Here is a 110218-nt window from a genome sequence, read left to right on the forward strand (position 1 = left end):
GCTGGCCGCGCTGCGCATCCCGTTGGAGGGATACGCCAGGCGGCTGGGCACGGATGCCGCAGACCCGCGTGTGGGCGCCGTCGCCGACGCCGCCCTGGAGGTGTGGAGCGACCTCGCGCCGATGTCGCAGTTGCGGGCTGCACTGCCCGCTGCCTGGCGCCTCGCCGCGCTCGGGCGGGCCGAGTCCTGGCACCGCATCCTCAGCACGGTTCCGGAGCGGTTCGTCGAGGAGGACTACCGCGGCGCTGATGCGGACTGGCTCGCCGAGGCCGCCCTGTAGCGGGCCGCTGTCCTGGCGCCGCGTAGGCTCGTTCGGGTGACCGAACCCATCGCCTTCCCGACCACGTCCGCCGACTGGCTCGCCTTCGCGAGCACCCGATCCGATGACCGGCTCGCGCACGCCGACGAGCTCGTCGCCGCTCTCAAGGACGGCACTCCGCGCTCGACACGCGAGACGCTGGAGATCTGGAACGACCTGCAGACCGATGTGCACCGGGTGCGGGCCGAGGCCGAAGTGTTCAGCGAGGTCCACCCCGACCGCGAGGTGCGCGAGGCCGCTGAGGCGCGCGTCGCCGCGGGCGAGGCCAAGTGGACCGCGCTGATGGCGGATGCCGAGCTGGCCGCGATCTTCGCCGCCACCGATCCCGAGGGCCTCGATGCGGGTGCAGCGCGCGTGCGCGACCACCTGCTGCGCGACTTCCGCCGCGGCGGTGCCGACCGCGACGAGGCGACCAGAGTGAAGGCGCAGGAGCTCGCCGCGAGGGACACCGAGCTCAGCCTGGCGTTCTCGCGGAACATCCGTGAGGGGCGGCGCGAGATCCGCGTCGCGCCTGAGGCGCTCGCCGGGCTTCCGGAGGACTTCGTGGCGCAGCATCCGGTGGGCGACGACGGACTCGTCGCGCTGTCCACCGACGCGACCGACGTGATGCCGGTGAGCAACTATGCGGCCGACCGTGCGACCCGGCTCGCACTGAGCGCGGCTCGCGCCGAGCTGGCCTGGCCCGAGAACGACGCCGTCCTCGCCGAGCTGCTTGACGTGCGGCAGCAGCGCGCCGACCTGCTCGGCTACGGCAACTGGTCCGACTACGAGACCGAGGACCGGATGGCGGGCTCCAGCGCCCGCGTCGCGAGCTTCCTCGACGAGGTGGACGAGGCCTCAGGTGCGGCATCCGCCCGTGAGTACGACCTGCTGCTCGCGCGCCTGCGCGAGGACGAGCCGGATGCCGAGACGGTCACTGCCGCCGACCAGCTGTATCTCCTGACACGGATGCACGCCGAGCGCTTCGCCGTCGACTCCCAGGAGGTGCGCTCCTATCTTTCCTACGAGCGCGTCCTGGGCGGTGTGCTCGCCACCACGGGTCGGCTCTTCGGCATCGTCTACGAGCCCGTCGACGTGCAGACGTGGCACGACGACGTGCGGTCCTACGACGTGGTGCGAGACGGCGTTCGGATCGGCCGCATCCACCTCGACATGCACCCGCGCGACGGAAAGTTCAACCACGCAGCGTGCTTCGGCATCGCACCAGGGCTGCGCGGTCGCGTCCTGCCCGAGGCATCCCTGGTCTGCAACTTTCCGAGGGGACTCATGGAGCACCGCCAGGTGCAGACGTTCTTCCACGAGTTCGGGCATCTGGTGCACGAGATCCTCGGCGGCGCCCAGGAGTGGGTCGCGTTCTCGGGCGTGGCCACCGAGTGGGACTTCGTCGAGGCGCCCAGCCAGATGCTCGAGGAGTGGGTCTGGGACGCCGGGGTACTGCAGTCCTTCGCGCTGAACGATGCCGGCCAGCCGATCCCGGTCGAGCTGGTCGAGCGGATGCGTGAGGCGGACGCCTTCGGTCGCGCCCTGCTCGTGCGCACGCAGCTGGGCCACGCGCGCGTGTCCTACCACCTGCACGTCGACCGCCCCGCCGATCTGGCCGCGGCGACCGACCACTGGTACGAGGTCTCGACCCCGGTGGCGCGGATCGCCGGCACGCACTCCTACGCCTCGTTCGGCCATCTGACCGGTTACGGCGCCTGTTACTACACGTACCAGTGGAGCCTCGTGATCGCCCGCGATCTGCTGACCGGCTTCACCGGGCTGCTCGACCCCGAGTCGGCGGCGCGCTACCGCCGTGAGATCCTCGAGCCGGGCGGAAGCCGGGATGCCGCAGATCTGGTCGAGTCGTTCCTCGGACGCCCGTTCACAGTCGACGCGTACCGCGAGTACCTCGGCTCCTGACCGCCCTTGGACAGGCTCAGCGCCCGGGAACTGGGGCGCTGAGCCTGTCGGAGCGTCGTGCGCTCAGGCCGTGGTCAGTCGTCCGAGCTCGGCGACGAACGCGTCCACGTCCGACTCCTGCGTGTCGAAGCTGCACATCCAGCGCACCTCGCGCTTTGCGGCATCCCAGTCGTAGAAACGGAAGCTCTTGCGCAGTTCGTCGGCGACGCCCTCGGGCAGCACGGCGAAGATGCCGTTCGACTGCGTGGGCTGCGAGAACGAGACGCCGCGCACGGTGCCGGCTGCCAGCCCCGCCTCGACCTCGGACCGCAGTCGCTGCGCCATGGCGTTCGAGTGCCGCGCGTTGCGCAGCCACAGGTCGCCCTCGAGCAGCGCGATCAGCTGGGCCGAGACGAACCGCATCTTCGAGGCCAGCTGCATGTTGAACTTGCGCCCGAAGACCAGCCCGTCCGACGCCTCGGGGTTCAGCACCACGACGGCTTCGCCGAGCATCGCGCCGTTCTTGGTGCCGCCGAAGCTCAGCACGTCGACGCCGACGTCGCGGGTGAAGGCGCGCAGCGGCAGGTCGAGGGCTGCGGCGGCGTTGGAGATGCGGGCGCCGTCGAGGTGCAGCTTCATGCCGTGGCCGTGGGCATGGTCGGCGAGCGCGCGGATCTCGTCCGCGGTGTACAGCGTGCCCAGCTCGGTGGACTGGGTGATCGAGACCACCAGCGGCTGCGCCCGGTGCTCGTCGTCCCAGCCCCACGCCTCGCGGTCGACGAGCTCGGGGGTGAGCTTGCCGTCGTCGGTGGGCACGGTCAGCAGCTTGAAGCCGCCGACCTTCTCGGGGGCGCCCGCCTCGTCGACGTTGATGTGGGCGGTGGATGCCGCGATGACCGCGCCCCAGCGCGGCAGCATCGACTGCAGCCCCGTGACGTTGGCGCCGGTGCCGTTGAACACCGGGAAGGCCTGCACACCGTCGCCGAAGTGGCTGCGGAAGACCTCCTGCAGTCGTTCGGTGTACTGGTCCTCGCCGTAGGCGACCTGGTGGCCGTCGTTGGCCTCCGAGATCGCCTGGAGCACCTCGGGGTGGATGCCGGAGTAGTTGTCGGATGCGAAGCCGCGCACGGCGGTGTCATGCAGAACGCTCACCGTACCAGCCTACTTCTCAGCGGATGTCACGATCTGCGCGCAGCACTGTCGGATGTCGGTCGTCCCGCCTACCCTCGATCCATGCGCACATTCCTTCAGGTGCTGGTGAACACGATGGTGGCGAACGTCACCACCAGTTTCCTGTGGTTCGCGCTGACCTTCTGGGTCTACCTCGAGACGAAGAACGTCATGGCGACCGGCATCGTCGGCGGTGCCTACATGCTGCTGATCGCGGTGTTCTCGATCGTGTTCGGCACGTTCGTCGACAGGCACCGCAAGCGCGCGGTGTTCATCTTCTCGAGCGCCGTCACCGCCGTGGCCTTCGTCGCGGCCGGCGTGGTCTACCTCTGGCAGCCCGAGAGCGCGCTGATCGACTTCGGCGGTCCCTGGTTCTGGGTGTTCTGCGGCTTCATCCTGTTCGGCGCGGTGGTCGAGCAGATGCGCAACATCGCGCTGTCCACGACCGTGACGCTGCTGGTGCCGGTCGAACGGCACGCCAACGCGAACGGCATGGTCGGCACCGTGCAGGGTCTCGCGTTCCTCGTCACCAGCGTGTTCAGCGGCCTGGCGATCGGCTTCCTCGGCATGGGAGGCACGCTCGTGATCGCCGTCGGGCTGACCGTGGTGTCGCTGGTGCACATCCTGTTCGTGCAGATCCCGGAGGAGAAGCCGCAGGTCGACCCCGATGCGCCGTCGACGATGGACGTCCGCGGCAGCATCCGCTCGATCCGTGCGGTGCCCGGTCTGTTCGTGCTGCTGTTCTTCTCGATGTTCAACAACCTCATCGGCGGCGTCTACATGGCGCTGATGGATCCCTACGGACTCGAGCTGATGTCCGTGCAGCTCTGGGGCATCGCACTGGCCGTGTCGTCCACCGGCTTCCTGATCGGTGGCGCCGTCGTCGCGGCGCGAGGACTGGGGCGCAACCCGATCCGCACCATGCTGCTGCTCGTCATGGGCATGGGTGTGCTCGGCGCGGTCTTCACGATCCGGGACTGGTGGCCGCTGTACGTGTTCGGCATCTGGGTCTACATGGCGCTGATCCCCGCGGTCGAGGCCGCCGAGCAGACCGTGATCCAGAAGGTCGTGCCCTTCGAACGGCAGGGGCGGGTGTTCGGTTTCGCCTCGGCGATGGAGGCCTCGGCCGCACCGATCACCGCATTCCTCATCGCCCCGATCGCGCAGTACGCGATCATCCCGTTCGTCGAGTCGGCGCAGGGGCAGCAGAGCTGGGGCTGGCTCGTCGGCGACGGCCGGGCGCGCGGCATCGCGCTGATCTTCTTCTTCGCCGGCCTCGCCACGATCGCGCTCGCCCTGTTCGCCTTCACCACCCGCGCCTACCGCCGGCTCAGCGCGTCGTACGCCCAGGAACCTGCAGGAGGCGAACCGCCGGCACCCGAGACGGATGCCGCGGGGGTCGCGGTGGATGCGACTCCGCTGACTGCCCGCGGAGGACTGGTCGACCCCTCCGCCCCCGCCGGACACACCGAACCGGGCGGCGGCGGGGAATCCTGATCAGGGCGCGAGCTCGATCATCCGGTCGTTGATCTCCTCGGCGGGGGACTCCCACATGCCGACGACGGCGGATGCCAGGAGCTCGGGCTCGAGCGCCCCCTTCGCGCGGAACACGACGGAAGCCGCACGCAGCGGCGCGCCGGCATCCCGCGCCGCCTTGGCGAACCCCTGTGCGACGGCACGTGCCCAGGTCTCGCTCGCGGCCTTGACGCTCGCGTAGTTCGCTCCGCCCGCCAGCGGCCGGGCGACGGCGGTGGATGACACGACGGCGAAGCGGCCGGCTTCCGACGCCCGCAGCGCGGCGTCGAAGGCGCGACTGGTGGCGCGCACGGCCGCGAACGCGGGAAGCAGGGCGGCCAGGTCGTCATCGCTCTGGCCGGCGAGACCGCCGCCACCGCGCCAGCCGCCCACCAGCGGCAGCACGCCGTCGACGGGGCCGAGACGCGCGGCAAGGGCCGTCATCTCCTCGAACGAGGTCGCATCGGCGATCTCGGTCTGCGCCCCGGCATCCGCGAGCGGTGCGAGGCGCTCCGCCGAGCGCCCGGTCGCGACGACGCTCGCGCCGCTCGCGATCAGTGCGTGCGCGACAGCGAGCCCTGCCGCACTCGTCGCGCCGGCGATGATGACGGTCTTCCCCGAAACGCTCATACCCTCACCTTTCCATGCCTCTGCAGCTCCGGTCTCAACGGTTGCGGGTGATCCGGCCGGAACACCCGCAACCGTTGAGACCGGAGCGGAGGAAGAGCCTCAGTCGTCGGTGCCGCGGATGCCCACGGTCGACTCGATCACCGGCTTCATCTTCTTGTCGAGCGTCTCGAAGAACATCGACAGCGGGAACTCGTCGTCCATCACCGCGTCCGTGTAACCCTTGGGTGCACCGGCGAGGATCTCGTCGGACAGTCCACGGGCCCACTGGGACGCCGGGTGCGGGGTCAGCGTGCCGCGGACCAGTTCGTACGCGGCCAACCAGTGCGCGACCTTCGGGCGGTCGATCGAGTGCCAGTACAGGTCGTCGATCGCATCACCCAGCGCGACGACGGCGTCGGGCACGTTGTCCCAGTCGAACGCGAGAGCGGTGTCGGTCCAGTGCAGCACGCCGCGCTGGTGCAGCCATGCGAACAGCAGCTGGCCGCCGACGGCGTCGTAGTTGCGCGTGCGGTTGCCGGTGATGGCGAAGCGGAAGATGCGGTCGAAGATCACCGCGTACTGCACGAGGTGCGCGTAGTCGTGCATCTCCTGCTCGGTCTCGGTGAGCGTCTCCCCGGCGGCGATGCGGGCGTCGAACGCGCGCTCGATCTTGACCGACTCGCGGAACGCCGTCATGTCGCAGCGCATCTCCTCGAGCGAGTACAGGAAGAACGGCATCCGCTGCTTGATCATGAACGGGTCGAACGGCAGGTCGCCGCGCATGTGGGTGCGGTCGTGGATGATGTCCCACATCACGAACGTCTTCTCGGCCATCTGCTGGTCGTCGAGCATCGCCTTCGCGCGCTCGGGCAGCTCGAGATTGGTGATCTCGGATGCCGCGCGGACGACGCGACGGTAACGGGCCGCCTCGCGGTCCTGGAAGATCGCACCCCAGGTGAACGATGGGATCTCGCGCATCGCGACGGTCTCGGGGAAGAGCACCGCCGAATTCGTGTCGTAGCCGGGCGTGAAGTCGATCAGCCGCAGTGAGACGAACAGCTTGTTGCCGTAGTCGCCGGCCTCGAGGTCGGCGATGAACTCCGGCCAGATGGTCTCGACGATGAGCGCCTCGACGAGGCGGTCGCTCGAGCCGTTCTGGGTGTACATCGGAAAGATCACGAGGTGGCGGATGCCGTCGACACGGTGCTGCTGGGGCTGGAAGGCCACCAGCGAGTCGAGGAAGTCCGGCACTCCGAAGTCCTCGTCGACCCAGCGCTCGAAGTCCTTCACGGAGGCGGCGAGGTACTCGGCGTCGTGCGGGAAGGCGGGGGAGAGGGCACGGATGCCGGCGGTGATGGCGCCGACGAGTTCCTTGGCCTTCTCGCGGTCGGCGGCCTCCGGGATGGAGCCGTCCTTGATCTGCAGCGGGCGGATCGCGATCGCGGCGTCCTTGAGCTGCGCCCAGGCGGCCGTGTGCTCGGCGGTGGCGGCATCCTCGACGACCTCGGGTTCGCCGATGATGGCGTTGGCGGTGGGAGTGAGAGTGGACATCGGGACCTCCGATCGGCAATGAGGCGGAAATTTTCCTGCAAGCACAGGTATCTGCCGCTATTCTTCCATGTATGGATGATGCTGTCGACCGCGCGATCATCGCCGAGGTGTCCCGTGATGGACGGGTGACCCTGGCGCAGCTGTCCGAGTCCGTGGGGCTCTCGACCTCGGCCGTGCAGGCGCGATTGAAACGACTGGAGTCCCGCGGGGTGATCACCGGCTATCGCGCGCTGCTCGACGCCGAGCAGGTCGGCAAGCCGCTGTCCGCCTTCATCGAGATCACGCCGCTCGACCCCGCTCAGCCCGACACTGCGCCCGAGCTTCTCGAGCACCTCGACGCCATCGAGGCGTGCCACTCGATCGCGGGCGACGCCAGCTACATGCTCTTCGTGCGCGTACCCTCACCGCGTGCGCTGGAGCAGTTGGTCCGCGACATCCGTCTCGCCGCGAACGTCAGCACGCGCACGACGGTCGTGCTGCAGACGTTCTACGAGAACCGCCCGATCGTCCCATCGGGGGACTGAACTCACGCGATCGAGGCCCGCGAGCCGAAGATCTTCTGGCCGACGCGCACCACGGTCGAACCTTCCTCGATCGCGGCCTGGTAGTCGCCGGACATGCCCATCGAGAGCTCACCAGGGCCGACCAGGTCGCGCTCGCGGGCGCGGTCGCGCACGTCGCGCAGGATACGGAAGCACTCCCGCACCCGCTCGGTGTCGCTCGTGAAGAGCGCGAGGGTCATCAACCCCTGCACGTGCAGACTGTCGCGGTGCTTCAGCTCCTCGAGGAAGGCGAGGGCATCGGCCGGGTCGATACCCGACTTCTGCTCCTCCGCCGAGGTGTTCACCTGCACGAAGACGTCGAGCGACCGCCCCGCGGCCTGCAGGCGCTTGTCCAGCGCGTCGGCGAGGCGGATGCTGTCCAGCGCCTGGAACTCGTCGGCGAACGACACGACGTCCTTGGCCTTGTTGGTCTGCAGGTGTCCGATCACGGACCAGCGCAGGTCGAGGTCGGCGAGGTTCTCGGCCTTGCGCTTCGCCTCCTGCACCTTGTTCTCGCCCAGATCGGTCGCTCCGGCCTCGATCGCGAGGCGCAGGCGCTCCTCGGGCACGGTCTTGCTCACTGCCAGCAGGCGGATGCCGGATGCGTCGCGCCCGGAGCGCTCGGCGGCGGCCGCGATGTTCGCGCGCACGTCGGCGATGTTCTGCGCGAACTCCGCCACGGAGGTCGCCTGCGGGTAGAGGGGGCGCGCGGGCTGGTCGGTCACCCTTCGAGGGTACCCGTGGGCAAGTGCGTTCATCGGCCGAGTCAGTAGGATGCCGGACGTGGCATCCGGCAAGAACAGCAAGAGCAAGAAGAAGCGCGGCACCAGCGGGAACCCGGCCAAGCGCCCGGTCGTCGAGCAGGGGCCGGTCCGCGTCGGCGACTGGGTCGGGGCGGCGCGGCTGCGCACGCTGCCGTTGGCCGTCGCGCCCGTCGTGCTCGGGACCGGTGCCGCGCAGACCGTTGACCACCTCTTCCACTGGGCGCTCGCCCTGGCCTGCCTCGCCGTCGCCGTGCTGCTGCAGATCGGTGTGAACTTCGCCAACGACTACAGCGACGGCATCCGTGGCACCGACGCGCACCGGGTGGGGCCGGCGCGGCTCACGGCCTCCGGCCGCGTGCCCGCGAAGCGTGTGCTTCTGATGGCGCTGGTGTTCTTCGCGCTCGCCGCGCTGGTGGGGCTGGCGATCGTCATCCGCACGCAGCAGTGGTGGATGCTGGCGGTCGGCGCCGTGAGCATCATCGCCGCGTGGTTCTACACCGGCGGCAAGCGTCCGTACGGCTACAACGCCATGGGTGAGCTGTTCGTGTTCGTGTTCTTCGGTCTGGTCGCCACGCTGGGCACCACCTGGGTGCAGGTGTCGGCGCTGCCGCTGCAGGCCTGGATCGCCGCGGTCGCCGCGGGGTTCTTCGCATGCGCCGTCCTGCTGGCCAACAACCTGCGCGACATCGATCAGGACCGTGAGGTGGGTAAGCGCACACTCACCGTCCTGATCGGCAAGACCGCGACCCGCGTGCTGTACACGCTGTTCGTGCTCATCCCGTTCGTCTGCTCCGTGCTGTTCGCCCTGCTCTACCCGATCGCGTGGATCTCGCTGCTCGTGCTGCTGGCGGTGCTGCCGGCGATCCTCATCGTGTGGACCTACCGTCAGGCGCGCGAACTGATCATCGCGCTGAGCCTCACCTCGCTGTCGTCTCTGGCATGGGCAGGACTCATCTACTGGGCCCTGGTCGGCTGATGGACCTCTTCGCTCTTCCCGCCGAGCCCGGCCGTGAGAGCGAGGACGCCTGCGCACTCGGTGACGGCATCGCTGTCGTGGTCGACGGCGCAGGGCTTCCCAAGAGCATGCGGCAGGGCTGCGGGCACTCGGTCGCCTGGTACGCGCGGATGCTGGCGGAAGCCTTCCGGGTGCGACTGGAAGATCGCACCGCGACCATGACGCACGCCCTGGCCGGAGCGATCGGCGAGGTCACCGACGCGCACCGCGGCACCTGCGACCTGGATGCCGGGTCGCCGAGCGCCACGGTCGCGGCCTGGCGCATCATCGGCGATGACGTCGAGCACCTGGTGCTCTGCGACGCCTCGATCGTGCTGGTCGGGCGAGACGGCGAGGCGACGGAGATCACCGACGACCGGATCAACGCCGCGGTGGACCGCCGTGCTGCCCAGCTTCTCGGCGCCGGCGAGCACGAGCGCGCCGAGATCGCCGCTGCGCGATTCCGCGCGCTCGACGAGACGCGCAACGTCGCGGGCGGGTTCTGGTGCGCCCAGACCGATCCGGATGCCGCCCGGCACGCGCTCACCGGGCGCACGCCGGCCGCAGGGCTCGCCGCGATCGTGGCATCGTCCGACGGCGGCACCCGGGGCTTCCAACTGGTCGGGGTTCACACCCTCGAGCGCTTCGCCGAACTGGCATCCGCCGGGCGCCTGGCCGAGATCGCCGGTGAGATCCGCGCGGCGGAGGACGCGAAGGACGAATGGATCTTCGCGAAGCCGCACGACGACATCGCCATCGTCGCGCAGAGCTTCCCGGCCTGACTCGCCGTCGTCTCAGAGCCCCGCGCCGACGAGCGCCTCGCCGAGCGCCGTGCGCAGGTGCAGCATCCGGTTCCCGTCGCGGGAGCTCGTGACCAGCCCCGCGTCGCGCAGCACGGTCAGGTGGTGCGACGCCGTCGAGACGGCGATCCCGGCCTCCGCGGCGACCTGTGACGTCGTGCGCGGGATGTGTGCCTGCAGCAGGATGCCGGCACGCACCGGCCCGACCAGGGCGCCGAGAGCCCGCTCGACATCGGCGGATTCCCGCGCCCAGCCGGCGGTGACGCCCCGCGCGGGGTAGAACAGCGTGGGCTGCGCGGGCGGCTCCGTCAGAACCATGCAGCCCCACGACGACATCACCGACGGCACCAGGACGAGTCCGCTGCCGCGGCAGTCGACGTCCTCGCTGTGGCGGCGCAGCTGCACCCGCACCGCACCGTCGCTCCAGCGCACCGTGCGGTGCAGCCCTCCGGCCATGGCGGCGAGGCCGTCGGCCGCGACGATCCTGGCACGCACGGCGATGTCGGCGCGCAGCATCCGCTCCAGCTGCGGCCAGACCGGGGCGACCGCGGCATCCCAGACCTGCTCCCAGGCGTCGGCGATCAGGGCGCGGGCGCGTTCGGGATCGGTCTGCATGCGGCGCAGCGCCCGCTGCCGCTCTCCGGACGACCGCTGCACCATCTTGCCGAGATCGACGAGGATGCCGGGCACCGGTGCCTCGCGGAGAGCGGCGAGCTCGTCGGAGGGCGTGAGATCCCAGCGGGCGTCGGTGGTGAGGAAATCCGGCATATAGCCGTCTGCGCCGATCACCTGCGCGAGCAGGCCGAACGCCTCACGCGGAACGGACTCGCGCACCTGCTTCAACCAGCCCCATTGCAGCGGATAGTCCGCCGGCCGCAGCAGCACGCGCATCGCATGGGCGAACTCGTGCCCGGGCGAGACGCCGAACCGCACGGCCTGGATGTCGCCGGGGCTCAGCCGGAAGTCCACCCGATGGTCCGGGCTCTCGACGCCTTCGCGCGGGCGGGTGTTTCGATCCACATCGAAACTCTAGGGTCTCTTCTCCATGGGCGAAAGAGTGGGACCACCGCACGGAAAGGAGCACATCATGGTCGAGACACTCGCCGTTCCCACGCTCGTCGCGCCGGATGAGATCCGGCTGGGCAGCGGGCGCAGCCGCCGGTTCCAGGGCAGCGACCACGGGGCAGGCATCTCGTACTTCTACATCGACAACCAGCCGGGCCAGGGGGCGTCGCTGCACTGGCATCCGTACCCCGAGACCTGGGTCGTGCTCGAGGGCGACGTCACCTTCGTCGTCGGCGACGAGCAGATCCTCGCCACCGCCGGCGACACGGTCACCGGCCCGGCGTACGTGCCGCACAAGTTCACCAACACCGGCACGGGCACGATGCGCCTCATGGGCATCCACGCCTCTGCCATCATCATCCAGACAGACCTCGATCCTTCGTCAAGCTCAGGAACCGAATAGGAGTCAGATGTCCTTCCAGGCATACCTCGACAACATCGAGACCAAGACCGGTCTCACTCCGCGTCAGTTCATCGAGCTGGCGACCGACAAGGGCTTCGGCCCCGACACCAAGGCGACCCCGATCCTGGAGTGGCTGAAGGCCGACTACGACCTGTCCCGCGGCTACGGGATGGCGCTCGTGCACGTCATCACCAAGGGCCCGCAGATCAGCGCGAAGCACGTCGGCACCGACGGCGCGCATGCGGATGCCTCCGACACCCTGTGGCTGGACGGCAAGGCCAGCAACCCCGCGAACGCCTGAGAGGAACACGATGAGCGTACGAGTCGATCTGAACATCTCGCTGGACGGCTACGCCACCACCACCGACCAGACGCCGGAGAACCCCTTCGGCGACGACTGGGGCCGCCTGGTGGCCGCCTACACCGCCACCCGCACCATGCAGCAGCGTGTGTTCGGCGACACGTCGGGCAGGGGCACGACCGGCGTCGACGAGAAGTACGCCGCCGCCTATTTCGAGGGCATCGGCGCCGAGATCATGGGAGCGGGCATGTTCGGCCTGCACCATCACGGCGACGACCCGGACTGGCGCGGATGGTGGGGCGAGGAGCCGCCGTTCCAGGTGCCGGTCTTCGTGCTCACCCACACGCCCCGCCCGTCGATCGCCTTCGACAACGGCACGGTGTTCCACTTCCTCGAGGCGACGCCGGAGGACGCCCTGCGGCGGGCGACCGAGGCGGCCGGAGGCCGGGATGTGCGGATCGGCGGCGGCGTCGACGTCGTGCGCCGGTTCCTCGCCACGGGCCTCGTGGACCGGCTGCACGTGGGAATCGCACCGATCCTGCTCGGCCGCGGCGACAGCCTCTGGCAGGATCTGCGCGGCCTCGAAGAGGGTTGCGACGTGACCAGCGAGGTCGCCGAGAGCGGCACGATCCACGTCACGTTCCGCAGGCGCTGAACGTGAAGAGAGCGGATGCCGGCCGGCATCCGCTCTCTTCGTCGTTCAGGCCTCGGGCGTCTCGCCGTCCTCGACGTCCTCGTCGGTCGGCTTGCCGGGCCTGCGCGCCGCGCGGCGCTCGTAGATGTCGCGCGAGGTCGCCGAGAGCGGGGTGCGCAGGAACAGCAGCGAGATGCTCATGCCGATGAGAGCGGCGAACAGCGCCGCGAGCCACCAGAACTCGCGGAAGATCGGGAAGAAGAAGTACAGGATCGCCAGCGGCACCAGGAACGCCAGCAGACGCAGCACGGTGTACACGAGGAGGGGTGGCAACTTCTTCACCCGAACAGCTTAGGCGGGGCGCTTAGGACTGGGCTGGGCGCGGGAATCCGCGCCTACACTGGAGACATGGCGAGGTTCCTCATCATCGGCGGCTTCCTGGCCGTCGTGTTCTGGGTGTTCAGCATCGTCGACTGCAGCGTGCAGCCGGCGACGCGGCACCGTGGTGTGTCGAAGGGCGCCTGGGTCGCGATCGTCGTCTTCATCCCGGTGATCGGCGGCATCCTCTGGTTCGCCATCGGCCGGCGGCGCAAGGACGACTCCGACACACGTCCCTACGCGCCCGACGACGACGCCGAGTTCCTGCGCGGGATCACCCGCAAGGAACAGGACGCCCGCATCCGCGAGCTCGAGGAGGAGCTCGCCAGACTGGACGAGGACGGCGACCACCCGGATCCGCGGTCGTGACGACGGGGACCTCCTCGCCGGCGAGCGAGGCCGCAGCCGACCTGCTCGCCGACCTCATCGCGCACGGTGTGCGCGACCTCGTGCTCTCGCCCGGATCCCGCTCGCAGGCACTCGCACTCGCGGCGACGGCCCTCGATCGCGCCGGACTGCTCCGCGTGCACGTGCGCATCGATGAGCGGGTGGCCGGCTTCACCGCGCTCGGCATCGCTCGGGAGACCCGCGTGCCCGTCGCCGTCGTCTGCACCTCGGGCACCGCGGCGGGCAACCTGCTCCCGGCGGCGATGGAGGCCTTCCACTCCGGCGTGCCGCTGCTGTTGATGACCGCCGACCGTCCGCCTGAGCTGCGCGGCGTCGGCGCGAACCAGGCCACCGTGCAGCCCGGGATCTTCGGCCCGTTCGTGCGCTGGGCGGTGGATGCCCCGGTGCCGGGTCCACTTCCGGGTCCTGAGCGCCCTTCGTCTCGTCGCTTCGCTCCTCGCTCAGGATCCGCGGAGCGAGACGAAGGACGCCCTTCGTCTCGTCGCTCCGCTCCTCGCTCAGGATCCGCGGTGCAGGCAACCGCCTGGTCCGGCCTCGGCACCCTGGCCGTCGACGCGGCCCTGGGAATCACAGGCGAGGGCGTCCCCGGCGTCGCCGGCCCCGTGCACCTGAACCTCCCCTCCCGCGAGCCGCTCTCCGCCTCGAACGACGTGACCGCCGATCCCGGACCCGCGCCGCGACTTCCGGCATCCGATCCTCTGCTGCTCGCCCACGGCCCGCGCACTGTCGTGTTCGCCGGGGCGGATGCCGGTGCCGATGCGGAGGAGATCGCCCACACCGGGGGCTGGCCGTTGATCGCCGAGATCGTCAGCGGGGCCCGGTTCGGCCGCCGACTGGTGCACGACTACCGCGGACTGCTCCGCGACGACAGCCTCGGCGGCCGCATCGAGCGGGCCGTCGTGCTCGGGCATCCGACCCTCAGCCGCGAGGTGACGGCGCTGCTCTCCCGCGGCGACGTCGACGTGATCGCCGTGCGCGGCGGGGGCGAGGAGCTCGACCTGAACGGTCGCACCACTGCCGCATCCGCCGTGACCGTCGAGCAGGGCGAGATCGATCGTCAGTGGCTGGGCGCGTGGATGACGGCCTCGCAGGCCGTCGCGATCGACCTCTCCGAGGCTGCACCCGACCAGGGCGGACTGAGCTCGAAGGATCCGCTCGTGCGCGCCGAGGCGGTGCGGGCCGAGCTCGACGCCGTGCGCAGACCCGTGGACCGTGCGCTGCTCGCAGACGCCGTCTGGCGCGCGACCTGGCCTCACGACCGGCTGGTCTTCGGTTCGTCGCGGCTGGTGCGCGTGGCCGATCAGGTGCTCAGCGGTAAGAAGGTGCCTGTCCACGCGAACCGCGGGCTGGCCGGCATCGACGGCACGATCGCGACCGCCATCGGCATCGCCCTCGCCAGCCAAGGCGACGGCGCTCCCGGCGTCACGCGCGTGCTGCTCGGCGACCTCGCCGCGCTGCACGACGTCGGCGCGCTGCTGCTGCCCGCGGGCGAGACGGCACCCCGCATCCAGGTGGTGATCGGTAACGACGGCGGCGGCACGATCTTCGACGGCCTCGAGGTCGCGGTATCCGCTCCGCAGGACGACCTTGACCGCGCGTTCTACACACCGCACTCCGCACGGTTCGCCGACCTCGCGGCGGCGTACGGCTGGGAGTACCAGCGGGTGTCCACCCGCTCGGCGCTGGATCAGGTGCTCACCTCGGCGGTGACCGGGCCACAGCTCATCGAGGTACCGCTCGAGCGCTAGGCTCGACCGGATGGATCAGGACAACGCGCGTTTCACCGCCTGGAGTGACGAGCTCCGTCGTGTGCACGGGCGGCTGCGCGAGGCGCTGCGGGTGACCCGCGAGGCGCTCGCCGCAGGCGAGCAGGCGGCGCCGGCCACCCGCGACCTGCTGCTCTACTGCCGAGGATTCTGCAGCGCCCTCGACTCGCACCACCGCGGCGAGGATCGGTCGCTGTTCCCCGCGATCGAGCGGGAGCACCCCGGCCTGGCGCCCGTGCTGCGCAAGCTCGAGCAGGACCACTCGATGATGGCCCACCTGATCGGCGGCCTGCAGACCGCCGTCGACTCGGATGCCGCCCCCGCAGACCTCTCCCGTCACCTGGACGGTCTCGGCGCGATCATGGAGAGCCACTTCCGCTTCGAGGAGCGCCGGCTGCTGACCGTGCTGGACACCCTCGCCACGGATGCCGCCCCGCGCGACGCGCTCGGCACGCTCTGACCGGCCTTTCCCTCGGCTCCGGTCTCAACGGTTGTGGGTGCGGGCCGCCGGCCACCCGCAACGAGCGAGACCGGAGCCCTGAGGAGCTTGTCTTCCCCAGTTCCGGTCTCAACGGTTGTGGGTGCGGGCCACCGCACACCCGCAAGGAGTGAGACCGGAGCAAGGAAAGGGCCGACGCGTACGGCAGGATGTCACCATGTCGAAGCACCTGTGGCACGAGCATCCGTCCGACCTCCTGCGTGTGCGCGAGGGGTTCCGCCTCGCGGATGTCGATGCGGACTCGACGCCGGGGTTCTCGCACGGGAAGTCGCATGGCGAGAAGGATCTCGCGACGCGTCGGGAGCTGCTCGGCGACCTGCAGGAGCGGCTCTATGCGGCCAGCCGCGTCGGCGAGGACACGGATGCCGTGCTGCTGGTCCTCCAGGCGATGGATTCCGCGGGCAAGGGTGGCATCGTGCGGCATGTCGTCGGCGGCGTCGACCCGCAGGGCGTGGAACTCGCCGCGTTCAAGGCCCCGACCGACGAGGAGCGCGCGCACGACTTCCTCTGGCGGGTCGAGAAGCGGCTGCCGCAGCGTGGATTCATCGGGGTCTTCGATCGCTCGCACTACGAGGACGTGCTGATCGGCCGGGTGCGTTCACTGGCGTCCGCGGAAGAGATCGAGCGCCGGTACGGCGCGATCCGCGAGTTCGAGCAGCAGGTCGCGGCCTCCGGCATCCGTCTCGTGAAGGTGATGCTGCACATCTCGCGTGACGAGCAGAAGTCGCGGCTCATGGAGCGGCTCGACCGCCCCGACAAGCACTGGAAGTACAACCCGGGCGACGTCGACGAGCGGATGCTGTGGGACGACTACATGGAGGCGTATCAGACCGTCTTCGACCGCACCTCCACGGCGGATGCCCCGTGGCACGTCGTCCCTGCGAACCACAAGTGGTACGCGCGGCTGGCCGTGCAGGAACTCCTGATCGCCGCGCTCGAGGGCATCGATCCGCAGTGGCCGAAGGCCGACTTCGACGTGGACGCCGAGAAGAAGCGCCTCGCCGCGAGCTGATCAGGCCAGGGCGTCGACGATCGGACGGAACTTCACCCGGGTCTCGAGCAGCTCGGTCTCGGGGTCGCTGCCAGCGACGATGCCGGCGCCGGCATACGCGGTCACCGGGATCGTGTCGTCCGCGACCTGGCCGGCCTCGCCGCTGCCGAACTGCGCGCAGCGCAGCGCGACGGCCCATTCGCCGTTGCCCGCGGCGTCGACCCAGCCGACGGGGCCGGCGTAGCGGCCGCGGTCGAAGGGTTCCAGGCGGCGGATCGCCTGCACCGCGACATCCGTCGGCGTACCGCCGACCGCAGCGGTGGGATGCAGCACGCCGACGAGGTCGAGGGAGGAGGCGCCGTCCGAGAGCTCGGCCTCGACGTCGGTCGCGAGATGGAACAGGTTGGGCAGCTTGAGGATGAACGGCTGCTCGGCGGCGGCGAGGGCGCGCACGTGCGGCCGCAGAGAGGCGAGCAGGCTCTGCACGGCGTACTCGTGCTCGTCGAGGTCCTTCGTGCTGGAGGCGAGGTAGGCGGATGCCGCGGTGTCGGCATCCGCGTCGGCGCCGCGGCCGATCGTGCCGGCGAGCACCCGGGCGGTCACGGTGCCGCCCTGGACGGTGACGAGGGTCTCCGGGCAGGCTCCGATGAACCCGTCGACGGCGTAGGTCCAGGTGTCGGGGTATCCGGTCGCAAGCGCCCGCACCAGCCGGCGCAGATCCGATCCCGCAGGAACGGTGCCGGTGAGGTCGCGGGCCAGCACGACCTTCTCGTAGTCGCCGGCGGTGATCTCGGCGACGGCGCGGCGCACCGAGTCCTGATAGCCCTCCGGCGACTGCGCGCCGGGGCCGAGGGTGCCGGCCCAATGCGGCCCGTACTCTCGCGGAGCGACGTCGGCCGGCACGTCGTCCTCGATGCCGCGGATGCGGGTGATCCAGCCGCGCCCGTCGCGGCGGCCGATGATCGTCTCGGGCACGATCAGCACGGCGTCGCGAGCCGAGTCCTCGTCGAAGGTGAGGGTGCTGAAACCCACCAGCCCGGTGCCCGGCAGATCGACCTGGTCGTCGATGTCCGCGGCGGCGGTCAGCTCGCGCCACGCCTCGGCCATCAGCGCTGCGCGGCTCGGTTCTGATCCGGCGGGCACGCGGATGGTGATCCGGTGCCGGCCGCCGGCGGCGACGATGCCGTCACCGCGGCGCAGCCAGGCAAGCGGCTCGTCGGGGTCCGCATATGTCAGGGGGTCTTCGACCGGGTCGATCTCTCGGGTCTCCACGACCAGTCGGGTAGTCACCCGATCAGCCTAGCTTTCTGCAGGCAGCGGGAGGTCCAGACCGAGGGCCACGAGCCGGTCCAGCCAGGCATCCGCGGTCGCGTCGTCGAACGGGGCCCGCTGCGCGCGCACCTGCGTCTCGAGCTCGGCAGCACGGGCCTCGAGGTGCGCCATGACGTCGGCGGGGTAGCCGAACCGCACGCTGTGCTCCTCCCACTCGTCCTGATCCACGATGCGGGTGCCGCGCTCGTCGAGGTGCCGCACGACGTCGAGGTCCATGTCGATCGCCGTCGCGACGAGCGGGTCGTCATCGGACCAGCGCACGTCCCAGGCCAGATCGATGTAGATGCGCATCGCGCGCGGATGTCCGCGGTGCACGGTGAGGGCGTAGTCGGCGGCGTCCCGCGGCACGAGCGTCACGTTCGGGCTCTCGGCGACGAACGACCTGCCAGGGCGGGAGCTCATCCAGCCGACCGGCTGCCCGATCCAGTCGCCCCACTGGTCCGCACCCAGGTACACGCCCTCGCCGCCCCAGTGCGGCGAACCGTCCCACTTGCGCCACTGGAAGATCATCGTCTGGCCGGGATCAGGACGCTGTGCACTCACTCGGCAGAGTCTACGACCGCCCATGCGCTGCCCCGTAGGATCGGAGGATGACCGCAGAGCCCAACCGCGCCGACCTCGGCAAGGACCCGGCCCGCGTCAGCGGGATGTTCGATCAGGTCGCCGCCGGCTACGACCGCACCAACACGGTGATGACCGTCGGCAACGACGCGCTCTGGCGCGCCGCGACCACGAGGGCGGTCGCGCCGCGCAAGGGCGAGCGCATCCTCGACCTCGGTGCGGGCACCGCGTCCTCCTCCGCCTCCCTCGCGGCGAGCGGCGCCGACGTCATCGCCGCCGACTTCTCGCCGGGGATGCTGGCCGAGGGGGAGCGCCGGCACGGCGACCTGCCCAACCTCAGCTTCGTCCAGGCGGATGCCACGGACCTGCCGTTCGGCGACGCCGAGTTCGACGCGGTGACCATGTCGTACAGCCTGCGCAACGTGCAGGACCCGAAGAAGGCGATCGCGGAGCTGTTCCGCGTGACCAAGCCCGGCGGGCGACTGGTGATCAACGAGTTCTCCACCCCGCCGTCGCCGGTGTTCCGTGCGTTCTTCGGGTTCTACAACTCGCAGGTGCTGCCGCGAGTGGCCAGGGTGGCCGGGACGAACGGTGAGGCCTACGACTACCTGAACGAGTCGATCAGGGAGTGGCCCGACCAGAAGACTCTCGCGGCATGGCTGCGCGAAGCCGGGTGGATCGACGTCGCCTGGCGCAACCTGTCGTTCGGGATCGTGGCACTGCACCGCGCTCGCAAGCCTGTCGTCTGACCACAGGTAGGCTGGTCTTCGTGACTTCGAGCCCCGACGCCCCGGGCACGCGCCTTGCGAGCCTGCTGGGCTTCAGCGACCGCGTGTTCCTCGGGCCTTCAGCGCGCCGTCTGTCGCGCGAGGTCGAGGCCGGCCTCGAGCTCGTCGAGTCCGGGCTCGCGGAGGATCTGAAGGCCGCCGACTCGGTCGCCGATGCGGCCAGCCGCTACCTGTACGAGGCCGGCGGCAAGCGTATCCGGCCGATCCTGACGCTGCTGACCGCCCAGCTCGGCGACGGCAACATCCCCGCGGTGGTCGACATCGCCAAGGCGCTCGAGCTCACGCACCTCGGCTCGCTGTACCACGACGACGTCATGGACGGCGCGGACAAGCGCCGCGGCGTGGCCGCCGCGCACGAGGTGTGGGGCAACAACGTCGCCATCCTCACCGGCGACATCCTGTTCTCGCGCGCCAGCCAGCTCATGTCGCATCACGGCGACCGCGCCATCCGGCTGCAGTCCGACACCTTCGAGCGCCTCGTGCTCGGCCAGCTGCACGAGACCGTCGGCGCGCAGCCGGGCGACGATCCGATCGAGTTCTACATCCAGGTGCTCTCCGACAAGACCGGCTCGCTGATCGCCGCCGCCACGCAGGGCGGCGTGATCTTCTCGAACGCCCCGGCCGAGTACGAGGAGCCGATGCGCGTGTTCGGAGAGAAGATCGGCGTCGCATTCCAGCTGCTCGACGACGTGATCGACCTTTCCGCGAACCCGGCCGACACGGGCAAGGTGCCCGGCACGGACCTGCGAGCCGGCGTTCCGACGATGCCCTATCTGCTGCTGAAGCACGACGACGCCGGCGATCTCGCGCGGCGCATCGACGACGGCGTCGCCCGGATCGCCGAGGGAGAGGATCCGTCGCTGCTCGACGGTCCGCTCGCCGAGCTCCGCGACCACGCGGCCACCCAGCGCACCCTCGCACTCGCGCAGTCCTGGACGGACGAGGCGGTCGCCCAGCTCGGCGTCCTGCCCAAGGGCCCGGTGCGGGACGCGCTCACCCGATTCGCCGAGAGCCTCGCGGAACGCTCGCGCTGAGCGGCATCCGGCTCGCAGGCCTCTGAACCGACCTCACGGAAGGATCCTCATGACCAAGCTCAGGCTGGCTATCGTCGGCGCAGGCCCGGCAGGCATCTACGCCGCCGACCTCCTGCTGAAGGCGGAGCGCAAGTTCGACGTGTCCATCGACCTGTTCGAGCAGCTGCCCGCTCCGTACGGCCTGGTGCGCTACGGCGTCGCCCCCGACCACCCGCGCATCAAGGGCATCATCAACGCCCTGCGCGACGTGCTCGACCGCGGTGACATCCGCCTGTTCGGCAACGTGCGCTTCGGTGAGGACATCACCCTGGAGGATCTGAAGCGGCACTACAACGCGGTGATCTTCGCGACCGGCGCTGTGCGCGACACCTCGCTCGACATCCCCGGCATCGATGCGCTCGGCTCGTACGGCGCCGCCGACTACGTCAGCTGGTTCGACGGGCACCCCGACGTGCCGCGCGAGTGGCCCCTGGATGCCGCATCCGTCGGCGTGATCGGCAACGGCAACGTCGCCCTCGACGTGTCGCGGATGCTCGCGAAGCACGCCGAGGATCTGCTGGTCACCGAAGTGCCGCGCAACGTCTACGAGGGCATGAAGGGCAGCGCCGTCACCGACGTGCACGTGTTCGGCCGCCGGGGGCCGGCGCAGGTGAAGTTCACGCCGCTCGAGCTGCGCGAGCTCGGCGAGCTGCGCGACGTCGACATGGTCGTCTACGACGAGGACTTCGACTACGACGAGGCCTCGAAGGACGCCGTCGCCAGCAACAAGCAGGTCATGGTGATCGACCGCATCCTGCAGTCCTGGCGCAAGCGCGACTCGGTGAACAACGCAGGCGGCACGGCGTCGCGACGGCTGCACCTGCACTTCTGGGCCAAGCCGGTCGAGGTGCGCAAAGACGAGCAGGGTCGCGTCGCGGCGCTGGTCTACGAGCGCACCAAGTCGGATGGCGCCGGCGGTGCCGTGGGCACCGGCGAGATGCGCGAAGTGCCGATGCAGGCGCTGTACCGCGCGATCGGCTACTTCGGATCGCCGCTGCCTGACGTGCCTTTCGACAAGAAGCACGGCGTCATCCCGAACCGGGAGGGGCAGGTGCTGGAGAACAAGTCCAACCAGCGCGTCCCCGGCATCTACGCCACGGGCTGGATCAAGCGGGGTCCGGTGGGTCTGATCGGGCACACCAAGTCCGACGCCATGGAGACCGTGCGGCACCTGATCAACGACCAGGGGTCCTGGTGGCAGCCCGAGGTCCCCGACGAGGAGGCGATCCCGGCGCTGCTGCAGGAGCGCGGCGTGCTGTGGACCGACCTGGACGGCTGGCACCGTCTCGACGCGCATGAGATCGGTCTCGGCGAGCCGGAGGGCCGCGCCCGCATCAAGGTCGTGCCGCGTGACGAGATGGTGCGCGTCTCGCGCGACTGACGCTCCGGTTCCTGAGCGCCCCTTCGCCTCGTCTCGTCGCGTCGCTCCCCGCTCAGGATCCGCCGAGAGAGACGAAGGGCCGATACCCTGGCCCCATGGGGGAGTGGACACCGGACGTTCTGGGCGACGAGTTCGTCCAGCAGACGCTGCCGCTCGGTCATGACGACGAGGGCGAGGTCGTCGCGACGCTGGTGCGCGCACTGCCGGATGCGCCAGAGCCGGTGCCCGCGCCGACGTTCTGGCAGCGGCTGCGCGGCATCCGCCCGGATCCTGCGCCGACGCTCCCACTGGGGGACGTCGACGTGCTGTACGTGCACGGCTGGTCGGACTACTTCTTCCAGAAGCGGCTCGCCCGGTTCTGGACCGCGCGCGGCGCGCGCTTCTTCGCGCTGGACCTGCGCAAGTACGGCCGCAGTCTGCGGCCGGGCCAGACACCGGGCTACATCGACGACCTCGCCACGTACGACGAGGACATCGCCGCCGCGCTCGCAGTGATCAGGGAGGGGCAGGATGCCGGGAACCGCCGCCTCATGCTCTTCGGTCACTCGACCGGGGGACTGATCCTCAGCCTGTGGGCCGACCGGCATCCTGGCGAGGTGGCCGGGATGGTTCTGAACAGCCCCTGGCTGGAGTTCCAGCTGCCCCGCTTCCAGCGTGAGACGATCGCGCCACTGGTGGGCATGCAGGCGAAGTACTGGCCCCTGGAGAAGGCGCCCCAGGTCGACCTCGGGTTCTACACGCGGGCGCAGAACGCGGTCGCCGATCCCGACGACCCGATGGACGTGAACCTGGACTGGCGGCCGGAGCAGACGATGACGGTGTACGCCGGCTGGCTCAACGCGATCCTCACCGGGCACCGGCAGATCGCCGCCGGCGTGCGGATCGATGCCCCGGTGCTCGTCCTGCTGTCCGCGCGCACGGCCATGCCGACCGCATGGTCGGATGCTCTCACCAGCGCCGACACCGTGCTCTGGGTCGACGACATCGCGCGCGCTGCGCTGAAACTCGGACCGTCCGTGACCGTGGCCCGCATCGACGGCGCCCTCCACGACGTCTTCCTGTCGCGCCATGAGGCGCGGGAGGAGGCCTATGCGCGCCTGGCGCAGTGGGTCACCGGCTGGAACGCGGCGACCGGGGCCTGAGCCGCGCACCATGCCTGGCGCCCATCGCGGACATGCGCGAGAGTGAAGACACAATCCCCACACAGCGATCATCTCGGTTGCGCCTCTTGGCACGGGTTTCCGTGGAGAAGACCAGAGGACGCCGGCCATGGGCAAGTTCATCTATGAAGGTGGGACGAAGATCGAGGTGGAGGATCGCGCGCTCACCCATGTGCAGATCGTGATGACTGCGAAGCTGCGGCGCGGAGAGCCGTTCCCGTTCTCGTGGCGCGAGGACCCCAGCATCGGCGGCGGGCGCACCACGGTGTGGGTGCACGCGGGCAGCGACCTCGTCTTCAAGTACTTCGGCAGCAGGCAGCCGGCCATCAACCGGGCGTGGATCGAGGCCCTCGCGTACACGGCGAACTCCCCGACGGGGCTCTACGTCACTCCCGAGCCGGCGAACACGGTCACCGTCGAGCGGGTGCATGAGGCAGCCGCGGTCTGAGCACGCGCAGGGCCGGACGGGTCACTCCGTCTCGGGCTGCTCCTCGACTTCGTCGACGAGCTGGATCCCGCCCGTCGTGTTGGCGGAGTGCATCAGCCGCTCGACCCAGGCGGCGTTGAGTTCCGGCGGCTGCGGGTCGTCGAACACGAAGCGCAGCGGTATCGAGGGATGCAGCCAGATCGTCGTCCTGCCCACGGGCTGACCGTCCGTATGCCGCCAGCTCAGCGTGAAGCTCTCCTGCCGGCGCAGCTTGGTCGAGATGACGACCTTCAGATGAGCGAGTGTCCGGTCCTCGATGAAGATCGGGTGTTCGGAATCGTCGTAGATGAGCGCGCCCATCCTCCGACGGTACGCGCAGTCCGCGCCCGGCGGCACCCCGAATCGGGAGCGGCGCCGGGCCCACAGATCAGCGGTAGTTGATGAACTGCAGGTCGATGTCGAGGTCGCTGCCCTTGAGCAGCGCGATGACGGCCTGCAGATCGTCGCGGCTCTTGGACTGCACGCGCAGCTCGTCGCCCTGGATCTGGCTCTTGACGCCCTTAGGCCCCTCGTCGCGGATGATCTTGCCGATCTTCTTGGCGTTCTCGCTCGAGATGCCGTCCTTGAGGGACGAGACGATGCGGTACTCCTTGCCGCTGGCGAACGGATCGCCGGAGTCGAGGCTCTTCAGCGAGATGCCGCGCTTGATGAGCTTGGACTGCAGGACGTCGAGGACGGCCTTCGCGCGCTCCTCGGAGTTCGCCTTGATGAGGATCTGCTCGCCGCTCCACGCGACGGAGGCGTCGGTGCCCTTGAAGTCGTAGCGCTGCTCGATCTCCTTGCGGGCCTGGTTCACAGCGTTTTCGGCCTCCTGGTGATCCACCTTGGAGACGATGTCGAATGAAGAGTCAGCCATGCCGCCAAGTGTAACGAGTGCGGCTCTGCGGCATCCGATCTGGAAGCGCTTCCACGAAAGGTGACCCGCTTCTTGCAAGGTCACAGCTCTGTATCGCCGTCTCCGGGCGTTGCGCGCAACGGCTTCTTCCATGCATACTGTAAGCGCTTGCAGTTTTGCAGGCCCCACGCATCGAGAGAGGCACACCACCAATGAAGGTGAACAAGAGGAGCATCGCGGCCTTCGGCGCGATCACCGTTCTGACCTCGCTGGCGCTCGCCGGCTGCAGCAGCGGATCCACGGACGACAAGAGCTCGGACGCGGGCGCGAAGAGCGGCAAGCTCACCGTCTGGGTCGACGCCGAGCGCGTCGACGCCCTCAGCGGCGCCGCCAAGGCCTACGAGAAGAAGACCGGCGTCGAGGTCGACATCGTCGGCAAGGATGTCGACACCATCAAGGACGACTACATCCAGCAGGTGCCGACCGGCAAGGGCCCGGACATCACCATGGGTGCCCACGACTGGCTCGGCGAGCTGTCCACGAACGGCGTCGTCGCCCCGATCGAGCTCGGAGACTCGGCCGACGACTACCTGCCCGTCGCGCTGCAGGCGTCGACCTACGACGGAACCACCTACATGCTCCCGTACGCGGTCGAGAACATCGCCGTGCTGCGCAACACCGACATCGTGGCGGAGCCGGCGACGAGCTTCGACGACATGATCGCCAAGGGCAAGGCCGCCGGTCTCGAGCAGCCGTTCGTCGTCGAGCAGGGCAAGGACGGCAACCCGTACCACCTGTACCCGTTCCAGACCGCGTTCGGCGCTCCGGTGTTCGGCACCGACGACAAGGGCTCCTACGACCCGACCGACCTGCAGCTCGGCAGTGACGGCGGCTTCGAGTTCGCGAACTGGCTGTCCGCACAGGGCAAGGCGGGCACGCTGAACACCGACATCGACGGTGAGATCGCCAAGCAGCAGTTCATCGACGGCAAGGCCGCCTTCTGGCTGACCGGCCCGTGGAACGTCGGCGCTGCGAAGGATGCCGGCATCAACCTGGCCATCGACCAGATCCCCAGCCCGACCTCCGAGGTCGCCTCGCCGTTCGCCGGCGTGAAGGGTTTCTTCGTCAGCTCCGAGTCGAAGAACAAGGTCGCCGCCAACGACTTCCTGGTCAACTACATCGGCACCGAGGACGTCCAGCTCGAGCTGTTCAAGGCCGGCAACATCCTGCCCGCCCTCACCGCAGCCGCCGACACCGCGGCAGCCGACCCGATCATCGCGGGCTTCCAGAAGGTCGGCGCGGACGCCGTGCCCATGCCTGCGATCCCCGCGATGGGCTCCGTATGGGAGTTCTGGGGCATCGCCGAGGCCGCCATCATCAACGGCGCGGACCCGCAGGCGACGTGGCAGAAGCTCGTCGACGACGTGACGGCCGCGATCAAGTAATCAAGTCCACCGCTGCCGGGGCAGGGCATCGCCCCGCCCCGGCAGCCGTGCACGACGGGGTGAGGGATGAGCCAGACCACGACTGAGCAGGAGACGCCGCAGGCGCCTCCCACGAAGAAGCAGCGCCAGGCCGCGCGGATCGCCGAAGCGGCATCCGGCAGCATCCGGTGGATGCTGCTGAAGATCCTGCTGCTGGCGATCGTCGACGCGATCGCGCTCTATGCGGCGTTCGTCCTGGTCTCGCACCGGGAATGGCTGGTGCTCGGCGTCGTGGTCGTCGTCGCGGCGCTGGTCAACTGGATCTACTTCAGCCACAAGCGCATCGCGGCGAAGTACCTCACGCCCGGGGTGATCTTCCTCGTCCTGTTCCAGGTGTTCACGCTGCTGTACACCGGGTACATCGGCTTCACCAACTACGGCACCGGGCACAACGGCAGCAAGGACCAGGCGATCTCGTCGCTGATGGCCTCCGCCCAGGAGCGCGTCGAGGACTCGCCCACCTACCCGGTCACCGTCGTCGAGCGACTCGGTACGCTCGGCCTGCTGGTCACCGATCCCGAGGACGGCGAGGCGAGCGTCGGCACGAACGAGCAGCCGCTGCAGGATGCTCCTGACGCGACCGTCGAGGGCGGCAAGGCCGTCGCGGTCGACGGCTGGACCACACTCTCCTTCGCCCAGGTCATCTCCCGCTCGAGCGAGATCGAGAAGCTCTCGGTGCCGTTCAGCGAGGATCCCAACGACGGCGCGATCCGCACGCCGGACGGCCAGAACGGCTACCTCTACGTCTCCACGCTGGTCTACGACGCAGACGCCGACACCATGACCGACACGCGCACCGGTGCGGTCTACAGCGACACCGGCGTCGGCGCGTTCACGGCCGAGGACGGCGACCAGTTGATGCCCGGCTGGCAGATCACCGTCGGCTTCGACAACTTCGTCCGGGCGATCACGGATGCCTCGATCCGCGGGCCGCTGATCTCGGTGACGATCTGGACGTTCGTGTTCGCCCTCATCTCCGTCGCATCCACGTTCTTCCTCGGCCTGCTGCTGGCACTGGTGTTCAACAACACCCGGATGCGCTTCCGCAACGGCTACCGCATCCTGCTGATCCTGCCCTACGCCTTCCCGGCCTTCCTGTCGGCGCTGGTGTGGGCGGGCATGATGAACGAGAGCTTCGGCTTCATCAACCAGGTGATCTTCGGCGGGGCGTCCATCCCGTGGCTCACCGACCCGACGCTCGCGAAGGTGTCGGTGCTGATCGTGAACCTGTGGCTCGGCTTCCCCTACATGTTCCTGGTCTGCATGGGTGCCCTGCAGGGCATCCCGGATGACGTGAACGAGGCCGCCGCGATGGACGGCGCGAATCCGTGGCAGATCTTCCGGCGCATCAAGCTGCCGCTGCTGCTGGTCACTGTGGCGCCCCTGCTGATCTCGTCGTTCGCGTTCAACTTCAACAACTTCAACCTGATCTACATGCTCACGGGCGGCGGTCCGCGCTTCACGGACGTGTCGATCCCGGTCGGGCACACCGACATCCTGATCTCGATGGTCTACAAGGTGGCCTTCACCGGGCAGACCCGCGACTACGGTCTGGCGTCGGCGTTCACCATCCTGATCTTCATCGTCGTCGCGGTGATCTCGATCGTGAGCTTCCGCAAGACCAAGGCCCTCGAGGAGCTGAACTGACATGAGCACCGCAGTCTCGTCCCGCCGCTCCTTCGGCAAGTGGTTCGCCGACACCGGCTGGCGGCACGTCGTCGCCATCGTCGTGAGCGCGTTCGCGATCTTCCCGCTGCTCTACGTGCTCTCGGCATCGCTGAACCCGAAGGGCACGCTGACCGGTTCGAACCAGCTGTTCTCGGCGATCGGCTTCGAGAGCTACGTGCGCATCCTCACCGACCCGAAGAATCCGTACCCGATGTGGTTCTGGAACACGCTGGTGATCGCCACGGTCACCGGGTTCGTGACCGTCTTCCTCGGCGCGCTGGCCGCGTACGCGTTCTCGCGGATGCGGTTCAGCGGCCGCCGCGTGGGTCTCGTGACCATCGTGGTGGTGCAGATGTTCCCGCAGCTGCTCGCCGTGGTGGCGATCTTCCTGCTGATGTCCACGCTCGGCGACTGGTTCCCGGCGATCGGGCTTAACACGCACACCGGCCTGATCCTCGTGTACCTCGGTGGCGCACTCGGGGTGAACACGTACCTGATGTACGGCTTCTTCAACACCCTGCCGATGGAGCTCGACGAAGCCGCCCGCATCGACGGCGCAGGCCATGCCCGGATCTTCTTCACGATGATCCTGCCGCTGGTCGCACCGATCCTGGCCGTCGTCGCACTGCTGTCGTTCATCGGCACGGTGAACGAGTACGTGATCGCCAGCGTCATGCTGATCGACCCCGACAAGCAGACCCTGGTCGTGGGCCTGACCAAGCTGGTGTCGAATCCGCGTTACGCGGACTGGTCGGCGTTCTCGGCCGGTGCCGTGATGGCCGCGGTCCCCGTCATGGTTCTCTTCCTCTTCCTGCAGAAGTACATCGTCGGCGGTCTGACCGCCGGCGCCACGAAGGGCTGATTCCGCTGTCTTGCGTCACATGCTAGCTTGTGACGCATGACAGCCGACATCGGAGCGCAGATGCGCAAGGGCGTCGTCGAGTACTGCGTGCTCGGCCTGCTCTCGCGCGAGCCGATGTACGGCTGGCAGCTGTCCGAGGCGCTCACCGAGTCCGGGCTCATCGCGAGCATCGGCACCCTGTATCCGTTGCTCGCGCGCCTGCGCGACAACGGCTGGGTGTCGACGTTCGAGATGCCAGGCGAGTCCGGCCCGGTGCGCAAGTACTACCGGTTGACGGATGCCGGGGTCGCGCAGCTCGCACAGTTCCGCACGCATTGGATGCCCTTCGCCCGCACCGTGACGGGCCTCGTCGGGGAGGACCGACCATGACGACCGACACCGCCGACTACCTCGCCAGGCTCGACGCCGCGCTGCGCGACGTTCCGCACGGCATCGCCGCCGAGATCCGCGCCGGGATCGTGGAGGAGTTCGACGGGCTCGCGCCGGATGCCGCGGCCGCCCGCATCGCGCAGCTCGGCGACCCCGCCGAGATCGCACGGGAGGCGATGGATGCCGGTAGTGCGGAGCGCCCGAGCGCGACTGCCGCGCCGATCGCCCCGGCGAAACCCGCGGTGACATCGACGAAGGGATTCGCGATCATCGCGGCGCTGGCGCTGCTGTGCGGCGGGTTCGTCATCCCGGTCGTCGGGTGGTTCGGAGGGGTCGCGCTGGTGATCCTGAGTGGCCTGTGGCGCAGGTGGGAGAAGGTCGTGGCGATCTTGGGACCGCTGGCGCTGATCGCGGTCCTCGGGCTCCTCGCCATGGTCTTCGCTGCTCTCGGGTCCGGGCAGGAGCAGCAGGGTGGCCCGATGAACCCGCTGGTGCCGACGCCTCTCGACAGCTGGCACGCAACCTTCATCCTGGTGTTCCTCCTCGTCCCCGCATCGGGTCTCTGGCTGCTCTGGCGCCTGCGAGGCCGCACGGTGCCGCCGGCATCCTGAGCTCGCGCTCCTCCGCTGTCCGCGCACACACGGGGTGTGTCTGACGCGCGGATGCCGCAGGCGCGGCGTACGGTGGCGGCATGAGCGCTCGGGTGGGAGGGCGGAACAGGGCGATCGCCTGGGTCGCCGGATTCCTCTGCGCGTGCGTGGTCGCCGTGCTGCTGTGGTTCGCGCAGCCGGCCGGTCCCGCACTCCTGCAGCTCATCGGCGAGAGCCTGCGCAACTCGATGCCCTGACACGTCGGCACGCCTCCTCTCGTCGCAGTCCGGCGCGCGCTAATCTCGCACAGAACCCACCGATGAGAGGCGGCACCATGAGCGACCCCGAGGTTCCCCAGCCCGAGAAGCCCGGCGACGTCGACGACGTCGTGGACAGCGCCAAGGCCGGACTCGCCGACGCCGAGGCCGCCGCTGCCGGCGCACCTGAGTCGAAGACCGGCGATGTGCCGGATGCCGCGGACGAGTCCGCCGCGACCGCCGACGAGACTGCTGCGGACGCCGCACCGGTCGACCCCGACGCCGCGGCCTTCGCCGAGGCGGAGAAGTCGTTCCCCGGCACCTTCACGACATCGGTCGACGACGTGGCCGACGACCACGAGCCTCCGACGAAGATCGAGTACTCCGCGACCGACGACGTCGCCACGGCGGCCTACGGCGCCTCGGCGACCGCTGCCGCAGCCGCTGCCGCCGAGACGCAGGTCGTCCCGGCCGAGCCGATCGTCGACGCGCCGCCGCCCCAGCCGCAGCCGATCTTCGTGCAGGCCCCCGAGCCTCCGCGTCCTCTGGGCAACCGCGGCACGGCAGGCGCGATCGGCCTGCTCGCCGCGCTGTGCTTCGCGATCCTGCTGCTCGGTGTCACGCTCGCGATCGGCGCCGTAGGTGGCGATGTCACCGGCGAGAACGTCGGCGACAAGGCGCTCGCGCCGCTGACCACCTGGGCGTTCTGGACCCCGGTCGTCGTGTTCTTCATCGCGTTCTGGCTGCTCGGAGCGATCATCAACCGCGGGCGCTGGGGCCACTGGGTCATCTGGGGCCTGCTGGTCGGTGTCGCGGCCTGGGCCGGACACCTGCTCGGCCGGCTGTTCGAGGCGCCGTTCTGGACGCTCTCCGCCCAGCAGGGCGTCGACCTCGTGCAGGAGCAGCTGTTCGCCCCGCTCGCGATCGCTGCCTTCATCATCGGCCGCGAGCTCACCATCTGGTTCGGAGCCTGGGTGGCGCGAGCGGGCGCCCGCAAGACCCAGCTGAACATCGAGGCGCAGCGCGAGTACGAGCGCACCCTCGAGGCCGGCCCCAGCCTGTCGAGGTAATCACGTCCACGACGCCGTCAGACCCCCGCGACCCGCAGGCCGCGGGGGTCTCGGCCGTCCTGGCGGTGGTACTCACGACCGTCCTCTTCCTCGGGTTCGCGATCCTCGGCCTCGGGATGCTGAGCTACTTCACCGACTCCGACATCCTCGACGTACCCGCCCTCGGCCAGTACCCGGCAGTCGTGGGCATGATCATCGCGATCGTCGTGTTCGTCACGACGCTGATCCCCGCGGTGCGCCCGCAGCGGCCCGCGTATCCCGCATCCGTCCTGGTCGCCCTGGCGACCGCCCTCGCACATCTCGCCGGGGTGTGGCTGGCGGCGCTGATCGGGGGAGCTGGCGTGACGGCGGCGACGGCGGCGGCCATGCAGCTGATGCTGGGTGGCTCGACCGTCGTGATCGGCCTCGCGGCGCTCGTCGCCGCGTGGATCGGGATCGCCCTGCGCCGCACTCGTGCGCAGAAGCCGCAGTGGCCGTGGGAGGACCGGGCCGGAGACGAGTGAGCGGGGCGGATTCCGCGCGGTTCCGCGCCTGCGCGGCATCCTCCGCTTACGCTTGACCCGTGGAGCGCTCGCTGGAGACGCAGGTGGACCAGGCCGTGGAGGCCTGGCTGCGCTGGGTGCCGCGCTGGGAGCCGGCCACCCACCGCGGTCGCGTCGCGCCCTGCCGTCGCTGCCTCGGCTCGCCGGTGCTCTCCGCCGTCGGGATCGGCGGCAACGTGCCGCATGGGGTGCAGCACGGGCTGTCCACGCGCATCAAGACGATCGTGGATCGCTCGGTGGCCGAGTACACCGCACGCAACCTTCCGATGCTGCAGCGCGAGCTCGATCAGCAGGCCGCCCGCAACAGGTCGCGCAGCTATCGACCGGGGGAGGATCTCGACCCGGAGTACGACGGGATGCCGCTGGATCCCGACCCGGTGCCAGGGGCGCCGTTCCTTTTCACCGTCGCCGGGATGGCGGACGATGCCGCCGCCGATCTGCCCCCGCTCCCACCGCTGAGTGAGGATGCCAAGGCGGCGCTGCGCCAGGAGGTGGCACTGGCCGACGAGTACGCGAACATGGTCGGGCGCGAGATCTGCGGCATCCTGCTGCGGCACCGTCTTGCCGTGCAGGGCGCGATCTCGCAGTATGTCGAGCCGCAGATCGAGGCGATGCTCGCCGAGCTGAGCGAGGCACTGGACTCGCCGTTCGACCCCGACACGTTCTGACCCTCACGCTCTGGGAATCGCGCGGTGCGATTGTGCTGTCACCATCGCAGCGGCTATCGTTTTTCGATAGATATGCACTGTCTATCGATAGGAACATCATGCAGCCCCGTGCCACCTTCGCCCTGAAGGCATTGATCGTCGTCATGCTCGCGCTGCTGCTGGTCGCGCAGGTCTTCATGATCCCGCGGATCGCCGCGAGCACGGCCGAGAGGAATCCCGACGTGGCCTTCCTCGAGGTTCCCGGGATCATCGGCGCCGTGCTGTTCCTCGTGCTGATCGAGATCGTTCTGCTGTGCGTGTACCGCTTGCTCACCCTGGTGAGGGCCGACAGGATCTTCAGCTCGGACGCCTTCCGCTACGTCGACGTCATCGCCATCACGATGCTGGTCTCCGCTCTGCTGATCGCGGTGAGCTACGGCGTCGTGTTCGCGGCCCGCGCGGCGAACCCCGGCATCACGATCCTCGCGCTGCTCGGGATCACCGTCAGCATCGCGCTGACTCTCCTGGTGCGCGTCATGCGCGGACTGCTGCGCAAGGCGCTGCAGCTCGAGCAGGACCTGTCCGAGGTGGTCTGATGCCCATCGTGATCGACATCGATGTCATGCTGGCCCGCCGCAAGATGAGCGTCCAGGACTTCGCCGACGCCATCGGCATCACGCCCGCCAACGTCGCGGTGCTGAAGAACGGGCGGGCGAAAGCGGTGCGGTTCACCACGCTCGACGCGATCTGCCGGGTGCTGGAGTGCCAGCCCGGCGACATCCTGCGCTGGGTGCCGGAGGGGGAGCGATGACGAGTTGTCCACATGGATCCTCAGGGGCGGCGGCGAGGCCGCCAGCGTCCTGTCAGGTCGGCGACGGGGAGAAGCGATGACCACCATGAATGAGCGCGGCATCGACTGGAGCGAGCAGGCGGCCGCGCATCTGCTCGACGCCAGGACGTGTCCGATCTGCGTCGCCGCGCAGTTGGTCGACGGTCGCTGCCCGCAGTGCGGTGTCGATCTCACAGGGCGGGCCGGCGCCGACCTCTGGGCTGCGTCCGTGGAGGCGGCCCGCGTGCTGCGTTACCGCGCGAACCTGCAGCGCGGCGCCTTGGCGACCCGCACGCCGGCGCACCTGCCGGCGCAGGTTCCGGTGCCGGATGCGTCGGCCGCGGGGTCGGCGCATCCGACGGATGCCGTGGCGGGGGAGTCGGCGCGGATGCCGGTTGCGGCACTGTCCGCGGTCGCAGCGCCCGTCGCCGCCGCGCCGCCTGCCGCACCCGCCGGCGCACCGCCGGCTCCCGCAGCACCGCTGCCGGATGCGCAGGCCCCGTCGCAGGCCGGCGCTCAACCGGGCATGCAGCCCGCCGCGCCCCCGGCTCCGCTTCCGTCTGCGAACCGCGCCGCGAGCCCCGGGGCGAGTCTGCAGTCGGTGCTCGCCACCGCCGGAGCCGGACTGTTCGCCGTCGCGGCGATCGTCTTCACGTTCTTCAATCCCGACCTGGCTGACCGCGCCGTGCGCAGCGTCATCATCGGGCTCGTCACCCTGGTGTTCCTCGGCGGCGCGTGGCTGCTCGCCCGACGCCGGTTGCAGTCCTCCGCCGAGGCCGTAGGCGGTCTCGGCCTGGTGTTCGTCGGGCTCGACGTGCAGGCGGTCGCAGGCACCTGGGTCGATGACACGACTTCCTGGACCGCGGCGGCGATCGCGACCGGCGTCGCCGGCGGGCTGCTGCTCGCTGCGGCGCTGCGCGCGCGTATCAGGATCTGGCTGTGGGCGGCGCTGCCGGCGCTGGCCGCGGTGCCGGCGATGCTCGGCTTCGCCGCGCAGGACGCACTCCTCGGCGCGCTGCTGCTGGCAGGGTCCGCGTTCGCCGGAACAGGGCTCTGCGCGCTGCTGCCCCGCTTCGCCCTGCTGTTCCCGCTCAAGGAGACCCCCGCCGCCGCGCCCGTCCCGCCCCTGCCGCCGGTCGCGCTGAACTCGGGGGCGGCGCCGACGGCCCCGCCCCGCCCGCGGCGTCCGCTCGCCGCCGAGGCGGCGGTGCTCACGGCGGCGCAGCTCATCGCGACGGTGCTCGCCGTCGGGCGCATCGTCCTCGCCGGACGCGGGGAGTTCCTCATCGCACTGGTGCTCGCCGTGCTCGCCGTGCAGGCCGTGCTCGCCGCCAGATACGTGATCCCCAGGCTCTGGGCATTCCTCTCCGGTGTTCTGGGCGCTGTCGCCGGGGCGTTCGCCGCGGTGGGCCTGAGGCCGGACGGCGCATTGGACTGGACGATCACGGTGATCGTCGCAGGGGCGGCCGTCGTCCTCATCGGCACCGCCGTCGTCCCGCTGCCCGCGCGCACGCCGCGCCCCCTCCTCGCGGCGGGAGCCGCCGTGACGGTCGCCCTGACGAGCGCGCCGTCGGTGATCGGAGGCCTGATCATCGGCTCGTCGCTGCTGCGCAGCACGGCCGACATCGCTCAGAGGTACCCGCTCTCCGAGACGACGACGGCGGCGGTCGTGGCGCTCGGCGTCGTGGCCGTCTGCCTGGTCGTGTTCGCGCTGCTGGCCGCATCCCGGCCCGACATCGCCCGGCTGACCGTGCCCGCTCACGCCGTGGCAGTGCTCTACGGCACGGGCGCGGTCCTCGCCCTCGGCTGTTCTGGGCTGATCGTGCTTCCGGCGAGCATCGGCGTCGTCCTGGCGGCGGCCGCCGCGGTCGGCTTGCTCCTGGTGCGGACCCGTGGCCGGGGTGCCGAGGTGGTGCGCTGGATGCTGACGGTCGCTGTGCACGTCGCGCTGCTCGTCGCCGTCCTGCTGTCCTGGCAGGACCGCGCCCTGGTGCCGTACGCCGGCGCCGCGACACTCGTCGTCCTCGCCGTGGCGGCGCGCACGCTTCCGGCCGAGGTCCGGTTCCTCCATGTCGGAGCAGGCTACGCCTACGCGCTCGCGCTCGTCGCGACGGCACTGTCGCTCGGGGGCGTGATGGGCATCGCGCAGTTCTCCCTGACGGCATCCGCCGGTCTGCTCGGTGCCATCGTGGCCACCTTCCTGAGCAGGATCGGCGCCCGCAACTGGTACGCGGTGCTCGTCGTGGCCACGGTCCCGTTCGCGATCGGGATCGTGCAGGTGCTCGTCGAGCGCAGCGGGTGGACCGCACTGTCCACCGGCCTCATGTTCGTCCTCGCCCTCGTGCTGCTGACGACCCGGCGGCCGGGGCTCACCGCACCCGTGCGGATCGCGGCGGCCGGGCTGCTCGTCCCGACACTGGCGGTGGTCGTGGTGTGCCTGTGCGCACAGCTGCTTGCACAGAGCGGGTCGCCGGTCGCACTGCCGATCATCGCCGTGCTGGTGGCCTTCGCGCTGGCATCCGGCGTGCTCGTCAGCGACCTGCTCGTCGCCCGCGGACGTGACGAGCGCACGGCCGAGGCCGCCCGCGTGGCGATCGAGGCCTCGGCCCTGCTGACCGGAGCGATCGCCGTCGTGCTCGCCCTCGCGCGTGAGGCGGCGGGACTGGGCACCGCCTGCCTGGTGCTGATCGTCCTGGGGGTGGGCGCCGCGCTCGCATCCGGGGTCGCAGGACGTCGGTACGGATGGTGGGTCGCCGCGGCGTCGTTCACCGGTGCGCTGTGGTCGGCTTGGGCTCTGGCCGGGGTGGAACTGCCGGAGGCGTACCTGCTGCCGCCCGCGCTCGGCGCTGCAGTGGTGGGCATCGTCCTGACGATGCGCGGTCGCCCGGCCGTCGGGCTGTTCGCCGTGGGGCTGGGCGTGGCGACCGTGCCGCTCGACGTGCTGCTCGCAGCGGCGCCGGGCACGGATGCCGTGCCATGGCGTGCATTCGGGCTGCTTGCTGCGGGCTGGGCGCTGCTCGGACTGATCGCACTGATCGCACGAGCATCCGCATCGCGACTGCATCGCCTTCGCGTATTGCGCGCGCCCGCGCTCGGCGCCGCCGCGGTCGCCGCGATCGCGGGCACCATCCAGGCCGCCCGGTGGGAGAGCGGAACGGATGCCGCTCCGCTGGCGCCCTCGCCGATCGGGGTGCTCCTGGTCGGCGCAGGCCTCAGTGCGCTCGCATCGCTCGCGCTCGTCGTCGTGGTGCGGATGCTGCGGGGCCAGGCATCCGCTGTCGCGCATCTGCGGGAGAGCACACCTGCTGCGGACGGGGCAAGCGCGGGCGGCCGCGCGAAGCGCACTTCTCCGCGGGAGGCGCACGGCTCGCTCGGGCAGTTCACGGCATCGCGGTGGCTGTACGCGCCGGCCGTGCTGGCGTTCACGATCGGCGTGTGGCCCGCCATCGAGCGGGACTGGGCGGTGATCTGGACGATGTGGTCGCTGATGCTGGCCGTGCTGATCCTGATGCTCTGCGCGGCAACGGCCCGCGGGGCGATGCTGCCGCCGGTGTGGTTCCTGTTCGGCATCGCCTTCGTCACTGCGGTGGTGGCATGGAGCCCGCGCGACCTGCGGGTGGAGTGGTTCTCGCTGCCACTGGGCGCGTTCCTGCTCGCCGCGGGCGCGCTGGGGCTGAGGGGCGACGGGATGACCGAGCACGCCAGGGTGGTGGACTGGCCACGCGGCTGGCGGGGTTCCTGGCCGCTGCTCGCGCCGGGCCTGATCGTCATGATGTCGGCATCCGTCGTGTCGACGTTCACCGATCCGCTCACGTGGCGGGCGATCCTCGTGATGGTGCTCGCGCTCGTCGCGATCCTGGCCGGAGCGTCGCGGCGGCTGTCGGCACCGTTCATCATCGGGCTGATCGTGCTGCCGATCGAGAACGTGTTCGTGTTCTCGGTGCAGCTCGGCCGCGGCATAGAATCCATGCCGTGGTGGATCACCCTCGCCACGATCGGCGCCGTGCTGCTGATCATCGCCGTGGCAGGCGAACGGCGCGAGGGCGCCGACAGGGGAGTGGTCGCCCGGATGCGCGATCTGCGGTGACCGGCGTGGCGTCCGCGATCATTTGACCGGTGGCGTTACGCCGGATTACACTTGGTCGAGTGTGCGCACTGCTGTGCGCGCATGTCAGGGCGCCGGCACTCGCCGGTCCGCCCCCACGGCATACCCATCACACCAAAAGCGCGGCGGTTCCGTCACGCCGGTGGGTCATGATGTGAAACCCATCATGCTGTCACCGTGCAGCACTATTAGGAGAGAACGTGCCAACCATTCAGCAGTTGGTTCGCAAGGGCCGTTCGCCGAAGGTCAACAAGACCAAGGCGCCCGCCCTGAAGTCGAACCCGCAGCAGGCCGGCGTGTGCACCCGTGTGTACACCACCACCCCGAAGAAGCCGAACTCGGCGATGCGCAAGGTCGCCCGTGTGAAGCTGCGCAACGGCACCGAGGTCACGGCCTACATCCCCGGTGAGGGCCACAACCTGCAGGAGCACTCGCTGGTGCTCGTCCGCGGCGGTCGTGTGAAGGACCTCCCCGGTGTCCGCTACAAGATCGTCCGTGGTGCGCTCGACACCCAGGCAGTCAAGAACCGTAAGCAGGCTCGTTCCCGCTACGGCGCGAAGAAGGGTTGAGTTAGATGCCTCGTAAGGGTCCCGCCCCCAAGCGCCCCGTCGTCAACGACCCGGTCTACGGCGCTCCGATCGTCACCTCGCTCGTGAACAAGATCCTCGTCGACGGCAAGAAGTCGCTCGCCGAGTCGATCGTGTACGGCGCGCTCGAGGGCGTCCACGCCAAGAACGGCGAGGACGCGGTCGCAACGCTCAAGAAGGCGCTCGACAACGTGCGCCCCACCCTCGAGGTCCGCAGCCGCCGCGTCGGTGGCTCGACCTACCAGGTTCCGGTCGAGGTCAAGCCGCACCGCGCGAACACCCTCGCGCTGCGCTGGCTCGTGAGCTACGCGAAGGGTCGTCGTGAGAAGACGATGACCGAGCGTCTGCAGAACGAGATCCTCGACGCCTCGAACGGCCTCGGTGCCGCGGTCAAGCGCCGCGAGGACACCCACAAGATGGCCGAGTCGAACCGCGCCTTCGCGCACTACCGCTGGTAAGCGGCTTCGCCGGTCCCCGGTCACACGCCGGGGACCGGCATCCACTCTTCGCAGTACCACTGCTCGACAGATAAGGACACTCCTGTGGCACAAGACGTGCTCACCGACCTGAGCAAGGTCCGCAACATCGGCATCATGGCGCACATCGATGCCGGAAAGACCACGACGACCGAGCGCATCCTGTTCTACACGGGCGTCAACCACAAGCTGGGCGAGACCCACGACGGCGCGTCGACGACCGACTGGATGGAGCAGGAGAAGGAGCGCGGCATCACGATCACGTCTGCCGCCGTGACCTGCTTCTGGAACAAGAACCAGATCAACATCATCGACACCCCGGGCCACGTGGACTTCACCGTCGAGGTGGAGCGCTCGCTCCGCGTCCTCGACGGCGCCGTCGCCGTCTTCGACGGCAAGGAGGGCGTCGAGCCCCAGTCCGAGACCGTGTGGCGTCAGGCCGACAAGTACGGCGTGCCCCGCATCTGCTTCGTCAACAAGATGGACAAGCTCGGCGCTGACTTCTACTACACCGTCGACACGATCATCAGCCGCCTGGGCGCCAAGCCGCTCGTGCTGCAGCTGCCGATCGGCGCCGAGAACGACTTCGTCGGTGTCGTCGACCTCATCGAGATGCGGGCGCTGGTCTGGCCTGGCGACGCCAAGGGTGACGTGACCATGGGCGCCTCCTACGAGGTCCAGGAGATCCCCGCCGACCTCCAGGCCAAGGCCGAGGAGTACCGCCAGCAGCTGCTGGAGACCGTCGCCGAGACCGACGAGGAGCTTCTGGAGAAGTTCTTCGGCGGCGAGGAGCTCACCGTCGCCGAGATCAAGGGCGCGATCCGTAAGCTCGTCGTCGACGACGCGATCTACCCCGTGCTCTGCGGCTCCGCGTTCAAGAACCGCGGCGTGCAGCCGATGCTGGACGCTGTCGTCGACTTCCTGCCGTCCCCGCTGGACGTGCCCGCCATCGAGGCGCACGACCCGAAGGACGAAGAGAAGATCATCGAGCGTCACCCCGACGCGAAGGACCCCTTCGCCGCGCTGGCCTTCAAGGTCGCCGTGCACCCGTTCTTCGGTCGTCTGACCTACGTGCGCGTCTACTCGGGTGAGCTCGAGTCCGGCTCGCAGGTCATCAACTCGACCAAGGGCAAGAAGGAGCGCATCGGAAAGATCTTCCAGATGCACGCCAACAAGGAGAACCCGGTCGACAAGCTGACCGCCGGAAACATCTACGCCGTCATCGGCCTGAAGGACACCACCACTGGTGACACCCTGGCCGACATGGCGCAGCCGGTCGTCCTCGAGTCGATGACGTTCCCGGAGCCGGTGATCGAGGTCGCCATCGAGCCGAAGACCAAGGCCGACCAGGAGAAGCTGGGTGTCGCCATCCAGAAGCTCGCTGAGGAGGACCCGACCTTCCGCACGGAGCTCAACCCCGAGACCGGTCAGACGACCATCAAGGGCATGGGCGAGCTGCACCTCGACATCCTCGTGGACCGTATGAAGCGCGAGTTCAAGGTCGAGGCGAACGTCGGCAAGCCGCAGGTGGCGTACCGCGAGACGATCAAGAAGGCCGTCGAGAAGCACGACTACACCCACAAGAAGCAGACGGGTGGATCGGGCCAGTTCGCGAAGATCCAGTTCACCATCGAGCCCCTCGAGCTCGACTCGGAGAAGACCTACGAGTTCGAGAACAAGGTCACCGGTGGTCGCATCCCGCGCGAGTACATCGAGCCGACCAACCAGGGCTTCCAGGACGCCATGGCGACCGGTGCGCTGGCGGGCTACCCGATGGTGGGCGTGAAGGCGATCCTCATCGACGGTGCCTCGCACGACGTCGACTCCTCGGAGATGGCGTTCAAGATCGCCGGTTCGATGGGCTTCAAGGAGGCCGTCCGCCGTGCGAACCCGGTGCTGCTCGAGCCGCTGATGGCCGTCGAGGTCCGTACTCCCGAGGAGTACATGGGCGACGTCATCGGCGACCTGAACTCGCGTCGTGGCCAGATCCAGTCGATGGAGGACGCCCAGGGCGTCAAGGTCGTCCGTGCGTCGGTGCCGCTGTCCGAGATGTTCGGCTACATCGGCGACCTGCGCTCGAAGACCTCGGGCCGTGCCGTCTACTCGATGGAGTTCGAGTCCTACGCCGAGGTGCCCCGCGCCGTGGCGGACGAGATCGTCCAGAAGACCAAGGGCGAGTAAGCCCTTGTCCGGGATGCCGCTTCGCGGCGGCGTCCCGGACGTCCTACAACTTCACATTCCCTCTCTACTAAACTGAGAAACCGAAATCTGTAGGGAGCCGGTCACAATCCAGTGCCCGGCGATCTCTACACGAACGTCCTGAGGAGGACCAAGTGGCCAAGGCCAAGTTCGAGCGGACCAAGCCGCACGTCAACATCGGAACGATCGGTCACGTCGACCACGGCAAGACCACGCTCACCGCTGCGATCTCGAAGGTGCTCGCCGACAAGTACCCGTCCGACGTCAACGTCGTTCGTGACTTCTCGACCATCGACTCCGCTCCGGAGGAGCGTCAGCGCGGTATCACGATCAACATCTCGCACGTCGAGTACGAGACCCCGAAGCGTCACTACGCTCACGTCGACGCGCCGGGTCACGCCGACTACATCAAGAACATGATCACCGGTGCCGCTCAGATGGACGGCGCGATCCTCGTGGTCGCCGCCACCGACGGCATGATGGCGCAGACCAAGGAGCACATCCTGCTCGCCAAGCAGGTCGGCGTCCCCTACCTGCTGGTCGCGCTGAACAAGTCCGACATGGTCGACGACGAGGAGATCCTCGAGCTCGTCGAGATGGAGGTCCGCGAGGAGCTCTCCAAGAACGACTTCGACGGTGATAACGCTCCTGTCGTCCGCGTCTCGGGCCTGAAGGCTCTCGAGGGCGACGAGAAGTGGGTCGAGTCGATCGTCGAGCTGATGAACGCCGTCGACGAGCACGTTCCGGACCCGGTGCGTGACCGCGACAAGCCGTTCCTGATGCCGATCGAGGACGTCTTCACGATCACCGGTCGTGGCACCGTCGTCACCGGTCGCGCCGAGCGCGGCACCCTGGCGATCAACTCCGAGGTCGAGATCGTGGGCCTGCGCCCGACGCAGAAGACCACGGTCACCGGTATCGAGATGTTCCACAAGCAGCTCGACGAGGCATGGGCCGGCGAGAACTGCGGTCTGCTGCTCCGCGGCACCAAGCGCGAGGACGTCGAGCGCGGCCAGGTCGTCGTGAAGCCGGGCTCGATCACCCCGCACACGGAGTTCGAGGGCACCGCGTACATCCTCAACAAGAACGAGGGTGGCCGCCACAACCCCTTCTACACGAACTACCGCCCGCAGTTCTACTTCCGCACCACCGACGTCACCGGCGTCATCTCGCTGCCCGAGGGCACCGAGATGGTCATGCCCGGTGACACCACCGACATGTCGGTCGAGCTGATCCAGCCGATCGCCATGGAGGAGGGCCTCGGCTTCGCGATCCGTGAGGGTGGCCGCACCGTCGGCGCCGGCACGGTCACGAAGATCGTGAAGTAATCTCTCTCTGAGATCGGAGGGGTCGGACCTACGGGTCCGGCCCCTTTGTCATGCCCGGGGTTCCCAATTCCTGCGGCGACCGGCAGAATGGCCGTGGCCGGCGTCCGCCGGTGAACCGACCTGGAGGGGAGCCCACCATGGCAGACGAGAATCAGGCCGCGGACGCGGTGAACAAGGTGAAGGAGTTCTTCGAGCAGAACGCCGACAAGCTCGGCGGCGCTGCGGACGACGCCCTCGCCAAGGCCAAGACGTTCTACGAGGAGAACAAGGACAAGGTCGACGAGGCTCTGAAGAGCGAGCAGGCCGAGGGGATCAGCGACAACGTCCTGGACACTCTCGCGGGGCTCGCGAAGAAGATCCTTCCCGAGGACCAGGCAGGCAAGATCGACGAGGTGCGGGGCAACCTCGACAAGGCCGTCGGTCACGAGTGACTCCTCCGGAACGGCGGGATGCTGCGGCATCCCGCCGTTTTCGCATCTCCGGGTGGGCTGTGAAAGACTCGGCTCATGACTGGGGAAGACACGAGTACGGGGGTGCGGCGTCGCACGGTGCTCAAGGGCGCGGCGTGGTCGGTGCCGGTCGCAGCCGTCGCAGTCGCCGTTCCGGCCCGGGCGGCAAGCGGGTGTGTCGACTGCGAGGACTACGCGATCACGCAGACGCTCGAGAAGGAGACCGGAGCGTGGCAGTACAAGGACACGATCGCGATCACCCATTGCGGCGATCCGGTGTCCGTGCAGGGGGCCGTGGTCCTCGTGAAGTTCGACGATCCCGACGAGGTCAAGACGACGACTGACGCGCACAACTGCTCTCCGAGTTACGATCCCGCGACCGCCACCCTCACTGTGACGGGCAATGCCGACGCGACATTCATGGACTTCGCCGTCAGCTTCAACACGCAGGGAGCGTCCGACCGGGACATCACAGGCAACGTCACCGTTCTTGTGCCAGGCTGCACGGATCCGGTCATCGTCGCTCAGCCTTTCGTCTTCCACGCGATCAAGCAGTGAGGGACCGAAGCGTGAACCGCGGAACGACGCGCGACACGCCCGGGTTTGCAGTAGTCGAATCCGGCATGGCAGAATAGACAGGTTCCACATTCCTGCGCTCTGCGCGGGATCACTGCCAGGCAGTGCATAGACGGCATCCGATCCTCGTGATTCGGCGTGCAGGGATCTAGGCCGCGGGCAGCAGAACATCTCCTACTCGAAGACGCGGGCACCCGATGCCGGCGTCTTCCGTGTGAAAAGAGAACAGGGTGCGCAAGCGCCAGGCGCAACAGCGCCGACGTGCGTCCAATGCCCCCGGGTCCACCTGGCCCGGTGAGGTAAGACGCTTATAGAGAGTGAGCAGACAAATGGCGGGACAGAAGATCCGCATTCGCCTGAAGTCGTATGACCACGAGGTGATCGACTCGTCGGCACGCAAGATCGTCGACACCGTGACCCGTGCGGGCGCGACCGTCGTGGGCCCCGTGCCCCTTCCGACGGAGAAGAACGTGATCGCAGTGATCCGTTCGCCGCACAAGTACAAGGACAGCCGCGAGCACTTCGAGATGCGCACCCACAAGCGTCTGATCGACATCGTCGACCCGACGCCGAAGGCTGTCGACTCGCTGATGCGTCTCGACCTGCCGGCCGATGTCAACATCGAGATCAAGCTCTGAGGTTCGACATGGTTGACATCAACAACAAGGTTTCCAAGGCCCTGCTCGGCACCAAGCTCGGCATGACTCAGGTCTGGGACGAGAACGGCAAGCTCGTTCCCGTCACCGTGATCGAGATCGCCCCGAACGTGGTCACGCAGGTCCGCACGCCCGAGAAGGACGGCTACAACGCCGTTCAGATCGCCTACGGCCAGATCGACCCCCGCAAGGTCACCCAGCCGCTCGCGAAGCACTTCGAGGCCGCCGGCGTCACGCCGCGCCGCCACGTCACCGAGATCCGCACTGCGGATGCTGCTGACTACTCACTCGGTCAGGAGCTCACGGTCGACGGCACCTTCGAGGCCGGCCAGCTCGTCGACGTCGTCGGCACGAGCAAGGGCAAGGGCTTCGCCGGTGTCATGAAGCGCCACAACTTCAAGGGCGTCTCCGCCTCGCACGGTGCGCACCGCAACCACCGCAAGCCCGGCTCGATCGGCGCCTCGGCAACCCCGAGCCGCGTGTTCAAGGGCATGCGTATGGCCGGTCGCATGGGTGGCGAGCGCGTCACCGTCCTCAACCTGAAGGTGCACGCCATCGACGCCGAGAAGGGACTCATGCTCGTCAAGGGCGCCGTCCCCGGTGCTCGCGGCCGCATCGTCTACGTCCGCAACGCAGTGAAGGGTGCCTGAACATGGCTGACTCGACTCTCGCGCTCGACGTCCTGAAGGCAGACGGCAAGAAGGCCGGCTCGATCGAGCTGCCTGCCGCGCTGTTCGACGTCAAGACGAACATCCCGCTCATCCACCAGGTCGTCGTCGCGCAGCTCGCGGCGGCTCGCCAGGGCACCCACTCGACCAAGCGTCGCGGTGAGGTCTCCGGTGCCGGCCGCAAGCCCTTCAAGCAGAAGGGCACGGGTAACGCCCGTCAGGGTTCGATCCGCGCGCCGCACATGACCGGTGGTGGCATCGTGCACGGACCGAAGCCGCGCGACTACTCGCAGCGCACCCCCAAGAAGATGATCGCCGCCGCCCTGCTGGGTGCGCTGAGCGACCGCTTCCGCGGTGAGCGTCTGCACGCCGTCGAGAACTTCGGCATCGAGGGCACGCCCTCGACCAAGGCCGCGGCAGCGCTGATCGCGCAGGTCTCGCCGTCGAAGAACGTCCTGATCGTCACCGAGCGCGGCGACGACCTGACGCTGCTCAGCGTGCGCAACCTCTCCGAGGTGCACGTGCTGACGTTCGACCAGCTGAACGCCTATGACGTGCTCGTCGCCGACGACATCGTCTTCACCCAGGCCGCTCTCGAGGGCTTCATCGCCTCGAAGACCGGCGCAACCGAGGAGGTCTCGGCATGACCGAGCAGGCAAGCGCCCTCTCCGCGGCCTTCAACAAGGACCCGCGCGACATCATCCTGGGCCCGGTGGTCTCCGAGAAGAGCTACGGCCTGATCGACGAGGGCAAGTACACGTTCTACGTGGACACCCGCGCCTCGAAGACCGAGATCAAGCTCGCCATCGAGAAGATCTTCGGCGTCAAGGTCGCCGCGGTGAACACTCTCAACCGCGCCGGCAAGGCCCGCCGCACCCGCTTCGGCACCGGCAAGCGCAAGGACACCAAGCGCGCCATCGTCACGCTGAAGTCCGGCACCATCGACATCTTCACGGCAGTCGGCTGACCGGGGGATAAGGACTAAACATGGCTATTCGCAAGTACAAGCCCACGACCCCTGGTCGCCGCGGTTCGTCTGTGGCCGACTTCGCCGAGATCACCCGATCGACGCCGGAGAAGTCGCTGCTGCGTCCGCTGAGCAAGACCGGTGGCCGCAACAACCAGGGCCGCATCACCACCCGTCACATCGGTGGTGGCCACAAGCGTCAGTACCGCGTCATCGACTTCCGTCGCAATGACAAGGACGGCATCAACGCCAAGGTCGCGCACATCGAGTACGACCCCAACCGCACCGCGCGCATCGCGCTGCTGCACTACTTCGACGGCGAGAAGCGCTACATCATCGCGCCGAACAAGCTGAAGCAGGGCGACATCGTCGAGTCGGGTCCCTCGGCCGACATCAAGCCGGGCAACAACCTGCCGCTGAAGAACATCCCCACCGGTACCGTGATCCACGCGATCGAGCTGCGTCCCGGCGGCGGTGCGAAGATGGCCCGTTCGGCCGGCGCCTCCGTGCGTCTGGTCGCGAAGGACGGCCCCTACGCTCAGCTGCGTCTGCCCTCGGGCGAGATCCGCAACGTCGACGCGCGCTGCCGTGCGACGATCGGCGAGGTCGGCAACGCCGAGCAGTCGAACATCAACTGGGGCAAGGCCGGCCGCAACCGCTGGAAGGGCATCCGCCCGACCGTCCGTGGTGTCGCCATGAACCCGGTCGACCACCCGCACGGTGGTGGTGAGGGCAAGACCTCCGGTGGACGTCACCCCGTCTCCCCGTGGGGCCAGGCTGAGGGCCGCACCCGTCACGCCAACAAGGAAAGCGACAAGTACATCGTGCGTCGCCGTACCGCTGGCAAGAAGCGCAAGTAGGAGTAGAGGAAGATGCCACGCAGTCTGAAGAAGGGCCCCTTCGTCGACGAGCACCTGCTTCGCAAGGTGATCGGTCAGAACGAAGCCGGTACGAAGAACGTCATCAAGACCTGGTCGCGCCGGTCGATGATCATCCCCGCCATGCTGGGACACACCATCGCCGTCCACGACGGTCGCAAGCACATCCCCGTGTTCGTGACCGAGACCATGGTCGGCCACAAGCTGGGCGAGTTCGCGCCCACCCGCACCTTCCGCGGCCACGAGAAGGACGACAAGAAGGGCCGTCGCCGCTGACGCGGCGACTGTCTGAGAGACAGAGGAGAGAGAAATGGTGGAGTCCATCGCACGTGTGCGACACATCCGCGTGACCCCTCAGAAGGCTCGTCGTGTCGTCGCGCTCATCAAGGGCAAGCAGGCTCAGGAGGCCCTGGCCATCCTGAAGTTCGCTCCGCAGAGCGCCAGCGAGCCGATCTACAAGCTTGTCGCGTCGGCCATGGCCAACGCGCAGGTGAAGGCTGATCGTGACGGCGAGTACCTCGACGAGCAGGACCTGTACGTGAAGAACGCGTACGTCGACGAGGGCACGACGCTCAAGCGTTTCCAGCCCCGCGCCCAGGGTCGTGCTTTCCAGATCAAGAAGCGCACGAGCCACATCACGGTCGTGCTGGCGACCCCCGAGGTCGCCGAGGCGGCTCCGGCCGCCGAGACGAAGAAGGCGAGCAAGTAATGGGCCAGAAGGTCAACCCGTACGGCTTCCGCCTCGGCATCACGACCGACCACGTGTCGCGTTGGTTCTCGGACTCGACGAAGCCCGGCCAGCGTTACGCCGACTACGTCGCCGAGGACATCAAGATCCGCAAGCTGCTGCAGACGCAGCTCGACCGTGCCGGTGTGTCCGGCATCGAGATCGAGCGCACCCGTGACCGCGTGCGTGTGGACATCCACACCGCTCGTCCGGGTATCGTCATCGGCCGCCGCGGCGCCGAGGCCGAGCGCATCCGCGCCGACCTCGAGAAGCTCACCGGCAAGCAGATCCAGCTGAACATCCTCGAGGTCAAGAACCCCGAGGCCGACGCTCAGCTGGTCGCGCAGGGCATCGCCGAGCAGCTCTCTGCTCGCGTGGCGTTCCGTCGCGCGATGCGCAAGGGTCTGCAGGGCGCTCAGCGCGCCGGCGCCAAGGGCATCCGCATCCAGGTCTCCGGCCGCCTCGGCGGCGCGGAGATGAGCCGCTCGGAGTTCTACCGCGAGGGTCGTGTGCCGCTGCACACGCTGCGCGCGAACATCGACTACGGCTTCTACGAGGCCAAGACCACCTTCGGCCGCATCGGCGTGAAGGTCTGGATCTACAAGGGCGACCTCACCAACAAGGAGCTTGCTCGTGAGCAGGCCAACCAGAAGCCTTCGCGCGAGCGTGGCGACCGTCGTGGCCCCCGTGGCGACCGCGGTGACCGTCGCAACGAGGCTCCCGTCGCAGAAGGAGCGTCTGCCTGATGCTTATCCCTCGTAAGGTCAAGTACCGCAAGCAGCACCACCCGAAGCGCACGGGTCAGGCCACCGGTGGCACGAAGGTCTCCTTCGGCGAGTTCGGTATCCAGGCTCTCACCCCCGCCTACGTGACCAACCGTCAGATCGAGGCAGCTCGTATCGCGATGACCCGTCACATCAAGCGTGGTGGAAAGGTGTGGATCAACATCTACCCCGACCGTCCGCTCACCAAGAAGCCTGCTGAGACCCGCATGGGTTCCGGTAAGGGTTCCCCCGAGTGGTGGGTCGCCAACGTCAAGCCGGGTCGCGTCCTCTTCGAGGTCGCGGGCGTGAACGAGGAGCTCGCACGCGAGGCCCTCACCCGAGCAATCCACAAGCTGCCTCTCAAGGCACGCATCATCAAGCGCGAGGAGGGCGACGCGTAATGGCGATCGGCACCAAGGAGCTCGCTCCGGCAGAGCTCGACACGTTCGAAGACCAGCGCCTCGTCGAGGAGCTGCGCAAGGCCAAGGAGGAGCTGTTCAACCTCCGTTTCCAGTCGGCCACCGGCCAGCTGGAGAGCCACGGCCGCATCCGCACCGTGAAGCGCGACATCGCGCGCCTCTACACCGTCATCCGTGAGCGCGAGCTCGGCATCCGTGCGACGCCGGCTCCGGTCGAGGCGCCGGCGAAGAAGGCGTCCAAGGCGAAGGCGAAGAAGGCCGAAGAGGCTGAGGCGCCGAAGGAGGAGGCCGAGTAATGGCTGAGAAGAAGGCTGCTGAAGCCACCCCGGCCGTCGAGGCCGAGGCCCGCGGGTACCGCAAGGCGCGCCGTGGTTACGTCGTCAGCGACAAGATGGACAAGACCATCGTCGTCGAGGTCGAGGACCGCGTGAAGCACCCGCTGTACGGCAAGGTCATCCGCCGCACCTCGAAGGTCAAGGCGCACGACGAGAACAACACCGCCGGCATCGGCGACCTCGTCCTCATCAACGAGACCCGGCCGCTGAGCGCCACCAAGCGCTGGCGTCTGGTGGAGATTCTGGAGAAGGCCAAGTGATCCAGCAGGAGTCCCGCCTCAAGGTCGCCGACAACACCGGCGCGAAGGAGCTGCTCACCATCCGCGTTCTCGGTGGCTCGCGCCGCCGTTACGCCGGTCTCGGTGACACGATCGTCGCGACCGTCAAGGACGCGATCCCGGGCGGCAACGTCAAGAAGGGCGATGTGGTCAAGGCCGTCATCGTCCGCACCAAGAAGCAGACGCGTCGTGCAGACGGCTCGTACATCAAGTTCGACGAGAACGCCGCCGTGATCCTGAAGGCTGACGGGGAGCCCCGCGGCACCCGCATCTTCGGACCGGTCGGTCGTGAGCTTCGTGACAAGAAGTTCATGAAGATCGTCTCGCTCGCCCCGGAGGTCATCTGATCATGGCGAACATCAAGAAGGGCGACCTCGTCGAGGTCATCACCGGCCGCAAGCAGGACAAGGGCGGCGACCGTGGCAAGCAGGGCAAGGTCCTCGAGGTCCTCGTCGAGCAGAACCGCGTCGTCGTCGAGGGCGTGAACTACGTCACGAAGCACACCCGCGTCGGTCAGACCCAGCGCGGCACCAAGACCGGTGGCATCGAGACCGTCGAGGCGCCCATCCACATTTCCAACGTCGCACTCGTCGACCCCTCGACCAAGAAGCCGACCCGCGTCGGTCACCGCGTCGAGGAGCAGACGAAGGACGGCGTGAAGCGCACGGTCCGCGTGCGCTACGCGAAGAAGTCGGGTAAGGACATCTGATGAGCGACACCACTGCCGTGGAGGCTGGCAAGATCCAGCCCCGCCTCAAGCAGAAGTACAACACCGAGATCAAGAAGGCCCTGCAGGACGAGTTCGGCTACGTCAACGTCATGCAGATCCCCGGACTGGTCAAGGTCGTCGTCAACACCGGCGTCGGCGAGGCGGCTCGTGACTCCAAGGTGATCGATGGTGCGGTCGACGACCTCACCAAGATCACCGGTCAGAAGCCGATCGTCACCAAGGCTCGCAAGTCGATCGCGCAGTTCAAGCTGCGCGAGGGCCAGGCCATCGGCGCGCACGTCACCCTCCGCGGTGACCGCGCGTGGGAGTTCCTGGACCGCCTGGTGAACCTCGCACTGCCCCGCATCCGCGACTTCCGCGGACTGTCGGCCCAGCAGTTCGACGGCAACGGCAACTACACCTTCGGTCTCACGGAGCAGAGCGTGTTCCACGAGATCGACCAGGACAAGATCGACCGCGTCCGCGGTTTCGACATCACCGTGGTGACCTCGGCCAAGACGGATGACGAGGGCCGTGCGCTGCTGCGCCACCTCGGCTTCCCGTTCAAGGCCGCCGACGCCGCGGCGTGAGTCCTCGGGTGGGCTCGATGACATGGTCATCGGGCCCACCCGATTGCACGTACAATTGAAGATTGCGTGCTCATCGCAGGCCGTCTGTCGTGTAACGGCAGCCGGAACCTCAATGAACAAAGGAAAATCACAATGACAATGACAGACCCGGTCGCAGACATGCTGACCCGTCTGCGCAACGCGAACTCGGCGCACCACGACAGCGTGTCGCTCCCGTCGAGCAAGCTGAAGACGCACATCGCCGAGATCCTCCAGAAGGAGGGCTACATCGCCGGCTTCGAGGTGACCGACGCCCGCGTGGGCAAGACCCTCACGATGTCGCTCAAGTACGGTCCCAACCGTGAGCGCTCCATCGCCGGCATCAAGCGCGTTTCGAAGCCCGGCCTCCGCGTCTACGCGAAGTCCACTGAGCTTCCCAAGGTCCTCGGTGGCCTCGGCGTCGCCATCCTGTCCACCTCCTCCGGTCTTCTCACCGACCGTCAGGCCGAGCAGAAGGGCGTGGGCGGAGAAGTTCTCGCCTACGTGTGGTGACCTGAAATGTCGCGTATCGGACGACTTCCCATCGAGATCCCCGCGGGCGTGACCGTTTCGGTCGACGGCCGTGAGGTCGCGGTGAAGGGCCCCAAGGGTGAGCTCACCCTGCAGGTGGCCAGCCCCATCGAGGTCGCGGTCGAGGAGAACCAGGTTCTGGTCTCCCGTCCCGACGACGAGCGCGAGTCGCGGTCTCTCCACGGCCTGACCCGCACTCTCATCAACAACAACATCATCGGCGTCACCCAGGGCTACACCAAGGGCCTCGAGGTCGTCGGCACCGGTTACCGCGTGCAGCAGAAGGGCAACTCGATCGAGTTCGCTCTCGGCTTCTCGCACCCCGTGCTGGTCGACCCGCCCGAGGGAATCACCTTCGCGGTGGAGGGCACCAACAAGGTGACCGTCAGCGGCATCTCCAAGCAGGCCGTCGGCGAGGCGGCTGCGAACATCCGCAAGATCCGCAAGCCGGAGCCGTACAAGGGCAAGGGTGTGCGCTACGCCGGCGAGGTCGTGCGTCGCAAGGCCGGAAAGGCTGGTAAGTAACCATGGCTGTGAAGTCGAAGTCCGACGCCCGCGCGCGTCGTCACGCCCGTCTTCGCAAGAAGATCGTCGGCACCGAGGCGCGTCCGCGCCTGGTCGTCACCCGTTCGGCCCGCCACGTCTTCGTGCAGCTGGTCGACGACAGCAAGGGCCACACCGTGGCATCCGCATCGACGCTCGAGACCGAGCTGCGCACCTTCGACGGTGACAAGACCGCCAAGGCCCGCAAGGTCGGCGAGCTCGTCGCCGAGCGTGCGAAGGCCGTGGGCGTCTCCGAGGTCGTGTTCGACCGCGGTGGCAACCGCTACGCCGGCCGCGTCGCAGCGATCGCAGACGGCGCCCGCGAAGGGGGGCTGGCACTGTGAGTGACAACAAGGAGAACGAAGTGACCGAGCAGCAGCCCGCTGCCGAGGCTCAGGCGACTGAGCCGGCCCGCGAGCAGCGCGACAACCGTCGCGGTGGCCGCGGCGACCGCAACCAGGGTCGCGACCGCAACTCGCGCGACCGTGGCGACAACCAGTTCCTGGAGCGCGTCGTCACCATCAACCGCGTCTCGAAGGTCGTGAAGGGTGGTCGTCGCTTCAGCTTCACCGCTCTCGTGGTCGTCGGTGACGGCAACGGTCTGGTGGGCGTCGGCTACGGCAAGGCCCGCGAGGTCCCCCTGGCGATCTCGAAGGGTGTCGAAGAGGCCAAGCGCAACTTCTTCCGCGTCCCGCGCGTCGGCTCGACCATCCCGCACCCGGTGCAGGGCGAGTCCGCCGCCGGTGTGGTGCTGCTGCGTCCGGCTGCCGCCGGTACCGGTGTCATCGCCGGTGGTCCGGTCCGCGCCGTGCTCGAGTGCGCCGGTATCCACGACGTCCTGTCGAAGTCCCTCGGCTCGTCGAACACGATCAACATCGTGCACGCGACCGTGACCGCGCTGAAGGCTCTCGAGGAGCCCCGCGCCGTGGCCGCACGTCGTGGCCTCGACTACGACGCCGTCGTGCCGGAGATCATCATCCGCAACGAGGCGAAGGCCGCTGCGGCCGCCGCCGCACAGAAGGTGGGTGCCTGATGGCCGCTCGTCTGAAGGTGACCCAGGTCAAGTCCAAGGTGAGCGAGAAGCAGAACCAGCGCGACACGCTGCGTTCGCTCGGTCTCAAGAAGATCGGCGACTCGGTCGTCCGTCCCGATGACGCGCAGACGCGCGGCTACGTCCGGACCGTCGCTCACCTCGTCAAGGTTGAGGAGATCGACTAATGGCTGAGAAGAACGAAGCCGTCGAGGCCGAGAAGGTCGAGAAGAAGGCGCCGGCCAAGAAGCCCGCCGCCAAGAAGGCGCCCGCGAAGAAGACCGAGACGAAGGATGCTCCGGCGTCGCGTCCCGGCGTTCTGAAGGTGCACCACCTGCGTCCGGTCCCCGGCGCCAACACCGCGAAGACCCGTGTCGGTCGCGGTGAGGGCTCCAAGGGCAAGACCGCCGGCCGCGGCACCAAGGGCACCAAGGCCCGCAACACCGTCCGCGTCGGATTCGAGGGTGGGCAGATGCCGCTGCACATGCGCACCCCGAAGCTCCGCGGCTTCAAGAACCCGTTCCGCGTCGAGTACCAGGTCGTGAACCTGAACAAGCTCGCCGAGCTGTACCCGGCCGGTGGCGACGTCACCGTCAGCGACCTGGTCGCCAAGGGTGCCGTTCGCAAGAACGAGAAGGTCAAGGTCCTGGGCGACGGAGAGATCTCCGTCAAGCTCACGGTCTCGGTCGACAAGGTCTCGGGCAGCGCCGAGCAGAAGATCGTCGCCGCCGGCGGTTCCATCAAGTGACCGTCTGGTGACCAGCACCAGGAGGGGTCGGAGATTCTCCGGCCCCTCCTGTGCGTTACCCTGGACTTTCGGCCGCGAGTTCTAGGCCGGCATCCCCACTCAGGAGGAAAACTCTTGTTCAGCGCTATCGCGCGGATCGTCCGCACGCCCGACCTGCGGCGGAAGATCGGCTTCACCCTGGCGATCATCGCCCTCTACCGCCTGGGTTCGAACGTTCCCGCCCCCTTCGTGGACTTCCCCAATGTGGAGACGTGTCTCGCTGCCAGCGCCGGCACCGAGGGTCTCCTGGGGCTCGTCAACCTCTTCTCCGGCGGGGCCCTGCTCAAGCTGTCGATCTTCGCGCTCGGCGTCATGCCGTACATCACCGCGACGATCATCGTGCAGCTGCTGCGCGTCGTCATCCCGCACTTCGAGACGCTCCACAAGGAGGGTCAGGCGGGCCAGGCCAAGCTCACGCAGTACACCCGCTACCTGACCATCGCGCTCGCGCTGCTGCAGTCGACCACGCTGGTCACCGTCGCACGCAGCGGGCAGCTGTTCGGATCCGCGAGCGATCCGTCCTGCCAGGCGCTCCTCACCAACGACGTGTGGTGGGCGCAGCTGCTGATGATCTTCGCGCTGACCGCCGGCACCGGCCTGATCATGTGGTTCGCCGAGCTCGTCACCGAGCGCGGCATCGGCAACGGCATGTCGCTGCTGATCTTCACGTCGATCGCCGCCACCTTCCCGGCCGCCATGTGGGCGATCTGGGAGGCGAAGGGCTTCGAGGTCTTCCTCATGGTCCTCATCGTCGGCATCATCGTGATGGCGCTCGTCGTCTTCGTCGAGCAGTCGCAGCGCCGCATCCCGGTGCAGTACGCCAAGCGCATGGTGGGGCGTCGCACCTACGGCGGCACGAACACGTACATCCCGCTGAAGGTGAACATGGCGGGCGTGATCCCGATCATCTTCGCCTCTTCGCTGCTGTACATCCCGATGCTGATCGCGCAGTTCAACACCCCGACCGACGGCAGCGCGCCGCCCGAGTGGGTCACCTGGATCTCGCAGCACTTCACGACCGGTGACAGCCCGCTGTACATGCTGGTCTACTTCCTGCTGATCATCGGCTTCACCTACTTCTACGTGGCGATCACGTTCAACCCGGTCGAGGTCGCGGACAACATGAAGAAGTACGGCGGCTTCATCCCCGGCATCCGTGCCGGCCGGCCGACGGCCGAGTACCTCGACTACGTGCTGACGCGCATCACGTTCCCCGGCTCGCTCTACATCGGCCTGATCGCGCTGATCCCGCTGATCGCGCTGTCGACGGTCCAGGCCAACCAGAACTTCCCGTTCGGCGGCGCCTCGATCCTCATCATCGTGGGCGTCGGGCTCGAGACCGTGAAGCAGATCGACGCGCAGCTGCAGCAGCGCCATTACGAAGGGCTCCTCCGATGACGGCATCCGCACAGTCCACCGCTCGCCTCCTGATCGTGGGCCCGCAGGGCTCCGGCAAGGGCACGCAGGGCGTGCGCATCGCCGCCGCATACGGGATCCCCGTGGTCTCCACCGGCGACATCTTCCGCGCGAACATCAAGGCGGGCACCGAGCTGGGTCAGAAGGTCACCGCCATCCTGGATGCCGGCGACCTGGTGCCCGACGAGCTGACCAGCGAGATCGTGCGCGACCGCCTGTCGCAGGAGGATGCCGCGAACGGCTTCCTGCTGGACGGCTACCCGCGCAACACGCACCAGGTCGAGCACCTGGACGAGTTCCTGCAGGAGCACGGCCAGGCGCTCGACGCGGTCATCCTGCTGGACGTGCCGCGTGAGGAGAGCCTGACCCGCCTGCGCCTTCGGGCGACTGAGCAGGGCCGCTCCGACGACACCGACGAGGCCATCGCGCACCGCCTGGACATCTACGAGCACGAGACGGCCCCGATCATCTCGGTGTACGAGGCCCGTGGCATCGTCGACCGCATCGACGGCGTCGGCTCGCTCGACGACATCGCCGAGCGCATCGTCGCAGCGCTGGACGCCCGCGGCCTGCGCGTGCTGGTCTGACGTGTTCCGACGCTCGATCTACAAGTCGCCGGCTCAACTCCGGTCGATGGTCGAGCCCGGCCTGATCACGGCCGCGGCGCTCGACGAGGTGCGCACCCTCGTGCGTCCCGGCGTCACGACCGCCGAACTGGATGCTGCGGCATCCCGTGTCATCACCGGTCGCGGCGCGGAGTCGAACTTCCAGCTCGTGCGGGGATACCGGCACACGACCTGCATCTCGGTCAACGACCAGGTCGTGCACGGCATCCCCGGCGAGCGGGTGCTGCAGCCCGGCGACATCGTGTCGATCGACTGCGGAGCGCAGTACCAGGGCTGGAACGGCGACAGCGCCATCACGATCGTCGTGCCGGATGCCGCGCAGCCCGAGCTCGTCGCGCGCCGCGAGGAGCTCTCCCGCGTGACCGAGGGGTCGATGTGGGCGGGGATCGCCGCCATGTCGACCGCCACGCACATCGGCCAGCTCGGCGAGGCCATCCAGGGTTACATCGAGGCGCAGGGGGAGTACGGCATCCTGCGCGAGTACGTGGGCCACGGCATCGGCCGCAAGATGCACGAGTCGCCCAGCGTCTTCAACTACCGCACCCCGGACGCCGGTGCCGAGATCCGTCCGGGTCTGGTGCTGGCCATCGAGCCGATGGTCACCGCCGGGGGAGAGGCGACCTTCGTGGAGGACGACGACTGGACGGTCACGACCGTCGACGGCTCCGACGGCTCGCACTGGGAGCACAGCATCGCCCGCCACGAGGGCGGCATCTGGGTCCTGACCGCCCCCGACGGCGGCGCGGCCGGCCTCGCGCCCTTCGGCGTCACCCCCGTCCCGATTCCGTAGCGCTGCACGACTTTCACGCGAGACCCCGAGTTCTGCGTGAGACCCGCGTCTGGAACGTGGGTCTGACGCAGAATTCGGGGTCTCGTCATGCGGCCGTGCGCCCCGCCCCTTACTGTGCGCGCGGTGCGTTGCGCGGTCGGGCAGGGCGGTGTGCCGCGAGGAGCCGTCGAGTTCCGCACGACCTTCTTGCGAGACCTTGACCTCTGCGTGAGACCCGCGCCCGGAGCGTTGGTTTCGTGCGGCGATCGGGAACTCGGTGACCGGGGACTCCTCCTCCACAGTGAGGGCGCTGCACATTGTTGTGCACGTCGAGAGCGGATGAGCGGATCGCCGACGGCAGCGGGTGGTCATGGACGTCAGGATGCTGGCATGTCGTTGCTCCTCTCAGAACGTGCCGAGATCGTCTCGCCACTGCCGCTGATGACCGTTCAGGATACTCGGATGCTGGGTATCCGGCTCGTTCCGAAGGTGTGGCGCCGTATTCGCCGCGGCGTGTACGTCGATCGCGCTGCCTACGACAAGTTGCAGCCGTGGAAGCGGTACGCCGTCCGTGTCCACGCGTTCGTGCGTGCGCACCCCGACGCTGTGCTCTGTCTCGAAAGCGCGGCGGTGTTCCACGGGCTTCCTCTGTTCGGTGAGACGCGTGACATCCACGTCTTCGCCGACGGCAGCGAGAAAGCGCGTCGGGTGGGCGACGTATGGGTGCACACCAGTGAGCATCCGCGGAGCATCGAGCGGGTAGGGGGCGCGCTGGTCACGTCGCAGATCGACACCGTGGCGGATCTCTGCCGCGTGCTGCCTATCGCGAAGGCGCTCTGTCTTGCCGACGCTGCGATCTCGCCGGTCCAGGGCGGCTCCGCCGCGATCGACGACGTCGTCGACCTGCTCGACGCGCAGACGAACAGGCGTGGCATCGCGCGTGCGAGATGGGTCTGCGACCACGCCGATGGATTGTCCGAGTCGCCAGGCGAGAGTGTCAGTCGTGCCGTCATCATCTGGAGTGGATTCGAAGAGCCGGAGCTGCAGCGCGAGTTCCACTACGACGGCTTCGAGGACCGCGTCGACTTCCACTTCCGATCGGTCAGCGCCATCGGTGAGTCCGACGGCTGGCAGAAGTATCGTCTCGGTGATCCGGAGGAGGCCGCGCAGAGACTGGTCGAAGAGAAGCGGCGCGAGGACAGGCTGCGCCGCCACGGGCATCCTTTCGGTCGCTGGGATCTCAGCGACGCGATGCAGGTGAAGCCGCTGTGCACCGCGCTGAAGGGTGCCGGGGTGCCCCAGACCCGCCCTCCGCAACCCGCAATGCTGGCCACGTTGCGCACGAGCCCGCGAGAACTGCCGCGAGTTCCGCGCGAGACCCCGAAAGCGGGGTGAGACCCGTGCACTCCACGTGGGTCTCACGCAGAACTCGGGGTCTCACGCGGAACTCGGCGGGAAGCCAGGGACCTTCATGCATTCACATGGAGCCCATAGCCGTCTGATGGGAGAATTGCGGGGATGCGGGCGTGCGGACGCCCCCTGCAGACAGAACGGAATGCAATGGCCAACGCCAAGAGCAAGACCAACTGGTTCGCCATCGGAGTGTCCATCGCGGTCGTGGTGGTGCTCGTCGTCCTCGGTGGCGTCGTGGTGTACCTGAACAACCAGGCGACAGCGCCCGACGCGATCAACCAGCCGCAGAGCTCGGTCGTGGACGAGAAGTCCGGCGCGATCACCTACGGCAAGGGCGAGACCACGGTCGACACCTACGTCGACTTCATGTGCCCGATCTGCGGTCAGTTCGAGGACGCCTACGGTGCGGCCCTCCAGCAGGCGGCGGCGGATGACAAGATCACGCTGAACCTGCACCCGATCTCGATCCTCGACCGCGCGTCGCAGGGCACCGAGTTCTCGACCCGCTCCGCGGCATCCGTGTACTGCGTCGCCGACGCGAACCCGGACGCCACCCTGGACTACTTCAACCTGCTGTTCAAGAACCAGCCGGCGGAGGGCAGCACCGGACTGACCGACGACCAGCTCGCCGACCTGGCGAAGCAGGCCGGCGCGGAGAAGGCCGCCTCCTGCATCAAGGACGGCACCTACAAGGGCTTCGTGACGGAGCAGACGACCAAGCACGACGTCAAGGGCACGCCGACCGTCGACATCAACGGCAAGCGTCTCGACAACAAGGACATCGCCGCGGAGCTCGCCAAGATCCTCGGCTGATCGTCCCCGCGAGAACGCGGATGCGGGCCACGGCACCGCATCCGCGTTCTGCATTTGCCGGATGCTCCGGAGCGGACTATCATAGATCTTTGGTGCCTTGCGCCTTCATCCGGCGTGTCCCGGCACCACCCATCCATCCACCGCAGATCGACCGATCTGCAGAAGCGTCAGCGAGGCTATGGCTAAGAAAGACGGTGTCATCGAGATCGAGGGCGTCGTGTCCGAGGCTCTTCCCAACGCGATGTTCCGCGTTGAGCTCAGCAACGGGCACAAGGTTCTGGCAACGATCTCCGGCAAGATGCGGCAGAACTACATCCGCATCATCCCCGAGGACCGCGTGGTCGTGGAGCTCTCGCCCTACGATCTGACCCGCGGCCGCATCGTCTACCGCTACCGCTGATCGGTCGAGAAGTAACACCCCAGGCGCTCGCGCCTGCCCGGTGAGGACAGCGAACAGGAAGAAACATGAAGGTCAACCCCAGCGTCAAGCCCATCTGCGACCACTGCCGCGTGATCCGTCGTCACGGTCGCGTCATGGTGATCTGCAAGAGCAACCCGCGCCACAAGCAGCGCCAGGGCTGAACGGGGCGCCCTCCGGGGCGGCCGGACAACTCAATATCTGAACAGGCAGGTCGGATCCCGCGAAAGCGGGGGACACCCCGGGTAGGAGGCCCGGGAAAGGATTCTGCTCCACACCTCCACAACACTCCAGGAGTTACCGCATGGCACGTCTTGCCGGCGTCGACATCCCGCGCGACAAGCGCGTGGTGATCGCCCTCACGTACATCTACGGCATCGGCCGTACCCGTTCGGTCGAGATCCTCAAGGCCACCGAGATCGACGAGTCGATCCGCGTCAAGGACCTCACCGACGACCAGCTCGTCGCACTCCGCGACCACATCGAGGGCAACTACAAGGTGGAGGGTGACCTTCGCCGCGAGGTTGCCGCAGACATCCGCCGCAAGGTCGAGATCGGCTCGTACGAGGGCATCCGCCACCGTCGTGGTCTCCCGGTCCGCGGTCAGCGCACCAAGACCAACGCCCGTACCCGCAAGGGCCCGAAGCGCACCGTCGCCGGTAAGAAGAAGGCCCGCTAAGCGGCCAGGGAATAGGAGAACACTTTCATGGCTGCACCCAAGGCCGCCGCGCGCAAGCCGCGCCGCAAGGAGAAGAAGAACATCGCGCTGGGCCAGGCCCACATCAAGTCGACGTTCAACAACACCATCGTCTCGATCACCGACCCGTCCGGCGCTGTCATCAGCTGGGCGTCGTCGGGTGGCGTGGGCTTCAAGGGCTCGCGCAAGTCCACCCCGTACGCGGCCGGCATGGCCGCCGAGTCGGCCGCCCGTCAGGCCGCCGAGCACGGTGTGAAGAAGGTCGACGTCTTCGTGAAGGGTCCGGGCTCCGGCCGCGAGACCGCGATCCGCTCGCTGCAGGCCGCCGGCCTCGAGGTGGGGTCCATCCAGGACGTCACCCCGCAGGCGCACAACGGCTGCCGCCCGCCGAAGCGCCGCCGCGTCTGATCTCGGACAGGGATGCCGGAACCGATCCATCGGGTCCGGCATCCCTTCCGCCGACTTTCGACAACTCAACACCTCACCCAACACATGTCATATAGCGGGCATGTGATCGAAAGGAACACATAGTGCTCATCGCACAGCGTCCCACCCTGAACGAGGAAAAGCTCGCCGACAACCGCAGCCGCTTCGTGATCGAGCCGCTCGAGCCCGGTTTCGGCTACACGATCGGCAACGCGCTGCGTCGCAGCCTCCTCTCGTCGATCCCCGGCGCCGCGGTCACCACCATCCGCATCGACGGCGTGCTGCACGAGTTCAGCACGATTCCGGGCGTGAAGGAGGATGTCACCGAGATCATCCTCAACATCAAGCAGCTGGTCGTCTCCTCGGAGCGCGACGAGCCGATCACCGCCTACCTGCGCAAGACGGGCGCGGGCGAGGTCACCGCTGCGGACATCTCCGCTCCGGCCGGCGTCGAGGTGCACAACCCCGACCTGGTGATCGCGACCCTGAACGACACCGCGAAGTTCGAGCTGGAGCTGACGATCGAGCGCGGTCGCGGCTACGTCTCCGCCTCGCAGAACCGCAACGAGTACGCCGAGGCCGGTCAGATCCCGGTCGACTCGATCTACTCGCCGGTCCTGAAGGTCAGCTACCGCGTCGACGCCACCCGTGCCGGTGAGCGCACCGACTTCGACAAGCTGGTCCTGGACGTCGAGACCAAGTCCGCGATCAGCCCGCGCGACGCCGTCGCATCGGCGGCGAAGACCCTGACCGAGCTGTTCGGCCTCGCTCGCGAGCTGAACGTCGAGGCCGAGGGCATCGAGATCGGCCCGGCGCCGGTGGAGGCTGTGCTCTCCAGCGAGCTGTCCATGCCGATCGAGGACCTCGACCTGTCGGTCCGTTCCTACAACTGCCTCAAGCGCGAGGGCATCAACACGGTCGCGGAGCTGGTCGCCCTCTCCGAGACGCAGCTGATGAACATCCGCAACTTTGGGCAGAAGTCGGTCGACGAGGTGCGCGACAAGCTCGTCTCGCTCGGTCTGTCGCTGAAGGACTCGGTGCCCGGTTTCGACGGAGCCCACTTCTACGGCGGCTCCGAAGACGAGTCCTTCTGATCCCCTTTTTCCCTGGAGTAAACGAATATGCCTAAGCCCACCAAGGGTCCCCGCCTCGGAGGCGGCCCCGCCCACGAGCGCCTGCTTCTCGCGAACCTGGCCGCGTCGCTCTTCGAGCACCGCTCGATCACGACCACCGAGACCAAGGCCAAGCGCCTGCGTCCGCTGGCCGAGCGTCTCGTCACGCTGGCCAAGCGCGGCGACCTGCACGCCCGTCGTCGTGCGATGACCGTGCTGCGCAGCAACAAGGATGCCGCGCACGTGCTGTTCACCGAGATCGCGCCGCTGGTCGCCGAGCGTGAGGGCGGTTACACCCGCATCACCAAGATCGGCAACCGCAAGGGTGACAACGCGCCCATGGCCGTGATCGAGCTCGTCCTCGAGCCCGTCACCCCGAAGAAGAAGGCCGCCAAGAAGGCTGCTGCCCCCAAGGCCGAGAAGGTCGAGGAGGCTCCTGCGGAGGAGACCGTCGAGGCTCCGGTCGAGGAGACCGCTGCCGAGGCACCCGCCGAGGAGAAGGCCGAGTAATTCTCGTCTGACGCAAGAAGCCCGCCACCCTTTCGGGGTGGCGGGCTTCTTCGCATCTGCCGCGCAGAAAGAAGCTCCGGTCTCACTCGTTGCGGGTGTTCGGGCAGAAACACCCGCAACGAGTGAGACCGGAGCGAGGGAAGGGCGGGTCGGACCCAGAACGCGGCTCAGACCCGGACGCGGAGGTCCTTGCGCAGGATCTTGCCCGAGCTGGACTTCGGGATGACGTCGATGAACTCGACCATGCGCACCTTCTCGTGGGGCGCGACGCGCCCTGCGACGAACTCCATGACGTCCTCGGCGCTCAGCTCGGCGTCCTGCTGCAGCACGATGAACGCCTTCGGCACCTCCTGGCCGTCGGCGTCGTTCGCGCCGATCACCGCGGCATCCGCGATCCGGGGGTGCTCCAGCAGCAGCGCCTCGAGCACGGCCGGCGCCACCTGGTAGCCCTTGTACTTGATGAGCTCCTTCAGGCGGTCGACGATGCGGAAGATGCCGTCCGAGGTGACCGTGGCGACATCGCCGGTATGCAGCCAGCCGTCTGCATCCAGCATCTCGGCGGTCGCATCGGGGCGGTTCAGGTAGCCGGTCATGATCTGGGGCCCGCGCAGCCACAGTTCGCCTGGCTCGCTCGCGCCCTCGGCCGGCGGCGTGACGTCGGAACCGGTCTCGGGGTCGACCAGACGCGCCTCGGTATTGGGCACCAGCGGGCCGATCGACGAGCGGTCGATGTCGGTGCGATCGACGGGGATGATGTTCGCGGCGGGGCTCGTCTCGGTCATGCCGTAGCCCTGCACCACGATGCAGCCGAGGCGGTTCGCGACCGCGCCGGCCAGCGCGCCGTCCAGCGGGGCCGCACCCGAGAAGATGACCTTCACCGCGGAGAGGTCGTACTGATCGACCACCGGATGCTTGGCGAGGGCGACCGCGATCGGCGGAGCCACGAACACCCAGGTGGTGCGGTGCTCCTGGATGATGCGCAGGAACTCCAGCAGGTCGAACTTCGGCATCGTGACCAGACCCGCGCGCTGCTTGAGTGCGAAGTCGAGGAGGACGGTCATGCCGTAGATGTGGAAGAACGGCAGCACGGCGAGCAGCCGGTCGTTCTCGTCGATGTCCGTGACAGGCCGCACCTGCTCGACGTTCGCGACCAGGTTCCGATGCGTGAGCATGACGCCCTTGGGGCGGCCCGTGGTGCCGGAGGAGTACGGCAGCACCGCGAGATGAGTCGCCGGGTCGAAGTCGATCTCCGGCGCCGGATGCCCCTCGGCGAGCAGGTCGCGCAGGCTCGGATGACCCTCCGCGCCGTCGAGCACGATCAGGCGCTCCGCCGGGATGCCGCGCCGCTCGGCGGCCGCTTGGGCGCCAGGCAGCAGCGGAGACACCGTGAACAGCCAGTCGGCTCCGGCGTCCTCGAGCTGATTCGCGATCTCTTCGGCGGTGTACAGCGAGTTGATGGTGGTCGCGGTGGCGCCGGAGCGCAGCACGCCGTGGAACACGGTGGCGAAAGCCGGGATGTTCGGGCACAGGATGCCGACGACACTGCCCACACCCACACCGCGGGCGGCCAGCGCACCGGCGAGCAGGTCGATCTGCGCGATCAGCTGCCGATAGGTCGTCTCGGCACCCGACATGCCGTCGACGATGGCGACCCGATCGAGGTCGGTGTCGTCGAGGCCGGCGAACAGGTACTCGTAGATCGAGACGTTCGGGATCTCGAGATCGGGGTAGGGGCTGCGGAACATGGTGATCTCCTTCGATCATCCCGTCGGGTATGCGTGATTCAGTGTCGCACGTACTGAGACGCAGTCTCAATAGGTCCGGTTGCGGAATCGTGGATCCGGTAGCGGCTGCCCGGCCGTCCGCGCGTCGAGTAGTCGAGCGAGCGCACCGCACGACCCGTGCTCGCGAGATGCTCGAGATATCGACGAGTGCTCACCCGCGAGATCTGCAGCACCTCGCCGAGCTCGGAGGCCGAGCAATCCGGATGCGCGGCGAGGGCGCTCGCCACCCGCTCCAGCGTCTCCGCGGACAGCCCCTTCGGCAGCCCCGCGCGCTGCCGGAACGCGATGATCGCATCGGCGGCCTCCACCCGCTGCACCACGTCGTGCAGCTCGGTGTGGTCGCGCAGCAGCAGGGTGGCATCCACCGCCGCCCCGCCGTCGCGGGCGCCGGTCGAGCGGGCCACCAGCACGCGCGCGCCGAGGATGACCGGGCGCCCGGCGTCCTCGCCCTCGCGCAGCACCTCGATCAGCTCAGCACCGAGTACGTCCTCGACCCGTGATCCGGTCAGAGCAGCGGCATCCGTGTCCAGGAACCGGGCCGCCGCGTCGTTCGCCAGCGTGATGACGCCATGCGCGTCGACCGTGATCACGCCCTCGCTCAGCCCGTGCAGCGTGGTCTCCTGGTTGCGCACCAGCGCGCTGATCTCGTCTGGCTCGAGGCCCTGGATGCGTCGCCGGATCAGCGCCGCCACCCAGGCCGAGCCGAACAGGCCGAGGAGCACGGCGGCGAGCATCGCCCCGATGATCCAGGCCAGGGTGCCGAAGAACTCCGCCTGGCCGTGCGACTCCAGGATGCCGACCGACGCGGTGCCGATCACCGCACCGTCCTGGAAGATCGGCACTTTCACACGCCACGTGGTGCCCAGGGTGCCGGTCTGCGTGCCGGTGTAGATCCTGCCGGACAGCGGCACAGATGCATCCGTCGAGACATGGTGACCGATCTTCTCGGGATCCGGATGCGAATAACGGATGCCGTCGGCGTTGGCGACGACGACGTACGTGAGGTCGGACGCCTTGCGGATGGCCTCGGCGAGCGGCTGGATGGTCTCGGACGGGTCTGCGTCGTCGAAGGCGCCGACCACGGCGGGCATCGACGCGATGGACTGCGAGACCGCCATCATCCGGTCCTCGTAGGCGTCGCGGATGGTGCCCCACTGCACGAACCCTGCGGTGATGCCGGCGATCAGGGTGACCAGGCACACGATCGCCGCCTGCAGCAGGAGCAGCTGTACGCGGAGCGTCATCTTCGACGCATGCGTCTTCGTCATCGAGGGCACACTCCATTGTCGCCGCAGGCGGGAACGCCCGCATCCGGGGTGACGACCATCTCGCGACCAATACTTTCGGAACGCGACCAATGGTTTCGCAAGCAGGACCGCGGCGGTCCGGCCGCTTACGTTCGACAGCGTCCCTGAACGCTCGAGGAGGAGCGCAATGAACAGAACCCGGATCACCCTGATCGCCGCCGCAGCAGCCGCGGCACTCGCCCTCACCGGATGCTCCACGCAGGGCGGCACGGCAGAGAAGCCGGCCGCCGACGGCGAGAAGTCCAGCATCACCGATGTGAAGATCATCGTGCCCGCCGATCCCGGCGGCGGATGGGACCAGACCGGTCGCGCGATGTCGAAGGTGCTCACCGACGACAAGGTCGTGAAGACCGCTCCGGTCAGCAACGTCGGCGGTGCCGGCGGCACGATCGGACTGGCACAGCTCGCCAACGAGAAGGACCCCGGCACGCTCATGGTCAACGGGCTGGTGATGGTCGGAGCCATCGAGACCAACGACTCGAAGATCCGCCTCGAGGACACCACGCCGATCGCCCGTCTCACCGACGAGGCGCTGGTCGTGGTCGTCCCGAAGGATTCCGAGTACAAGACTCTCGAGGACCTGGTCGAGGACATCGCCGACAAGGGGCAGGAGGTCACCGTGACAGGCGGCTCCGCCGGCGGCGCCGACCACATCCTCGCCGGGCTCCTGCTCGAAGAGGCGGGGCTGGACAGCACGGAGATCCCTCAGAAGCTCAACTACACGCCCAACGCCGGCGGTGGTGAGGCGGTCTCGCTGATCCTCGGCGGCAAGGTCGACGCCGGCATCTCCGGTGTGGGTGAGTTCCAGCAGCACATCGACAACGGCACCATGCGAGCCCTCGCCGTCTCCGGTGAGGAGCCGGTGGAGTCGCTTCCCGACGTGCCCACCATCACCGACGCAGGCTACGACGTCGTGCTCACCAACTGGCGGGGCGTGATCGCACCCGGCGGCATCTCCGAGGCCGACAAGGCGGAGCTGGTGCGCATCGTCACCGAGATGCACGACTCGGACGCCTGGCAGGCCGAGCTCGAGAGCAAGGGCTGGGCCGACGCCTTCCTCACCGGGGAGGAGATGGATTCGTTCGTGGAGCAGAACGTCGAGGACGTCACCGGCACTCTGAAGAACATCGGACTGATCTGACATGTCCGCCCCGATCACCGGGGCGAACCGGCCGGCCGAGGCGACTCGGCCGGCCGCACGGGTTCCGATCGGGGAACTCGTCTTCGCCCTGCTCATGCTCGCCCTCGGGGTCTTCGCCCTGGTCGGCGTGTTCTCGATCCACGTGCCGGTCGGCGTCACCGTCGGCCCCACGGTGTTCCCGATCTTCGTCTCCGTCACCCTGCTCGCCTCAGCGGCGGCCGTGCTCGTCGGCGTCCTGCGCGGCAGGCGAGCCGAGGTCGAGGACAGCGAGGACATCGATCCCGATGCGAAGACCGACTGGCTCACCCTCGTGAAGATCGTGGGCGCGCTCATCGCTCATCTGCTGCTCATCGACGTGATCGGCTGGGCTCCGGCGGCCGCCGTGCTGTTCGGTCTGGTCGCCTGGAGCCTCGGCGCCAAGCGCTGGTGGATGGCGTTCCTGATCGGACTCGTCGTCGGGCTCGCGGTGCAGATCGTGTTCGGCGGGTTCCTCGGGCTCTCGCTGCCCTGGGGGCCGGCGCTCGGGTGGCTGGGAGGGATGCTCTGATGGACAGCTGGAGCCTGCTGCTCGACGGTTTCGCGACCGCGATCCAGCCGCAGTATCTCGTGTTCGCCTTCCTCGGCGTGCTGATCGGCACGGCGGTCGGCGTGCTGCCCGGCATCGGCCCTGCGATGACCGTGGCCCTGCTTCTGCCGCTGACCTACACGCTCGACCCGACCGCGGCGCTGATCACCTTCGCCGGCATCTACTACGGCGGCATGTACGGCGGCTCGACGACGAGCATCCTGCTGAACACCCCTGGTGAATCGGCGTCGATCGTGACGGCGATCGAGGGCAACAGGATGGCCAAGCTGGGCCGCGGAGCGGCCGCGCTCGCCACCGCCGCCATCGGCTCGTTCATCGCCGGCACGATCGCCACGGTCGGGCTGACGCTGCTGGCCCCGGTGCTCGCGCAGTTCGCGGTGAACCTCGGGCCCGCCGACTACTTCGCGCTCATCGTCATCGCGTTCGTGACGGTCGGCGCGCTGATCGGCAGCTCGGTCTCGCGCGGGATGCTCTCGCTCGGAGTCGGCCTGTTCCTGGGGCTGATCGGCACGGACCTGCTCTCCGGTCAGCAGCGCTACACGCTGGGCCTGCCGGTGCTGTCGGACGGGATCGACATCGTGCTCGTCGCGGTCGGACTGTTCGCGGTGGGGGAGACGCTCTACATCGCGGCGAAGCTCCGCCACGGCGGCGTCGACGTCATTCCGGTGACCCGCGGATGGCGCAGTTGGATGACGCGCGAGGACTGGAAGCGCTCCTGGAAGCCCTGGCTGCGCGGCACGGCGATCGGCTTCCCGATCGGCACCATCCCCGCCGGCGGGGCGGATGTCGCGACGTTCCTCTCCTATGCCACCGAGCGCAAGCTCTCGAAGCACAAGCAGGAGTTCGGCCGCGGCGCGATCGAGGGTGTGGCAGGTCCCGAGTCCGCGAACAACGCGGCGGCCGCCGGCGTCCTGGTGCCCCTGCTGACGCTCGGGCTGCCCACGACGGCGACCGCGGCGATCATCCTCGTCGCGTTCCAGGCGTACGGCCTGCAGCCGGGGCCGCTGCTGTTCCAGAGCCAGCCTGCGCTCGTCTGGGCGCTGGTGGCGAGCCTGTACCTGGGCAATGTCATCCTGATCGTGCTGAACCTGCCGCTGGTGGGCATGTGGGTGAAGCTGCTGCAGATCCCGCGGCCGTACCTGTATGCGGGCATTCTCACGTTCGCCGCCTTCGGCGCGTACGCGCTGAACTTCGCCGTCGCCGACATCCTGATCCTCGTGATCGTCGGCATGCTCGGCTACTTCATGCGCCGCTACGGCTACCCGGTCGCGCCGCTCGTCGTCGGCATGATCCTCGGGCCGATGGCCGAGGAGTCGCTGCGCAAGGCGCTGCAGCTGAGCCAGGGTGACCTGACCACACTGATCATGCAGCCGTTCGCCGCGGCCGCGTACGGTGTGCTCGCCCTGCTCGTCCTGGGCGGGCTGTGGCTGCAGCGGCGGCAGCGCCGCTACGAGCGGCAGCTCACCGAGACGATCGCGGTGCCGATCCACGCCGACCAGGAGATCTGAGCCGTTCCGGGCCCCACGCCCTCGCCGACACGCGGGCGTGGGGTCTCGTCGCGGAGCAATAGGCTGGGCGGATGCGCGACGAGCAGACGACCACCCGGGGCGCCCGGGCGTACCTGTCCTACATCGGCATCGGGCTCGCGGCCGGCATCCTGTCCGGCCTGTTCGGCGTCGGCGGCGGCACGGTCATCGTGCCGCTGCTCGTCCTGCTGCTCGGCTTCGATCAGCGCCGCGCGGCAGGCACCTCGCTCGCCGCGATCGTGCCGATCGCCAGCGTCGGCGTGATCTCGTACGCCGTCTCGGACTCGGTCGCGTGGATCCCCGCGCTGATCCTCGCGCTCGGCGCCGTGGTGGGTGCGCAGATCGGCACACGGCTGCTGCCGCGGATGTCGCAGCGCACGCTGCTCTGGGGATTCGTCGGCTTCATCGCCGTGGTCATCGTGAGCCTTTTCCTGATCGTCCCGTCGCGCGAGGCCGAGCTCGACCTCACCTGGATGACGGGGCTCGTCCTCGTCGTCGTCGGCGTGTTCACCGGCATCCTGGCCGGGCTGATCGGCGTCGGCGGCGGCATCATCGTCGTGCCCGCTCTCATGCTCGGCATGGGCGTCAGCGACCTCGTCGCGAAGGGCACCTCGCTGCTCATGATGATCCCGACCGCGGTCTCGGGCACCGTCGGCAACCTGCGGCACAAGAACGTCGACCTCGTCGCCGCCGCGTGCGTCGGCGTCTCGGCGTGCGCCACGACCGCGCTCGGCGCGCTCTTCGCCGCGCGCATCGACCCTTTCGCCGGGAACGTGCTGTTCGCGGTGTACCTGCTCTACATCGGGTACCAGATGGCACGGAAGGCCATGCGCGCCAAGAACTAGCATCCGCACAGCGAGGCGCCCCTCGGAACGGACTCCGAGGGGCGCCCCTGTCAGCCGGTCACTCGCAGGTGAACAGGGCGTCGCCCCACACGCCGTGCGCGCCGTTGATGCTTCCCGGTGCGTTCACGTTGAGGTCGATGTACTGCACTCCGGTGACGTCCACGTCCACCTGCTCCGGGGCGAAGCCCGGGGTGAAGGTGCGGGACTGGTAGCGGTTCACGCCGTCGGTGTCGACGGTGAAGATCACGTTGCCGGCGAAGCCCTTCTCCAGGCCCACCGAGGCCGTGAACGTCTTGCACTTGCCGCCGAGGTAGTACGTCACCTTCGATGCCGCGTGCACACCGAGCCCCTTGGCGTACGTCGGGCTCTTCCCCGTGTCGGGATCGACGTAATTGATCGCCAGGGGCAGATCCGGCGAGGTCGCCGAGTCCTTGTTGGCGACGTCCTTGCCGATCACACCCCAGCCGTTCGTGGCGCTGATCCAGCCCAGATCCGACGCGTAGACCTTGCCGGACGGCGCCGGCGGCATGGGCTGGTCGACGACCTTCCAATCGAAGATCTTCAGCCGGCTCTCGGTCGGGAGCACCACGTACGCGAGCTCCTTTGCCGGGTTCAGCCGCACGAGGTTCGAGTACACCTGGTACCTGCCGGTGGGGTACTCGTACACGTTCGGGTTGTTGCCGTTGTTGCGTCCGAGGCTGGTGATCGCCACGCTCGCCCCTCCCAGGCCGGATGCCTGCGGCAGCCAGTTCGGGAAGAACACGTTCTGCTTCGAGACCGTGCCGTCGGCGTAGTGCAGTTCCAGCGCGGGGTTCACGCCGCCGCCGGATGCCGCGGAGGCGAGCACCGCGAGGTGCGTGCCCTTGCCCGTCAGCGCGATGGTCTGCCCGGCCGGCGAGACGGAGTCCTTCGCACCGGACGGATTCGGCCAGGTGTAACCGATGGCCGCGTCACCGGTTCCGACCGTGACAGTGGAGCCAGGAATGACCCCGGCCCGTTCCAGGGCCTCGGCCGAGAAGGTGGCGCCGCCGCCGTCGAAGTCACCCGCCTTCGCGGTGGTGAGCGTGGTCACGGAGTCGGCGTTGTACGCCCCGGCCAGCGACCCGTAGGCGACGTAGAGCTGGTTGGCTCCTGATGCCTGCTGCGCGGTCTTCTGCGCGGTGTAGTCGGCGACCACGGTCACGGTCTGCAGGTCGGCGGCCGCGGCATCCGTGACCTTCACCTCGAACGTCGCAGTCAGCGATGCACCGGGTTCGACCAGGGGCGCCTTGTCGCCCTTGGCGGACACGAGGTTCCACCCCTCGGGCAGCTGCGGGGCGAGGGCGATGTTCTCCTTCTTCTTGGTGCCGGTGTTGCGGAAGGTCGCCTCCACCGTGGTGGTGTCGCCCTGGAACACGCGGTCATCGAGTCCGACCGAGACGGATGCCGCGGTGAGATCCGCGTCCCGTCCTCCGACGGCGCTGGTCGCTGCGAGCACGATCTCCGCCGAGGCGGAGGACGCGAGGGCGGGCACCTTCACGACGATGACGCCGCCGGCGTCCTCCGCGTCGAAGAACCAGCCGGAGGATGCGGCATCCAGCGCCTCGCGGGAGGCGGCCTGCTTCAGGCCCTTGCCGTCGACAGAGACGTTCGCCGGCGCGGAGCCGGTGTGCGCCTCGATCACGTACGGCCGGGCATCGGCCTTGCCGTCGTACGATCCGGCGCGCTTGCCGATGCCGATCGTGACGGAACCCTTCTTGCCGGCCTCCGGGGCATCAACGGTGAACTCCTGGGTGCTGGAGGCGCCGTCGGCGTAGGCCCGGGTGACCTGGTCGTCCTCGTAGAGCGAGAACGCGCTCTTGCCCTGTGGGAACAGCGAGAGTGTGACGGGGGAGTCCGCCGGCACCAGCGACGCGTTCCGTGCCGTGACGCCCTGCGGAACCAGCGCGCCGGCGCGCACGAAGATCGGCAGCCTGTCGAGCGGAGCCGGGTGCCCGTTCAGCACCTGTCCGCCCTCGTGCACCTCGCCGGTCCAGAAGTCCACCCACTGGGAGCCGGCGGGCAGGTAGATGCCGTTGCGCACCTCGGTCTTCGTGAACACCGGGGCGACCAGGTAGTCGCTGCCGAGCAGGAACTCGTTGTTCGCCTCGACGCTGTACGAGCCCGCGTCCTTCGGGTACTCCAGCGCCAGCGACCGCATCATCGGCAGGCCGCTGCGGTGCGATTCCGCTGCGAGCGTGTAGATGTAGGGCATCAGGCGCTGCCGCAGCTGCAGGTAGCTGCGGTTGATCTTCGTCGCCTCGTCGCCGTACAGCCAGGGCCGTTTGTCGACCGACGCCCAGCCGCTCATCGAGTAGAGCGCGGGGGCGAAGGCCTTCCACTGCAGGTCGCGCACGTAGCTCTCCGGCGAGCCTCCGAAGATGCCGTCCACGTCGCCGGTGGAGAACGCGAGACCCGAGTTGCCGGCACCGGTCAGTGCGGAGATCTGCCAGCGCACGGCGTCGAGATTGCCGGAGTGGTCACCGGTCCACTGCATGCCGCAGCGCTGGGAACCGGCCCAGCCCTCGACCATGAGGGCCGTGCCGCGGGCGTCCGAGTACTTCTCGATGCCGTCGTTCGCGGCCTCGCAGCCGGTCAGTGCCATCCGGTAGCCGGAGCCCACCCAGGCGACGTCGAGCTTGCGCAGCCGGACGCCGGCCTCGCCGACCTCGTACTCCTGGTTCGTCAGCGAGCGCTGGGTCCACAGGCCGGTCTTGAGCCCGGTCTCCTCCTCGATCGCCTGGACCGTCTCGGGCAGTTCCTGATACTCGCAGCCGTAGCCGTCGTTGACCAGCATCCATCCACCGGGCATGTCGTTCTCGACGAAGCCCTTGGCGACCTCGAGCGCCTGCGGGGTGCGCAGTTTCGACGGCGTCTTGGTGCCGGTGTAGGTCGGGCTGGAGCGGTTGTAGCAGTCGGCGTCGCCGTACTCCAGGGCGTACACGGGCGGCATGAACGGCCGGCCGGTGAGCTGGGTGTACGACTCGAGCGACTGCTCGTAGTCGCCCACGAAGTAATAGGCGTCGAAGCGGCGCTCCTGGTGCGTGGTGGTGTGCTTCGCGAAGTCGTAGGTGCCCTTCGCGAACGTGTTGCGCAGCACGCCATATCCCTCGGAGGACATGTAGTACGGCACGGCGTTGGGGTAGCCGTCGTCGTCCCAGTCGAAGTTGTTGGCGATGTTGATGACGGATCCGGTGTGGATCGAGCGGCCGTTCTGCATGCCGCCGCCGAGGATCTGCTCGCCGTCCTGACCCTCGAGGTGCTGGGTCGCCGAGTTCTTGCCGAACGTGATGGCGGCGGACTCGGTGAAGATCGTCGAGCCGTCGGCACGGGTGGCGGACACCGCGCCGGTGGCGCGGTCGATCGACACCGTGACGGTCTTCGACGCGATGCTGATCACATCGCCCTCGCCGACCGAGACGTCGGCGCCCTCGAAGGTCTTCGCACCCACGACGATGTCGGCGGTGCGCGCGGGGTCGTTCTGCGGCGTGTTCGCCGGGTCGGTGAAGGAACCGCTCGGGTCGGCCTCGAGTCGGAAGGTGCCGTTCTCGAGGAACGTCACGCGCATCGCGCCGTGCTCGGCGGTCAGCGTCACGGAGGCGCCGTCGCGCTGCACGTCGGTGATGGCGCCGATCGAAGTGCCCGTGCCGTCGACGGGGACCTCCGGCGAAGCGGGCTTCGGCGTGATCGGGGTGGGGGCGGACGCCGCGGTCGCGGCGGCGGGGACGGGGGATGCGGCGGCGGCTCCGACCGAGGTCAGCCCGATGCCGGTCACCCCCAGGGCGATGGCGAAGCCGAGCGCGCTGAGGCGCCGGCGACAGGATGGTGAGTTCAACTTCATCGTCTCCTCAGTGGTGATTGTTTCTGCATCTGTGGGCGCAGAAACAATCACATGGAAGCATGAATGCGCGGTAAGGGTCAAGGATCTTCCGGATTGTCCCGGTCTCGCGCCGAGGATGCGGAACACGCGCCCGGATAGGATCGAGAGGTGCCAGTGAACCCAGAACTGGTCGGCAGGGAGTTCCCGCCGACGTCCCCCTACCTCGTCGGACGTGAGAAGGTGCGCGAGTTCGCGCGTGCCGTCTTCGCCGATGCCCCCGTGCACACCGACGTCGACGCCGCACGCGCCGCCGGCTACGCCGACGTCGTCGCTCCGCCGACGTTCGCGATGGTCATCCAGGACCACACGCTGCAGCAGCTGCTCGCGCTCGAGGATTCCGGCATCGTCCTGGCGCGCACCATCCACGCCGAGCAGAGGTTCACGTACACCCGGCCCATCGTGGCCGGCGACGAACTCACCGGGCAGCTGCGGGTCACCGGCATCCGCACGCTCGGCGGCAACGCCATGATCACCAGCGAGGCCGAGATCGCCGATGCGGGCGGCGCGCACGTCGTCACCGCGACCAGCGTGCTGCTGGTGGGCTCCGAGCGAGAGGGGGAGTGATGGCCGCCTTCACCGTGGGAGACGCCATCGCCGAGCGCACCGTGCATCTGACGCGCGAGTCGCTGGTGCGCTACGCCGGAGCATCCGGCGACTTCAACCCGATCCACTACCGTGACGACGTCGCGGCCGAGGTGGGTCTGCCCGGCGTGCTGGCGCACGGGATGCTGACGATGGGGCTCGCCTCGTCGGTCGTGGTGTCCGCCCTCGGCGATGTCGCCAAGATCGTCGACTACGGCGTCCGGTTCACCAAGCCGGTCGTCGTCGACCCGCAGGACGGCGCCGACGTGACCGTCGTCGCGAAGGTCGCCGCCGTCGACGAGGAGACCGCGCGGATCGACCTGAAGGTCACGCACGGCGACACGACCGTGCTGGCCAAGGCTCAGCTGCGCGTGGCGCTGTGACGGAGATCACGCCGATCCCGCTGCGCACGCTGACCACGCTGCGCACCGGCGGCGCCCCCGAGCGCATGCGCGAGGCCACCACCACGGCCGAGCTGATCTCCGAGCTGCAGCAGGTCTGGGCCGCCGGCGACGAGTGGTTCGTGCTCGGCGGCGGATCGAACCTGTTCGCCGGCGACGCCGGTTTCGAGGGCACCGTCATCCGCGTGCTCACCCGCGGCATCGAGGAGATCCCCTCGCCGCACGAGGGCCGCGTGCGGCTGCGCGTGCAGGCCGGGCACGACTGGGACCACCTGGTCGCCTACGCCGTCGAGCGCGGCTACGCCGGCATCGAGGCGATGAGCGGCATCCCCGGCACCGTCGGCGCCGCCCCCGTGCAGAACGTGGGCGCCTACGGGCAGGAGATCCAGGAGACGCTCGTCGAGGTCGAACTGCTCGACGAGTACGCGGACAGCCCCGTCATCGTCCCGGCATCCGAGCTGGCCCTCGGCTTCCGCACCTCCGTGCTCAAGCACCACTACGGCGGGGTGCCGCAGCGTCGTGCCGTGATCCTCAGCGTCACCCTCGACCTCGCCGTCACGGACGGCACGCGCGTGGTGCGCGGGGAGCAGCTGCGCCGCGCGCTCGGCCTCGAGGACGCGAGGGCCGTGCCGCTGTCCTGGGTACGCTCCACGATCCTCGAGACCAGGGCGAAGAAGGGGATGCTGCTGAACCCCGACGACCCCGACACCGCGAGCGCCGGGTCGTTCTTCCAGAACGCCATCGTGCCCGAGTCCGTCGCGCGCACGCTGCCGCCGGAATGCCCGCGCTGGCCCGTCACGCCCGACCTCGACGCGGTCACCGTGATCCCGCTCTCCGGGTTCACCGGCGCCGTGCCGCCGCTCGCGGCCGCGCAGGCCGACGTGAAGGTCAGCGCCGCGTGGCTGATCGAGCACTCCGGCATCCGCAAGGGGTTCAAACTGCCTCGGTCGCGCGCCGGCGTCTCCACCAAGCACGCCCTCGCCNGCGCGCCGGCGTCTCCACCAAGCACGCCCTCGCCCTCACCAACCGGGGCGGCGCCACTGCCGCCGAGGTGTCGGAGCTGGCCCGGTTCATCCAGAGTCGTGTGCACGCCGAGTTCGGCCTGCTGCTGCAGCCAGAGCCGGTGCTCATCCAGGTCGAGCTCTGAGCTCGTTCTAAGCTCGAGGGGTGCTCGACACTCTCACCGGATTCGCCGTCGTCGGGCTGGCGATCGCCGTCGGGTACGTCATCGGCCGCATCGACCTGCTCGGCGCGCACGCGCGCGAGGTGCTGAGCCGGCTGACGTTCTTCGTGCTGTCGCCGTTCCTGCTGTTCACCGTGCTGGCCCAGGCGGATGCCCGGGTGCTGTTCTCGTCGCTGCTGCCGGTGTCGGCTGTGGCAGCCGTCGTCGTGATCGGGCTGTACGTGCTCGTGGCGAAGCTGGTCTGGCGGCGGTCCGCGGGCGAGACGGTCATCGGCGCGCTGTCGGCAGGCCAGGTGAACTCGAACAACATCGGCATCCCGCTCTCGCTCTACCTGCTCGGCAGCGCGGCCTACCCGGCGCCGGTGATCCTCATGCAGCTGCTGGTCTTCACGCCCATCTCGCTGACGATCCTCGACACGGTGACCGGCGGGCGCACATCGTTCGGGCGCACGGTGCTGCGCACCGCGACCAACCCGATCATCCTCGGATCGGCACTCGGCACCCTGGTCTCGGTGCTGGGGATCGAGCTGCCGCCGATCGTCATCGATCCGGTCACCCTGCTCGCGAACGCCTGCGTGCCGGTGCTTCTGATCAGCTACGGCATCTCGCTGCACGGACAGCGGGTGCTCGGCGCAGCAGGGCGCCGGCGCGACGTGCTGCTGGCGAGCACGCTGAAGCTGCTCGTCATGCCGGTGATCGCCTGGCTGGTCGCGCAGTTCGTGTTCGGACTCTCGGCGCACGAGGTGCTCATCGTCGTGGTGCTGGCGGCGCTGCCCACCGCGCAGAACGTCTTCAACTACTCGCAGCGGTACGACGTCGGCGAGGCCATCGCCAGGGACACCGTGTTCATCACCACCGTCGGATGTATCCCCGTGCTGCTCGCCGCCACCGTGCTGCTCGGCTGACGTCAGGGCGTACGCTCGCAGACATGAGCGGACTCGTGCCCTACCTCCTGTTCCCCGGAACCGCAGCCGAGGCGCTGCCGTTCTACCAGTCGGTGTTCGGCGGTGAGGTCGCGCTGTTCACCTACGAGCAGTTCGAGCGCACCGACGGCCCCGGCGATCAGATCGCGCACGGCATGCTCACGGGCGGTCCGGTCGAGATCTCCGGTGCGGATGCTGGAGCAGACGACGACGCCGTGCACATGAACGGCATGTTCTTCTCGCTGCTCGGCACCGCTGACCCGGAGACCCTGACGCGCTGGTTCGCGCAGCTGGGGGAGGGCGGTCGCGTGATCGATCCTCTGCAGCAGCGCCCCTGGGGCGACCACGACGGCACGCTCGTCGACCGCTACGGCGTGCGCTGGCTGATCGGCTTTCACCCGGAGGGCTGAGCGCTCGAGCAAGGGGCGCTCAGCTCACGGAGGTCAGGCCAGCTCGAGCACGCTCCATGGGACCATGTCGATCAGTCCGTCGGACGTCAGGCCGAAGCGCGCGCCGTCACCCGAGGCGACCCGGTACGGCAGAGCGCTCCCCGCGGTGCCGTTGATCACGACAAGGCGGTCGACGCCGTCGAGGTCGAGGTCGAGCATCCGCTCCTGGTACGCAGCAACCACCAGGGTGCCGGCCAGGCGGGAGGCGACCACCGGGTAGCCTTCGCCGGGCAGACCCGCTGAGATCTCGCCGCGGATCAGCACGTCGCGCAGCCTGTGCCAGATCTGCAGCAGATCGCGCACGCGCTCGACCTGCTCGGTCGGGAGCGCGGCCATCGGCATCGAAAGCTGCGGCACCGAGAAGAACGCGTTCAGCAGCTGCCTGGCGGGGGCGTCGACGCCGGCGCGCGGGTCCCACATGATCGGGTCCGCGTGCACCACCTGATCCGTGGCGAACAGGCGCAGATCGACCGTGCGCCGGCGGTTCTGATCGGCATCGGCGGGGCAGTCCGTCGCTCGGATGACGTCGGCATACCCCGCGATCGCGGGCGAGACGTAGGGCTGGCGGTACTCGATCAGCGAACCGGGGCGGGCCAGCTCGGCAGCATCCGAGATGTCGGAGAGCAGCACCCGCATCGCCTCGCCGACGTCGTCGATGTCGCCAGGCGACGGCGTGCCGGCGTAGACCATCGCGTTGTTCAGGAAGTCGACCTTGAGGCCGTCCAGTGCATAGTCCGACATCAGCCTGGCGCATGCGCCGGCGAGATGACGTCGCACCTCGGGGATTCGCGGGTCGAGCACGTGCGCGCGCAGGCCGCCGGAGTAGTGCGGCGCGTACCCGGCCAGCTCGGCGAACGCGTCGCTCTGCGGCCCCAGCAGCAGCGGCGCCACCCAGAGCACCACGCCCATGCCGGCGTCGTGCAGCTCGTCGACGGTGTCGCGGAAGTCCGGGAACTTGGCCTCGTCGGGCACCCAGTCTCCGCAGCCCGCATACCAGCGGCCGTCGCCGAGTCGCTGCCAGCCGTCGTCGATGAAGATCGACCTGCATCCGATCTCGTGCGACCGCAGGGCCTCGTCGCGCACGATGTCGGCCGAGATCCGCTGCGAGTACGAGTACCACGTCGAGTACACCGGTTCGAGGGAGTACGGCGACACCGTGTGCACGGGCCGTCCGTCATGCAGCCGGCGTGACAGCGCCCGCACCGCGTCGGCGTAAGCCGCCTGCTCGGCGACGAAGAGCAGGGTGATGACGCCGTCGTCGTCCGCGAGTGCGGGCTCGACGGCGATGCGGACGACGAACGACTTCGATTCCTCCGAGACGCCGTACTCGATGCGGCCGGTGGGCACCAGGCTGTCCAGCGCGAAGCCGAGCTGAGCGGAGCCGTCGACATCGCACAGCACCAGCAGCGGCACCGAGCGCACCGCCCCGAAGGACTCGGAGCCGGCCCAGTCCGCGGGAAGCCCGCGGATCGAATCCGCCCCGGCGTGCCAGACACCGGAGGCGTTGCCGAGGGGACCCTCCAGCATGATCTGCCCCGGTTCCTCCGCGCTCAGGCGGATCTCCGTCAGGTCGCCGACCTGATCGGCGGAGAGGATGCGGCATCCGCCGCCGGTGCCGAGCGAGAATCCGCGCGTGAGCGGCGTCCACTGGACGCTGTCGAGGTCGTTGTCTTCGAGGAGCACAGATGGTCCTTTGCGTTGGGAGATCGGGTCAGCGTCACTGCTTGACGGCGCCGGCGAGGATGCCGGCGACGAACTGGCGCTGGAGGAACAGGAACAGGATGAGGATCGGCAGCATCGAGAGCATGGTGCCCGTCAGCAGCTGGCCGTAGTCGGTGTTGCTGACACCCTGCAGGGTGGCCAGCGCGACCGGGATCGTGTAGGCGTCCGGCGTGCGCAGCACGACCAGCGGGAACACGAAGGCGTTCCACATGCCGAGGAACAGGAAGATCGACAGTGCCGCGAGAGCCGGACGGACGGTGGGGATCACGATCTGGAACAGCAGCCGGAACTCCCCGGCGCCGTCGACGCGGGCCGCCTGGATGAGCTCGTCGGGGATGGAGCTCATCGCCTGCCGCATGAGGAACACGCCGAACGGCAATGCGAGGCTCGGCAGGATGAGCGCCTGATAGGTGTCGAGCCAGCCGAGCCACACCATGATCTGGAACAGCGGGACCAGCGTCACCTGAGAGGGCAGCGCGAGAGTCACCAGCAGGATGCCGAACATCACGTTCTTGCCGCGGAACTCGAACTTCGCGAACGCATAACCGGCCGCAGTGCAGACGATGAGCCCGAGCACCGTGTAGATGCTGGCGACGAGCACCGAGTTCAGCACGGAGCGGCCGAACATCGTCTCGTTGAACAGACTCGTGACGTTGCTCCAGAACGCGTCGCCCGGCACGAAGTTCGGCGGGGTCGAGAAGACCTTGTTCGACGGGTAGGTGCTGGCGATGATCAGCCAGTAGAACGGCAGCGCCATGAGCACGGCACCTGCGGCGATGGCGGTGGTCAGCACCAGGGAGCGGCCCGTGCGGCGGGGGCCGGCCTGAAGGGTGGTCATCACTTCTCCCGGAAGAGTCGGAACTGGATCAGCGAGATGACGCCGATGATGAGCGTGAGGACGTACCCGATCGCGGAGGCGTACCCGAAGTCGAAGTACTGGAATCCGTTCTGATAGAGGTACATGCCCACGGTGAGGGTGGAGTTCAGCGGTCCGCCGTTGGTGATCACGAACGGTTCGTCGAAGAGCTGCAGCGTGCCGATCGTGGACAGGATCACCGTGAGGATGATCGCCGGGCGCAGACCCGGGATCGTGACGTGCCAGAACTGCTTGCGGCCGTTCGCACCGTCGACCGAGGCGGCCTCGTAGAGCTCGGTGGGGATGGCCTGCAGCTGGGCGAGGTAGATGATGGCGCTCTGGCCGGTGTAGTGCCAGGTCATCGCGATGACGATCGAGATCTTCGCCCAGAACGGGTCGGTGAGCCACGGCACAGGGCCGATGCCCACGTAGCCGAGCAGCTGATTGACGAAGCCGTCCTCCGAGTTGAACAGAGCGCTGAACAGGATGCCGTAGGCGACCAGACCCATCACGATGGGCACGAAGTAGAGCGTGCGCCACAGTGCGCGGAACTTCAGCAGCACCGAGTTGAACGCGACGGCGAGCAGGATCGCCAGGACCAGCATGATCGGCACCTGCACGATCAGCATGACGAAGGTGTTCCACAGCGCCTGATAGAACAGCGGGTCCTGGAACAGGCGGGTGTAGTTGGCGAGGCCGGCGAATGCGGTCTCGCCGTCGACGTTGGTGGTGAAGCTCTGCCAGAGGGCGCTCAGGTAGGGGAAGACCGTGAACGCCGCGAACAGCGCGATGGTCGGCAGCAGCAGCACGTAGGGCGTGTAGACGGGGTAGCCGACGCTGCGGCGACGGCGCTGCTGCTTCGGCGGCAGCACGGGGACGAGGGCCTTCGTCTCGGGGGATGCAGTGAGTGTCACGATGTGATCGCGGGTCCCGGCGGCGCAACCGCCGGGACCCGCATCCTTTCTCGGCTCAGTCGTCCGCGATCTTGCGGCCGGTCTGCTGGGCGACGAGCTTCGCGGCGTCGTCCAGCACCTTCTGCGGATCGGCGTCCTCGGTCAGCACCTTGGTCTGCGCGTCGCTGTACGCCTTCAGGGCGCGGGCGTAGTCGCTGGTGTAGTTGACCACCGGGGTCTTCTCGGCGAGCTGCGCGATGAAGATGTCGTTCACGCGCTGACCGCCGTAGAACTCGACCGGCTGCGAGAACTCCTTGGTCGTGATGAAGGGCTTGTAACCCGGGAACATGCCGCCGGCCTTGTAGACCTCCTCGGCGCCCTCCGTGGTGGCCATCGCGTACTTGGCGAATGCGACAGCGGTCGCCTTGTTCTTGCTGGTGGTGGGCACCGAGAGGTAGGTGCCGCCGTCGATCGCGGCGGTCAGGCCGCCGGGCTCGACGGACGGGGGCTTGCGCACGCCCCACTTGCCGGCCATCTCGGGAGCGTCGATCGCCATCTCACCGGCCATCCAGCCACCGCTCGAGAATGCCGAGACGGGCTTCTCGCCCTTCATCTGCGCGACCATGGCGTCCCAGCCGCCGGAGTCCTGCACGATGAGGCCCATGTCCTTGGCCTTCTTGATCAGCTCGAGGGACTTCAGCCCCTCCGGACCGTTCATCGTGATCTCGCCCTTCTCGTTGAAGTAGAACGAGCCCTGCAGGTTGGTCAGCAGCTGCCAGAGGCCGCCGGACGGCCCCTTCGAGGCGGACATGTCCATGCGGAACAGCGGGGCTCCGGTCTTGTCCTGCACGATCTTGGCGGCGTCGAACAGCTGGTCCCAGGTCTCGACCGAGTCGATGTCGACGCCGGCCTCCTGGAACAGATCGGTGCGGTAGAAGAATCCGGTGGCGTTCACCTCGTAGGGCAGACCGTAGACCTGCCCCTTCTCACCGCTGCCGCTCTTCCACGCGCCGGCGGGGAAGTCTGCCGCGAGCTCTTCGCCGTCATAGTCGCGGAAGTCGACGAGTTTGCCGGGGAACTTCTCGACGTAGTTGCCCATGTAGTCGATGCCGATGTTGAGCACGTCGGCGAGACCGGCGCCGCCTGCGGCCATGCCGGTGGTGATCTTGCTCCAGATCGCAGGGTTGCCGACGTCGAGCACCTCGACCTCGACACCGGGGTGCAGCTTCTTGAAGCCGGGGATCGCGGCGCGCAGGCCCTTGGCGGGTGCGGTCCACGACCAGACGGTGATCTTGCCCTCGATCTTCTCGCTGCCGGCCGAACCGCCGTCGGACGCCGGTGAGCAGGAGGTGAGGGCGAGCGCCGCGGCGGCTGCCGCGGCGATCAATGCGGTGGTGCGGCCGAGCCGCGAGGGGAGCTTCATCGTTGAGGGTCCTTTCGGGTGCTACGTCACATAGCAGCGGGTGGTGAACGCCATGCTAACAACACATTCTGCAGATATGCAATGATGGCTTGCAAGATTGCAGACTGGAAAAGAGCACATGGACACCGATGTCTTTCACCTGACCGCCGACGACGTCAGCGTCGTGATCACCGCGGATGCCGGGGCGATGCCCGCGATCGCGTACTGGGGCCGCGGCCTCGGCGAGCTCTCGCCGCAGGCGCTGGACGACATCGCAACGGGCACTCACCGTCAGCGCGCGGTCAGCGAGCCGGACATCCCGCTGCCGATCGGCGTTCTACCGGAGGCGGGGCAGGGCTGGTACGGTCCCACGGGTCTCGCGGGCCACCGTGCCGGGCGGCATCCGTTCCCCGCCTTCCTGCGCACCGGCGTCCGGGAGGAGGAGGGCGCGGTCGTCGCGCACGGTGTCGACGACGCCGCAGGAGTCTCCCTGGAGCTGCAGCTGGAACTGCTCCCGAGCGGTGTGCTGCGCACGCGCGCCACCGTGACGAACGACGGCGACGGCGCGTATTCTCTGGAGGGCATGGACCTGGCTGTGCCCGTCCCCGCGCGCGCGACCGAGCTGTTCGATTTCAGTGGGCGGCACAACGGCGAGCGCCGCCCGCAGCGGCACGCCCTGGTCGACGGCACGCATCTGCGCGAGAACCGCCGAGGACGCACCGGCCCCGACGCCGTGACACTGCTCGCCGCCGGCATCCCCGGCTTCGGATTCGACACCGGTGAGGTGTGGGCTGCGCACCTGGCCTGGTCGGGTGACCAGCGGCTGTGGGCGCATCGCACCAACGGCGGGCGCTCGTTCCTCGGCGGCGGCGAGGTGCTCGAACCCGGTGAACTCGACCTCGCCCCGGGCTCGCAGTACACGTCGCCCTGGCTGTACCTCACCTGGGGCGAGGGGCTGGATGCGGCATCCGCTCGCCTGCACCGGATGCTGCGGGCGCGGCCCTCACACCCGCCGGTCGGCCGCCCGATCACCCTGAACACCTGGGAGGCGGTGTACTTCGACCACTCGCTGCCACCGCTGCTGGAGCTGGCCGACCAGGCCGCCGAGGTCGGCATCGAGCGCTTCGTGCTGGACGACGGCTGGTTCCGGGGCCGACGACATGACCGCGCAGGGCTCGGGGACTGGTACGAGGACGAGGATGTGTGGCCGCAAGGGCTCGGCCCGCTCGTCGACCACGTGCGCGAGCGAGGCATGCAGTTCGGGCTGTGGTTCGAACCCGAGATGGTCAACCCCGACTCGGACCTCGCCCGGCGGCATCCGGACTGGCTCCTCTCACCCGAGGAGCGCGACGCCCCGCTCGCGCGCCAGCAGCAGGTGCTGAACATCGGCCACCCCGGCGCGTACGCCTACATCGCGGGGCGGCTCATCGACGTGATCACCAGGTATCGGGTGGACTACGTGAAGTGGGACCACAACCGCGACCTCACAGAACCGGTCGATCGCAGTACAGGCCGCGCCGGCGTGCACCGGCAGACCGCCGCCGTGTACCGCTTGCTGCACGAGGTACGGGAGGCGTGCCCGTGGCTGGAGATCGAATCGTGCTCGGCCGGCGGCGGGCGCATCGACCTCGGCATCGTGGAGTACGTCGACCGGTTCTGGACCAGCGATTCGAACGACCCGCTGGAACGGCAGCGCATCCAGCGCGGTACGACCCTGCTGATGCCGCCGGAGCTGCTCGGCTCGCACGTGGGCGCCCAGTTCGCGCACACCACCGGCCGCGCCGCGAGCATGACCTACCGCGCGGTGACCGCGCTGGTCGCCAGTTTCGGCGTGGAGTGGGATCTCCGCGAGGCCACGCCCGCCGAGCGCACCGAGCTCGCCGGCTGGATCGCCATCGCCAAGCGGCTGCGGCCCCTCACCGAACGCGGCGAGCTGCATCGGCTCGACACCGAGGCCGCGCTGGTCGCGCAGGCGGTCGTCGCCGAGGACCGCGCGCACGCGCTGGTCACGATCGCCGCGATCGACTCGGTCGCGCACAGCCCCGGCGGCGCGCTGCGGGTGGCCGGTGTCGACCCCGACCGCCGCTACCGCGTGCAGCGGCTGACCGTCGAGGGAGCGGACGACCCCACGATCCGGCGCGGACAGCCGGCGTGGTGGCTCGAGCAGACGGAGGTCGCGGGCGTCGTGCTCGGGCAGGTCGGTCTGCCGCTGCCGACCCTGCGTCCGCAGGAAGCGGGAGCGATCGAGCTGATCGCCGTATGACCGAGCTCACGCTGCGCAGCGACAGCCACGAGCTCGAGCGGATCTTCGCCTGGGCGGTCGCCGGGGCGCGATCGCACGCCGTGCAGGGCGGACGGCTGGGCCCGAACGACGTCTCGGAGCGCTCGCCGCGGGGGCAGGGCTCCGTGCTGTACCGTGACGCGTACTGGGCGGGTTACCGGCATCGATCCGGCTTCTACCTGCGCGACTTCGTGCATCAGGCGGTCGGCGCGCACATGCTCGGCTGGGCGGACCGCAACGCGGCGATGCTCACGGCGTTCCTGCGCTCGGCGGACGAACAGCACGACGGCTGGCCCTGGTGGGCGATCAACTTCGATCTGCGTACGCCGTTGGCGATCGACTACCGCAGTGCCTCCGATTTCGTGCGCGAGCTGCCCGCGGCGTTCGAGCTCGCCGAGATCGTGCACGTGCTGCACCGCTGGACCGGCGACTCTGCGCTGCGTGCGCACAGGGATGCGGCCCGGCGGCTCGTCGAGGAGTTCGCTGACGCCCATGACAGGTATCCCCGCAACGGCGTCGCCGAGGCATCCGGCCCCGGCATCTTCGATGGCACCGCCAGCTACAACGAGCTGCCGGGAGTCGTGCTGCACGAGGCCGGAGACGGCTACGCCGCGCAGTACGCCGCCACCCGGCATGTCGGGGCGCTGCTGTCCGGCACGGATGCCGCGCCGCGGCTCGCGGCACGGGCGGAGCGGATGCGGAAGCACTACGACGCCGTGTGGAGTCGTGATGCCTCCCGTGAGGTGGTGTGCGGCTGGACCACGTCCGGCGAAGCGGTCACCGAGTGGTCACGCGAATCGACCTGGTTCCCGCTGCTGAAGGGTCTGCTCGTGGGTGAACGGGCGGAGGCCGAGCTCGATCGCGTGGACGCGCTCTGCCGCGATGCGGCATCCGCTCCGCGCAACGTCGAGGCGCTCACCTACCTGCCCGACCTGTACTTCCGGCACGGCCGGCCCGACACCGCCTGGGACTGGATGCGGCGCATCCATGGGCTGCGCGACGAGCCGCACGAGGTGCCGGAGCAGGGTGCGAACGGTACCTATCCCGAGGTGTCGTTCACGTTGCTCAGCCAGATCGTGCTCGGCATCCTCGGTATCGAGCCGGACGCCGGAGCGGGCCGGCTCACGGTGCGACCGGGGCTGCCCTCCGGCATCGGCACCGTCGAGCTGCGCGGTCTGCCGTTCGCCGACGGCACTGTGGCGGTGCGGGTCACGCGTGTGGAGGTGCATGTGTGGAACGGCACAGATCGGGCGCTCCGGGTCGCCGTGGCCGGGGCACCCGGGTTCCGCGATCCGCACCTGTCCGAGGCGACCGATGACAGCGTGCTCGTCGCCGCAGGCGGCGGCGCGATCCTGCGACGTGCCGGACGCTAGGAGGACTGCGCGGGAACCGGTCCGGTGGACTTGCGCAGGCGCAGCTCCGGCTCGAGCAGCACCTCCTCTGTGCGCAGCGGGCGGTTCTGGATCATCGTGACCAGTGCGCGAGTGCATACCTCGCCGATCGACTCCACCGGCTGCCGCACACTCGTCAGCGGCGGATCGGTGAAGTCCAGCAGATAGGAGTCGTTGTAGCCGATCACCGACACGTCCTGTGGCACCGTGAGACCACGTCGTCCGATGGCGCGGTAGGCGCCGAGCGCCATGTCGTCGCTCGACGCGATGATCGCCGTCGCGCCGAGGCTGAGCAGCTCGTCCGCCGCAGTGCGGCCACCCTCGATCGAGTATTTGCCGCGCACCACGAAGTCCTCGGCGTCGTCCAGGCCGCGGGACTCCATCGCGGTGAGGAAGCCCTCGACGCGGCGATCCGCCGGGATGTTGCCGGCAGGGCCGGCGACCAGCCCGATCCGGCGGTGTCCGAGGTCGTGCAGGTGGGCCACCGAGAGCTCGGCGGCCTGCCAGTCATCGGTGGACACGACCGGGGCATCGGCGTCGGCGAACCCGCCGTTGACGGTGAGGAAGGGCACACCGCGCGACTCCAGCAGCTGATGCGCGACCGGATCCGAGTTGCGCAGGGTGTTGCTGGAAGACACGAAGATCGCGCCGGCGATGCCCTTGTCGATCATCAGCTCGACGTAGTCCCGCTCGTACACCGCGCCGGGGAAGACCGGGCAGATCAGGGCGCGCAGACCGTGCGGGCTGAGGTGCTCCTCGATCTCGTTGCACATCTCGGAGAAGATGACCCCGCTCAGGCTGGGCACCAGGATCAGGACGATCTCGCCCTTGTTCGTGCGCTCGTAGCCGACCGCGCGCAGGGCGGCTTCCACCTGATCCCTGGTCTTCTGCGCGACGCCGTACTTGCGGTTGAGCACGCGGCTCACCGTCGCCTCGCTGACCCCTGCGATCGCGGCGATCTCGGACAGCCGCATCGAGCCCGCGGGCGATCGCGGTCTGCGTGCGCCGATCTCGACCGCCTCGTCCGTCACGTCGGACCTCAGGAGGCGAACAGCCGCTGCAGGCGCTGCACACCCTCGAGCAGGGCGTCGTCACCGAGCGCGTAGGACATGCGGATGTAGCCGGACGGGCCGAAGGCCTCGCCGGGCACGACGGCGACCTCGGCCTGATCCAGGATGAGGTCGGCGAGCTCGAGCGAGGTGGTCGGGGTGACCCCGCCCCATGTGCGGCCGAGCAGGCCCTGCACGTCGGGGTAGACGTAGAACGCGCCGGTGGGGTTCGGCACCACGAGGCCGCCGATCTTCGACAGCTCCGAGACGATCAGACGGCGACGGCGATCGAACGCCTCGCGCATCTGCTCGGCCTCGGTCTGCGGGCCGTTCAGCGCGGCGATCGCCGCCTTCTGCGCGATGTTGTTCACATTGCTGGTCAGGTGCGACTGCAGGTTGGCCGCGACCTTGATCGCGTCGGCGGGGCCGACCATCCAGCCCACGCGCCAACCGGTCATCGCGTAGGTCTTGGCGACGCCGTTGACGAGGATGGTCTGGCCGGCGGCCTCGGGGACGACTTCGACGACAGAGGTGGCCTTCACCCCGTCGTAGGTGAGGTTCTGGTAGATCTCATCCGAGATGATCCAGATGCCGTGCTCCACGGCCCACTCGCCGATGGCCTTCGTCTCCTCCGGGGAGTAAACCGAACCGGTCGGGTTCGAGGGCGAGACGAACAGCAGCACCGTGGTGCGCGGCGTGCGGGCGGCCTCGAGCTGCTCGACGGTGACCTTGTAGTCCTGGTCGGCGCCGGCGAACACCTCGACCGGCACGCCGTCGGCGAGGCGAACCGCCTCGGGGTACGTGGTCCAGTAGGGGGCGGGGAGGAGCACCTCGTCGCCAGGGTTCACCACGGCCTGGAACGCCTGATAGACGGACTGCTTGCCGCCGTTGGTCACGATCACCTGGCTGGGCGAGACCTCGAGGCCCGAGTCGCGCAGCGTCTTGGCGGCGATCGCCTCGCGCAGCGCCGGAAGGCCGGCAGCGGGGGTGTACCGGAAGTTCGCCGGGTCGGTGAGAGCCTCCGCGGCGGCATCCACGATGAATTGCGGCGTCGCGAAGTCGGGCTCGCCGGCGGCATAGGAGATGACGGGCTTACCCTCGGCCTTGAGAGCCTTGGCCTTGGCGTCCACCTTCAGCGTGGCGGACTCGGCGATGGCGGAGAGCTTGCGGGAGAGAGGCGCGCGTTCGGTCACGATCTCGATCGTACTCGGGCGGATGCCCCGGTGCAGCCGATGAGGGGCGTCAAGAACAGTGATTCTTGACTCCCCTCATCAAAGCGGTCAGGCGGCGAGTCCGTGCGCCTCGGCGACGGCCGGCAGCGTGATGCGTCCTCCGCTCACGTTCAGGCCCTTGGCCAGCGCCGCGTCGTCCGCGGCAGCCCGCTCCCAGCCCTTGCCGGCGATCGCCGAGACGTAGGGGAGGGTCGCGTTGGTGAGGGCGCGCGTGGCGGTCTCGGGCACGGCTCCGGGCATGTTCGCGACGCAGTAGTAGATCGAGTCGTGCACGGCGAACGTCGGGTCGTCGTGCGTCGTGGGGCGCGAGCCCTCGAAGCATCCGCCCTGGTCGATCGCGATGTCCACCAGCACGGAGCCGGGCTTCATGTTCGCGACCATCTCGTCCGTGACGAGCTTCGGGGCGGCAGCGCCGGGGATGAGCACCGATCCGATCACGAGATCGGCCGTCCTGAGTTCCTCGGCGATGTCGTAGCGGTTCGACGCGCGGGTCTCCAGACCGGGATAGAGGTGCTCGAGCTCACGCAGTCGCGGCAGCGAGATGTCGATCACTGTGACCTGCGAGCCGAGACCGAGCGCGTTCGCCGCAGCGTGCTCGCCGGCGACGCCCCCGCCGATGACGACGGTCTTCGCGCGCCGGGTGCCGGGGATGCCGCCGAGCAGCGTGCCGCGCCCGCCGTTGGAACGCATCAGCGAGTAGGAGCCGACGGTCACCGAGAGGCGCCCGGCGATCTCGCTCATCGGCACCAGCAGCGGCAGGCTGCGGTCGGGCAGCTGGACGGTCTCGTAGGCGACGGCGGTGGTGCCTGCGGCGACGAGTGCCTCGGTGAGCGGGCGGTCGGCGGCCAGGTGCAGGTAGGTGAACAGCGTGAGGTCGGGGCGCAGGAAGCCGTACTCCTGCGCGACGGGCTCCTTCACCTTGAGCAGCAGCTCGGCCTCGCCCCAGGCTTCCTCAGCTGAGGGGACGATCTCGGCGCCTGCGGCGCGGTACGCGTCGTCGTCGATGCGCGAGCCGCGCCCGGCTCCGGACTGCACGAACACACGGTGTCCCTCGCGCACCAGCCGGTCTGCCCCGGCGGGGGTGAGGGCGACGCGGTTCTCGTTGTTCTTGACCTCGGTCGGGACGCCGATCTTCATTGATTCTCCTGGGATGCGGGAACAGCAGAGCGTAGAGAAGAATCGCAGAAACATCGATGCCCTGAACCGGATTTCGCAGAATCCTCGCGAACTGACGCAACTGAGAAAGAATCAGCACCTGATGCGGCATCTGAGGCGGTCAGCGCGGGCGGATCAGCGCGGTCAGCCGCGCGACGGCCTCCTCGACGAGGGCGTCGTCGAGGTCGCCGTAGCCGAGCACCAGCGCCTCGGGCGCCGGCGACGCGATGAGGTAGCGGGACAGGGCGGTCAGCGCGAGATCGTCGGGCGCGGCCGCGACCAGATCGGCGGCGACGACGCCGGGCGGCAGTTCGAGCACCAGGTGCATGCCGGCGGCGATGCCGGACACGGGCAGGTCGGGCATCCGCTCTGCGAGGGCGGCGAGCAGGCGCTCCCGGCGCCGTCGGAAGCGGACCCGTGCGCTGCGCAGGTGCCGTTCGAGGTCGCCGTTGGCGATGAACCGGGCGAGCGCGACCTGGTCGATCGTCGACGGAGCGGGCGGAGCATCCGCGAGCGGGAGCCAGGTCGGCAGCACCGCCCAGCCGACGCCGAGTGCCGGCGTGACCGACTTCGAGAGTGAGCCGATCAGCGCGACCCGGTCCGGCGCGAGGCGCTGCAGCGCCGCGATCGGCCGACGGTCGTAGCGGAACTCGGCGTCGTAGTCGTCCTCGATGAGCAGACCGTCGACCTCGCGCGCCCAGGCGACCAATCGCTCGCGGCGGGAGGGATGCAGCGCCACGCCGAGCGGGAACTGATGCGCGGGCGTCAGCAGCGCGGCTCGAGCCCCGGTGCGGGTGGCCTCATCGGCCAGGCGCACCGCGTCGATGCCTTCGGCGTCCACCGGAACGGGCACCGGCTCCAGGCCGTGCCGCCGAGCGACCTCGCGCAGCCGCGGCCAGCTGGGGTCCTCTACGAGCACGTGCGTGTGCCCTCGCTCGCGCAGCGCGGACGCGATCAGCGCCATGCCGTCGGTCGCGCCGTGCGTGATCACGATGCGGGCGGCCTCGACATCGACCAGCCGTGAGCGGCCGAGATACCCGGCGACCGCGGCGGTGGCGAGCGGGTGCCCGAGAGGGAAGGCGCTCGCGAGGTCGCGGTCCGGCAGCGCTGCGAGGCCCTCGCGCAGCGCCGCGGCCCAGCGCGAGCGCGGCACGGCGCGCAGATCCGGGATGCCGGGACGCAGGTCGAACCGCGGATGCCGCGGAGGAGCGGCCGGTGAAAGCGCAACGCCCGCGGCGGGGTCGCGCGCGACATCCCTCGGGGCCGGTCGCGCAGCATCCGCCCATCCGGCCGAGACGCGCGTGGCCGACCCCGTCCTGGCATCGAGCACGCCCTCGGCGACCAGACGTCCGTACGTCTCGGTGACCACCCAGCGCGAGACTCCGAGCGCATCGGCGAGCACCCGGCTGGGCGGTAGAGCGGCGCCGGCCGGCAGCCGGCCGTCGGCGATCGCGTCGCGCAGCGCATGCTCGAGCCGATCCCGCAATGCCGGCAGGCGGCCGGGACGGCCGGCATCCGCGGTGGAGGGCGCGAGTTCGAGCAGCGTCTCCCACGCGATAATTGGTCTGGTGTTCTGCATTCTGATTGGAGTGTATGCCCGAGCCGATCTCTTCCTAGCGTGGAGCTCACCGACGAAAGGGAATCGACATGCAGTACCGCACCATCTCCGACGGACGCACCTCGTTCGACGTCTCCACCCTCTGCCTGGGAGCGATGAACTTCGGCACCCGCGTCGACGAGCAGACCTCCCGCGCCATCCTTGACGGCTTCGTCGAGGCCGGCGGCACCTTCATCGACACCGCGAACAACTACGCCGTCTGGTCCGGCGGCACCGGCCGCGACAGCGAGGACCTGCTCGGCCGCTGGCTGAAGGACCGCGGCAACCGCGACGGCCTGCGGATCGCCACCAAACTGGGCGCCGCGCCGCGCGACCCCGGCATCCCGCTCACCGAGGACAACTTCGAGGGGCTGTCCGCCGAGATCATCGCCCGGCAGGCGCCGGAGAGCGCCCGCCACCTCGGGATCGATCACATCGACGTCCTCTACGGGCACGTCGACGACCGTGCCACCGACCCCGCCGAGACCGTCTCGGCCTTCGGCGAGCTGCAGCGCAGCGGCCTGGTCGGCATCACCGGCATCTCGAACATCGCCACCTGGCGCCTGGTCGAGGCGCGGCAGGAGGCGCAGCGCCAGGGCGTCGCGCCCTACGGGCTGGTGCAGCAGCAGTACAGCTACCTTCACCCCGCGCCCAAGTACGGGCGCAACAACTTCGTCACGCCCGGAATGCTCGACTACGCCGCATCCACCGGCACCGCCGAGCGCCCGCCGCTGGCGATCACGGTGTACTCGCCGCTGCACCAGGGCGCGATCTCGCGGCTGAACCAGCCGATGTGGGGCGGCGTCGACCACCCGACCAGCCACGCCCGCCGCGCCCTGCTGCACGAGGTGGCGGCCGACATCGGCCGCACGCCCAACCAGGTCGCGCTGGCCTGGCTGCTCGGCGGCGAGGTGCCGGTGATTCCCGTCGTCGGCGTTTCGAGCGTCGCTCAGCTGGACGAGGTGTTGGGAGCGGCCGACCTGGTGCTCGACGACGACGTGCGCGCACAGTTGGACGCGGAGCCCGTCGACCCGCGCTGATCGGATGCCGGATGCCCCGCGGCATCCGGCATCCGTCCGTCATCGGGCGAACGCGCCGTCGCGAGTCGAGACGATCTCCTTGCCGAGCGGCATGAGGGAGATGGGCACGAGCTTGAAGTCGGCGATCGCCATCGGGATTCCGATGATCGTGATGCACAGGGCGATGCCCGAGATGATGTGTCCGAGCGCCAGCCACCAACCCGCGAGGATCACCCAGATCACGTTGCCGAGGAACGAGCCCACCCCGGCGGTGGGCTTCGCGACGATGGTGCGGCCGAACGGCCAGATCACATAGCCCGCGGTGCGGAACGAGGCGATCGCCCACGGGATCGTGATGATCGGGATGCACAGCAGGACACCCGCGAGCACGTAGCCGAGGAACAGGCCGAAGCCGGCGAAGATCAGCCAGATGATGTTCAGCAGGGTGCGCATGAATCCATTGTGGATCAGCCAGGCTGTGTCAGCGCTCGACGAGGACGCCGTCGTCGTCGGCGTACAGCCGGGCACCGGGACGGAACACGACGTCGCCGAAGGACAGGACGACGTCCACCTCGCCAGTGCCCTCCTTGCGGCTCTTGCGAGGGTTCGTGCCGAGGGCCTTCACGCCGAGCGGCATCCGCGCGAGAGCTGCGCTGTCGCGCACGCAGCCGTTGATGATCACGCCCGCCCAGCCGTTGTCGATCGCGAGCTGCGCGATCATGTCGCCCATCAGCGCTGTGACCAGGGAGCCTGCGCCGTCGACGACGAGCACCGCGCCGTCGCCGGGGGAGGAGAGGATGCTCTTCAGCAGCGCGTTGTCCTGGAAACAGCGCACCGTGCGGATCGGTCCCTCGAAGCCGGTCACGCCGCCGAAGGAGCGCAGCTGCAGCGGGAGGGACTGCAGGGCGTCGCCGTGCTCGTCGTAGAGGTCTGCGGTGGAGGTCATGGGGATTTCCTAACAGGTCTCGCAGAGGAGGGGCCGGATGCCGCGGCATCCGACCCCTCCTCATACTGCGTCAGCTGAACTGGTTCATCGTGTTGTGCTGGCCGCCGGCCTTCAGAGCGGCCTCGCCGGCGAAGTACTCCTTGTGGTTGTCGCCCAGGTCGGAGCCGGCCATGTTCTGGTGCTTCACGGTCGCGATGCCGCCACGGATCTCACGGCGCTGCACGCCCTTCACGTAGGCCAGCATCCCCTCGTCGCCGAAGTAGCCCTTCGCCAGGTCATCGGTCGACAGCGCGGCCGTGTGGTAAGTCGGCAGGGTGATGAGGTGGTGGAAGATGCCGGCGCGGGCCGAGCCGTCGCGCTGGAACGTGCGGATCTTCTCGTCGGCCTGACGCGCCAGCTCGGTGTCGTCGTACTCGACGCTCATCAGCCGGTCGCGGTCGTAGCCCGAGACGTCCTCGCCCAGCTCGGCGAGCGCGTCGTAGACCTGCTGGCGGAAGTTCAGCGTCCAGTTGAACGACGGGCTGTTGTTGTATACCAGCTTGGCGTCGGGGATCTCGGCGCGGATGGCGTCGACCATTCCGGCGATCTGCTCCACGTGCGGCTTCTCGGTCTCGATCCACAGCAGATCGGCGCCGTTGCGCAGCGAGGTGATGCAGTCCAGCACGACGCGCTCCTCGCCGGTGCCCTTGCGGAACTGGTAGAGGTTGCTGGCGAGGCGCTTCGGTCGCAGCAGTTTGCCGTCGCGCTTGATGATCACGTCGCCGTCACCCAGATCGCCCTCGGCGATCTCCTCGACGTCGAGGAACGAGTTGTACTGGTCGCCCAGGTCACCCGGATGCTGCGAGACGGCGAGCTTCTGGGTGAGGCCGGCGCCGAGCGAGTCGGTCCGGGCGACGATGATGCCGTTGTCGATGCCGAGCTCGAGGAAGGCGTAGCGGACCGCGTTGATCTTCGCGAGGAAGTCCTCGTGCGGCACGGTGACCTTGCCGTCCTGGTGGCCGCACTGCTTCTCGTCCGAGACCTGGTTCTCGATCTGGATCGCGCAGGCGCCGGCCTCGATCATCTTCTTCGCCAGCAGGTACGTGGCCTCGGGGTTGCCGAAGCCGGCGTCGATGTCGGCGATGATCGGCACGACGTGGGTCTCGTAGTCGTCGATCTGCGACTGGATGAACTCGGCGCCGGTCTCATCGCCGGCGGCGCGGGCGGCGTCGAGCTGAGTGAACAGCAGGTCGAGTTCGCGGGCGTCGGCCTGGCGCAGGAACGTGTAGAGCTCCTCGATCAGGGCGGGAACGGCCGTCTTCTCGTGCATCGACTGGTCGGGCAGCGGGCCGAACTCCGAGCGCAGGGCCGCCACCATCCAGCCGGACAGGTACAGGTAGCGCTTGTTCGTGGACTTCAGGTGCTTCTTGATCGAGATCAGCTTCTGCTGACCGATGAAGCCGTGCCAGACGCCGAGCGACTGGGTGTAGACCGACGAGTCGGCGTCGTACTCCGCCATGTCGCGCCGCATGATGTCGGCGGTGTACTGCGCGATCTCGAGTCCGGTGCGGAACCGGTTCTGCGCGCGCATCCGTGCGGCGGCCTCGGGGTCGATGGCGTCCCACGGCGAGCCGTTCTGCTGCTTCAGCGCCTGGATGGCCTCGATGTCGTCCTGGTAGCGGGTCATTTCTCTGTCCTTCGGTGGGAGGTGGATGTTCGGGTGGTCAGGCGGTCTCGACGAGGAAGCGCGAGTACGCCGGCAGGGTCAGGAAGGCGGGGAACTCGGGCCGCAGGGCGACCTCGCGGAACACGTCCGCGGCGTCGTCGAAGCGGTTGCCCTCGGTGCGCCAGGTCGTGGCGAGCAGCTCGGAGATCAGGCCCTCGACGTACTCGGCCGTGATCGGCGTGCCGTCCTCGACGGTCTGGCTCTGGTGGATCCACTGCCACACCTGCGAGCGGCTGATCTCGGCCGTGGCGGCATCCTCCATGAGGTTGTCGATGGCGACGGCGCCGATGCCCCGCAGCCACGCCTCGATGTAGCGGATGGCCACGGAGACGTTGTCTCGCACACCGTCGGCCGTGATGGGACGGCCGATCCGCACATCGAGCAGCTCCTCGGCGCGCACCTGCACGTCGTCGCGCTGCCGGTCCAGCTGGTTCGGCCGGTCGCCCAGCACGGCGTCGAACTCGGCCCGCGCGGTGGGGATCAGGTCGGGATGCGCGACCCAGGTGCCGTCGAAGCCGTCGCCGGCCTCGCGGCGCTTGTCGGCGGCGACCTTTTCGATCGCCCTCGCGGTCACCTCGGGGTCGCGGCGGTTCGGGATGAAGGCGCTCATGCCGCCGATCGCGAAGGCTCCGCGGCGGTGGCAGGTCTTCACCAGCAGCTCGGTGTAGGCCCGCATGAACGGCACGGTCATCGTGACCTCGCTGCGGTCCGGGAGGACGAAGCGCGCGCCGCGGCCGCGGTAGTTCTTGATGATCGAGAAGATGTAGTCCCAGCGGCCGGCGTTGAGACCCGCGCAGTGGTCGCGCAGCTCGTAGAGGATCTCCTCCATCTCGAATGCGGCGGGCAGGGTCTCGATCAGCACGGTGGCACGGATGGTGCCGTGCTCGATGCCGAGGTACTCCTCGCTGAACGAGAAGACGTCGTTCCACAGCTTCGCCTCCTCGCTGGACTCGAGCTTGGCGATGTAGAAGTACGGGCCGCGGCCGTCGTCGATCAGCGCCTGCGCGTTGTGGAAGAAGTACAGGCCGAAGTCGACCAGCGAGCCGGATGCGTCCATCTGTCGGCCGGTGCGGTCGGTGAAGCTCAGGTGCTTCTCGACCAGGTGCCAGCCACGAGGGCGCATCACGATCGTGGGGGTCTGCTCGGCGGTGACCCGGTACACCTTGCCATCCGAGCTGGTGTGCTCCAGCGTGCCGCGGATCGCGTCGTGCAGCGACAGCTGCCCGCCGATCACGTTGTCCCACGTCGGGCTGGTGGCGTCCTCCTGGTCGGCCAGCCAGACCTTGGCGCCGGAGTTCAGCGCGTTGATGGTCATCTTCGGGTCGGTCGGGCCGGTGATCTCGACGCGACGGTCCTCCAGGCCTGGGCCCGCGCCGGCGACGCGCCAGTCGGCGTCGTCGCGGATGTGCCGGGTGTCGTCGCGGAACCGCGGGTCGTGACCGTTGCCGATCTCGAAGCGGCGGCGCATCCGGTCGGCGAGGCGGTCGTGCCGGCGACCGGCGAAGCGGTGATGCAGCTCGGTGAGGAACGCCAGCGCGGCGGGGGTGAGGATCTCGTCGTACCGCTCACGGACGGGACCTGCGACGACGATCGCGGGCCCCTGCTGGGTGGTCTGGATGGTGGGAGTGCTCATGACCGTGGTCCTCTCTGTGCTGCCGGGATGGCGTCTGCCGTGGTGGCTTGTCATCCACTCTGGGAGAAGTTCCGGCATCCGCATGACCAAAACGAGGGAGAAATTTGGCTGGATTTCTTTTTTCGTGACAGAATCGCTCGCATGAGCGCCACGGACGCTGCAGAAGAGACGGATGCCCTCACGATCGGGAGGCGCATCCGTCAGCTGCGCACGGCGCGGGGGATGACGCTCGAAGAGCTGGCATCCGCTGTCGATCGCGCACCGAGCCAGCTGTCCATGGTCGAGACCGGCAAGCGCGAGCCGAAGCTCACGCAGCTGCAGGCGATCGCGCGGGCCCTCGACACCACGATCGACGCGCTGCTCGAGGGTGAGCCGCTCGACGAGCGCAGCACGATGGAGATCGCGCTGGAGCGCGCGATGAAGGGGCAGACCTTCCGTGCCCTCGGCATCCCGTCGTTCCGGATCGGCAAGTCGGTGCCGGATGACGCGCTCGCCGCGATGCTCGCGCTGCACGGCGAGATCGAGCGACTGCGCGACGAGCGGGCCGCGACGCCGGAGGAGGCCCGCCGCGCCAATGTCGAGCTGCGGCACTTGATGCGGACGCAGGACAACTACTTCGAAGGGTTGGAGACCGCAGCGCGCGAGATCCTCGACGCGGTCGGGCATCCTGGTGGACCGCTGACGCAGCGCACGGCATCCGAGATCGCCGCGCACCTCGGCTTCACGCTGCACTACGCGCCCGATCTGCCGCAGTCCACGCGCAGCGTGGCCGACCTCGCGAACGGCCGGCTGTACCTCTCCACCGGGGTGCAGGCCAAGGGCGATGCGCGCACTGCCGTGCTGCAGGCGCTGAGCAGCCGCATCCTCGGCCATGCCGAGCCGCGCAGCTACGCGGAGTTCCTGCGGCAGCGGGTGGAGACGAACTACCTGACAGGCGCCCTGCTGGTGCCGGAATCGCATGTCGTGCCGGTGCTGCAGGACGCCAAGGCGCGGCGCGCGATCTCGATCGAGGACCTCCGCGATACCTACTCGGTGTCGTATGAGACGGCTGCCCACCGGTTCACGAACCTCGCGACGCGGCACCTCGGCATCCCGGTGCACTTCCTGAAGGTGCACGAGTCGGGCACGATCACGAAGGCCTACGAGAACGACGACGTGAACTTCCCGACCGACAGGCTCGGCGCGATCGAGGGACAGATGTGCTGCCGGCGCTGGACCAGCCGCGAGGTGTTCGAGGTCGAGGACAGGTTCAACCCGTACTACCAGTACACCGACACCGGCAACGGCACGTACTGGTGCACCGCGCGGGTGGAGCCCTCCAGCGAGGGGCTGCACTCGGTGAGCGTCGGCGTGCGCTTCGACGACACGAAGTGGTTCGTCGGACGGGACACGCAGAACCGCGGGGTGTCGAAGCACTCCGTCGAGGTGTGCTGCCGTCGCGCGCCGGCCGAGCTGGAGGAGCGCTGGCGTCAGCAGTCCTGGCCGAACGTGCGCACCCCGCGCACTCTGCTCGCGACGCTGCCCACCGGTGCGTTCCCCGGTGTCGACACGACGGACGTGTACGAATTCCTGGAGGCGCACGCCCCGGCGTGACGCATGGTTGCGGGTCAGTCGCGGGTGGCCACCGCCTCCGCACCCGCCTCGCGGCTCCGCCGTGCGTGACCGGCGAGGAGCAGCACGACGGCGGCGATGGTCGCCGCGGCCCCGGTGAGAGGGATCAGCAGAGCTCCGCCCAGGGCTGCGGCGGCGTTGCCCAGCGGCGGCGCGAGAGCGATGCCCAGATAGAGCGCCGTCGAATACCAGGACATCGTCACCGCTGCTGCCGAGGGGGCGATCGAGACGAGGCGGTGCTGCACCGGGATCGAGATCGCGGCGGATGCCGCACCCCAGACGACGAAGGCGAGGAGCAGGGCGGGATAGTCCGCCTCGAGCGGTGCGATCAGCCCCAGCGCCAGCAGCTGCACGGCGAGGGCGATGAGGGCGGCCGTGCTTCCGCCGAGCCGGTCGGTGATCGCGCCGGCGGCGAGGTTGCCTGCCACGCCGCCTGCGCCGAACGCGAGCAGCAGTGCCGCCAGGTGCGTTCCCGATCCACCCGTCGCGGCTGCAGTGACCTGCCCACTGAAGATGTAGACGACGTTGAAGGCGGCGACGGCGAGAGCGAACGCGATCAGGGTGAGGAGGATGCGGGGATCGGCCAGCGGTGCGAATCTGGTGCGCAGGTTCGGAGTGATCCCGCGCCCGGGCATCCGGAACAGGGCCAGTAGGGGCACGACGATCGCCGCGCCGGCGAGGGCGAGGACCGCCAGCGGCATTCGCCAGCCGAAGACGCTGCCTGCAGCCGTGCCGAGCGGGGCGCCGAGCGCGGTGGCGAGGGTGAAGCCCGCGCCGACGATCGCGAGGGCGCGTCCTCGACGGTCGGGCGTGGCCAGCTCCGCTCCCACAGCCGTCGCCGTGGGCACGAGCGCCGCACCGCCGAGGGCGGCGAGGATCCGGCCCACGGCGAACCAGCCGAGGTCGGACCCGATCGCGGTGATGGCGGTCCCGACGGCGAACAGTCCTGCGCCTGCGGCCATGAGCACCCGCTGCGGCAGTCGGGGGAGCAGGATCGCGATCGCCGGCGCGGCGACGGCGACGACGAGCGAGTAGGCGGTCACGGTGTAGCTCACGGCGGCCTGCGTGGTGTGCAGCGCAACGGAGATGCGGGGGAGCAGCCCGGCGATGACGAAGGCGTTGGTGCCGACGAGGAACATCGCGCCGCCGAGCAGGAGCAGGTGCCGAAGGGGGCCGCGGTATGATCGTTCGATCACTGTCATACGATCAATGTAGGGCATTGTTTGACAATCATCAAACGATTAGGGAGAAGTCCGTGTCATCGCCGTCCGTCGACCCGTACCCGACGCCCGACATCGAGCGGATCGAACTCGTCGAGGTGCTGCGCGCACTGGCCGATCCGGCACGCCTGGCGATCGTCCGGGTGCTCGCCGACGGCGAGCCGCACGCCAAGACCGCGGATGTCTGGGGGCTCGGGCTGCAGAAGTCGACGCTCTCGCATCACTTCAAGACGCTGCGCGAAGCCGGTCTCACCCGCACGATCGTGAAGGGGCGGACGCACGAGATCCAGCTGCGACGGACCGAGCTCGATGCGCGGTTCCCCGGTCTCATCGACTCCGTGCTGCGGGGCTGACGCCGGCGCCGGCGCCGGTCATCGCTCTCAGCAGCACATCGAGTCCGTACTCGAAGGCGGCGTCGACATCGCCGCCGAGGCGGAATGCGCCGGCCTGCTCCATCGTGCAGAAGCCGTAGATCCAGGCGGTGAAGGTGCGCGCCGCCGGCAGCGGATCGCCGGGTGCGGCTGCGGAGACGGCGTCGAGCAGCGGGCGCAGCAGGGGCTCCCCGGCTTCGGGCGACGGCCCGGCCGCGGCTGACGGCGCGGCGAACAGCAGGCCGGAGACGCGAGGGGAGCGGCCGGCGAAACCCCGCAGGGCGTGCGCCATCCGCCGCAGCCGACCGGCGGCGCCCTCGCCGGGGGTGAGTGGGGCGCCGGACATCTCCGCGACGAGCTCGCGGGCGGCGTCGTCCGCGGCGAGCCGCAGCAGTCCGTGCCGGTCCGCGGTCCTCTTGTACAGACTCGGCGTGCGGACGCCGACGGCGGATGCCACCGAGCTCATCGTGACGGCGTCGATCCCGTCGTCCTCGGCGATCCTGCGGATCGCTGCGACGAGATCCTCCTGGCTGACGCGTTGTGGTGCAGGCATGCGGCTCCTCCCGTGAGTCGATCATAAGGCTATTGACATTAGCCTTCAAGGCTATTTAATGTAGCCATCATGAACGTAGAGATCCTTCGAATCGGCGACGACCTGGTCGCCATGCACGCTGTCGTCACCGACGCGGGGGTCACCCTCGTCGACGCCGGCCTTCCCGGAGACCGCAAGGCGCTCGAGCGCGCACTGCGCGCCGCGGGGCGCGAGCTCTCCGACATCCGCGGAGTCGTCCTGACCCATGGTGACAGCGACCACATCGGCGTCGCCGAGTGGCTGCGCGCGGAACACGGCGTGACCGTGCACGTGCACGAGGCGGATGCGGCGCGGGCCAGGGGAGAGGAGAAGTCCCACGCGCCGGGCGGGGCGTGGCGGCTGGGGCCGGTGCTGCGCTTCCTCGCCGGCGGCATCCAGCGCGGCGCCCTGCGCACCGTCCGGATCGGCGAGGTGCACGCGTTCCGCGACGGCGACGTAATCGATCTGCCAGGCGCCCCCGAGATCATCGGCCTTCCCGGTCACTCACCGGGCTCCGTCGCGATCCGCATCCCGTCCGCCCACGCGCTGTTCCTGGGCGACGCGGTCACGACCCGCAACGTGCTCACCGGAGTCGAGGCCGTCGGCCTCGGCCCGTTCAGCGACGATCCGCACCAGACGCCGCAGAGCCTGGATCGACTGCGCGGACTGCCCGAGACCCGCCTCTTCCCCGGCCACGGGCCGGAATTCCGCGGCACAGCCGATCAGCTGATCGGTGCGCTCGCCGTGAGCTGACGCGTCAGCGCGCCGCCTGCAGCGCCGCCCACAGCTCGGCACGGGCGGGGAACGTCGCGAGATCGGTCTGCAGGATGACGGATGCCTGCGCGATGCGCGCTCGCAGGGTGTGGCGGTGGATGCCGAGGATCGCGGCCGCCTGCTCGATCCGTGCGTCGTGCTCGAGCCACACCCGCAGCTGCTCCTCGAGGCCAGGGTCCGCCTCGCGCAGTCCCGCGAGCCGGCTCTGCGCGGCGAGACGCGCATCCGGGCCGAGGGAGTCCAGGATGCCGGCGGGCGCGGCATACCGGATCACGCCGGTGCCCGAACGGCGCAGCGCGGCCGTGGCCTGCGCCTCGGCTCGGGAGAACTCCCCGAGGTCGCCCGGCTCGGAGAGTCCGAGCTTCGCGTCGAAGGTCGCCGCGAACTCGTCCGCTGCGCCGGCATCCGCGTCCGCGAGAACCACGAGGCCGTCCGCGACGAGCGCGCCGGGCGCGTGCCGGCGCCACCAGTCCGGGTTCGGCGGGGTTTCCGTCGCGGCGATCCGCACCGGCTCGTCGGGCAGCTCTCGCACCCGCCGGGCGGCGTTCGCCGCACCCTCCCTGAGCAGCGTCAGCACCGCGGCATCCAGCCGGCGCTCGCGCAGGGCGAGCCGCTCGCTCTGCTCGAGCGCGAGGCCCGCCATCGCGATCACGGAGGTGACGACGGTGCGGGTCTCGGGGTCGATCGCCGCCGCGCCCACGCCGATCACCCCGCGCAGTCGTCCGGTGCCGCCCAGCGTGAACAGTGTCGCGCCGCTCTCGCCGTGTTCGATCGTCTCGCTCGCGGTGGCTCCGCGTGCGAGCAGTGCTGCGGCGTGGGCGGTGAGCTCGGCGGTCGCCGCGCCGGACGGATGCTCGTGCACCAGTCCGCCCGCGTCGTCGAACATCGTGACGCCGCAGCCGAGGCGGCGGGAGAGCTCGGTGAGCGCGGCATCCAGTCCCTGCGGACGCAGTGACGCGATCGCGAGGGCGCGCTGGGCCTCGAGAGCCCAGGTGCGCCGGGAGTACGCCTGTTCGGCGATCGCTTCGGCGTGCGCGCGGGCGACGGCGATGAACGGTGTGCCGTACGGCACCTCGAACAGCGGGATGCCGCGCGCGGCGCAGGCCTCCGCGAGATCCTCCGGCACTCCCGCGCGGTGCACGTCGGAGCCGAACCCGAGGCCGATCACGCCGCGCTGCGCGAGCCGGTCCACGTAGTCGGCCACCGGCGTGCGCTCGAGCTGCGTACCCGTGGTGAGCAGCACCAGATCGTCGGCGAGGAACGGCGTCGGGTCGGCGAGGTCGCTGCTGTGCACCCAGCGCAGCGCGCGGTCCAGTGCACCGTCCGGGAGCTCCGCCGGCAGCAGCCGCAGTTTCAGCGCGGGCCGTGCGAGCAGCGTGCGCAGGGTGGGCGTCGTGGTGTCCATCTCTCATCCCTCCGTGGCCTTCTGCAGCTCCGGTCTCACTCGTTGCGGGTGTTCGGCCGCCGGCACCCGCAACGAGTGGGACCGGAGCGGGAGGGGCACTGATGTACGAGGTGGCGAACACCCGTTTCAGATTGTACGTTCCGGCGAATGCATCCCGCATCCGGTGGTCTTAGCGTTGCTGTCATGACCCTCATCGACGAGCCCACCACTGTCCCCGTCGGCGGCCCCGCACTGCCCCAGGTGCGCCGCGTCGTCACCGAACTCCCCGGCCCCCGTTCCGCCGAGATCCTGGCCCGCAAGGCCGACGCCGTCTCGGCCGGCGTCTCGCACACCATCCCCGTCGCCGCCGTCGCGGCAGGCGGCGGAGTCGTCGTCGACGCCGACGGCAACTCGCTGATCGACCTGGGCTCCGGCATCGCCGTGACCTCGGTCGGCAACGCCCACCCGAAGGTCGCCGCCGCCGTCGCCGCGCAGGCCGCGCAGTTCACCCACACCTGCTTCATGATCTCGCCGTACGAGTCGTACATCGAGGTCGCCGAGGCCCTGAACCGGCTGACCCCCGGCGACTTCGCCAAGAAGAGCGCCCTGTTCAACTCCGGTGCCGAGGCCGTCGAGAACGCGATCAAGATCGCCCGCAAGCACACCGGCCGCCAGGCCGTCGTCGCCCTCGACCACGGCTACCACGGCCGCACCAACCTCACCATGGCCCTGACCGCGAAGTCGATGCCCTACAAGAGCGGCTTCGGCCCGTTCGCCCCCGAGGTCTACCGCGTGCCCGGCTCGTACCCGCTGCGCGACGGGCTGACTGGACCCGAGGCCGCCGCCCGCGCGATCACCCTGATCGAGAAGCAGGTCGGCGCCGACAACCTCGCCGCGATCATCATCGAGCCCATCCAGGGCGAGGGCGGCTTCATCGTCCCCGCCGACGGCTTCCTGAACGACGTCGTGGACTGGTGCCGCGCGAACGGCGTGGTCTTCATCGCCGACGAGGTGCAGACCGGCTTCGCCCGCACCGGCCACATGTTCGCCAGCGAGATCTTCGGCATCGAGCCCGACCTCATCACGACCGCCAAGGGCATCGCGGCGGGTCTGCCGCTGGCCGGCGTCACCGGCCGCGCCGAGATCATGGACGCCGCGCACGCCGGCGGCCTGGGCGGCACCTACGGCGGCAACCCGATCGCCTGCGCCGCCGCCATCGCGGCGATCGACGCATTCGAGAACGAGGGCCTCGTGCAGCGTGCCGCCGAGATCGGCAGCATCCTGCTCGGCCGCCTCGCGGTCATGCAGGCCAGCGACCCGCGCATCGGCGACGTCCGCGGCCACGGCGCGATGATCGCCGCCGAGTTCGTCGACCCTGCCACCGGCGCGCCGGATGCCGCCCTGACGGCGAAGGTCGCCAAGGCCGCGATCGCGGAGGGCGTGATCGTGCTCACCTGCGGCACGTTCGGCAATGTCATCCGTTTCCTGCCGCCGCTCTCGATCGGCGACGAGCTGCTGAACGAGGGCCTCGACGTCGTCGCGGCCGCCCTCGCCGCGGCCTGAGACCACCGGCCGCGCGAAGGGTCGGGGGATCTCGGAGCGCGGCCGGTACACCCCATTTCGAACAGAAGGAACTGTGCAATGACGGACATCACTCGCGACGTGGTCATCATCGGCGCCGGCGCAGCCGGCACGACGGCCGCGAACAAGCTGCGCCAGGCGGGCCTGACGGTCGCCGTGCTCGAGGCCCGCGACCGCGTCGGCGGACGCCTGTGGACCGACGTCATCGACGGCGCCATGCTCGAGATCGGCGGTCAGTGGGTCTCGCCCGATCAGGACGCCCTGAAGGAGACCATCGAGGAGCTGGGCCTGGAGACCTTCAGCCGCTACCGCGAGGGCGACAGCGTCTACGTCGGTCCCGACGGCACCCTGCACCGGTTCACCGGCGAGATGTTCCCCGTGTCGGCGGAGACCGAGGCCGTCATCGCCGAGATCACAGAGCGCCTCGACGCGATGGTGGCGGAGATCGACCCCGACAAGCCCTGGGAGCACCCGAACGCCCAGGAGTGGGACTCGGTCACCTGGGACGCCTGGCTCCGTGCGCAGACCGACGACGACGAGGCGGTCCGCAACCTCGCCTTCGCCACCGGCTCCGCGATGCTCACCAAGCCCACGCACACGTTCTCTCTGCTGCAGTCGCTGCTGATGGCGGCATCCGCCGGCTCGTACTCGAACCTCGTCGATGCGGACTTCATCCTGGACAAGCGCGTCGTCGGCGGTCTGCAGCAGGTGCCGCAGATGCTGGCCGAGCGCCTCGGCGACGACGTGTTCCTGAACAGCCCGGTGCGCTCTCTGGAGTGGGGCGACGACGGCGTCGTGGCGCACGCAGACGGCGACCTCACGGTCCGCGCGCGCTACGCGATCCTCGCGCACGCCCCGGTGCTCTACGACCGCATCTCGTTCGTCCCGGCGCTCCCGCGCCGCCAGCACCAGCTGCACCAGCACCTCTCGATGGGCTTCGTGATCAAGGTGCACGCCGTCTACGACCGCCCGTTCTGGCGCGAGCAGGGCCTGTCCGGCACCGCGTTCAGCCCCTACGAGCTCTCGCACGAGGCGTACGACAACACCAACCACGGCGACGAGCGAGGCACCTTGGTCGGCTTCGTGTCCGACCAGAACGCCGACGACCTGTTCACGCTCTCGGCAGAGGAGCGCAAGGAGCGCATCCTCGAGTCGCTGTCGCACTACTACGGCCCCGAGGCGAAGAACCCGGTCGTCTACTACGAGAGCGACTGGGGCACCGAGGAGTGGACCCGCGGCGCCTACGCCGCGAGCTTCGACATGGGCGGCCTGCACCGCTACGGCGCCGACCTGCGTGCCGCGGTCGGCCCGATCCACTTCGCCTGCAGCGACATGGCCGGCGCCGGTTACCAGCACGTCGACGGCGCGATCCGCATGGGCCGCCTCGCCGCGGCGAACATCCTGGCTGCGGACGGCTCATGACCAGCTCGATCGTCGTCGGCTACACCGCCACGGCCGCGGGGGCGGACGCGCTCGCTCTCGGCATCCGGCTCGCCAGGGCCACGGATGCCCGGCTGCACGTGGTGATCGTGCTCCCGCTCGAGGGGACGCGCAGCAAGGCGGTCGCGCCGGAGCGGGCCTACGAGGACCTGCTCGCGGGCCAGGCGCGCAGCTGGCTGGAGGACGCGGTCACCGCCATCCCCGCCGGCGTGGTGCACAGCGCGCACGTCCGCTTCGCGGAGTCGTTCGGCGAGGGGCTGCTGTCCGCCGCCGACGAGTTCGGCGCCGTCCTGCTCGTGCTCGGCGCCGCCAACGGCGGGGCCCTGCGCCGGCACAGGCTCGGCTCTGTGGCATCCGAACTGCTGCACACCTCGACCGTGCCCGTCGCGCTCGCCCCGGCAGGTCTGTCGGGCGAGGCGGATGCCGGGCTTCCGCGCATCACCGTCGCGACCGGGACCCGTCCCGGCGCCGAGCGGCTGCTGCAGAGTGCCGTGCGGCTGGCCGCAGCATCCGGTGCCGCCGTGCGCCTGGTGTCCCTGATGCCGCTCGATGTGCCTGCCGGGCTCAACACGGGCGCCATCACGCTGGTGCAGGACGCGCACGTCGACCAGGTGCTCGCCGCGGCGCGCGACCGCCTGCCCGCCGAGACCGAGGTCGAGGTGCTGCAGGCCGGCGGCGACAGCATCGAAGACGCCGTGGCGCAGCTGGACTGGCTGCCCGGCGAGGTCGTGCTGGTCGGATCCAGCCGTCTGGCGCAGCCGCGCCGTCTGTTCCTCGGGTCGACCGCGGCGAAGATGCTGCGCGAACTGCCCGTCCCCATGATCGTGGTGCCGCGTACCGGCACCGAAGCAGGAGACCGCTGATGACCACCGCGAACCGGGCGACGCAGCCCGATTCCTCCGTGACCACGGGGATCTCCCGCAAGGGCCTCAGCGTCGGGACCGTCGGCGTCCTCGGCGCCCTGGTGATGGGCATCTCGTGCATCGCCCCGGCGTACACCTACACCGCCGGCATCGGCGGCGCGGTCGGCGCCGTCGGATTCCAGGTGCCCGCGATCCTGCTGCTCGGCTTCATCCCTATGCTGCTCGTCGCCTTCGGCTACCGCGAGCTCAACAAGGCCATGCCCGACTCGGGAACTTCGTTCACGTGGGCCACGCGCGCCTTCGGACCCTACGTCGGCTGGATGGCCGGCTGGGGCCTGATCGTCGCGACGATCCTGGTGCTGTCCAACCTCGCCGGCATCGCCGTCGACTTCCTCTTCCTGCTGATCTCGCAGATCACCGGCAACGAGGCCATCGCCGAGATCACGCGCAACCCGTTCGTGAACGTCGGGGTGTGCCTGGCCTTCGTGGCGCTCGCCGCCTGGGTGTCCTACCGCGACGTGTCGACCTCGCAGAAGCTGCAGTACGGGCTGGTCGCGTTCCAGATCGTGATCCTCGTGCTGTTCGCCGTCATGGCGATCGTGGAGACCGTGCAGGGCAACGCCTTCGAGCCCCACATGCCCGAACTCGCCTGGTTCAACCCCTTCGAGATCCAGGGCGGCCTGTCCATGATCGTGATGGGGCTCTCCGCCTCGGTCTTCATGTTCTGGGGCTGGGACGTCACCCTCACCATGAACGAGGAGGCGAAGGACCCCGAGCGCACGCCGGGACGGGCGGCGATGCTCACCGTCGTGTCGATCATCGCGATCTACCTGCTGCTCACGGTCAGCAGCCTGATGTACTCCGGAATCGGGGACAAGGGCCTCGGGCTCACCAACGAGGACATCGGCGGCAACGTCTTCTTCGCGCTGTCGGGTCCGGTGATGGGCGGTCTGGCGTTCCTGCTCTCCCTGGCGGTGCTCACCTCATCGGCATCCTCGCTGCAGTCGACGTTCATCTCGCCGGCGCGCACGCTGCTGGCGATGGGCCACTACGGCGCGGTGCCGAAGAAGTTCGCCGGCGTCAGCCCGCGGTTCTTCACGCCCGGGTTCGCGACGATCGCCTCCGCCGTCGTCGCCGGCGGCTTCTACGCCGTGATGCGTTTCCTCAGCGAGGACGCCCTGTGGGACACGATCCTCGCGCTGGGCATGATGATCTGCTTCTACTACGGCATCACCGCGCTGTCCTGCGTCTGGTACTTCCGGCACCAGTGGTTCGACTCGGGCAAGGACTTCTTCTTCAAGTTCGCCAGCCCGCTCGTCGGCGGCGTCATCCTGCTGGTGCTGTTCGTGATCACCGCGGTCGACAGCCTCGCGCCCGACTACGGATCGATCGCCATCGGCGCCGACGCGAACGGTGGGGGCGGCATCGGCATCGTGTTCTTCATCGGCGTCGGCCTGCTCCTGTTCGGCGCGGTGCTGATGCTCGTCATGAGGCTCGTCTCTCCCGACTTCTTCCGCGGCAGGACGCTGAGCATGGACGCTCCGCCCAGCAACCGCCGCTGACCCGCATCGACAAGAAAGAGAAACCATGAGCACTGCACTCGCACAGAACGAGCAGGACCTGCTCGACCGCGTCCGCACCGGCCTGTTCATCGGCGGCGAATGGGTCGACGCCGAGGAGGGGCGCACCTTCGACGTGCACGACCCCGCCACCGGTGCTGTCATCCGCTCGATCGCCGACGCCTCGGCTGCCGATGGCATCCGCGCGCTCGACGCCGCAGTCGCCGCGCAGGATGCCTGGGCCGCGACCGCCCCTCGGACCCGCAGCGACATCCTGCGCCGCGCCTGGGAGCTCGTGCAGGAGCACAAGGAGGACCTCGCGCTGCTGATGACGCTCGAGATGGGCAAGCCCCTCGCCGAAGCGCGCGGCGAGGTCGCCTACGGCGGTGAGTTCCTGCGCTGGTTCAGCGAAGAGGCGGTGCGCATCACCGGCCGCTACGGGCAGAACCCGGAGGGCACCGGACGGATGGTGGTCTCGCAGCGCCCCGTCGGCCCGTCGTTCTTCATCACGCCGTGGAACTTCCCGCTGGCTATGGCAACGCGCAAGATCGCCCCGGCGCTGGCCGCCGGCTGCACGGTCGTCGTCAAGCCCGCTGCGCTCACCCCGCTGACCACGATCTTCTTCACGCAGCTGCTGGAGGAGGCCGGCGTCCCGGCCGGCGTCGTGAACGTGGTGCAGACCACCCGCTCCAGCGCGGTGTCGGCCCCGATCATCGCCGACCCGCGGCTGCGTAAGCTGTCGTTCACCGGTTCGACCGGCGTCGGCCAGAAGCTCATCGAGCAGGCCGCGCAGGGCGTGCTGCGGGTGTCGATGGAACTCGGCGGCAACGCGCCGTTCGTCGTGTTCGAGGACGCCGACCTGGACAAGGCGGTCGAGGGTGCGCTGCTCGCGAAGTTCCGCAACATCGGCCAGGCCTGCACCGCTGCGAACCGCTTCATCGTGCACTCGTCGGTGGCGGAGGAGTTCGCCGACCGGGTCGCCGAGCGCGTGAAGGCGATGAAGATCGGTCGCGGCACCGAGGACGGCATCACGATCGGGCCGCTGATCGACGAGAAGGCCGTCGCGAAGGCCGGCGAGCTGGTCCAGGATGCCGTGGATCGCGGCGCGAAGGTGCTCGCCGGCGGTCGCGCCGTCGAGGGCGAGGGCACGTTCTACGAGCCCACCGTCGTCACCGAGGTGGCCGCGGGCAGCGACATCCTGCGTGAGGAGATCTTCGGACCGGTGCTCGCGATCGCGACCTTCGACACCGAGGAGGAGGGCGTGCGCCTGGCGAACGACACCGAGTACGGGCTGGTCTCGTACGTCTTCACCGAGGACCTGGCGCGCGGTCACCGGATGATCGACGCCCTGGAGACCGGCATGATGGGGCTGAACGTCGGAGTCGTCTCCAACGCCGCCGCACCGTTCGGCGGTGTCAAGCAGTCCGGCATCGGCCGGGAGGGCGGGTTCGAGGGTATCCACGAGTACCTGTCCACCAAGTACACGCTCATTCCCAACGACTGAAAGGACCGTCATGACCGACTACGCCGTCGTCAATCCGGCCACCGGGCAGACCCTCGCCTCGTTCGACACGCTCACCGATGAGCAGGTCGAGCAGGCCGTGGCAGCCGCCGCCGAGGCGCATCGCACCTGGTCGCGCACGTCGACCGTCGCCGAGCGCGCCGGACTGATCCGCCGGATGGCGCAGCTGCACCGCGAGCGCCGCGAGGAACTGGCCGACATCTTCGTGCGCGAGATGGGCAAGCCGCGCGAGGCCGCCCTCGGCGAGGTCGACTTCGCCGCCGACATCGCCGAGTACTACGCGGACCAGGCCGAGGCCATCATGGCCGACCAGCCGATCGCGATCCTGGGGGAGGGGTCGGCGATCATCCGCCGCTCCTCGCTGGGGCCGCTGATCGGCATCATGCCCTGGAACTTCCCGGCGTATCAGATCGTCCGCTTCGCGGCGCCGAACCTGATCGTGGGCAACACGATCCTGCTGAAGCCGGCACCGCAGTGCCCGGAGTCGTCGACGGCGATCGCGGAGATCTACCGCGATGCCGGGTTCCCGGCCGGGGCGTACCAGAACATCCTCGCGACCAACGAGCAGATCGCCGAGATGATCGCCGACCCGCGGATCGCAGGCGTCTCGCTGACCGGCTCCGAGCGCGCCGGCGCGGCCGTCGCCGAGGTCGCCGGCCGCAACCTGAAGAAGGTGGCGCTGGAGCTGGGCGGGTCCGACCCGTTCATCGTGCTGTCCACCGACGATCTGGACGCCACGGTGCAGGCCGGGGTCGACGCGCGCCTGGACAACAACGGCCAGGCCTGCAACGGCGCGAAGCGCTTCATCGTCGTGGACGAGTTGTATGAAGCGTTCACCGAGAAGTTCACGGCGGCGATGGCCGCGGTCACTGCTACCGACCCGATGCAGGACGACACCGTGCTCGGCCCGGTGTCGTCAGAGGCCGCCGCGGAGCGCCTGCAGGAGCAGATCGACGGTGCGGTCGCGCAGGGCGCGACGCTGCTGACCGGCGGTACGCGCGAGGGCGCGTTCTTCGCGCCGACCGTGCTCGCCGACGTGACGCCCGAGATGGACGTCTACCGTGAGGAGCTGTTCGGCCCGGCGGCGGTGGTCTACCGCGTCGCCGACGAGGACGCCGCGGTCGCCCTGGCGAACGACACATCGTTCGGTCTCGGCTCGTACGTGTTCACGACGGATGCCGCCCAGGCCGAGCGCGTGGCCGACAAGATCGAGGCTGGCATGGTCTACGTCAACCTCGTGCTGGCGGACAGCCCCGAGCTGCCCTTCGGCGGTATCAAGCGCAGCGGCACCGCCCGCGAGCTGGGCCACCTCGCCGCCGACGAGTTCGTGAACAAGAAGCTCATCCGCGTGGCCTGACCCGTCTGGCTGCTCAGGCGCCCCGCCCGGTCCGCCGGGCGGGGCGTCGTGCGTTCCGGCATCCGTCCCGCCCGTCCAGTCCTCGATCTGGTCAGGCGCCGGACGACGGGCCGAGATAGGCCAGCACAGCGAGCACGCGGCGGTTGTACCGCCCGTCCGCGACGATGCCGGCCTTGCCGAAGATCGTGTTGATGTGCTTCTCGACGCCGCTGAGACTCATGTGCAGCCGCTCCGCGATCGCCGCGTTGCTGTGCCCCTGAGCGAGCAGGTCGAGCACGGCGCGCTCCCGTTCGCTGAGGCCCGCGAAGCGCTCGGCGGGCCTGTCCTGCGCCGCGAGCAGCTGCCGGATCACCTCCGGGTCGAAGGCGGTCCCGCCGCCGGCCACCCGTTCGATCGCGTCGAGGAAACCGGGGATGTCCGATACGCGGTCCTTGAGCAGATAGCCGACCCCGCCCTCGCCGTCGAGCAGCTCACGGGCGTGACGGCGCTCGACGTACTGCGACAGCACCAGCACGGCGACCGCGGGCCGGCTCCGCCGGATCTCGAGTGCGGCCCTGATGCCCTCGTCCACGAAGTCCGGCGGCATGCGCACATCCGCGATCACGAGGTCGGGCGGATCGAGCGCGACCTCGCGAAGCAGATCGGCGGCGGTGCCGACGGATGCCACGACGTCATGGCCCTCGGCGGTCAGCAGCTGGGAGATGCCCTCACGGAGCAGCGCGGAGTCCTCGGCGAGCATCACGCGCACGGCAGCACCGCCTCGATCCGCGTGGGCCCGCCCACGGGGCTGTCCACCTGCAGCCGGCCGCCCTGCGCGCGCACGCGCGAGGCGATGCCCGTGAGCCCCGGCCCTGAGGCATCCGCTCCGCCGATGCCGTCGTCGAGCACGGCGATCGTCAGCTCGTCGCCGTCGTCGCGCACCCAGATCTCGATGATGCTGCACTCGCCGTGCTTGATCGCATTCGTGACCGCCTCGCTCGCGACGAAGTACGCCGCGGTCTCCGCCGCCGGGTGCCGTGCGCCGGAGACCTCCGCGTCCAACCGGATCGGCAGGGGCGTGCGGTCGCGCAGGGCCTCGAGCGCGGCGAGCAGCCCATCGCGGGCGAGCATCGCCGGATAGGTGCGCCACGCCACCGCCCGGAGGTCTTCCAGCACCAGGCGGGTCTCCGCCACGCCACGGCGCAGCAGATCGTCACGCGCGGCGGCGTCCTCGGCGCGCTCAACCCGCGCGAGCAGGATCGACAGCGCCACCACGCGCTGCTGCACGCCGTCGTGGATGTCGCGCTCGATGCGCCGGCGTTCACCGTCGACGGCCGCGACAACGTCGTCGAGGGTGCTGGACAGACGCGTGATCTCGCGTTCCAGCTGCTCGGCACCGGGCCGCGCGAAGGACGACCAGGCTCGTCGCTCGAGCCACAGGATGCCGCCGATCCCCGACGCGGCGAGGAACAGCATCACGATTCCCGGTAGGGCGAAGACGGCGACCGTCGACCAGGTGACGCGTCCGGGCGGCGCATCGAAGACGCTGACGCCGCTTCCGGTCGCGGCTGCGGTCACGACCTGCGCGACCGAGACGACGCCGATCACGAGCAGGGCGAGCACGCAGAGATTGAGGACTCCCAGCAGGAGCATGACCGCGTGCATCCCGAACAGGCGCCCGCCGCGTGGCAGCGACTCCCGTGGAGCGCCGTCGATCCAGGACAGGCGCCGCGCCGTCCAGCGTGCGACCGTCGTGGCCGGATGTACCGGCGCCGCCAGCACCGCGAAGAGGACGGCGGGCAGCAGGGCGACGCCCCACAGCGCCCCCGCCGCGCCGCGGACGATCGCCCGCGGCAGCGGCGTGTCCGTCGAGGGCGGGGGAGCGGGGACGTCCATCACCCCATCCTGCCCTGAGCCCGCTCGCGCAGGCGCATCACCACGAACGCCGCCGCGGCGACACCGACGGCGGCGATGACGACGTACTGCCAGAGGTCGGCGTACTGCTCCACCAGGTGCCAGTTCGCGCCCAGGAAGTAGCCGGCCAGCACGAAGATCGAGTTCCAGATCGCGCTGCCACCAGCGGTCAGCAGCAGGAACCGCGGCAGCGGCATCCGCTCGATGCCTGCGGGGATGGA

General features: G+C 69.0%; 119 protein-coding genes and 1 pseudogene (2 of these 120 cut by a window edge). 89 read left to right on the forward strand and 31 right to left on the reverse strand.

What is annotated here, in order from left to right; all coding sequences use genetic code 11:
* Together GON06_RS00985 and GON06_RS00990 are read left to right on the forward strand one after the other, a co-directional pair.
* Window positions 1-280, forward strand: partial view of a hypothetical protein gene (locus GON06_RS00985; protein WP_157310445.1) — the end only. It extends 644 nt beyond the left edge of the window; the window shows 280 of its 924 coding nt (coding positions 645-924); the start codon falls outside the window, past its left edge; the stop codon is at window positions 278-280.
* 36 nt (window positions 281-316) lie between these two features.
* A complete protein-coding gene (locus tag GON06_RS00990) occupies window positions 317-2221 on the forward strand; it encodes a M3 family metallopeptidase (protein WP_332837040.1) in 1905 nt (634 codons plus the stop codon).
* Between the two features lie 63 nt (window positions 2222-2284).
* Here the strand turns inward: GON06_RS00990 and GON06_RS00995 are convergent, their stop codons facing one another.
* Window positions 2285-3352 (reverse strand): threonine aldolase family protein, encoded by a 1068-nt coding sequence (locus GON06_RS00995; RefSeq protein ID WP_332837041.1) that lies wholly within the window; start codon window positions 3350-3352, stop codon window positions 2285-2287.
* An 81-nt stretch (window positions 3353-3433) separates the two neighbouring features.
* On the opposite strand from GON06_RS00995, the gene GON06_RS01000 reads away from it, so the two are divergent.
* Window positions 3434-4867, forward strand: a complete 1434-nt coding sequence (locus GON06_RS01000) for an MFS transporter (RefSeq protein WP_157310447.1) — start codon at window positions 3434-3436, stop codon at window positions 4865-4867.
* Here the strand turns inward: GON06_RS01000 and GON06_RS01005 are convergent, their stop codons facing one another.
* Both GON06_RS01005 and GON06_RS01010 read right to left on the reverse strand, forming a co-directional pair.
* Complete coding sequence (locus GON06_RS01005) at window positions 4868-5515, reverse strand: SDR family oxidoreductase (RefSeq protein ID WP_157310449.1); 648 nt, start codon at window positions 5513-5515, stop codon at window positions 4868-4870.
* 99 nt (window positions 5516-5614) lie between these two features.
* On the reverse strand, window positions 5615-7045 hold the full coding sequence (locus tag GON06_RS01010; protein WP_157310451.1) for a DUF6421 family protein: 1431 nt from the start codon (window positions 7043-7045) through the stop codon (window positions 5615-5617).
* A 71-nt stretch (window positions 7046-7116) separates the two neighbouring features.
* On the opposite strand from GON06_RS01010, the gene GON06_RS01015 reads away from it, so the two are divergent.
* The gene (locus GON06_RS01015; RefSeq protein ID WP_157310453.1) at window positions 7117-7569 is read left to right on the forward strand and encodes an Lrp/AsnC family transcriptional regulator; all 453 of its coding nucleotides are present in this window, start codon (window positions 7117-7119) and stop codon (window positions 7567-7569) included.
* A gap of 2 nt (window positions 7570-7571) precedes the next feature.
* On the opposite strand, the gene GON06_RS01020 is transcribed toward GON06_RS01015, so the two are convergent.
* Complete coding sequence (locus GON06_RS01020; protein WP_332837042.1) at window positions 7572-8312, reverse strand: YggS family pyridoxal phosphate-dependent enzyme; 741 nt, start codon at window positions 8310-8312, stop codon at window positions 7572-7574.
* Between the two features lie 49 nt (window positions 8313-8361).
* Between GON06_RS01020 and GON06_RS01025 the strand changes: the two genes are divergently transcribed.
* Both GON06_RS01025 and GON06_RS01030 read left to right on the forward strand, forming a co-directional pair.
* On the forward strand, window positions 8362-9327 hold the full coding sequence (locus GON06_RS01025) for a 1,4-dihydroxy-2-naphthoate polyprenyltransferase (RefSeq protein WP_157310457.1): 966 nt from the start codon (window positions 8362-8364) through the stop codon (window positions 9325-9327).
* Entirely contained in the window at window positions 9327-10127 is an 801-nt protein-coding gene (locus GON06_RS01030) for a protein phosphatase 2C domain-containing protein (protein ID WP_157310459.1), read from the forward strand. The genes GON06_RS01025 and GON06_RS01030 overlap by 1 nt, the downstream gene beginning before the upstream one ends.
* A 12-nt stretch (window positions 10128-10139) precedes the next feature.
* Here the strand turns inward: GON06_RS01030 and GON06_RS01035 are convergent, their stop codons facing one another.
* A complete protein-coding gene (locus GON06_RS01035) occupies window positions 10140-11165 on the reverse strand; it encodes an ArsR/SmtB family transcription factor (protein WP_332837044.1) in 1026 nt (341 codons plus the stop codon).
* A 67-nt stretch (window positions 11166-11232) separates the two neighbouring features.
* Between GON06_RS01035 and GON06_RS01040 the strand changes: the two genes are divergently transcribed.
* Genes GON06_RS01040 through GON06_RS01050 form a run of 3 tightly spaced genes read left to right on the forward strand, consistent with a single transcriptional unit; the run spans window position 11233 to window position 12569 of the window.
* Window positions 11233-11613 (forward strand): cupin domain-containing protein, encoded by a 381-nt coding sequence (locus tag GON06_RS01040; RefSeq protein WP_157310461.1) that lies wholly within the window; start codon window positions 11233-11235, stop codon window positions 11611-11613.
* 7 nt (window positions 11614-11620) lie between these two features.
* The gene (locus GON06_RS01045; protein ID WP_157310463.1) at window positions 11621-11914 is read left to right on the forward strand and encodes a DUF4287 domain-containing protein; all 294 of its coding nucleotides are present in this window, start codon (window positions 11621-11623) and stop codon (window positions 11912-11914) included.
* Between the two features lie 10 nt (window positions 11915-11924).
* Complete coding sequence (locus GON06_RS01050) at window positions 11925-12569, forward strand: dihydrofolate reductase family protein (RefSeq protein ID WP_157310465.1); 645 nt, start codon at window positions 11925-11927, stop codon at window positions 12567-12569.
* A 45-nt stretch (window positions 12570-12614) separates the two neighbouring features.
* On the opposite strand, the gene GON06_RS01055 is transcribed toward GON06_RS01050, so the two are convergent.
* Window positions 12615-12890, reverse strand: a complete 276-nt coding sequence (locus GON06_RS01055) for a DUF4229 domain-containing protein (protein ID WP_332837045.1) — start codon at window positions 12888-12890, stop codon at window positions 12615-12617.
* 66 nt (window positions 12891-12956) lie between these two features.
* Between GON06_RS01055 and GON06_RS01060 the strand changes: the two genes are divergently transcribed.
* The 4 genes from GON06_RS01060 to GON06_RS01075 all read left to right on the forward strand — a co-directional run bounded on the left by GON06_RS01060 (window position 12957) and on the right by GON06_RS01075 (window position 16611).
* Window positions 12957-13295, forward strand: coding sequence for a PLD nuclease N-terminal domain-containing protein (locus GON06_RS01060; protein ID WP_157310467.1), 339 nt, complete (start codon window positions 12957-12959; stop codon window positions 13293-13295).
* Window positions 13292-15082 (forward strand): thiamine pyrophosphate-binding protein, encoded by a 1791-nt coding sequence (locus GON06_RS01065; RefSeq protein ID WP_332837046.1) that lies wholly within the window; start codon window positions 13292-13294, stop codon window positions 15080-15082. The genes GON06_RS01060 and GON06_RS01065 overlap by 4 nt, the downstream gene beginning before the upstream one ends.
* A gap of 10 nt (window positions 15083-15092) precedes the next feature.
* Window positions 15093-15560 carry a hemerythrin domain-containing protein gene (locus GON06_RS01070; protein WP_157310469.1) on the forward strand — a complete coding sequence of 156 codons (468 nt, stop codon included), beginning with the start codon at window positions 15093-15095 and terminating at the stop codon, window positions 15558-15560.
* A gap of 196 nt (window positions 15561-15756) precedes the next feature.
* Window positions 15757-16611, forward strand: a complete 855-nt coding sequence (locus tag GON06_RS01075) for a PPK2 family polyphosphate kinase (protein ID WP_157310471.1) — start codon at window positions 15757-15759, stop codon at window positions 16609-16611.
* On the opposite strand, the gene GON06_RS01080 is transcribed toward GON06_RS01075, so the two are convergent.
* Window positions 16612-17880, reverse strand: a complete 1269-nt coding sequence (locus GON06_RS01080; RefSeq protein WP_332837047.1) for an isochorismate synthase — start codon at window positions 17878-17880, stop codon at window positions 16612-16614.
* A gap of 9 nt (window positions 17881-17889) precedes the next feature.
* Window positions 17890-18465, reverse strand: coding sequence for a DUF402 domain-containing protein (locus GON06_RS01085; RefSeq protein WP_332837048.1), 576 nt, complete (start codon window positions 18463-18465; stop codon window positions 17890-17892).
* Window positions 18466-18512: 47 nt separating this feature from the next.
* On the opposite strand from GON06_RS01085, the gene GON06_RS01090 reads away from it, so the two are divergent.
* From GON06_RS01090 to GON06_RS01110, 5 genes are all read left to right on the forward strand, one after another.
* Window positions 18513-19232: a class I SAM-dependent methyltransferase gene (locus GON06_RS01090; protein ID WP_157310474.1), complete on the forward strand. Its 720-nt coding sequence runs from the start codon at window positions 18513-18515 to the stop codon at window positions 19230-19232.
* A 20-nt stretch (window positions 19233-19252) separates the two neighbouring features.
* Window positions 19253-20305, forward strand: coding sequence for a polyprenyl synthetase family protein (locus GON06_RS01095; protein ID WP_332837049.1), 1053 nt, complete (start codon window positions 19253-19255; stop codon window positions 20303-20305).
* Window positions 20306-20354: 49 nt separating this feature from the next.
* A complete protein-coding gene (locus tag GON06_RS01100) occupies window positions 20355-21725 on the forward strand; it encodes an FAD-dependent oxidoreductase (protein ID WP_157310476.1) in 1371 nt (456 codons plus the stop codon).
* Between the two features lie 95 nt (window positions 21726-21820).
* Window positions 21821-22867: an alpha/beta hydrolase gene (locus GON06_RS01105; RefSeq protein ID WP_157310477.1), complete on the forward strand. Its 1047-nt coding sequence runs from the start codon at window positions 21821-21823 to the stop codon at window positions 22865-22867.
* Between the two features lie 127 nt (window positions 22868-22994).
* Window positions 22995-23333 carry a DUF7882 family protein gene (locus GON06_RS01110; protein WP_157310478.1) on the forward strand — a complete coding sequence of 113 codons (339 nt, stop codon included), beginning with the start codon at window positions 22995-22997 and terminating at the stop codon, window positions 23331-23333.
* Between the two features lie 21 nt (window positions 23334-23354).
* Here the strand turns inward: GON06_RS01110 and GON06_RS01115 are convergent, their stop codons facing one another.
* Window positions 23355-23672, reverse strand: coding sequence for a DUF7882 family protein (locus tag GON06_RS01115; RefSeq protein WP_157310479.1), 318 nt, complete (start codon window positions 23670-23672; stop codon window positions 23355-23357).
* A gap of 67 nt (window positions 23673-23739) precedes the next feature.
* Complete coding sequence (locus GON06_RS01120) at window positions 23740-24228, reverse strand: YajQ family cyclic di-GMP-binding protein (RefSeq protein ID WP_157310480.1); 489 nt, start codon at window positions 24226-24228, stop codon at window positions 23740-23742.
* Between the two features lie 191 nt (window positions 24229-24419).
* Between GON06_RS01120 and GON06_RS01125 the strand changes: the two genes are divergently transcribed.
* From GON06_RS01125 to rplQ, 49 genes are all read left to right on the forward strand, one after another.
* Window positions 24420-25652 (forward strand): sugar ABC transporter substrate-binding protein, encoded by a 1233-nt coding sequence (locus GON06_RS01125; protein ID WP_157310481.1) that lies wholly within the window; start codon window positions 24420-24422, stop codon window positions 25650-25652.
* A gap of 66 nt (window positions 25653-25718) precedes the next feature.
* Window positions 25719-27338, forward strand: a complete 1620-nt coding sequence (locus GON06_RS01130; protein WP_157310482.1) for an ABC transporter permease subunit — start codon at window positions 25719-25721, stop codon at window positions 27336-27338.
* Between the two features lies 1 nt (window position 27339).
* Window positions 27340-28221, forward strand: a complete 882-nt coding sequence (locus tag GON06_RS01135) for a sugar ABC transporter permease (RefSeq protein ID WP_157310483.1) — start codon at window positions 27340-27342, stop codon at window positions 28219-28221.
* A gap of 36 nt (window positions 28222-28257) precedes the next feature.
* Window positions 28258-28590, forward strand: a complete 333-nt coding sequence (locus GON06_RS01140; protein WP_157310484.1) for a PadR family transcriptional regulator — start codon at window positions 28258-28260, stop codon at window positions 28588-28590.
* Complete coding sequence (locus GON06_RS01145; RefSeq protein WP_157310485.1) at window positions 28587-29201, forward strand: HAAS signaling domain-containing protein; 615 nt, start codon at window positions 28587-28589, stop codon at window positions 29199-29201. The genes GON06_RS01140 and GON06_RS01145 overlap by 4 nt, the downstream gene beginning before the upstream one ends.
* A gap of 80 nt (window positions 29202-29281) precedes the next feature.
* The gene (locus GON06_RS01150) at window positions 29282-29437 is read left to right on the forward strand and encodes a hypothetical protein (RefSeq protein WP_157310486.1); all 156 of its coding nucleotides are present in this window, start codon (window positions 29282-29284) and stop codon (window positions 29435-29437) included.
* Between the two features lie 77 nt (window positions 29438-29514).
* A complete protein-coding gene (locus tag GON06_RS01155) occupies window positions 29515-30507 on the forward strand; it encodes an ABC transporter (protein WP_157310487.1) in 993 nt (330 codons plus the stop codon).
* Between the two features lie 65 nt (window positions 30508-30572).
* Window positions 30573-31010: a hypothetical protein gene (locus tag GON06_RS01160; protein WP_332837050.1), complete on the forward strand. Its 438-nt coding sequence runs from the start codon at window positions 30573-30575 to the stop codon at window positions 31008-31010.
* Between the two features lie 59 nt (window positions 31011-31069).
* A complete protein-coding gene (locus GON06_RS01165; protein WP_332837051.1) occupies window positions 31070-31717 on the forward strand; it encodes a spermidine/putrescine ABC transporter substrate-binding protein in 648 nt (215 codons plus the stop codon).
* A 98-nt stretch (window positions 31718-31815) separates the two neighbouring features.
* The gene (locus GON06_RS01170; protein WP_157310488.1) at window positions 31816-32292 is read left to right on the forward strand and encodes a DUF2975 domain-containing protein; all 477 of its coding nucleotides are present in this window, start codon (window positions 31816-31818) and stop codon (window positions 32290-32292) included.
* On the forward strand, window positions 32292-32507 hold the full coding sequence (locus GON06_RS01175; RefSeq protein ID WP_157310489.1) for a helix-turn-helix domain-containing protein: 216 nt from the start codon (window positions 32292-32294) through the stop codon (window positions 32505-32507). The genes GON06_RS01170 and GON06_RS01175 overlap by 1 nt, the downstream gene beginning before the upstream one ends.
* A 76-nt stretch (window positions 32508-32583) precedes the next feature.
* Complete coding sequence (locus tag GON06_RS01180; RefSeq protein ID WP_157310490.1) at window positions 32584-36612, forward strand: SCO7613 C-terminal domain-containing membrane protein; 4029 nt, start codon at window positions 32584-32586, stop codon at window positions 36610-36612.
* A 218-nt stretch (window positions 36613-36830) separates the two neighbouring features.
* Window positions 36831-37199, forward strand: coding sequence for a 30S ribosomal protein S12 (rpsL, locus tag GON06_RS01185; RefSeq protein ID WP_116241735.1), 369 nt, complete (start codon window positions 36831-36833; stop codon window positions 37197-37199).
* 5 nt (window positions 37200-37204) lie between these two features.
* Complete coding sequence (rpsG, locus tag GON06_RS01190; protein WP_116241736.1) at window positions 37205-37675, forward strand: 30S ribosomal protein S7; 471 nt, start codon at window positions 37205-37207, stop codon at window positions 37673-37675.
* A gap of 84 nt (window positions 37676-37759) precedes the next feature.
* Window positions 37760-39874 carry an elongation factor G gene (gene fusA / locus GON06_RS01195; protein ID WP_332837052.1) on the forward strand — a complete coding sequence of 705 codons (2115 nt, stop codon included), beginning with the start codon at window positions 37760-37762 and terminating at the stop codon, window positions 39872-39874.
* Window positions 39875-40026: 152 nt separating this feature from the next.
* Window positions 40027-41220 (forward strand): elongation factor Tu, encoded by a 1194-nt coding sequence (gene tuf, locus GON06_RS01200; RefSeq protein ID WP_332837053.1) that lies wholly within the window; start codon window positions 40027-40029, stop codon window positions 41218-41220.
* A gap of 137 nt (window positions 41221-41357) precedes the next feature.
* Complete coding sequence (locus tag GON06_RS01205; RefSeq protein ID WP_232528024.1) at window positions 41358-41651, forward strand: antitoxin; 294 nt, start codon at window positions 41358-41360, stop codon at window positions 41649-41651.
* A 75-nt stretch (window positions 41652-41726) separates the two neighbouring features.
* Entirely contained in the window at window positions 41727-42227 is a 501-nt protein-coding gene (locus GON06_RS01210; protein WP_157310491.1) for a hypothetical protein, read from the forward strand.
* 347 nt (window positions 42228-42574) lie between these two features.
* On the forward strand, window positions 42575-42883 hold the full coding sequence (gene rpsJ / locus GON06_RS01215) for a 30S ribosomal protein S10 (RefSeq protein ID WP_106816553.1): 309 nt from the start codon (window positions 42575-42577) through the stop codon (window positions 42881-42883).
* Between the two features lie 8 nt (window positions 42884-42891).
* Window positions 42892-43551, forward strand: coding sequence for a 50S ribosomal protein L3 (rplC, locus tag GON06_RS01220; protein ID WP_116241739.1), 660 nt, complete (start codon window positions 42892-42894; stop codon window positions 43549-43551).
* A gap of 2 nt (window positions 43552-43553) precedes the next feature.
* On the forward strand, window positions 43554-44216 hold the full coding sequence (gene rplD / locus GON06_RS01225; RefSeq protein ID WP_157310492.1) for a 50S ribosomal protein L4: 663 nt from the start codon (window positions 43554-43556) through the stop codon (window positions 44214-44216).
* Window positions 44213-44536, forward strand: a complete 324-nt coding sequence (gene rplW, locus GON06_RS01230; RefSeq protein WP_116241741.1) for a 50S ribosomal protein L23 — start codon at window positions 44213-44215, stop codon at window positions 44534-44536. Before rplD ends, rplW begins: the two co-directional genes overlap by 4 nt.
* Before the next feature lie 20 nt (window positions 44537-44556).
* Window positions 44557-45396: a 50S ribosomal protein L2 gene (gene rplB / locus GON06_RS01235; protein ID WP_157310493.1), complete on the forward strand. Its 840-nt coding sequence runs from the start codon at window positions 44557-44559 to the stop codon at window positions 45394-45396.
* A gap of 12 nt (window positions 45397-45408) precedes the next feature.
* A complete protein-coding gene (gene rpsS, locus GON06_RS01240) occupies window positions 45409-45690 on the forward strand; it encodes a 30S ribosomal protein S19 (protein WP_116241743.1) in 282 nt (93 codons plus the stop codon).
* 34 nt (window positions 45691-45724) lie between these two features.
* Entirely contained in the window at window positions 45725-46123 is a 399-nt protein-coding gene (rplV, locus tag GON06_RS01245) for a 50S ribosomal protein L22 (RefSeq protein WP_116241744.1), read from the forward strand.
* A complete protein-coding gene (gene rpsC / locus GON06_RS01250; RefSeq protein ID WP_116241745.1) occupies window positions 46123-46887 on the forward strand; it encodes a 30S ribosomal protein S3 in 765 nt (254 codons plus the stop codon). The genes rplV and rpsC overlap by 1 nt, the downstream gene beginning before the upstream one ends.
* Complete coding sequence (gene rplP / locus GON06_RS01255; RefSeq protein WP_157310494.1) at window positions 46887-47306, forward strand: 50S ribosomal protein L16; 420 nt, start codon at window positions 46887-46889, stop codon at window positions 47304-47306. Before rpsC ends, rplP begins: the two co-directional genes overlap by 1 nt.
* Window positions 47306-47620, forward strand: coding sequence for a 50S ribosomal protein L29 (gene rpmC, locus GON06_RS18910; RefSeq protein ID WP_116241747.1), 315 nt, complete (start codon window positions 47306-47308; stop codon window positions 47618-47620). The genes rplP and rpmC overlap by 1 nt, the downstream gene beginning before the upstream one ends.
* Entirely contained in the window at window positions 47620-47919 is a 300-nt protein-coding gene (gene rpsQ, locus GON06_RS01265; protein ID WP_157310495.1) for a 30S ribosomal protein S17, read from the forward strand. Before rpmC ends, rpsQ begins: the two co-directional genes overlap by 1 nt.
* On the forward strand, window positions 47916-48284 hold the full coding sequence (gene rplN, locus GON06_RS01270; protein ID WP_116241749.1) for a 50S ribosomal protein L14: 369 nt from the start codon (window positions 47916-47918) through the stop codon (window positions 48282-48284). Before rpsQ ends, rplN begins: the two co-directional genes overlap by 4 nt.
* A gap of 2 nt (window positions 48285-48286) precedes the next feature.
* Entirely contained in the window at window positions 48287-48646 is a 360-nt protein-coding gene (gene rplX, locus GON06_RS01275; protein ID WP_116241750.1) for a 50S ribosomal protein L24, read from the forward strand.
* Window positions 48646-49236, forward strand: a complete 591-nt coding sequence (gene rplE, locus GON06_RS01280; RefSeq protein ID WP_116241751.1) for a 50S ribosomal protein L5 — start codon at window positions 48646-48648, stop codon at window positions 49234-49236. The genes rplX and rplE overlap by 1 nt, the downstream gene beginning before the upstream one ends.
* A 132-nt stretch (window positions 49237-49368) precedes the next feature.
* A complete protein-coding gene (rpsH, locus tag GON06_RS01285) occupies window positions 49369-49767 on the forward strand; it encodes a 30S ribosomal protein S8 (RefSeq protein WP_116241752.1) in 399 nt (132 codons plus the stop codon).
* A 6-nt stretch (window positions 49768-49773) separates the two neighbouring features.
* Complete coding sequence (rplF, locus tag GON06_RS01290) at window positions 49774-50310, forward strand: 50S ribosomal protein L6 (RefSeq protein WP_157310496.1); 537 nt, start codon at window positions 49774-49776, stop codon at window positions 50308-50310.
* A 2-nt stretch (window positions 50311-50312) separates the two neighbouring features.
* Entirely contained in the window at window positions 50313-50672 is a 360-nt protein-coding gene (gene rplR / locus GON06_RS01295; protein ID WP_116241754.1) for a 50S ribosomal protein L18, read from the forward strand.
* Window positions 50669-51361, forward strand: a complete 693-nt coding sequence (rpsE, locus tag GON06_RS18915) for a 30S ribosomal protein S5 (RefSeq protein WP_116241755.1) — start codon at window positions 50669-50671, stop codon at window positions 51359-51361. The genes rplR and rpsE overlap by 4 nt, the downstream gene beginning before the upstream one ends.
* A complete protein-coding gene (gene rpmD / locus GON06_RS01305) occupies window positions 51361-51546 on the forward strand; it encodes a 50S ribosomal protein L30 (protein ID WP_157310497.1) in 186 nt (61 codons plus the stop codon). Before rpsE ends, rpmD begins: the two co-directional genes overlap by 1 nt.
* Window positions 51546-52106, forward strand: coding sequence for a 50S ribosomal protein L15 (gene rplO, locus GON06_RS01310; protein WP_157310498.1), 561 nt, complete (start codon window positions 51546-51548; stop codon window positions 52104-52106). The genes rpmD and rplO overlap by 1 nt, the downstream gene beginning before the upstream one ends.
* Before the next feature lie 114 nt (window positions 52107-52220).
* The gene (gene secY, locus GON06_RS01315; protein ID WP_157310499.1) at window positions 52221-53543 is read left to right on the forward strand and encodes a preprotein translocase subunit SecY; all 1323 of its coding nucleotides are present in this window, start codon (window positions 52221-52223) and stop codon (window positions 53541-53543) included.
* A complete protein-coding gene (locus tag GON06_RS01320; protein WP_157310500.1) occupies window positions 53540-54148 on the forward strand; it encodes an adenylate kinase in 609 nt (202 codons plus the stop codon). Before secY ends, GON06_RS01320 begins: the two co-directional genes overlap by 4 nt.
* A 1-nt stretch (window position 54149) precedes the next feature.
* Complete coding sequence (map, locus tag GON06_RS01325; RefSeq protein ID WP_332837054.1) at window positions 54150-54977, forward strand: type I methionyl aminopeptidase; 828 nt, start codon at window positions 54150-54152, stop codon at window positions 54975-54977.
* Between the two features lie 123 nt (window positions 54978-55100).
* Window positions 55101-56351, forward strand: a complete 1251-nt coding sequence (locus GON06_RS01330; RefSeq protein ID WP_332837055.1) for a hypothetical protein — start codon at window positions 55101-55103, stop codon at window positions 56349-56351.
* Between the two features lie 165 nt (window positions 56352-56516).
* Window positions 56517-57182 (forward strand): DsbA family protein, encoded by a 666-nt coding sequence (locus GON06_RS01335; protein WP_157310502.1) that lies wholly within the window; start codon window positions 56517-56519, stop codon window positions 57180-57182.
* Between the two features lie 178 nt (window positions 57183-57360).
* Window positions 57361-57582: a translation initiation factor IF-1 gene (infA, locus tag GON06_RS01340; protein WP_018171468.1), complete on the forward strand. Its 222-nt coding sequence runs from the start codon at window positions 57361-57363 to the stop codon at window positions 57580-57582.
* A gap of 65 nt (window positions 57583-57647) precedes the next feature.
* Window positions 57648-57764, forward strand: a complete 117-nt coding sequence (rpmJ, locus tag GON06_RS01345) for a 50S ribosomal protein L36 (protein ID WP_071644008.1) — start codon at window positions 57648-57650, stop codon at window positions 57762-57764.
* 140 nt (window positions 57765-57904) lie between these two features.
* Entirely contained in the window at window positions 57905-58279 is a 375-nt protein-coding gene (rpsM, locus tag GON06_RS01350; RefSeq protein ID WP_116241763.1) for a 30S ribosomal protein S13, read from the forward strand.
* A gap of 27 nt (window positions 58280-58306) precedes the next feature.
* Entirely contained in the window at window positions 58307-58705 is a 399-nt protein-coding gene (rpsK, locus tag GON06_RS01355; RefSeq protein ID WP_071644012.1) for a 30S ribosomal protein S11, read from the forward strand.
* Window positions 58706-58827: 122 nt separating this feature from the next.
* Window positions 58828-59817 (forward strand): DNA-directed RNA polymerase subunit alpha, encoded by a 990-nt coding sequence (locus GON06_RS01360; RefSeq protein WP_116241764.1) that lies wholly within the window; start codon window positions 58828-58830, stop codon window positions 59815-59817.
* 27 nt (window positions 59818-59844) lie between these two features.
* A complete protein-coding gene (gene rplQ, locus GON06_RS01365) occupies window positions 59845-60345 on the forward strand; it encodes a 50S ribosomal protein L17 (RefSeq protein WP_157310503.1) in 501 nt (166 codons plus the stop codon).
* A 167-nt stretch (window positions 60346-60512) separates the two neighbouring features.
* Here rplQ and GON06_RS01370 read toward each other — a convergent pair whose 3' ends face one another.
* On the reverse strand, window positions 60513-62090 hold the full coding sequence (locus GON06_RS01370; protein WP_157310504.1) for an AMP-binding protein: 1578 nt from the start codon (window positions 62088-62090) through the stop codon (window positions 60513-60515).
* A gap of 38 nt (window positions 62091-62128) precedes the next feature.
* A complete protein-coding gene (locus tag GON06_RS01375; protein ID WP_157310505.1) occupies window positions 62129-63397 on the reverse strand; it encodes a PAS domain-containing protein in 1269 nt (422 codons plus the stop codon).
* Between the two features lie 166 nt (window positions 63398-63563).
* On the opposite strand from GON06_RS01375, the gene GON06_RS01380 reads away from it, so the two are divergent.
* The 4 genes from GON06_RS01380 (at window position 63564) to GON06_RS01395 (ending at window position 67534) form a co-directional block, all read left to right on the forward strand.
* A complete protein-coding gene (locus tag GON06_RS01380; protein ID WP_157310506.1) occupies window positions 63564-64577 on the forward strand; it encodes a Bug family tripartite tricarboxylate transporter substrate binding protein in 1014 nt (337 codons plus the stop codon).
* 1 nt (window position 64578) lies between these two features.
* Window positions 64579-65124, forward strand: coding sequence for a tripartite tricarboxylate transporter TctB family protein (locus tag GON06_RS01385; protein ID WP_157310507.1), 546 nt, complete (start codon window positions 64579-64581; stop codon window positions 65122-65124).
* On the forward strand, window positions 65124-66671 hold the full coding sequence (locus GON06_RS01390; RefSeq protein WP_157310508.1) for a tripartite tricarboxylate transporter permease: 1548 nt from the start codon (window positions 65124-65126) through the stop codon (window positions 66669-66671). Before GON06_RS01385 ends, GON06_RS01390 begins: the two co-directional genes overlap by 1 nt.
* Before the next feature lie 71 nt (window positions 66672-66742).
* Window positions 66743-67534: a sulfite exporter TauE/SafE family protein gene (locus GON06_RS01395; protein ID WP_157310509.1), complete on the forward strand. Its 792-nt coding sequence runs from the start codon at window positions 66743-66745 to the stop codon at window positions 67532-67534.
* A gap of 58 nt (window positions 67535-67592) precedes the next feature.
* Here the strand turns inward: GON06_RS01395 and GON06_RS01400 are convergent, their stop codons facing one another.
* A complete protein-coding gene (locus GON06_RS01400; protein WP_232528026.1) occupies window positions 67593-71387 on the reverse strand; it encodes an NPCBM/NEW2 domain-containing protein in 3795 nt (1264 codons plus the stop codon).
* A gap of 153 nt (window positions 71388-71540) precedes the next feature.
* Between GON06_RS01400 and GON06_RS01405 the strand changes: the two genes are divergently transcribed.
* The 6 genes and pseudogenes from GON06_RS01405 to GON06_RS01425 all read left to right on the forward strand — a co-directional run bounded on the left by GON06_RS01405 (window position 71541) and on the right by GON06_RS01425 (window position 74931).
* Window positions 71541-71996 carry an FAS1-like dehydratase domain-containing protein gene (locus GON06_RS01405; protein ID WP_332837056.1) on the forward strand — a complete coding sequence of 152 codons (456 nt, stop codon included), beginning with the start codon at window positions 71541-71543 and terminating at the stop codon, window positions 71994-71996.
* On the forward strand, window positions 71996-72397 hold the full coding sequence (locus GON06_RS01410; RefSeq protein WP_157310511.1) for a MaoC/PaaZ C-terminal domain-containing protein: 402 nt from the start codon (window positions 71996-71998) through the stop codon (window positions 72395-72397). Before GON06_RS01405 ends, GON06_RS01410 begins: the two co-directional genes overlap by 1 nt.
* A partial coding sequence (locus tag GON06_RS01415) for a UDP-N-acetylmuramate dehydrogenase (protein WP_332837057.1) occupies window positions 72394-73398 on the forward strand: 1005 nt, incomplete at its 3' end. The genes GON06_RS01410 and GON06_RS01415, both read left to right, overlap by 4 nt.
* Window position 73399: 1 nt before the next feature.
* Window positions 73400-73562 (forward strand): annotated as a pseudogene (locus tag GON06_RS18610) (UDP-N-acetylmuramate dehydrogenase); the annotation flags it as partial.
* Between the two features lie 20 nt (window positions 73563-73582).
* Window positions 73583-74503 carry an AEC family transporter gene (locus GON06_RS01420; RefSeq protein ID WP_332837058.1) on the forward strand — a complete coding sequence of 307 codons (921 nt, stop codon included), beginning with the start codon at window positions 73583-73585 and terminating at the stop codon, window positions 74501-74503.
* Window positions 74504-74526: 23 nt separating this feature from the next.
* Window positions 74527-74931, forward strand: coding sequence for a VOC family protein (locus tag GON06_RS01425; RefSeq protein ID WP_157310512.1), 405 nt, complete (start codon window positions 74527-74529; stop codon window positions 74929-74931).
* Window positions 74932-74964: 33 nt separating this feature from the next.
* Here GON06_RS01425 and GON06_RS01430 read toward each other — a convergent pair whose 3' ends face one another.
* Genes GON06_RS01430 through GON06_RS01445 form a run of 4 tightly spaced genes read right to left on the reverse strand, consistent with a single transcriptional unit; the run spans window position 74965 to window position 79864 of the window.
* Complete coding sequence (locus GON06_RS01430; protein WP_157310513.1) at window positions 74965-76653, reverse strand: glycoside hydrolase family 36 protein; 1689 nt, start codon at window positions 76651-76653, stop codon at window positions 74965-74967.
* 34 nt (window positions 76654-76687) lie between these two features.
* Window positions 76688-77530, reverse strand: coding sequence for a carbohydrate ABC transporter permease (locus tag GON06_RS01435; RefSeq protein WP_157310514.1), 843 nt, complete (start codon window positions 77528-77530; stop codon window positions 76688-76690).
* Window positions 77530-78462, reverse strand: coding sequence for a carbohydrate ABC transporter permease (locus tag GON06_RS01440; protein WP_198346568.1), 933 nt, complete (start codon window positions 78460-78462; stop codon window positions 77530-77532). Before GON06_RS01440 ends, GON06_RS01435 begins: the two co-directional genes overlap by 1 nt.
* 55 nt (window positions 78463-78517) lie before the next feature.
* Window positions 78518-79864, reverse strand: a complete 1347-nt coding sequence (locus GON06_RS01445; protein WP_157310515.1) for an ABC transporter substrate-binding protein — start codon at window positions 79862-79864, stop codon at window positions 78518-78520.
* 118 nt (window positions 79865-79982) lie between these two features.
* Between GON06_RS01445 and GON06_RS01450 the strand changes: the two genes are divergently transcribed.
* Window positions 79983-82106, forward strand: coding sequence for an alpha-galactosidase (locus tag GON06_RS01450; protein WP_157310516.1), 2124 nt, complete (start codon window positions 79983-79985; stop codon window positions 82104-82106).
* The gene (locus tag GON06_RS01455) at window positions 82103-83497 is read left to right on the forward strand and encodes a hypothetical protein (protein ID WP_157310517.1); all 1395 of its coding nucleotides are present in this window, start codon (window positions 82103-82105) and stop codon (window positions 83495-83497) included. The genes GON06_RS01450 and GON06_RS01455 overlap by 4 nt, the downstream gene beginning before the upstream one ends.
* On the opposite strand, the gene GON06_RS01460 is transcribed toward GON06_RS01455, so the two are convergent.
* The 4 genes from GON06_RS01460 to pdxR all read right to left on the reverse strand — a co-directional run bounded on the left by GON06_RS01460 (window position 83494) and on the right by pdxR (window position 88530).
* Window positions 83494-84546 carry a LacI family DNA-binding transcriptional regulator gene (locus GON06_RS01460; protein ID WP_198346569.1) on the reverse strand — a complete coding sequence of 351 codons (1053 nt, stop codon included), beginning with the start codon at window positions 84544-84546 and terminating at the stop codon, window positions 83494-83496. The two genes, GON06_RS01455 and GON06_RS01460, sit on opposite strands and share 4 nt — an antisense overlap.
* An 8-nt stretch (window positions 84547-84554) precedes the next feature.
* Window positions 84555-85757, reverse strand: coding sequence for a pyridoxal phosphate-dependent aminotransferase (locus tag GON06_RS01465; protein WP_332837059.1), 1203 nt, complete (start codon window positions 85755-85757; stop codon window positions 84555-84557).
* A gap of 87 nt (window positions 85758-85844) precedes the next feature.
* Window positions 85845-86933 (reverse strand): alanine dehydrogenase, encoded by a 1089-nt coding sequence (gene ald / locus GON06_RS01470; protein WP_157310518.1) that lies wholly within the window; start codon window positions 86931-86933, stop codon window positions 85845-85847.
* A gap of 139 nt (window positions 86934-87072) precedes the next feature.
* Complete coding sequence (gene pdxR / locus GON06_RS01475; protein ID WP_157310519.1) at window positions 87073-88530, reverse strand: MocR-like pyridoxine biosynthesis transcription factor PdxR; 1458 nt, start codon at window positions 88528-88530, stop codon at window positions 87073-87075.
* A gap of 68 nt (window positions 88531-88598) precedes the next feature.
* Here pdxR and GON06_RS01480 point away from each other — a divergent pair, with 68 nt between their 5' ends.
* Entirely contained in the window at window positions 88599-89588 is a 990-nt protein-coding gene (locus GON06_RS01480) for an aldo/keto reductase (protein ID WP_157310520.1), read from the forward strand.
* A 39-nt stretch (window positions 89589-89627) separates the two neighbouring features.
* Here the strand turns inward: GON06_RS01480 and GON06_RS01485 are convergent, their stop codons facing one another.
* The 4 genes from GON06_RS01485 to aceB form a co-directional block, all read right to left on the reverse strand.
* Window positions 89628-90020, reverse strand: coding sequence for a YccF domain-containing protein (locus GON06_RS01485; RefSeq protein WP_157310521.1), 393 nt, complete (start codon window positions 90018-90020; stop codon window positions 89628-89630).
* Window positions 90021-90048: 28 nt separating this feature from the next.
* A complete protein-coding gene (gene rraA / locus GON06_RS01490; RefSeq protein WP_157310522.1) occupies window positions 90049-90513 on the reverse strand; it encodes a ribonuclease E activity regulator RraA in 465 nt (154 codons plus the stop codon).
* A gap of 70 nt (window positions 90514-90583) precedes the next feature.
* Window positions 90584-92179 (reverse strand): isocitrate lyase, encoded by a 1596-nt coding sequence (locus GON06_RS01495; RefSeq protein ID WP_157310523.1) that lies wholly within the window; start codon window positions 92177-92179, stop codon window positions 90584-90586.
* A gap of 37 nt (window positions 92180-92216) precedes the next feature.
* On the reverse strand, window positions 92217-93851 hold the full coding sequence (aceB, locus tag GON06_RS01500) for a malate synthase A (RefSeq protein ID WP_157310524.1): 1635 nt from the start codon (window positions 93849-93851) through the stop codon (window positions 92217-92219).
* A gap of 141 nt (window positions 93852-93992) precedes the next feature.
* On the opposite strand from aceB, the gene GON06_RS01510 reads away from it, so the two are divergent.
* Complete coding sequence (locus tag GON06_RS01510) at window positions 93993-95444, forward strand: helix-turn-helix domain-containing protein (protein WP_157310526.1); 1452 nt, start codon at window positions 93993-93995, stop codon at window positions 95442-95444.
* Window positions 95445-95458: 14 nt separating this feature from the next.
* Here GON06_RS01510 and GON06_RS01515 read toward each other — a convergent pair whose 3' ends face one another.
* Window positions 95459-96664, reverse strand: a complete 1206-nt coding sequence (locus tag GON06_RS01515; RefSeq protein WP_157310527.1) for an MFS transporter — start codon at window positions 96662-96664, stop codon at window positions 95459-95461.
* 53 nt (window positions 96665-96717) lie between these two features.
* On the opposite strand from GON06_RS01515, the gene GON06_RS18615 reads away from it, so the two are divergent.
* Window positions 96718-97035, forward strand: coding sequence for an ArsR/SmtB family transcription factor (locus GON06_RS18615; protein ID WP_332837060.1), 318 nt, complete (start codon window positions 96718-96720; stop codon window positions 97033-97035).
* On the opposite strand, the gene GON06_RS01525 is transcribed toward GON06_RS18615, so the two are convergent.
* Window positions 97010-97606, reverse strand: coding sequence for a TetR/AcrR family transcriptional regulator (locus tag GON06_RS01525; RefSeq protein ID WP_157310529.1), 597 nt, complete (start codon window positions 97604-97606; stop codon window positions 97010-97012). The two genes, GON06_RS18615 and GON06_RS01525, sit on opposite strands and share 26 nt — an antisense overlap.
* A 69-nt stretch (window positions 97607-97675) precedes the next feature.
* Between GON06_RS01525 and GON06_RS01530 the strand changes: the two genes are divergently transcribed.
* The gene (locus tag GON06_RS01530; RefSeq protein ID WP_157310530.1) at window positions 97676-98377 is read left to right on the forward strand and encodes an MBL fold metallo-hydrolase; all 702 of its coding nucleotides are present in this window, start codon (window positions 97676-97678) and stop codon (window positions 98375-98377) included.
* A gap of 4 nt (window positions 98378-98381) precedes the next feature.
* On the opposite strand, the gene GON06_RS01535 is transcribed toward GON06_RS01530, so the two are convergent.
* Complete coding sequence (locus GON06_RS01535) at window positions 98382-99803, reverse strand: PucR family transcriptional regulator (protein WP_157310531.1); 1422 nt, start codon at window positions 99801-99803, stop codon at window positions 98382-98384.
* Window positions 99804-99986: 183 nt separating this feature from the next.
* Between GON06_RS01535 and gabT the strand changes: the two genes are divergently transcribed.
* From gabT to GON06_RS01565, 6 genes are all read left to right on the forward strand, one after another.
* Window positions 99987-101345, forward strand: a complete 1359-nt coding sequence (gene gabT / locus GON06_RS01540; RefSeq protein WP_157310532.1) for a 4-aminobutyrate--2-oxoglutarate transaminase — start codon at window positions 99987-99989, stop codon at window positions 101343-101345.
* A gap of 78 nt (window positions 101346-101423) precedes the next feature.
* Window positions 101424-102785 carry a flavin monoamine oxidase family protein gene (locus GON06_RS01545; protein WP_157310533.1) on the forward strand — a complete coding sequence of 454 codons (1362 nt, stop codon included), beginning with the start codon at window positions 101424-101426 and terminating at the stop codon, window positions 102783-102785.
* Window positions 102782-103666 carry a universal stress protein gene (locus GON06_RS01550; protein ID WP_157310534.1) on the forward strand — a complete coding sequence of 295 codons (885 nt, stop codon included), beginning with the start codon at window positions 102782-102784 and terminating at the stop codon, window positions 103664-103666. The genes GON06_RS01545 and GON06_RS01550 overlap by 4 nt, the downstream gene beginning before the upstream one ends.
* Window positions 103666-105228: an APC family permease gene (locus tag GON06_RS01555; protein ID WP_157310535.1), complete on the forward strand. Its 1563-nt coding sequence runs from the start codon at window positions 103666-103668 to the stop codon at window positions 105226-105228. Before GON06_RS01550 ends, GON06_RS01555 begins: the two co-directional genes overlap by 1 nt.
* A 25-nt stretch (window positions 105229-105253) precedes the next feature.
* On the forward strand, window positions 105254-106729 hold the full coding sequence (locus tag GON06_RS01560) for an NAD-dependent succinate-semialdehyde dehydrogenase (protein ID WP_157310536.1): 1476 nt from the start codon (window positions 105254-105256) through the stop codon (window positions 106727-106729).
* 10 nt (window positions 106730-106739) lie between these two features.
* The gene (locus tag GON06_RS01565; RefSeq protein ID WP_157310537.1) at window positions 106740-108104 is read left to right on the forward strand and encodes an NAD-dependent succinate-semialdehyde dehydrogenase; all 1365 of its coding nucleotides are present in this window, start codon (window positions 106740-106742) and stop codon (window positions 108102-108104) included.
* Between the two features lie 91 nt (window positions 108105-108195).
* Here GON06_RS01565 and GON06_RS01570 read toward each other — a convergent pair whose 3' ends face one another.
* The 3 genes in view from GON06_RS01570 to GON06_RS01580 are tightly spaced (each overlapping or abutting the next) and all read right to left on the reverse strand, a layout consistent with a single transcriptional unit that may run on beyond the window.
* Entirely contained in the window at window positions 108196-108843 is a 648-nt protein-coding gene (locus GON06_RS01570) for a response regulator (protein ID WP_157310689.1), read from the reverse strand.
* A complete protein-coding gene (locus tag GON06_RS01575; protein WP_157310538.1) occupies window positions 108843-109979 on the reverse strand; it encodes a sensor histidine kinase in 1137 nt (378 codons plus the stop codon). The genes GON06_RS01570 and GON06_RS01575 overlap by 1 nt, the downstream gene beginning before the upstream one ends.
* Window positions 109979-110218, reverse strand: partial view of a DedA family protein gene (locus GON06_RS01580; protein ID WP_116241803.1) — the 3' portion only. 396 nt of this gene lie beyond the right edge of the window; the window shows 240 of its 636 coding nt (coding positions 397-636); the start codon falls outside the window, past its right edge; the stop codon is at window positions 109979-109981. Before GON06_RS01580 ends, GON06_RS01575 begins: the two co-directional genes overlap by 1 nt.

It is taken from the genome of Microbacterium sp. MAH-37 (assembly GCF_009758255.1).
Taxonomy (GTDB): Bacteria; Actinomycetota; Actinomycetes; order Actinomycetales; family Microbacteriaceae; genus Microbacterium.

What these genes read in the sequence shown, in the direction of transcription:
- GON06_RS01000 (WP_157310447.1), top strand. Translation starts at nt 3,434, where the DNA reads ATGCGCACATTCCTTCAGGTGCTGGTGAACACGATGGTGGCGAACGTC.
- GON06_RS01005 (WP_157310449.1), bottom strand. Translation starts at nt 5,515, where the DNA reads ATGAGCGTTTCGGGGAAGACCGTCATCATCGCCGGCGCGACGAGTGCG.
- GON06_RS01010 (WP_157310451.1), bottom strand. Translation starts at nt 7,045, where the DNA reads ATGTCCACTCTCACTCCCACCGCCAACGCCATCATCGGCGAACCCGAG.
- GON06_RS01015 (WP_157310453.1), top strand. Translation starts at nt 7,117, where the DNA reads ATGGATGATGCTGTCGACCGCGCGATCATCGCCGAGGTGTCCCGTGAT.
- GON06_RS01025 (WP_157310457.1), top strand. Translation starts at nt 8,362, where the DNA reads ATGCCGGACGTGGCATCCGGCAAGAACAGCAAGAGCAAGAAGAAGCGC.
- GON06_RS01030 (WP_157310459.1), top strand. Translation starts at nt 9,327, where the DNA reads ATGGACCTCTTCGCTCTTCCCGCCGAGCCCGGCCGTGAGAGCGAGGAC.
- GON06_RS01040 (WP_157310461.1), top strand. Translation starts at nt 11,233, where the DNA reads ATGGTCGAGACACTCGCCGTTCCCACGCTCGTCGCGCCGGATGAGATC.
- GON06_RS01045 (WP_157310463.1), top strand. Translation starts at nt 11,621, where the DNA reads ATGTCCTTCCAGGCATACCTCGACAACATCGAGACCAAGACCGGTCTC.
- GON06_RS01050 (WP_157310465.1), top strand. Translation starts at nt 11,925, where the DNA reads ATGAGCGTACGAGTCGATCTGAACATCTCGCTGGACGGCTACGCCACC.
- GON06_RS01060 (WP_157310467.1), top strand. Translation starts at nt 12,957, where the DNA reads ATGGCGAGGTTCCTCATCATCGGCGGCTTCCTGGCCGTCGTGTTCTGG.
- GON06_RS01070 (WP_157310469.1), top strand. Translation starts at nt 15,093, where the DNA reads ATGGATCAGGACAACGCGCGTTTCACCGCCTGGAGTGACGAGCTCCGT.
- GON06_RS01075 (WP_157310471.1), top strand. Translation starts at nt 15,757, where the DNA reads ATGTCGAAGCACCTGTGGCACGAGCATCCGTCCGACCTCCTGCGTGTG.
- GON06_RS01090 (WP_157310474.1), top strand. Translation starts at nt 18,513, where the DNA reads ATGACCGCAGAGCCCAACCGCGCCGACCTCGGCAAGGACCCGGCCCGC.
- GON06_RS01100 (WP_157310476.1), top strand. Translation starts at nt 20,355, where the DNA reads ATGACCAAGCTCAGGCTGGCTATCGTCGGCGCAGGCCCGGCAGGCATC.
- GON06_RS01105 (WP_157310477.1), top strand. Translation starts at nt 21,821, where the DNA reads ATGGGGGAGTGGACACCGGACGTTCTGGGCGACGAGTTCGTCCAGCAG.
- GON06_RS01110 (WP_157310478.1), top strand. Translation starts at nt 22,995, where the DNA reads ATGGGCAAGTTCATCTATGAAGGTGGGACGAAGATCGAGGTGGAGGAT.
- GON06_RS01115 (WP_157310479.1), bottom strand. Translation starts at nt 23,672, where the DNA reads ATGGGCGCGCTCATCTACGACGATTCCGAACACCCGATCTTCATCGAG.
- GON06_RS01120 (WP_157310480.1), bottom strand. Translation starts at nt 24,228, where the DNA reads ATGGCTGACTCTTCATTCGACATCGTCTCCAAGGTGGATCACCAGGAG.
- GON06_RS01125 (WP_157310481.1), top strand. Translation starts at nt 24,420, where the DNA reads ATGAAGGTGAACAAGAGGAGCATCGCGGCCTTCGGCGCGATCACCGTT.
- GON06_RS01130 (WP_157310482.1), top strand. Translation starts at nt 25,719, where the DNA reads ATGAGCCAGACCACGACTGAGCAGGAGACGCCGCAGGCGCCTCCCACG.
- GON06_RS01135 (WP_157310483.1), top strand. Translation starts at nt 27,340, where the DNA reads ATGAGCACCGCAGTCTCGTCCCGCCGCTCCTTCGGCAAGTGGTTCGCC.
- GON06_RS01140 (WP_157310484.1), top strand. Translation starts at nt 28,258, where the DNA reads ATGACAGCCGACATCGGAGCGCAGATGCGCAAGGGCGTCGTCGAGTAC.
- GON06_RS01145 (WP_157310485.1), top strand. Translation starts at nt 28,587, where the DNA reads ATGACGACCGACACCGCCGACTACCTCGCCAGGCTCGACGCCGCGCTG.
- GON06_RS01150 (WP_157310486.1), top strand. Translation starts at nt 29,282, where the DNA reads ATGAGCGCTCGGGTGGGAGGGCGGAACAGGGCGATCGCCTGGGTCGCC.
- GON06_RS01155 (WP_157310487.1), top strand. Translation starts at nt 29,515, where the DNA reads ATGAGCGACCCCGAGGTTCCCCAGCCCGAGAAGCCCGGCGACGTCGAC.
- GON06_RS01170 (WP_157310488.1), top strand. Translation starts at nt 31,816, where the DNA reads ATGCAGCCCCGTGCCACCTTCGCCCTGAAGGCATTGATCGTCGTCATG.
- GON06_RS01175 (WP_157310489.1), top strand. Translation starts at nt 32,292, where the DNA reads ATGCCCATCGTGATCGACATCGATGTCATGCTGGCCCGCCGCAAGATG.
- GON06_RS01180 (WP_157310490.1), top strand. Translation starts at nt 32,584, where the DNA reads ATGACCACCATGAATGAGCGCGGCATCGACTGGAGCGAGCAGGCGGCC.
- rpsG (WP_116241736.1), top strand. Translation starts at nt 37,205, where the DNA reads ATGCCTCGTAAGGGTCCCGCCCCCAAGCGCCCCGTCGTCAACGACCCG.
- GON06_RS01205 (WP_232528024.1), top strand. Translation starts at nt 41,358, where the DNA reads ATGGCAGACGAGAATCAGGCCGCGGACGCGGTGAACAAGGTGAAGGAG.
- GON06_RS01210 (WP_157310491.1), top strand. Translation starts at nt 41,727, where the DNA reads ATGACTGGGGAAGACACGAGTACGGGGGTGCGGCGTCGCACGGTGCTC.
- rpsJ (WP_106816553.1), top strand. Translation starts at nt 42,575, where the DNA reads ATGGCGGGACAGAAGATCCGCATTCGCCTGAAGTCGTATGACCACGAG.
- rplC (WP_116241739.1), top strand. Translation starts at nt 42,892, where the DNA reads ATGGTTGACATCAACAACAAGGTTTCCAAGGCCCTGCTCGGCACCAAG.
- rplD (WP_157310492.1), top strand. Translation starts at nt 43,554, where the DNA reads ATGGCTGACTCGACTCTCGCGCTCGACGTCCTGAAGGCAGACGGCAAG.
- rplW (WP_116241741.1), top strand. Translation starts at nt 44,213, where the DNA reads ATGACCGAGCAGGCAAGCGCCCTCTCCGCGGCCTTCAACAAGGACCCG.
- rplB (WP_157310493.1), top strand. Translation starts at nt 44,557, where the DNA reads ATGGCTATTCGCAAGTACAAGCCCACGACCCCTGGTCGCCGCGGTTCG.
- rpsS (WP_116241743.1), top strand. Translation starts at nt 45,409, where the DNA reads ATGCCACGCAGTCTGAAGAAGGGCCCCTTCGTCGACGAGCACCTGCTT.
- rplV (WP_116241744.1), top strand. Translation starts at nt 45,725, where the DNA reads ATGGTGGAGTCCATCGCACGTGTGCGACACATCCGCGTGACCCCTCAG.
- rpsC (WP_116241745.1), top strand. Translation starts at nt 46,123, where the DNA reads ATGGGCCAGAAGGTCAACCCGTACGGCTTCCGCCTCGGCATCACGACC.
- rplP (WP_157310494.1), top strand. Translation starts at nt 46,887, where the DNA reads ATGCTTATCCCTCGTAAGGTCAAGTACCGCAAGCAGCACCACCCGAAG.
- rpmC (WP_116241747.1), top strand. Translation starts at nt 47,306, where the DNA reads ATGGCGATCGGCACCAAGGAGCTCGCTCCGGCAGAGCTCGACACGTTC.
- rpsQ (WP_157310495.1), top strand. Translation starts at nt 47,620, where the DNA reads ATGGCTGAGAAGAAGGCTGCTGAAGCCACCCCGGCCGTCGAGGCCGAG.
- rplX (WP_116241750.1), top strand. Translation starts at nt 48,287, where the DNA reads ATGGCGAACATCAAGAAGGGCGACCTCGTCGAGGTCATCACCGGCCGC.
- rplE (WP_116241751.1), top strand. Translation starts at nt 48,646, where the DNA reads ATGAGCGACACCACTGCCGTGGAGGCTGGCAAGATCCAGCCCCGCCTC.
- rpsH (WP_116241752.1), top strand. Translation starts at nt 49,369, where the DNA reads ATGACAATGACAGACCCGGTCGCAGACATGCTGACCCGTCTGCGCAAC.
- rplF (WP_157310496.1), top strand. Translation starts at nt 49,774, where the DNA reads ATGTCGCGTATCGGACGACTTCCCATCGAGATCCCCGCGGGCGTGACC.
- rplR (WP_116241754.1), top strand. Translation starts at nt 50,313, where the DNA reads ATGGCTGTGAAGTCGAAGTCCGACGCCCGCGCGCGTCGTCACGCCCGT.
- rpmD (WP_157310497.1), top strand. Translation starts at nt 51,361, where the DNA reads ATGGCCGCTCGTCTGAAGGTGACCCAGGTCAAGTCCAAGGTGAGCGAG.
- rplO (WP_157310498.1), top strand. Translation starts at nt 51,546, where the DNA reads ATGGCTGAGAAGAACGAAGCCGTCGAGGCCGAGAAGGTCGAGAAGAAG.
- GON06_RS01320 (WP_157310500.1), top strand. Translation starts at nt 53,540, where the DNA reads ATGACGGCATCCGCACAGTCCACCGCTCGCCTCCTGATCGTGGGCCCG.
- GON06_RS01335 (WP_157310502.1), top strand. Translation starts at nt 56,517, where the DNA reads ATGGCCAACGCCAAGAGCAAGACCAACTGGTTCGCCATCGGAGTGTCC.
- infA (WP_018171468.1), top strand. Translation starts at nt 57,361, where the DNA reads ATGGCTAAGAAAGACGGTGTCATCGAGATCGAGGGCGTCGTGTCCGAG.
- rpmJ (WP_071644008.1), top strand. Translation starts at nt 57,648, where the DNA reads ATGAAGGTCAACCCCAGCGTCAAGCCCATCTGCGACCACTGCCGCGTG.
- rpsM (WP_116241763.1), top strand. Translation starts at nt 57,905, where the DNA reads ATGGCACGTCTTGCCGGCGTCGACATCCCGCGCGACAAGCGCGTGGTG.
- rpsK (WP_071644012.1), top strand. Translation starts at nt 58,307, where the DNA reads ATGGCTGCACCCAAGGCCGCCGCGCGCAAGCCGCGCCGCAAGGAGAAG.
- rplQ (WP_157310503.1), top strand. Translation starts at nt 59,845, where the DNA reads ATGCCTAAGCCCACCAAGGGTCCCCGCCTCGGAGGCGGCCCCGCCCAC.
- GON06_RS01370 (WP_157310504.1), bottom strand. Translation starts at nt 62,090, where the DNA reads ATGTTCCGCAGCCCCTACCCCGATCTCGAGATCCCGAACGTCTCGATC.
- GON06_RS01375 (WP_157310505.1), bottom strand. Translation starts at nt 63,397, where the DNA reads ATGACGAAGACGCATGCGTCGAAGATGACGCTCCGCGTACAGCTGCTC.
- GON06_RS01380 (WP_157310506.1), top strand. Translation starts at nt 63,564, where the DNA reads ATGAACAGAACCCGGATCACCCTGATCGCCGCCGCAGCAGCCGCGGCA.
- GON06_RS01385 (WP_157310507.1), top strand. Translation starts at nt 64,579, where the DNA reads ATGTCCGCCCCGATCACCGGGGCGAACCGGCCGGCCGAGGCGACTCGG.
- GON06_RS01390 (WP_157310508.1), top strand. Translation starts at nt 65,124, where the DNA reads ATGGACAGCTGGAGCCTGCTGCTCGACGGTTTCGCGACCGCGATCCAG.
- GON06_RS01395 (WP_157310509.1), top strand. Translation starts at nt 66,743, where the DNA reads ATGCGCGACGAGCAGACGACCACCCGGGGCGCCCGGGCGTACCTGTCC.
- GON06_RS01410 (WP_157310511.1), top strand. Translation starts at nt 71,996, where the DNA reads ATGGCCGCCTTCACCGTGGGAGACGCCATCGCCGAGCGCACCGTGCAT.
- GON06_RS01425 (WP_157310512.1), top strand. Translation starts at nt 74,527, where the DNA reads ATGAGCGGACTCGTGCCCTACCTCCTGTTCCCCGGAACCGCAGCCGAG.
- GON06_RS01435 (WP_157310514.1), bottom strand. Translation starts at nt 77,530, where the DNA reads ATGACCACCCTTCAGGCCGGCCCCCGCCGCACGGGCCGCTCCCTGGTG.
- GON06_RS01445 (WP_157310515.1), bottom strand. Translation starts at nt 79,864, where the DNA reads ATGAAGCTCCCCTCGCGGCTCGGCCGCACCACCGCATTGATCGCCGCG.
- GON06_RS01450 (WP_157310516.1), top strand. Translation starts at nt 79,983, where the DNA reads ATGGACACCGATGTCTTTCACCTGACCGCCGACGACGTCAGCGTCGTG.
- GON06_RS01455 (WP_157310517.1), top strand. Translation starts at nt 82,103, where the DNA reads ATGACCGAGCTCACGCTGCGCAGCGACAGCCACGAGCTCGAGCGGATC.
- ald (WP_157310518.1), bottom strand. Translation starts at nt 86,933, where the DNA reads ATGAAGATCGGCGTCCCGACCGAGGTCAAGAACAACGAGAACCGCGTC.
- pdxR (WP_157310519.1), bottom strand. Translation starts at nt 88,530, where the DNA reads ATGCAGAACACCAGACCAATTATCGCGTGGGAGACGCTGCTCGAACTC.
- GON06_RS01480 (WP_157310520.1), top strand. Translation starts at nt 88,599, where the DNA reads ATGCAGTACCGCACCATCTCCGACGGACGCACCTCGTTCGACGTCTCC.
- GON06_RS01485 (WP_157310521.1), bottom strand. Translation starts at nt 90,020, where the DNA reads ATGCGCACCCTGCTGAACATCATCTGGCTGATCTTCGCCGGCTTCGGC.
- rraA (WP_157310522.1), bottom strand. Translation starts at nt 90,513, where the DNA reads ATGACCTCCACCGCAGACCTCTACGACGAGCACGGCGACGCCCTGCAG.
- GON06_RS01495 (WP_157310523.1), bottom strand. Translation starts at nt 92,179, where the DNA reads ATGACCCGCTACCAGGACGACATCGAGGCCATCCAGGCGCTGAAGCAG.
- aceB (WP_157310524.1), bottom strand. Translation starts at nt 93,851, where the DNA reads ATGAGCACTCCCACCATCCAGACCACCCAGCAGGGGCCCGCGATCGTC.
- GON06_RS01510 (WP_157310526.1), top strand. Translation starts at nt 93,993, where the DNA reads ATGAGCGCCACGGACGCTGCAGAAGAGACGGATGCCCTCACGATCGGG.
- GON06_RS01515 (WP_157310527.1), bottom strand. Translation starts at nt 96,664, where the DNA reads ATGACAGTGATCGAACGATCATACCGCGGCCCCCTTCGGCACCTGCTC.
- GON06_RS01525 (WP_157310529.1), bottom strand. Translation starts at nt 97,606, where the DNA reads ATGCCTGCACCACAACGCGTCAGCCAGGAGGATCTCGTCGCAGCGATC.
- GON06_RS01530 (WP_157310530.1), top strand. Translation starts at nt 97,676, where the DNA reads ATGAACGTAGAGATCCTTCGAATCGGCGACGACCTGGTCGCCATGCAC.
- GON06_RS01535 (WP_157310531.1), bottom strand. Translation starts at nt 99,803, where the DNA reads ATGGACACCACGACGCCCACCCTGCGCACGCTGCTCGCACGGCCCGCG.
- gabT (WP_157310532.1), top strand. Translation starts at nt 99,987, where the DNA reads ATGACCCTCATCGACGAGCCCACCACTGTCCCCGTCGGCGGCCCCGCA.
- GON06_RS01545 (WP_157310533.1), top strand. Translation starts at nt 101,424, where the DNA reads ATGACGGACATCACTCGCGACGTGGTCATCATCGGCGCCGGCGCAGCC.
- GON06_RS01550 (WP_157310534.1), top strand. Translation starts at nt 102,782, where the DNA reads ATGACCAGCTCGATCGTCGTCGGCTACACCGCCACGGCCGCGGGGGCG.
- GON06_RS01555 (WP_157310535.1), top strand. Translation starts at nt 103,666, where the DNA reads ATGACCACCGCGAACCGGGCGACGCAGCCCGATTCCTCCGTGACCACG.
- GON06_RS01560 (WP_157310536.1), top strand. Translation starts at nt 105,254, where the DNA reads ATGAGCACTGCACTCGCACAGAACGAGCAGGACCTGCTCGACCGCGTC.
- GON06_RS01565 (WP_157310537.1), top strand. Translation starts at nt 106,740, where the DNA reads ATGACCGACTACGCCGTCGTCAATCCGGCCACCGGGCAGACCCTCGCC.
- GON06_RS01570 (WP_157310689.1), bottom strand. Translation starts at nt 108,843, where the DNA reads ATGCTCGCCGAGGACTCCGCGCTGCTCCGTGAGGGCATCTCCCAGCTG.
- GON06_RS01575 (WP_157310538.1), bottom strand. Translation starts at nt 109,979, where the DNA reads ATGGACGTCCCCGCTCCCCCGCCCTCGACGGACACGCCGCTGCCGCGG.